General features: G+C 73.6%; 92 protein-coding genes, 8 tRNA genes, 1 other RNA gene and 2 pseudogenes (2 of these 103 only partly in view). 49 read left to right on the top strand and 54 right to left on the bottom strand.

Annotated elements, in window-relative coordinates:
* Nucleotides 1-1,930: the 5' portion of a DEAD/DEAH box helicase gene (locus tag ACQYWQ_RS16105; RefSeq protein WP_431035373.1), read on the bottom strand. It extends 335 nt beyond the left edge of the window; 1,930 of the gene's 2,265 nt are visible here — the first part of the coding sequence; the start codon lies at nucleotides 1,928-1,930; its stop codon lies beyond the left edge, outside the window.
* 1,154 nt (nucleotides 1,931-3,084) lie between these two features.
* Between ACQYWQ_RS16105 and ACQYWQ_RS16100 the strand changes: the two genes are divergently transcribed.
* The 6 genes from ACQYWQ_RS16100 to ACQYWQ_RS16075 all read left to right on the top strand — a co-directional run bounded on the left by ACQYWQ_RS16100 (nucleotide 3,085) and on the right by ACQYWQ_RS16075 (nucleotide 8,367).
* Entirely contained in the window at nucleotides 3,085-3,435 is a 351-nt protein-coding gene (locus ACQYWQ_RS16100; protein WP_431035372.1) for a metallopeptidase family protein, read from the top strand.
* 171 nt (nucleotides 3,436-3,606) lie between these two features.
* A tRNA-Glu gene (locus tag ACQYWQ_RS16095) sits at nucleotides 3,607-3,679 on the top strand.
* A gap of 28 nt (nucleotides 3,680-3,707) precedes the next feature.
* Nucleotides 3,708-3,782, top strand: a tRNA-Asp gene (locus ACQYWQ_RS16090).
* A 20-nt stretch (nucleotides 3,783-3,802) separates the two neighbouring features.
* Nucleotides 3,803-3,876 (top strand) — tRNA-Phe (locus tag ACQYWQ_RS16085).
* 317 nt (nucleotides 3,877-4,193) lie between these two features.
* Nucleotides 4,194-8,192, top strand: coding sequence for an ATP-dependent RNA helicase HrpA (gene hrpA / locus ACQYWQ_RS16080; protein ID WP_431035371.1), 3,999 nt, complete (start codon nucleotides 4,194-4,196; stop codon nucleotides 8,190-8,192).
* Nucleotides 8,193-8,292: 100 nt separating this feature from the next.
* Nucleotides 8,293-8,367 (top strand) — tRNA-Asp (locus ACQYWQ_RS16075).
* A 972-nt stretch (nucleotides 8,368-9,339) separates the two neighbouring features.
* Here ACQYWQ_RS16075 and bldC read toward each other — a convergent pair.
* Together bldC and ACQYWQ_RS16065 are read right to left on the bottom strand one after the other, a co-directional pair.
* Nucleotides 9,340-9,546, bottom strand: a complete 207-nt coding sequence (gene bldC, locus ACQYWQ_RS16070; protein ID WP_007824215.1) for a developmental transcriptional regulator BldC — start codon at nucleotides 9,544-9,546, stop codon at nucleotides 9,340-9,342.
* A 559-nt stretch (nucleotides 9,547-10,105) separates the two neighbouring features.
* Nucleotides 10,106-10,936, bottom strand: coding sequence for a hypothetical protein (locus tag ACQYWQ_RS16065; protein WP_431035370.1), 831 nt, complete (start codon nucleotides 10,934-10,936; stop codon nucleotides 10,106-10,108).
* A 245-nt stretch (nucleotides 10,937-11,181) separates the two neighbouring features.
* Here ACQYWQ_RS16065 and ACQYWQ_RS16060 point away from each other — a divergent pair, with 245 nt between their 5' ends.
* Together ACQYWQ_RS16060 and ACQYWQ_RS16055 are read left to right on the top strand one after the other, a co-directional pair.
* A complete protein-coding gene (locus tag ACQYWQ_RS16060; protein WP_431035369.1) occupies nucleotides 11,182-12,321 on the top strand; it encodes a Leu/Phe/Val dehydrogenase in 1,140 nt (379 codons plus the stop codon).
* A 278-nt stretch (nucleotides 12,322-12,599) separates the two neighbouring features.
* A complete protein-coding gene (locus ACQYWQ_RS16055; RefSeq protein ID WP_431035368.1) occupies nucleotides 12,600-12,857 on the top strand; it encodes a DUF3073 domain-containing protein in 258 nt (85 codons plus the stop codon).
* Between the two features lie 213 nt (nucleotides 12,858-13,070).
* Here the strand turns inward: ACQYWQ_RS16055 and purM are convergent, their stop codons facing one another.
* The 4 genes and pseudogenes from purM to ACQYWQ_RS16035 all read right to left on the bottom strand — a co-directional run bounded on the left by purM (nucleotide 13,071) and on the right by ACQYWQ_RS16035 (nucleotide 17,702).
* Nucleotides 13,071-14,150 carry a phosphoribosylformylglycinamidine cyclo-ligase gene (purM, locus tag ACQYWQ_RS16050; RefSeq protein ID WP_431039213.1) on the bottom strand — a complete coding sequence of 360 codons (1,080 nt, stop codon included), beginning with the start codon at nucleotides 14,148-14,150 and terminating at the stop codon, nucleotides 13,071-13,073.
* Nucleotides 14,151-14,346: 196 nt separating this feature from the next.
* Nucleotides 14,347-15,876, bottom strand: a complete 1,530-nt coding sequence (purF, locus tag ACQYWQ_RS16045; protein WP_431035367.1) for an amidophosphoribosyltransferase — start codon at nucleotides 15,874-15,876, stop codon at nucleotides 14,347-14,349.
* A gap of 381 nt (nucleotides 15,877-16,257) precedes the next feature.
* Nucleotides 16,258-16,717, bottom strand: a pseudogene (locus ACQYWQ_RS16040) (nucleoside deaminase); the annotation flags it as partial.
* A gap of 109 nt (nucleotides 16,718-16,826) precedes the next feature.
* Nucleotides 16,827-17,702 carry an alpha/beta fold hydrolase gene (locus ACQYWQ_RS16035; protein WP_431035366.1) on the bottom strand — a complete coding sequence of 292 codons (876 nt, stop codon included), beginning with the start codon at nucleotides 17,700-17,702 and terminating at the stop codon, nucleotides 16,827-16,829.
* A 99-nt stretch (nucleotides 17,703-17,801) separates the two neighbouring features.
* On the opposite strand from ACQYWQ_RS16035, the gene ACQYWQ_RS16030 reads away from it, so the two are divergent.
* Entirely contained in the window at nucleotides 17,802-19,769 is a 1,968-nt protein-coding gene (locus ACQYWQ_RS16030) for a BTAD domain-containing putative transcriptional regulator (RefSeq protein WP_431039212.1), read from the top strand.
* Nucleotides 19,770-19,880: 111 nt separating this feature from the next.
* Here the strand turns inward: ACQYWQ_RS16030 and ACQYWQ_RS16025 are convergent, their stop codons facing one another.
* From ACQYWQ_RS16025 to ACQYWQ_RS16010, 4 genes are all read right to left on the bottom strand, one after another.
* On the bottom strand, nucleotides 19,881-20,684 hold the full coding sequence (locus ACQYWQ_RS16025; protein ID WP_431035365.1) for a sterol carrier family protein: 804 nt from the start codon (nucleotides 20,682-20,684) through the stop codon (nucleotides 19,881-19,883).
* Between the two features lie 394 nt (nucleotides 20,685-21,078).
* A complete protein-coding gene (locus ACQYWQ_RS16020; RefSeq protein ID WP_431035364.1) occupies nucleotides 21,079-21,738 on the bottom strand; it encodes an SAM-dependent methyltransferase in 660 nt (219 codons plus the stop codon).
* Nucleotides 21,739-21,779: 41 nt separating this feature from the next.
* Complete coding sequence (locus tag ACQYWQ_RS16015; protein ID WP_431035363.1) at nucleotides 21,780-22,436, bottom strand: TetR/AcrR family transcriptional regulator; 657 nt, start codon at nucleotides 22,434-22,436, stop codon at nucleotides 21,780-21,782.
* Nucleotides 22,437-22,449: 13 nt separating this feature from the next.
* On the bottom strand, nucleotides 22,450-22,968 hold the full coding sequence (locus tag ACQYWQ_RS16010) for a hypothetical protein (protein ID WP_431039417.1): 519 nt from the start codon (nucleotides 22,966-22,968) through the stop codon (nucleotides 22,450-22,452).
* On the opposite strand from ACQYWQ_RS16010, the gene ACQYWQ_RS16005 reads away from it, so the two are divergent.
* The gene (locus ACQYWQ_RS16005; protein WP_431039211.1) at nucleotides 22,890-24,521 is read left to right on the top strand and encodes an MFS transporter; all 1,632 of its coding nucleotides are present in this window, start codon (nucleotides 22,890-22,892) and stop codon (nucleotides 24,519-24,521) included. The two genes, ACQYWQ_RS16010 and ACQYWQ_RS16005, sit on opposite strands and share 79 nt — an antisense overlap.
* A gap of 59 nt (nucleotides 24,522-24,580) precedes the next feature.
* Here the strand turns inward: ACQYWQ_RS16005 and purL are convergent, their stop codons facing one another.
* The 3 genes from purL to purS are packed head-to-tail and all read right to left on the bottom strand — an operon-like array spanning nucleotide 24,581 to nucleotide 27,764.
* A complete protein-coding gene (gene purL, locus ACQYWQ_RS16000; protein WP_431035362.1) occupies nucleotides 24,581-26,845 on the bottom strand; it encodes a phosphoribosylformylglycinamidine synthase subunit PurL in 2,265 nt (754 codons plus the stop codon).
* Nucleotides 26,842-27,522 carry a phosphoribosylformylglycinamidine synthase subunit PurQ gene (gene purQ / locus ACQYWQ_RS15995; protein ID WP_431035361.1) on the bottom strand — a complete coding sequence of 227 codons (681 nt, stop codon included), beginning with the start codon at nucleotides 27,520-27,522 and terminating at the stop codon, nucleotides 26,842-26,844. Before purQ ends, purL begins: the two co-directional genes overlap by 4 nt.
* On the bottom strand, nucleotides 27,519-27,764 hold the full coding sequence (gene purS, locus ACQYWQ_RS15990) for a phosphoribosylformylglycinamidine synthase subunit PurS (protein ID WP_431035360.1): 246 nt from the start codon (nucleotides 27,762-27,764) through the stop codon (nucleotides 27,519-27,521). Before purS ends, purQ begins: the two co-directional genes overlap by 4 nt.
* A gap of 454 nt (nucleotides 27,765-28,218) precedes the next feature.
* Here purS and ACQYWQ_RS15985 point away from each other — a divergent pair, with 454 nt between their 5' ends.
* The 8 genes from ACQYWQ_RS15985 (at nucleotide 28,219) to ACQYWQ_RS15950 (ending at nucleotide 33,301) form a co-directional block, all read left to right on the top strand.
* The gene (locus ACQYWQ_RS15985) at nucleotides 28,219-28,536 is read left to right on the top strand and encodes a histone-like nucleoid-structuring protein Lsr2 (protein WP_007824243.1); all 318 of its coding nucleotides are present in this window, start codon (nucleotides 28,219-28,221) and stop codon (nucleotides 28,534-28,536) included.
* Nucleotides 28,537-28,660: 124 nt separating this feature from the next.
* A tRNA-Gly gene (locus ACQYWQ_RS15980) sits at nucleotides 28,661-28,732 on the top strand.
* 65 nt (nucleotides 28,733-28,797) lie between these two features.
* Nucleotides 28,798-28,870, top strand: a tRNA-Gly gene (locus ACQYWQ_RS15975).
* A 122-nt stretch (nucleotides 28,871-28,992) separates the two neighbouring features.
* Nucleotides 28,993-30,051 carry an ABC transporter ATP-binding protein gene (locus ACQYWQ_RS15970; RefSeq protein WP_431035359.1) on the top strand — a complete coding sequence of 353 codons (1,059 nt, stop codon included), beginning with the start codon at nucleotides 28,993-28,995 and terminating at the stop codon, nucleotides 30,049-30,051.
* Entirely contained in the window at nucleotides 30,048-30,839 is a 792-nt protein-coding gene (locus ACQYWQ_RS15965) for an ABC transporter permease (protein WP_431035358.1), read from the top strand. The genes ACQYWQ_RS15970 and ACQYWQ_RS15965 overlap by 4 nt, the downstream gene beginning before the upstream one ends.
* 71 nt (nucleotides 30,840-30,910) lie before the next feature.
* Nucleotides 30,911-32,542 (top strand): sensor histidine kinase, encoded by a 1,632-nt coding sequence (locus ACQYWQ_RS15960; protein ID WP_431035357.1) that lies wholly within the window; start codon nucleotides 30,911-30,913, stop codon nucleotides 32,540-32,542.
* Complete coding sequence (locus ACQYWQ_RS15955; RefSeq protein WP_431035356.1) at nucleotides 32,539-33,183, top strand: response regulator transcription factor; 645 nt, start codon at nucleotides 32,539-32,541, stop codon at nucleotides 33,181-33,183. The genes ACQYWQ_RS15960 and ACQYWQ_RS15955 overlap by 4 nt, the downstream gene beginning before the upstream one ends.
* 45 nt (nucleotides 33,184-33,228) lie before the next feature.
* A tRNA-Gly gene (locus ACQYWQ_RS15950) sits at nucleotides 33,229-33,301 on the top strand.
* A gap of 155 nt (nucleotides 33,302-33,456) precedes the next feature.
* Here ACQYWQ_RS15950 and ACQYWQ_RS15945 read toward each other — a convergent pair.
* The 6 genes from ACQYWQ_RS15945 to ffs form a co-directional block, all read right to left on the bottom strand.
* Nucleotides 33,457-34,356, bottom strand: coding sequence for a phosphoribosylaminoimidazolesuccinocarboxamide synthase (locus tag ACQYWQ_RS15945; RefSeq protein WP_431035355.1), 900 nt, complete (start codon nucleotides 34,354-34,356; stop codon nucleotides 33,457-33,459).
* Nucleotides 34,357-35,316: 960 nt separating this feature from the next.
* On the bottom strand, nucleotides 35,317-36,807 hold the full coding sequence (locus ACQYWQ_RS15940; protein WP_431035354.1) for a N,N-dimethylformamidase beta subunit family domain-containing protein: 1,491 nt from the start codon (nucleotides 36,805-36,807) through the stop codon (nucleotides 35,317-35,319).
* Between the two features lie 446 nt (nucleotides 36,808-37,253).
* On the bottom strand, nucleotides 37,254-38,948 hold the full coding sequence (locus ACQYWQ_RS15935; protein ID WP_431035353.1) for a hypothetical protein: 1,695 nt from the start codon (nucleotides 38,946-38,948) through the stop codon (nucleotides 37,254-37,256).
* Nucleotides 38,949-39,512: 564 nt separating this feature from the next.
* Complete coding sequence (gene purD / locus ACQYWQ_RS15930) at nucleotides 39,513-40,778, bottom strand: phosphoribosylamine--glycine ligase (protein ID WP_431035352.1); 1,266 nt, start codon at nucleotides 40,776-40,778, stop codon at nucleotides 39,513-39,515.
* A 51-nt stretch (nucleotides 40,779-40,829) separates the two neighbouring features.
* Nucleotides 40,830-42,932, bottom strand: a complete 2,103-nt coding sequence (locus ACQYWQ_RS15925; RefSeq protein WP_431035350.1) for a DNA polymerase III subunit gamma and tau — start codon at nucleotides 42,930-42,932, stop codon at nucleotides 40,830-40,832.
* 44 nt (nucleotides 42,933-42,976) lie between these two features.
* Nucleotides 42,977-43,071: signal recognition particle sRNA small type (ffs, locus tag ACQYWQ_RS15920), an RNA gene on the bottom strand.
* A gap of 74 nt (nucleotides 43,072-43,145) precedes the next feature.
* Between ffs and ACQYWQ_RS15915 the strand changes: the two genes are divergently transcribed.
* Nucleotides 43,146-43,233 (top strand) — tRNA-Ser (locus tag ACQYWQ_RS15915).
* 73 nt (nucleotides 43,234-43,306) lie between these two features.
* Here the strand turns inward: ACQYWQ_RS15915 and ACQYWQ_RS15910 are convergent.
* From ACQYWQ_RS15910 to ACQYWQ_RS15895, 4 genes are all read right to left on the bottom strand, one after another.
* On the bottom strand, nucleotides 43,307-43,621 hold the full coding sequence (locus tag ACQYWQ_RS15910) for a hypothetical protein (protein WP_431035348.1): 315 nt from the start codon (nucleotides 43,619-43,621) through the stop codon (nucleotides 43,307-43,309).
* 132 nt (nucleotides 43,622-43,753) lie between these two features.
* The gene (locus ACQYWQ_RS15905; protein WP_431035347.1) at nucleotides 43,754-45,793 is read right to left on the bottom strand and encodes an ATP-binding SpoIIE family protein phosphatase; all 2,040 of its coding nucleotides are present in this window, start codon (nucleotides 45,791-45,793) and stop codon (nucleotides 43,754-43,756) included.
* Nucleotides 45,794-45,963: 170 nt separating this feature from the next.
* Nucleotides 45,964-46,716, bottom strand: a complete 753-nt coding sequence (locus ACQYWQ_RS15900) for a DUF4232 domain-containing protein (RefSeq protein ID WP_431035346.1) — start codon at nucleotides 46,714-46,716, stop codon at nucleotides 45,964-45,966.
* A gap of 92 nt (nucleotides 46,717-46,808) precedes the next feature.
* A complete protein-coding gene (locus ACQYWQ_RS15895; protein ID WP_431035345.1) occupies nucleotides 46,809-48,509 on the bottom strand; it encodes a serine/threonine-protein kinase in 1,701 nt (566 codons plus the stop codon).
* A 257-nt stretch (nucleotides 48,510-48,766) separates the two neighbouring features.
* On the opposite strand from ACQYWQ_RS15895, the gene ACQYWQ_RS15890 reads away from it, so the two are divergent.
* Nucleotides 48,767-49,393: an RNA polymerase sigma factor gene (locus ACQYWQ_RS15890; RefSeq protein ID WP_431035343.1), complete on the top strand. Its 627-nt coding sequence runs from the start codon at nucleotides 48,767-48,769 to the stop codon at nucleotides 49,391-49,393.
* 79 nt (nucleotides 49,394-49,472) lie between these two features.
* Here ACQYWQ_RS15890 and ACQYWQ_RS15885 read toward each other — a convergent pair whose 3' ends face one another.
* The gene (locus ACQYWQ_RS15885) at nucleotides 49,473-49,928 is read right to left on the bottom strand and encodes a MarR family winged helix-turn-helix transcriptional regulator (RefSeq protein WP_431035341.1); all 456 of its coding nucleotides are present in this window, start codon (nucleotides 49,926-49,928) and stop codon (nucleotides 49,473-49,475) included.
* Nucleotides 49,929-50,107: 179 nt separating this feature from the next.
* Between ACQYWQ_RS15885 and ACQYWQ_RS15880 the strand changes: the two genes are divergently transcribed.
* Nucleotides 50,108-51,064, top strand: coding sequence for a quinone oxidoreductase family protein (locus tag ACQYWQ_RS15880; protein WP_431035339.1), 957 nt, complete (start codon nucleotides 50,108-50,110; stop codon nucleotides 51,062-51,064).
* Between the two features lie 15 nt (nucleotides 51,065-51,079).
* Here the strand turns inward: ACQYWQ_RS15880 and ACQYWQ_RS15875 are convergent, their stop codons facing one another.
* Nucleotides 51,080-51,604: a CGNR zinc finger domain-containing protein gene (locus ACQYWQ_RS15875; protein WP_431035338.1), complete on the bottom strand. Its 525-nt coding sequence runs from the start codon at nucleotides 51,602-51,604 to the stop codon at nucleotides 51,080-51,082.
* Nucleotides 51,605-51,630: 26 nt separating this feature from the next.
* On the opposite strand from ACQYWQ_RS15875, the gene ACQYWQ_RS15870 reads away from it, so the two are divergent.
* Nucleotides 51,631-52,674 carry an EamA family transporter gene (locus ACQYWQ_RS15870; RefSeq protein WP_431035337.1) on the top strand — a complete coding sequence of 348 codons (1,044 nt, stop codon included), beginning with the start codon at nucleotides 51,631-51,633 and terminating at the stop codon, nucleotides 52,672-52,674.
* Nucleotides 52,675-52,753: 79 nt separating this feature from the next.
* Here ACQYWQ_RS15870 and ACQYWQ_RS15865 read toward each other — a convergent pair whose 3' ends face one another.
* Nucleotides 52,754-54,466 (bottom strand): ABC transporter family substrate-binding protein, encoded by a 1,713-nt coding sequence (locus tag ACQYWQ_RS15865; RefSeq protein ID WP_431035336.1) that lies wholly within the window; start codon nucleotides 54,464-54,466, stop codon nucleotides 52,754-52,756.
* 283 nt (nucleotides 54,467-54,749) lie between these two features.
* On the opposite strand from ACQYWQ_RS15865, the gene ACQYWQ_RS15860 reads away from it, so the two are divergent.
* The 5 genes from ACQYWQ_RS15860 to ACQYWQ_RS15840 all read left to right on the top strand — a co-directional run bounded on the left by ACQYWQ_RS15860 (nucleotide 54,750) and on the right by ACQYWQ_RS15840 (nucleotide 59,740).
* Nucleotides 54,750-55,730 (top strand): ABC transporter permease, encoded by a 981-nt coding sequence (locus tag ACQYWQ_RS15860; RefSeq protein ID WP_431035334.1) that lies wholly within the window; start codon nucleotides 54,750-54,752, stop codon nucleotides 55,728-55,730.
* Nucleotides 55,727-56,635, top strand: a complete 909-nt coding sequence (locus ACQYWQ_RS15855) for an ABC transporter permease (protein ID WP_431035332.1) — start codon at nucleotides 55,727-55,729, stop codon at nucleotides 56,633-56,635. The genes ACQYWQ_RS15860 and ACQYWQ_RS15855 overlap by 4 nt, the downstream gene beginning before the upstream one ends.
* Nucleotides 56,632-58,734, top strand: coding sequence for a dipeptide ABC transporter ATP-binding protein (locus ACQYWQ_RS15850; protein ID WP_431035331.1), 2,103 nt, complete (start codon nucleotides 56,632-56,634; stop codon nucleotides 58,732-58,734). Before ACQYWQ_RS15855 ends, ACQYWQ_RS15850 begins: the two co-directional genes overlap by 4 nt.
* Before the next feature lie 25 nt (nucleotides 58,735-58,759).
* Nucleotides 58,760-59,086: a hypothetical protein gene (locus ACQYWQ_RS15845; protein ID WP_007824284.1), complete on the top strand. Its 327-nt coding sequence runs from the start codon at nucleotides 58,760-58,762 to the stop codon at nucleotides 59,084-59,086.
* Nucleotides 59,087-59,182: 96 nt separating this feature from the next.
* On the top strand, nucleotides 59,183-59,740 hold the full coding sequence (locus tag ACQYWQ_RS15840) for a Uma2 family endonuclease (protein WP_431035330.1): 558 nt from the start codon (nucleotides 59,183-59,185) through the stop codon (nucleotides 59,738-59,740).
* 79 nt (nucleotides 59,741-59,819) lie between these two features.
* Here ACQYWQ_RS15840 and ACQYWQ_RS15835 read toward each other — a convergent pair whose 3' ends face one another.
* From ACQYWQ_RS15835 to ACQYWQ_RS15810, 6 genes are all read right to left on the bottom strand, one after another.
* Nucleotides 59,820-60,257 (bottom strand): nitroreductase family deazaflavin-dependent oxidoreductase, encoded by a 438-nt coding sequence (locus ACQYWQ_RS15835; protein ID WP_431035328.1) that lies wholly within the window; start codon nucleotides 60,255-60,257, stop codon nucleotides 59,820-59,822.
* A 58-nt stretch (nucleotides 60,258-60,315) separates the two neighbouring features.
* Entirely contained in the window at nucleotides 60,316-61,404 is a 1,089-nt protein-coding gene (locus tag ACQYWQ_RS15830) for an acyltransferase family protein (protein ID WP_431039210.1), read from the bottom strand.
* A 401-nt stretch (nucleotides 61,405-61,805) separates the two neighbouring features.
* Nucleotides 61,806-62,825 carry a hemolysin family protein gene (locus tag ACQYWQ_RS15825; RefSeq protein WP_431035327.1) on the bottom strand — a complete coding sequence of 340 codons (1,020 nt, stop codon included), beginning with the start codon at nucleotides 62,823-62,825 and terminating at the stop codon, nucleotides 61,806-61,808.
* A complete protein-coding gene (locus ACQYWQ_RS15820) occupies nucleotides 62,822-64,183 on the bottom strand; it encodes a hemolysin family protein (protein ID WP_431035325.1) in 1,362 nt (453 codons plus the stop codon). Before ACQYWQ_RS15820 ends, ACQYWQ_RS15825 begins: the two co-directional genes overlap by 4 nt.
* A 357-nt stretch (nucleotides 64,184-64,540) precedes the next feature.
* Nucleotides 64,541-65,584 (bottom strand): NAD(P)-dependent alcohol dehydrogenase, encoded by a 1,044-nt coding sequence (locus tag ACQYWQ_RS15815; RefSeq protein WP_431039209.1) that lies wholly within the window; start codon nucleotides 65,582-65,584, stop codon nucleotides 64,541-64,543.
* 200 nt (nucleotides 65,585-65,784) lie between these two features.
* A complete protein-coding gene (locus tag ACQYWQ_RS15810) occupies nucleotides 65,785-67,044 on the bottom strand; it encodes a PP2C family protein-serine/threonine phosphatase (protein WP_431035324.1) in 1,260 nt (419 codons plus the stop codon).
* Between the two features lie 152 nt (nucleotides 67,045-67,196).
* Here ACQYWQ_RS15810 and ACQYWQ_RS15805 point away from each other — a divergent pair, with 152 nt between their 5' ends.
* Nucleotides 67,197-67,631 (top strand): hypothetical protein, encoded by a 435-nt coding sequence (locus ACQYWQ_RS15805; RefSeq protein ID WP_431035322.1) that lies wholly within the window; start codon nucleotides 67,197-67,199, stop codon nucleotides 67,629-67,631.
* Nucleotides 67,632-67,989: 358 nt separating this feature from the next.
* On the opposite strand, the gene ACQYWQ_RS15800 is transcribed toward ACQYWQ_RS15805, so the two are convergent.
* The gene (locus tag ACQYWQ_RS15800; RefSeq protein WP_431035320.1) at nucleotides 67,990-68,628 is read right to left on the bottom strand and encodes a hypothetical protein; all 639 of its coding nucleotides are present in this window, start codon (nucleotides 68,626-68,628) and stop codon (nucleotides 67,990-67,992) included.
* Between the two features lie 352 nt (nucleotides 68,629-68,980).
* On the opposite strand from ACQYWQ_RS15800, the gene ACQYWQ_RS15795 reads away from it, so the two are divergent.
* Entirely contained in the window at nucleotides 68,981-69,886 is a 906-nt protein-coding gene (locus tag ACQYWQ_RS15795; RefSeq protein ID WP_431035319.1) for a hypothetical protein, read from the top strand.
* A gap of 626 nt (nucleotides 69,887-70,512) precedes the next feature.
* Here ACQYWQ_RS15795 and ACQYWQ_RS15790 read toward each other — a convergent pair.
* Nucleotides 70,513-71,280, bottom strand: a complete 768-nt coding sequence (locus ACQYWQ_RS15790; RefSeq protein ID WP_431035317.1) for a hypothetical protein — start codon at nucleotides 71,278-71,280, stop codon at nucleotides 70,513-70,515.
* A gap of 167 nt (nucleotides 71,281-71,447) precedes the next feature.
* The gene (locus ACQYWQ_RS15785) at nucleotides 71,448-72,407 is read right to left on the bottom strand and encodes a GlxA family transcriptional regulator (RefSeq protein ID WP_431035315.1); all 960 of its coding nucleotides are present in this window, start codon (nucleotides 72,405-72,407) and stop codon (nucleotides 71,448-71,450) included.
* Between the two features lie 201 nt (nucleotides 72,408-72,608).
* On the opposite strand from ACQYWQ_RS15785, the gene ACQYWQ_RS15780 reads away from it, so the two are divergent.
* Together ACQYWQ_RS15780 and ACQYWQ_RS15775 are read left to right on the top strand one after the other, a co-directional pair.
* Nucleotides 72,609-73,040, top strand: a complete 432-nt coding sequence (locus ACQYWQ_RS15780) for a hypothetical protein (protein WP_431035313.1) — start codon at nucleotides 72,609-72,611, stop codon at nucleotides 73,038-73,040.
* Nucleotides 73,041-73,083: 43 nt separating this feature from the next.
* Nucleotides 73,084-73,674 carry a GNAT family N-acetyltransferase gene (locus ACQYWQ_RS15775; protein WP_431035311.1) on the top strand — a complete coding sequence of 197 codons (591 nt, stop codon included), beginning with the start codon at nucleotides 73,084-73,086 and terminating at the stop codon, nucleotides 73,672-73,674.
* Between the two features lie 353 nt (nucleotides 73,675-74,027).
* Here ACQYWQ_RS15775 and ACQYWQ_RS15770 read toward each other — a convergent pair whose 3' ends face one another.
* On the bottom strand, nucleotides 74,028-75,053 hold the full coding sequence (locus ACQYWQ_RS15770) for an NAD(P)/FAD-dependent oxidoreductase (protein WP_431035309.1): 1,026 nt from the start codon (nucleotides 75,051-75,053) through the stop codon (nucleotides 74,028-74,030).
* Between the two features lie 79 nt (nucleotides 75,054-75,132).
* Nucleotides 75,133-75,900, bottom strand: coding sequence for an NPP1 family protein (locus tag ACQYWQ_RS15765; RefSeq protein WP_431035307.1), 768 nt, complete (start codon nucleotides 75,898-75,900; stop codon nucleotides 75,133-75,135).
* An 824-nt stretch (nucleotides 75,901-76,724) separates the two neighbouring features.
* Between ACQYWQ_RS15765 and ACQYWQ_RS15760 the strand changes: the two genes are divergently transcribed.
* The gene (locus tag ACQYWQ_RS15760; RefSeq protein ID WP_431035305.1) at nucleotides 76,725-76,991 is read left to right on the top strand and encodes a hypothetical protein; all 267 of its coding nucleotides are present in this window, start codon (nucleotides 76,725-76,727) and stop codon (nucleotides 76,989-76,991) included.
* 172 nt (nucleotides 76,992-77,163) lie between these two features.
* Here ACQYWQ_RS15760 and ACQYWQ_RS15755 read toward each other — a convergent pair whose 3' ends face one another.
* Nucleotides 77,164-77,751, bottom strand: a complete 588-nt coding sequence (locus tag ACQYWQ_RS15755; RefSeq protein WP_431035303.1) for a TetR family transcriptional regulator — start codon at nucleotides 77,749-77,751, stop codon at nucleotides 77,164-77,166.
* A 231-nt stretch (nucleotides 77,752-77,982) separates the two neighbouring features.
* Between ACQYWQ_RS15755 and ACQYWQ_RS15750 the strand changes: the two genes are divergently transcribed.
* The 3 genes from ACQYWQ_RS15750 (at nucleotide 77,983) to ACQYWQ_RS15740 (ending at nucleotide 80,104) form a co-directional block, all read left to right on the top strand.
* Nucleotides 77,983-78,750: a class I SAM-dependent methyltransferase gene (locus tag ACQYWQ_RS15750; RefSeq protein WP_431035301.1), complete on the top strand. Its 768-nt coding sequence runs from the start codon at nucleotides 77,983-77,985 to the stop codon at nucleotides 78,748-78,750.
* Nucleotides 78,751-78,948: 198 nt separating this feature from the next.
* The gene (locus tag ACQYWQ_RS15745) at nucleotides 78,949-79,836 is read left to right on the top strand and encodes an alpha/beta hydrolase (RefSeq protein WP_431035299.1); all 888 of its coding nucleotides are present in this window, start codon (nucleotides 78,949-78,951) and stop codon (nucleotides 79,834-79,836) included.
* A 136-nt stretch (nucleotides 79,837-79,972) separates the two neighbouring features.
* Complete coding sequence (locus tag ACQYWQ_RS15740) at nucleotides 79,973-80,104, top strand: hypothetical protein (RefSeq protein WP_431035297.1); 132 nt, start codon at nucleotides 79,973-79,975, stop codon at nucleotides 80,102-80,104.
* Between the two features lie 152 nt (nucleotides 80,105-80,256).
* Here the strand turns inward: ACQYWQ_RS15740 and ACQYWQ_RS15735 are convergent, their stop codons facing one another.
* From ACQYWQ_RS15735 to ACQYWQ_RS15720, 4 genes and pseudogenes are all read right to left on the bottom strand, one after another.
* Complete coding sequence (locus ACQYWQ_RS15735; protein WP_431035295.1) at nucleotides 80,257-80,523, bottom strand: DUF397 domain-containing protein; 267 nt, start codon at nucleotides 80,521-80,523, stop codon at nucleotides 80,257-80,259.
* Between the two features lie 105 nt (nucleotides 80,524-80,628).
* Nucleotides 80,629-80,943, bottom strand: coding sequence for a DUF397 domain-containing protein (locus tag ACQYWQ_RS15730; RefSeq protein WP_431035294.1), 315 nt, complete (start codon nucleotides 80,941-80,943; stop codon nucleotides 80,629-80,631).
* 85 nt (nucleotides 80,944-81,028) lie between these two features.
* Entirely contained in the window at nucleotides 81,029-81,229 is a 201-nt protein-coding gene (locus ACQYWQ_RS15725) for a DUF397 domain-containing protein (protein ID WP_078491299.1), read from the bottom strand.
* A gap of 37 nt (nucleotides 81,230-81,266) precedes the next feature.
* Nucleotides 81,267-81,998, bottom strand: a pseudogene (locus ACQYWQ_RS15720) (helix-turn-helix domain-containing protein); the annotation flags it as partial.
* Between the two features lie 233 nt (nucleotides 81,999-82,231).
* Here ACQYWQ_RS15720 and ACQYWQ_RS15715 point away from each other — a divergent pair.
* From ACQYWQ_RS15715 to ACQYWQ_RS15705, 3 genes are all read left to right on the top strand, one after another.
* On the top strand, nucleotides 82,232-82,873 hold the full coding sequence (locus ACQYWQ_RS15715) for a hypothetical protein (RefSeq protein WP_431035292.1): 642 nt from the start codon (nucleotides 82,232-82,234) through the stop codon (nucleotides 82,871-82,873).
* Nucleotides 82,870-83,031 carry a hypothetical protein gene (locus tag ACQYWQ_RS15710; RefSeq protein WP_431035291.1) on the top strand — a complete coding sequence of 54 codons (162 nt, stop codon included), beginning with the start codon at nucleotides 82,870-82,872 and terminating at the stop codon, nucleotides 83,029-83,031. The genes ACQYWQ_RS15715 and ACQYWQ_RS15710 overlap by 4 nt, the downstream gene beginning before the upstream one ends.
* A gap of 366 nt (nucleotides 83,032-83,397) precedes the next feature.
* Nucleotides 83,398-84,171, top strand: coding sequence for a glycosyltransferase family 2 protein (locus ACQYWQ_RS15705; RefSeq protein ID WP_431035289.1), 774 nt, complete (start codon nucleotides 83,398-83,400; stop codon nucleotides 84,169-84,171).
* Nucleotides 84,172-84,187: 16 nt separating this feature from the next.
* Here ACQYWQ_RS15705 and ACQYWQ_RS15700 read toward each other — a convergent pair whose 3' ends face one another.
* Entirely contained in the window at nucleotides 84,188-85,357 is a 1,170-nt protein-coding gene (locus ACQYWQ_RS15700; RefSeq protein WP_431035287.1) for an FAD-dependent oxidoreductase, read from the bottom strand.
* 179 nt (nucleotides 85,358-85,536) lie between these two features.
* On the opposite strand from ACQYWQ_RS15700, the gene ACQYWQ_RS15695 reads away from it, so the two are divergent.
* Nucleotides 85,537-86,163, top strand: coding sequence for a TetR/AcrR family transcriptional regulator (locus tag ACQYWQ_RS15695; RefSeq protein ID WP_431035285.1), 627 nt, complete (start codon nucleotides 85,537-85,539; stop codon nucleotides 86,161-86,163).
* A 233-nt stretch (nucleotides 86,164-86,396) separates the two neighbouring features.
* Here the strand turns inward: ACQYWQ_RS15695 and ACQYWQ_RS15690 are convergent, their stop codons facing one another.
* A complete protein-coding gene (locus ACQYWQ_RS15690) occupies nucleotides 86,397-87,407 on the bottom strand; it encodes a zinc-binding alcohol dehydrogenase family protein (RefSeq protein ID WP_431039208.1) in 1,011 nt (336 codons plus the stop codon).
* Between the two features lie 164 nt (nucleotides 87,408-87,571).
* Complete coding sequence (locus tag ACQYWQ_RS15685) at nucleotides 87,572-88,897, bottom strand: PLP-dependent aminotransferase family protein (protein WP_431035284.1); 1,326 nt, start codon at nucleotides 88,895-88,897, stop codon at nucleotides 87,572-87,574.
* A gap of 114 nt (nucleotides 88,898-89,011) precedes the next feature.
* Here ACQYWQ_RS15685 and ACQYWQ_RS15680 point away from each other — a divergent pair, with 114 nt between their 5' ends.
* On the top strand, nucleotides 89,012-89,833 hold the full coding sequence (locus tag ACQYWQ_RS15680) for an alpha/beta fold hydrolase (protein ID WP_431035282.1): 822 nt from the start codon (nucleotides 89,012-89,014) through the stop codon (nucleotides 89,831-89,833).
* 349 nt (nucleotides 89,834-90,182) lie between these two features.
* On the opposite strand, the gene ACQYWQ_RS15675 is transcribed toward ACQYWQ_RS15680, so the two are convergent.
* Nucleotides 90,183-90,845, bottom strand: coding sequence for a hemopexin repeat-containing protein (locus ACQYWQ_RS15675; protein WP_431035280.1), 663 nt, complete (start codon nucleotides 90,843-90,845; stop codon nucleotides 90,183-90,185).
* 236 nt (nucleotides 90,846-91,081) lie between these two features.
* On the opposite strand from ACQYWQ_RS15675, the gene ACQYWQ_RS15670 reads away from it, so the two are divergent.
* Nucleotides 91,082-92,107, top strand: a complete 1,026-nt coding sequence (locus ACQYWQ_RS15670) for an endonuclease/exonuclease/phosphatase family protein (RefSeq protein ID WP_431035279.1) — start codon at nucleotides 91,082-91,084, stop codon at nucleotides 92,105-92,107.
* A gap of 41 nt (nucleotides 92,108-92,148) precedes the next feature.
* Here ACQYWQ_RS15670 and ACQYWQ_RS15665 read toward each other — a convergent pair whose 3' ends face one another.
* The gene (locus ACQYWQ_RS15665) at nucleotides 92,149-94,617 is read right to left on the bottom strand and encodes a prealbumin-like fold domain-containing protein (protein ID WP_431035278.1); all 2,469 of its coding nucleotides are present in this window, start codon (nucleotides 94,615-94,617) and stop codon (nucleotides 92,149-92,151) included.
* 270 nt (nucleotides 94,618-94,887) lie between these two features.
* On the opposite strand from ACQYWQ_RS15665, the gene ACQYWQ_RS15660 reads away from it, so the two are divergent.
* Both ACQYWQ_RS15660 and metG read left to right on the top strand, forming a co-directional pair.
* Nucleotides 94,888-96,336 (top strand): VWA domain-containing protein, encoded by a 1,449-nt coding sequence (locus tag ACQYWQ_RS15660; RefSeq protein ID WP_431035277.1) that lies wholly within the window; start codon nucleotides 94,888-94,890, stop codon nucleotides 96,334-96,336.
* 232 nt (nucleotides 96,337-96,568) lie between these two features.
* Nucleotides 96,569-98,287 (top strand): methionine--tRNA ligase, encoded by a 1,719-nt coding sequence (metG, locus tag ACQYWQ_RS15655; protein WP_431035275.1) that lies wholly within the window; start codon nucleotides 96,569-96,571, stop codon nucleotides 98,285-98,287.
* 69 nt (nucleotides 98,288-98,356) lie between these two features.
* Here metG and ACQYWQ_RS15650 read toward each other — a convergent pair whose 3' ends face one another.
* Both ACQYWQ_RS15650 and aspS read right to left on the bottom strand, forming a co-directional pair.
* The gene (locus tag ACQYWQ_RS15650; protein ID WP_431039207.1) at nucleotides 98,357-98,935 is read right to left on the bottom strand and encodes a Uma2 family endonuclease; all 579 of its coding nucleotides are present in this window, start codon (nucleotides 98,933-98,935) and stop codon (nucleotides 98,357-98,359) included.
* Nucleotides 98,936-99,133: 198 nt separating this feature from the next.
* Complete coding sequence (aspS, locus tag ACQYWQ_RS15645; RefSeq protein ID WP_431035273.1) at nucleotides 99,134-100,897, bottom strand: aspartate--tRNA ligase; 1,764 nt, start codon at nucleotides 100,895-100,897, stop codon at nucleotides 99,134-99,136.
* A gap of 147 nt (nucleotides 100,898-101,044) precedes the next feature.
* Between aspS and ACQYWQ_RS15640 the strand changes: the two genes are divergently transcribed.
* Entirely contained in the window at nucleotides 101,045-103,414 is a 2,370-nt protein-coding gene (locus ACQYWQ_RS15640; protein WP_431035272.1) for an ATP-binding SpoIIE family protein phosphatase, read from the top strand.
* A 93-nt stretch (nucleotides 103,415-103,507) separates the two neighbouring features.
* Here the strand turns inward: ACQYWQ_RS15640 and ACQYWQ_RS15635 are convergent, their stop codons facing one another.
* Nucleotides 103,508-104,626 carry an AI-2E family transporter gene (locus ACQYWQ_RS15635; protein ID WP_431035271.1) on the bottom strand — a complete coding sequence of 373 codons (1,119 nt, stop codon included), beginning with the start codon at nucleotides 104,624-104,626 and terminating at the stop codon, nucleotides 103,508-103,510.
* 124 nt (nucleotides 104,627-104,750) lie between these two features.
* Nucleotides 104,751-105,329 (bottom strand): helix-turn-helix domain-containing protein, encoded by a 579-nt coding sequence (locus ACQYWQ_RS15630; RefSeq protein ID WP_431035270.1) that lies wholly within the window; start codon nucleotides 105,327-105,329, stop codon nucleotides 104,751-104,753.
* 93 nt (nucleotides 105,330-105,422) lie between these two features.
* On the opposite strand from ACQYWQ_RS15630, the gene ACQYWQ_RS15625 reads away from it, so the two are divergent.
* From ACQYWQ_RS15625 to ACQYWQ_RS15615, 3 genes are all read left to right on the top strand, one after another.
* Nucleotides 105,423-105,926 carry a YbaK/EbsC family protein gene (locus ACQYWQ_RS15625; protein ID WP_431035269.1) on the top strand — a complete coding sequence of 168 codons (504 nt, stop codon included), beginning with the start codon at nucleotides 105,423-105,425 and terminating at the stop codon, nucleotides 105,924-105,926.
* 528 nt (nucleotides 105,927-106,454) lie between these two features.
* A complete protein-coding gene (locus ACQYWQ_RS15620) occupies nucleotides 106,455-107,138 on the top strand; it encodes a GntR family transcriptional regulator (RefSeq protein WP_431035268.1) in 684 nt (227 codons plus the stop codon).
* Nucleotides 107,135-108,448, top strand: a complete 1,314-nt coding sequence (locus tag ACQYWQ_RS15615) for an MFS transporter (RefSeq protein WP_431035267.1) — start codon at nucleotides 107,135-107,137, stop codon at nucleotides 108,446-108,448. The genes ACQYWQ_RS15620 and ACQYWQ_RS15615 overlap by 4 nt, the downstream gene beginning before the upstream one ends.
* 210 nt (nucleotides 108,449-108,658) lie before the next feature.
* Here ACQYWQ_RS15615 and ACQYWQ_RS15610 read toward each other — a convergent pair whose 3' ends face one another.
* Complete coding sequence (locus ACQYWQ_RS15610) at nucleotides 108,659-109,483, bottom strand: maleylpyruvate isomerase family mycothiol-dependent enzyme (protein WP_431035266.1); 825 nt, start codon at nucleotides 109,481-109,483, stop codon at nucleotides 108,659-108,661.
* Between the two features lie 451 nt (nucleotides 109,484-109,934).
* On the opposite strand from ACQYWQ_RS15610, the gene ACQYWQ_RS15605 reads away from it, so the two are divergent.
* On the top strand, nucleotides 109,935-110,321 hold the full coding sequence (locus tag ACQYWQ_RS15605; protein WP_431035265.1) for a VOC family protein: 387 nt from the start codon (nucleotides 109,935-109,937) through the stop codon (nucleotides 110,319-110,321).
* A gap of 51 nt (nucleotides 110,322-110,372) precedes the next feature.
* Here ACQYWQ_RS15605 and ACQYWQ_RS15600 read toward each other — a convergent pair whose 3' ends face one another.
* The gene (locus tag ACQYWQ_RS15600) at nucleotides 110,373-110,861 is read right to left on the bottom strand and encodes an LURP-one-related/scramblase family protein (RefSeq protein ID WP_431035264.1); all 489 of its coding nucleotides are present in this window, start codon (nucleotides 110,859-110,861) and stop codon (nucleotides 110,373-110,375) included.
* Nucleotides 110,862-111,061: 200 nt separating this feature from the next.
* Between ACQYWQ_RS15600 and ACQYWQ_RS15595 the strand changes: the two genes are divergently transcribed.
* A protein-coding gene (locus ACQYWQ_RS15595) for an NHL domain-containing thioredoxin family protein (protein ID WP_431035263.1) crosses the window boundary here: on the top strand, nucleotides 111,062-112,596 show its 5' portion. 298 nt of this gene lie beyond the right edge of the window; only the first 1,535 of its 1,833 coding nucleotides appear in the window; it begins with the start codon at nucleotides 111,062-111,064; its stop codon lies beyond the right edge, outside the window.

Genomic DNA, 112,596 nt, shown 5'->3' with positions numbered 1-112,596 from the left:
CGAAGCCGCGCCCGCCCCGGTCGTCACGCCGCTCGAAGCCACGGCCGCCACGGTCGTCACGACGGTCGTAGGAGCGGTGCTCGCGCTCGCCGCCACGGCCGCCGAAGCCACCGCGGTCCCCGCCGCGGTCGCGGTCGAAGCCACGCCCGCCCCGGTCGTCACGGCGCTCGTCGCGACGGTCGTTGCCGCGGTACGAGGGACGGTCGTCGCGGTCGCGGCGGTCGTTGCCGCGGTACGAGGGCCGCTCCTCGCGGTCACGGTCGTACGAGCGGCGCTCGCTCGCCGGGGCGGGCTCGGCGGCGGCCACGGGGGCCGGCTCCGTACCGGCCACGGTCTGCTCCGTACCGGACTCGGCGCCTTCGGCGACGGCGGTCGGGGCCGGGGGCTCCTCGCCGCGCTCGCGGGCGGCGCGGGCCACGAGGCGGTCGGCCTCGGCGCGGTACTCGCTGGCGCGGCGCTTGGCGCGCTCCAGCTCGCGGGTCAGGTCCTCGACCTCGCGCTCGGCCTGCTTGGCGGACTGACCGGCGGACTCGGCCTGGACCTCGGTCATCGAGCGGGCCCCGGTGATCTCGGCCAGCTCGGCGTCGAAGACGGCGCTGCCGATCTGGTGGCGCGCGGCGTCGACGCCCGCGTCCTCCATGAGGCGGAAGATCTGGCGGCGCTGGTGCGGCAGCGAGAGCGAGACGACGGTGCCGGAGCGGCCCGCGCGGGCGGTGCGGCCCGAGCGGTGCAGGTAGTCCTTGTGGTCGCCCGCCGGGTCGACGTTGAGGACGAGGTCGATGCCGTCGACGTGGATGCCGCGCGCGGCGACGTCGGTCGCGACGAGGACGTTGACGTAGCCGTCCTTGAAGTCGGCGAGGACGCGGGTGCGCGCGCCCTGGGTCATGCCGCCGTGCAGCGCGTCGGCCTTCACCCCGGCGTCGCGCAGCTGCTCGGCGACGCGGTCGGCGCCGAGCTGGGTGCGGACGAAGACGATGGTGCGGCCCTTGCGGGACGCGATCGCCGCGGTGACGGGGGCCTTGTCGCGCGGCTTCACGATGAGGATGTGGTGGCTCATCGTGGTGACGGCGCCCTGGGCGGCGTCGACCTCGTGGGCGACCGGGTCGACGAGGTAGCGCTTGACGAGCGCGTCGATCTCGTTCTCCAGCGTCGCGGAGAAGAGCATGCGCTGACCGCCTGCGGGGACCTGGTCGAGCAGCTCGGTGACCTCGGGCATGAAGCCGAGGTCGGCCATCTGGTCGGCCTCGTCGAGGATCGCGATCTGCACCTTCTCCAGGGAGCAGGCGCCGCGGTTGATGAGGTCGCGCAGGCGGCCCGGGGTGGCGACGAGGATGTCGACGCCACGCTCCAGGGCGTAGATCTGGTTGCCCATCGACGTACCGCCGCAGACGACCTTCATGCGGAGGTCGAGGACGTCGCCGTAGGGCTGGAGGGCGTCGGCGACCTGCATCGCCAGCTCGCGGGTCGGCGTGAGGATGACGCCGCGGGGCTTCTTCTTGTCCGTGAAGCCGCCGGCGAGCTGCGCGAGGAGCGGCAGGCCGAAGGAGAGGGTCTTGCCGGAGCCGGTGCGGCCGCGGCCGAGGATGTCCTTGCCGGCGAGCGCGTCGGGGATCGTCGCGGCCTGGATCGGGAACGGGCTGGTGACACCGTTCTGCGCGAGCTTGCGGACGATGTTCTCGGGCAGGCCCAGCTCGGCGAAGCCGGGGACCTTCTCGGCGGGGGCCTCGGGGGCCTCGTCCGCCGCGGCGGCCGGAGCGCTCTCAGCGGGCTCGACCGCGTCGACGGCCTCGGCCGTCGGCTGCGCGGGAGCGGTCACCTGCGCGGCGGCCGTCGGCTGCTGCTCGGCAGCGGCCGGCTGGACGGGGGTGGTGTCGGCGGGCGTCTCTGCGGACGCGGGCACGACGGAGTGATCGGACGTGGAAACAGACATGTGAAACGCGAAACCTTCCGGAGTTTCGGCACGTGCCCCAGCTCCGTGTACGCGCAGACGACCGCCTCAGTGCGATCCAGCTACGGCAAGGAAGGTACGCGCCACACGCGGCGCTCTTAGATCAGCGCCGGGCACAGGGATGAAAAACGAACAGCGGATGAAACGATCTGCCACCATACGCACCGCGCTGACCCGCTGGCAAACCAGCCGGTCAGGAAGGCACGAGGACAGGGACTGCACTCGGTGACGAAGCGGCGAGGACAGGGCCTGCCCTCGGTGACGGAGCGGTGAGAGCAGGGGGCCTGCCCTCGGTGACAGGGCGCCGGGGGCAGGGGGCTGTCCTCGGCGACGGAGCTTTGCGGTACGCCTGTGCCCCCGGCTCGTACGGGTGAAGCGGAGGACCGCGGGGGCCTCGTCCGCCGTGTCGTACGGGACTGAGGGTCGCCTAGGGCGCGGGCGTGTACTGGTCCGAACGTACGGCATCACCGTCTTGTTCCCGCGCGGCGGACTGATCCGGGGCGCGTTGCCCACGCTCGTGGGTGCGGGCCGCGTCCCCGTCCTCCTCGGGGTCGCTCTCCCGCGGTTCCTCGGGCGTGTCGCCGGGTTCGGGGGTCGTGGGGCCCGTGGTGGGGGGCTCGGGGGTCTCGCCGGGCGTGGGGCCGACGGGGGTGCTCGGGGGAGCGGTGGGGGCGGGGCGGGTGCCGGGGCGGCGGTGGGGTCGGGGCGGGAGGGGGCGGGCTTGGTGGGGCGGTGGCTCGCCCGGTCCTCGCGCGGCGAGGCCGAGTCCTTCGCGGCGGAAGGGGTGGGGCGCGGGGAACTCCCGGAGGGCCCGGGCCGCGCGCTGTCCTCGGCCGCGCCGGGGGCCTCGCCCCCCTGCGGCACGGCGCGCAGCGTTCCCGTACCGCCGCCGCTGTCGGGCGACTCGTGGGCGACGCCCGCGGTGGCACCCGGGCTCGCGGAGCCGGCCGGGTCGTCACCGACGTTCATGCAGCCGGTCCCTGCCAGGGTCGCTGCGAGGACGGCGGCGAGCCGCAGGGGGACGGGGAAGTGGCGCACGGAAGGACCTCCGGTGGCGCGGGACGGCGGGTACGCCGTGCCCAACTCCCCTGGGGCCGCGCAGGACACGGCGGGCGCGCGTCGCGCACAATGGCGGCGTGCTGGAGATGAGCGAGGACCGCTTCGAGGAACTGGTCGCCGAGGCGCTCGACACGATCCCGCCCGAGCTGACCCGGGTCATGGACAACGTCGCCGTCTTCGTCGAGGACGAACCCCCCGCCGATGACCCCGGGCTCCTCGGCCTCTACGAGGGCACCCCCCTGACCGAGCGCGGCGAGTGGTACGCGGGCGTGCTCCCCGACCGGATCTCCATCTACCGGGGACCGACGCTGCGGTACTGCGCGACGGAGGACGAGGTCGTGGAGGAGGTCGCCGTGACGGTGGTGCACGAGGTGGCGCACCACTTCGGGATCGATGACGAGCGGCTGCACGAGCTGGGGTGGGGGTGAGGGGCTGAGAGGCCGGCGGGGGCTCCGCGTCGCCGGTACGGACGGCGGCACCGGCAGCCCCGCGCCCGGCCGATCCGCCCCCTCCGGGAAACCGTTTTGGCGAACCCTCCCCCCATCCCATATGCTTCTCACGTCCCCGACGCGCTGCGAAGCGCCCAGGCGGGCCAATTAGCCCTCATCGTCTAGTGGCCCAGGACGCCGCCCTTTCAAGGCGGTAGCACGGGTTCGAATCCCGTTGGGGGCACGCTTTGCCGTACGGAAACGTACGTCGAGGTCCTGTGGAGCAGTTTGGAGTGCTCGCCACCCTGTCAAGGTGGAGGCCGCGGGTTCAAATCCCGTCAGGACCGCTGCAACCGCGAGGTTGCGTGGCTGGGTAGCTCAGTTGGTACGAGCGATCGCCTGAAAAGCGATAGGTCGCCGGTTCGATCCCGGCCCCAGCCACCGCGTGAAGGGCCCCGGTCGGAGACGACCGGGGCCCTTTGTCGTGCCCGCGGGTCAGTGGAGGGCGGCGGCCCGCTCCCGGCGGCGGCCGGCCCCTGGTCGCCGTGTCCTTCCGGGCGGGCACACGTCCGCGACGTCAACGGAGACGGGCCCCGCGGCAGTACGCCCCACGGCGGGCCCCCGTGGCGCGAGGGGAACGAGCCGGATCAGTACCCGCCTCACGCACCGTGCCGCCCCCGCGCCGAGCACCGCGAGGAGCCCCTCGCCCCGATAACCGTTCGCCGCGCCGCTCCCCCGGGTGCGATACTGAACGTGGTATGTCCACTTCGCCTGCCCCCGCCCCCACCAGCGCGGATCTCGCGCCCCGTATCGCTCTTCTCCCGCCGCGCGACGCGCACCGGCTCGGGCGCAGGCTCGACGGCACCCGCCGGATGCGCAAGCCCGAGGCGAGGAGCGCCGTACTCGCCGAGATCACGGCGGAGATCACCAAGGCCGAGGAGCGCCTCGCCGAGCGCGCCGCCCGGGTGCCGGAGGTCGCTTATCCGCCGCAGCTCCCGGTCAGCGGCAAGAAGGACGAGATCGCGGAAGCGATCCGCGACCACCAGGTCGTGATCGTCGCGGGCGAGACCGGTTCGGGCAAGACGACGCAGATCCCGAAGATCTGCCTGGAGCTGGGGCGCGGTGTGCGCGGCATGATCGGGCACACGCAGCCGCGCAGGCTCGCGGCCCGTACGGTCGCCGAGCGCGTCGCGAGCGAGCTGGACACGCCGCTCGGCGAGGCGGTCGGCTGGAAGGTGCGGTTCACCGATCAGGTCAGCCGCGGGACGTACGTCAAGCTGATGACGGACGGCATCCTGCTCGCCGAGATCCAGACGGACCGCGAGCTGCGCGCGTACGACACGATCATCATCGACGAGGCGCACGAGCGCAGCCTCAACATCGACTTCCTCCTCGGCTACCTCGCCCAACTCCTGCCCCGGCGCCCTGATCTGAAGGTCATCATCACGTCGGCGACGATCGACCCCGAGCGCTTCTCGCGGCACTTCGGCGACGCCCCGATCGTCGAGGTCTCGGGCCGCACGTACCCGGTCGAGGTGAGGTACAGGCCGCTGCTCGCCGAGGACAGCGAGGAGCCGGACCGCGACCAGGTCACGGCGATCATCGACGCGGTCGAGGAGCTGCGGCGCGAGCCGAGCGGCGATGTCCTGGTGTTCCTCTCGGGGGAGCGCGAGATCAGGGACACGGCGGACGCGCTGGAGAAGAAGAAGTTCCCGTTCACCGAGGTCCTGCCGCTGTACGCGCGGCTCTCGCACGCGGAGCAGAACCGGGTCTTCAAGCGGTCCCCGGGCGACAGCGCGCGCCGTATCGTCCTCGCGACGAACGTCGCCGAGACGAGCCTCACGGTGCCCGGCATCAAGTACGTGATCGATCCGGGTACGGCGCGCGTCTCGCGCTACAGCGCCCGTACGAAGGTGCAGCGGCTGCCGATCGAGGCGATCTCGCAGGCGAGCGCGAACCAGCGCAAGGGCCGCTGCGGGCGTACCTCGGACGGCATCTGCATCCGGCTGTACTCGGAGGAGGACTTCGCGGCGCGCCCGGAGTTCACGGACGCGGAAATCCTCCGTACGAACCTGGCGTCGGTCATTCTCCAGATGACCTCGGCCGGGCTCGGCGAGATCGAGAAGTTCCCGTTCATCGACCCGCCGGACCACCGCAACATCCGTGACGGTGTGCAGCTCCTCCAGGAGCTGGGGGCGCTCGACCCGGAGCAGAAGGACCCGCGCAAGCGGCTCACGCAGACGGGCCGCAGGCTCGCGCAGCTGCCCGTGGACCCGCGGCTGGCGCGGATGGTCCTGGAGGCGGACCGCAACGGGTGCGTGCGCGAGGTCATGGTGGTGGCGGCGGCCCTCTCGCTCCAGGACCCGCGCGAGCGGCCGAGCGAGAAGCAGGCGCAGGCCGACCAGTTCCACGCGCGCTTCAAGGACGAGACGAGCGACTTCCTCGCCTTCCTCAACCTGTGGACGTACATCCGCGAGCAGCAGAAGGCGCTGTCGTCCTCGGCCTTCCGGCGGATGTGCAAGAACGAGTTCCTGAACTACCTGCGGATCAGGGAGTGGCAGGACATCTACGCGCAGGTCCGCTCGGTGGCGCAGCAGCTGGGCCTGAACATCAACACGGACGACGCGCCGCCGGAGCAGGTGCACGTCTCGCTGCTCGCGGGGCTGCTCTCGCACATCGGCATGAAGGACGTGAAGGAGTCCACGGCGAAGGACCCGGCGCAGAAGGACAAGCGGCGGGGCGGCGGGAACGAGTATCTCGGCGCGCGCGGCGCGAAGTTCGCGGTCTTCCCCGGCTCGGCGCTCTTCAGGAAGCCGCCGCGGTACGTGATGAGCGCGGAGCTGGTCGAGACCTCGCGGCTGTGGGCGCGCGTCAACGCGCGGATCGAGCCGGAGTGGGCCGAGCGCCTCGGCGCGCACCTCGTGAAGCGCACGTACAGCGAGCCGCACTGGGAGAAGGACCAGGCGGCCGTGATGGCGTACGAGAAGGTGACGCTGTACGGCGTCACGCTCGCCGCCCAGCGCAAGGTGAACTACGGGCGGATCGACCCGGAGACCTCGCGCGAGCTGTTCATCCGCAACGCGCTGGTGGAGGGCGACTGGCGTACGCACCACAAGTTCTTCGCCGACAACAGGCGGCTGCTCACCGAGGTCGAGGAGCTGGAGCACCGGGCGCGCAGGCGCGGCATCGTCGTGGACGACGAGGCGCTGTACGACTTCTACGACGAGCGGGTGCCCGCGCACGTCGTCTCGGGCGCGCACTTCGACTCGTGGTGGAAGCGCAAGCGCCAGGAGGAGCCCGAACTCCTCGACTTCGAGCGCTCGATGCTGCTCACGGACGCGGCGCGCGGCATCACGAAGGACGACTACCCGGACCGGTGGCGGCAGGGGCGGCTCGACTTCCGTGTGACGTACCAGTTCGAGCCGGGCGCGGACGCGGACGGGGTGACCGTGCACGTACCGCTCCAGGTGCTCAACCAGGTCACCGCGGAGGGCTTCGACTGGCAGATCCCCGGCTTGCGCGAGGACTTGGTGACGGAGCTGATCCGTTCGCTGCCGAAGCCCGTCCGCCGCAACTACGTGCCCGCGCCGAACTTCGCGCAGCGGTTCCTCGCGCAGGCGAGCCCGCTGAGCGCGCCGCTCACCACGGCGCTCGCGAAGGGCCTCCAGCAGATGGTCGGGGTACCGGTCACGGCGGAGGACTTCGACGTCGCGAAGGTCCCCGACCACCTCAAGATCACGTTCAGGATCGTCGACGAGCGGCGCAGGAAGCTCGCCGAGGACAAGGACCTCGACGCGCTGCGCGACCGGCTGCGGCCCAAGGCGCGGCAGGCGCTGTCGCGGGCGGCAGCGGCGAGCGCGGAGCGTACGGGGCAGGCGTCGATCGAGCGGAAGGGGCTCACCGACTGGGGTGACATCGGGACGCTGAGCAAGGTCTTCGAGACGCGGCGCGGCGGGCAGCCGGTGAAGGCGTACCCGGCGCTCGTGGACGAGGGCGACACGGTGGGCGTGCGGCTCTTCGACACCGAGGAGGAGCAGCGCGCGGCGATGTGGCGCGGGACGCGGCGGCTGATCCTGCGCAACATCCCCGTGAATCCCGCGAAGTTCGCGCAGGACAAGCTCACCAACCCGCAGAAGCTCGCGCTCTCGGCGAACCCGCACGGCTCGATGCAGGCGCTCTTCGCCGACTGCGCGACGGCGGCGGCCGACCGGCTCATGGAGCGCGCGGGCGGCCCGGCGTGGGACGAGGCGGGGTACCGGAAGCTGTACGAGTTCGTGCGGGCCGGGATCGTGGACACGACCGTCAACGCGGTCGCGGCCGTGCAGCAGGTCGTCGCGGCCTGGCAGGCGTGCGAAAGACGGCTGAAAAGCACCCGTTCCCCCGCGCTGCTCGCGAACCTGGCGGATGTGCGCGAACAGCTCGACGGGCTCGTCCACCCGGGTTTCGTGACGGAGGCGGGGCTCATGCGCCTGTCCGATCTGCTGCGCTACCTGCGGGCGGTGGACCGGCGCGTGCAGCAGATGCCGGCGAACGCGCAGCGGGACACGACGCGGATGGAGAAGGTCCGCGAGATGCGCGACGAGTACCTGTGGCTCCTGGAGCAGTTCCCGCAGGGGCGCCCGGTGCCGCAGGCGGCGCGGGACATCCGGTGGATGATCGAGGAGCTGCGGGTCAGCTACTTCGCGCACGCGCTGGGGACGGCGTACCCGGTCTCGGACAAGCGGATCGTGAAGGCGATCGACGCGGTGGCGCCGTGAGCGGGCACTCACGGACAGCGAGTTCGACCAGGGCCCCCGGGCTGCTGTAGAGTCCTTCTCGCAGCCCAGCGCGGTGCACCACCGCGAAGGCGCCGCTTCTGGTCCTGTGGAGCAGTTTGGAGTGCTCGCCACCCTGTCAAGGTGGAGGCCGCGGGTTCAAATCCCGTCAGGACCGCAGCAGAAGGCCCGTCACTTCGGTGGCGGGCCTTTTCCGTGCGCCCGCGCGCGCCCGCCCACGCCCGCTGTGCCCGCCCACGCCCGCTGTGCCGGTGCGCGCCCGCGCATGACGGCGTGCCCACGTATGCCCGCACGCCCGCCCGTGCCCGCGCGCCCGTGTGCGCCCAGCCGGACGCGGGTAGTTGACCGCTCCTTGCCCTCGGCTGACCAAGTCTTGCCTTGACCGGTCGCCTTACGCACGAGTAATCCGTAAGCGGTACCCCGGAGGCTCTGAGCGCCCCCTGGAGGGCCCGGGGGCGCACCGCACGCGAATTCCCCCCAACGAGTGATGTCGCAGCGGGAGAAGCCCCTTCAGGGCGCGCGGGCTGATAGGCCTTCTCCCCCACTGCGGAGAAGGTCCCGCGGGGCCCGAGAGGAGGGCTTCACCCCACTAACTCACCGTGCGCACAGGTGACAAGAAGTTCGCTGTGTGACGGGTGTCACGGAATTTCTTTGCGGACAGGTCGGACTTAACCCACGCCTACATGGGGTCAATTTAATATGTGCAATTGCACCGTCATGCAGAGAGGTGAATACTCCCCCGGCACGACCGCACACTTTGGCACGCCACCCCCCGCGGACCACCGGCCCGAGCACCCGGTCCGCACACTTCCGCACACCTGAAACCGGAACAGGGCATTCCCCGAAGCCGCGCCGGGGGCGGGGGCGCCCGCTCGCACACCCGCTCACACACCCGCGAGCGCAGCGGCACGCGCGTGCGGACGCACCCGCAGGCCCGCCCGCGACCGCGTACGGGCAGCAAAAAACCGCGCTGGACCCGGCGGAGTCCAGCGCGGCCAATGACGTACCCAAGACTTGCGGCAAGGACGCCTGTTGGGGCAGGCGGCCGACGTCGGATATGAAGCTGTGAAGCGGGGCGGAACGGGTTTGGGGACCCGAAACGCCCGGTAGAGCCCGTTTCGCCGCGCGATCAGGACTCGCTGCGCTGCTGGGGGATACCCGCCAGCAGGGCGCGAACCTCGGCCTCGCGGTAACGGCGGTGCCCGCCGAGCGTGCGGATCGACGTGAGCTTGCCGGCCTTCGCCCAGCGCGTGACCGTCTTGGGGTCGACGCGGAACATCGTGGCGACCTCAGCCGGGGTCAGCAGGGCCTCGGCATCAGGGGTGCGAGCGGTCATGAGCGGCCTCCTCGGGAGAACCGAACCTTCTCGGTTCATTCCTCTAAATTCTGCACCTTGACCCGCGTTGCCCGAAATGGGCGGACGAAGGTCGAGTCGGTTATAGGACGAACGGCTTGTCCTCGGCACTACAACTACACCATCCGTCCAGCCGCGTCGGCCAAACCGATGGAATTGCCCTCTCAGACGGCCATCAGCGACGGAAGCCGATGGACCGTGCCATAGCGGACAGTTACCCCTCCGTAACGATCAGTCACAGCAAGATCGCCGACCACGACGTCGCCCACGAAAGTACTTTCCCGGACGAGACACGACAAACCGCCCACAAGCGAACGGAAGGAGCCCGCGCAGGGCTCCTTGTCCTATTTTGGCACGAGGAGGGGGGAAGGCCGCAAGGGGCCCCCTACGTGCGATCCGTCACGGATCACCCCGCTTGCCCCGATCTGGCGCCGCGCCGGACGTGGCCGTCAACTCCCTTGCACGCGGATGGACTCGGAAGGGTTCACGGCGTACGCCGGAGTGAAGGCTACGCACGGGGACCGCGCCCCGGGGGAAGGGCTCAGTTCGCGAACTGTCGCTCGCGCACCGCGCGCCACCGGTCCACGAGCCGCCCGTAGGCCTCGGCCGCCGCCTCGGGGTCGTCGTCCCGCAGCCCCGCGAGGGCCCCCGCCATGTCGGCGGCCGAGTGGTCCTCGTCCAGACCGTCGGCCGTGAGCGCGTGGACGAGCCCGCCGTAGTCCAGCTCGACGAGCGAGCGCGGGTGGAAGTCCTCCAGCCAGCTGCCGACGTCGATGAGCCCGTCGATGAGCGCGCCCTCCTCGACCGCGTCCCGCAGCGCCTTGAGTCCGCGCGCGACGCGGCGGCGCGCCTCGACCATCGGCGTGCGGTAGCGGAGCCTGGGCAGCTCGGGGCGCCACTCGCGCTCGGCGTCGGCGACGAGCGCGAACCAGCTCAGCGGGACCTGCCAGCGGCCCGTACGAATCCACGGCCGCGCATCCGGATTCCGGGTGAGCCACCGATCAAAATCGGCCATCGCCTGCTTGCGCACGACCTCGGGCAGCGCGGCGTCGAGCACCGGCGCGGGCAGCTCCTCGGCGAGGGCGCCCAGCGCCTGCCAGCCGCGCAGCCGGGTCCGCCAGGGGCACACGCACACGACCCCGTCCACGTCGGCGACGAAGGCGTCCCCGCTCTCGTGGACGGGGACCACCACCGGCGGGGTGGGCAGCAGGTCGGCCAGCGAGCGGCGCAACTCGTCCTGACAGGACGGGAGTTCGGCGCTCTGCGCGTACTGTTCCCAGTAGTCGCGCTCGGGCCTGGGGAAGGCGGCGAGCGGCTCGTAGACACGGAGGTAGGCGGCGTACGGGACGCTCAGCGAGGACACCTTGGGCACCCTTCCTCCCTCCCCGGTCCCGCGCGGGGAAAACCCGCGGGGGCACCCCGGCGACAACGCCGTCCCGCCCATCGTGCCACGCGGGCCCCTCCCCCTCCCGGGTGATCCCCGCCACGTCCCGCGCGGGGCGGCCCCGTACGTCCTACGCTCATGCCGGACCGTCCCCACCACCCCTCGGGGGCGGGACGTTCGCCCCCGCACACACGCGGCGGCGCAAGCGACTTCACCATCGAGGAGTCACCACAGTGACCGACACGGACAACGGCGTTCTGCACGGCCTCTTCCACCCCGAAACCACCGCGGGCGACGCCGGCGGGCACGAGCAGGTCGTGCTCTGCCAGGACCGCGCCAGCGGCCTCAGGGCGATCATCGCCGTCCACTCCACCGCGCTCGGGCCCGCGCTCGGCGGCACCCGTTTCCACGCCTACGCGAACGAGGCCGACGCGCTCGCCGACGCGCTGCGGCTCTCGCGCGGCATGTCGTACAAGAACGCGATGGCCGGACTGCGGCAGGGCGGCGGCAAGGCCGTCATCATCGGCGACCCGGCGCGCGAGAAGACGGAGGAGCTGCTCCTCGCCTACGGGCGCGCGGTCGCCTCGCTCAGTGGCAGGTACGTGACGGCGTGCGACGTCGGCACGTACGTCGCGGACATGGACGTCGTGGCACGGACCAACCCGTGGACGACGGGCCGCTCCCCGGAGAACGGCGGCGCGGGCGACTCCTCGGTGCTCACGGCCTACGGCGTCTTCCAGGGGATGCGGGCGGGAGCGGCCGAGCTGTGGGGCGCCCCGACGCTCGCCGGGCGGACGGTCGGGGTCGCGGGCGTCGGCAAGGTCGGGCACCACCTCGTGGACCACCTCGTCGAGGACGGCGCCGAGGTCATCGTGACCGATGTGCGCGAGGCGGCGGTACGGGACGTGGCCGCGCGGCACGCGGGGCGGGTCAGGGTCGTCGCGGACACGGAGGCCCTGATCCGTACGGAGGGACTCGACGTCTACGCGCCGTGCGCCCTCGGCGGGGCGCTCGACGACGCGAGCCTGCCCGCCCTGACGGCGCGCCTCGTCTGCGGAGCGGCGAACAACCAGCTCGCCCACCCCGGCGTCGGAAAGGACCTCGCCGACCGGGGCATCCTCTACGCGCCCGACTACGTCGTGAACGCGGGAGGCGTCATCCAGGTGGCGGCGGAGCAGGGCGGGGGTTTCGACTTCGACGCGTGCAAGGCGAAGACGGCGAACATCTACGAAACGGTCCGCGAAGTCTTCGCGACCGCGAAGGAGGACGGCGTCCCGCCGGCCGTGGCGGCGGACCGCATCGCTGAGGAGCGGATGGCGAAGGGCGCGGCCAGGGTGCCGGGTCCCGCGACATCCAGCCTCTCCGGCGCGTGAGGAGCGAGGTCGGCGGCCAAGCCCCGGGAGACGGAACTCACCTCCCGGCGGGTCGCCTCGCGAGATAAGGCTAAAATCGCCGTTGACCAGCGACGACAGTCACCCGTACCGCCCTTTCGGCGGCCCCGCCGTACCAGGCGGCGTACCGGATGCCCGTCGGAGCAGGTACCGTGGAACCACTACGGGCACGGCCTCTCATCACGGAGTGCCGTCCCTGATACATGAACGCGTGTCAAGACTCTGGGGCCGTCGAGCCCCGTCACCGAGGGGGTCGAGCCATGGGGCGCGGCCGGGCCAAGGCCAAGCAGACGAAGGTCGCCCGCCAGCTGAAGTACAACAGCGGTGGGACTGATCTTGCACGTCTGGCCAACGAGCTGGGCGCTTCGACGTCGAGTCAGCCTCCGAACGGCAAGCCGTTCGAGGACGACGAGGAAGACGACCCGTACGCGCAGTACGCGGATCGTTACGACGCCGACGACGACGAGGATGAAGCGGACGGGCATTCTCCGTCCTCCTCCCGCCACCACGACGCTTGACCTCGCGGTCTCGCGGTACCCGGTCCGGGCATCGACCCGGACCGGGTTTACTGCTGTCCCCGAGCGGTAGCGGCGGCACTCCGATGTGGTCGGCGGAGTCGTCCCGTACGTCGTGGTGGTGAATCAACACCGAGAGCAGCACCGCGGGCGCGGCGGCGCGCGACGGTACCCGGTTTCCCGGGTCTGCCGTCGTGCGACCGCCGCGCCCGTGTGTCACTTCGCGTACTCCCCGACGAGGGCCGCGCCCTCGGTGTGCTCGCCCCTGGCCACGACCTCACCGGCGATCCAGGCGTCGACACCCCGGTCGGCGAGGGTCGCCAGCGCGGGCTCGACGGCCTCGGCGGGCACGGCGGCGATCATGCCGACGCCCATGTTGAGGGTCTTCTCCAGCTCCTCGCGGACCACGTCACCCGTACGGCCCACGAGGTCGAAGACGGGTGCGGGCGCCCAGGTGGCGCGGTCGAGCCGCGCGTGCAGGTGCTCGGGGATGACGCGCGCGAGATTCGCGGCGAGCCCGCCGCCCGTGATGTGCGAGAAGGCGTGGACCTCGCTCGTACGGAGCAGCGCGAGGCAGTCGAGCGAGTAGATCTTCGTCGGCTCCAGGAGTTCCTCGCCGAGCGTGCGGCCGAAGTCCTCGAAGCGGCGGTCGAGCGAGAGGCCGCCCCGGTCGAGCAGGACGTGCCGGACGAGCGAGTAGCCGTTCGAGTGCAGGCCCGAGGAGGCCATCGCGATCAGGACGTCGCCCTCGCGGACCCGGTCCGCGCCGAGGACGCGGTCGGCCTCGACCGCTCCCGTGCCCGCGCCCGCGACGTCGAAGTCGTCCGCGCCGAGCAGCCCGGGGTGCTCGGCGGTCTCGCCGCCGACGAGGGCGCAGCCCGCGAGGACGCAGCCCTCGGCGATGCCTTTGACGAGGGCGGCGATGCGCTCGGGGTGGACCTTGCCGACGCAGATGTAGTCGGTCATGAAGAGCGGCTCGGCCCCGCAGACGACGATGTCGTCCATGACCATCGCGACGAGGTCGTGGCCGATCGTGTCGTACACGCCGAGCCGGCGGGCGAGGTCGACCTTGGTGCCGACGCCGTCGGTCGCGGAGGCGAGCAGCGGGCGCTCGAAGCGCTTGAGCGCGGAGGCGTCGAAGAGCCCGGCGAAGCCGCCGAGGCCGCCGACGACCTCGGGGCGGGTGGCCTTGGCGACCCACTTCTTCATCAGCTCGACGGCGAGGTCACCGGCCTCGATGTCGACACCGGCCGACTTGTACGAGGCGCCGGTGGGCTGGGCGGGGGTGGGAGACATGCTCATTCAGGTCTTTCGTCTGCGGGGCGGCGGCGGTTCTCCGCGCGGGCTTGCGGTCACGGCTCACGCGTACGCGCGGCGTCGGGCCGCCGGGGTACGGGCGGGTGCGGGCGTACGGGGGTGGGTGGGGTGGGCCCGCGCCTTCGGTGCCGGGGGCCGTGCCATCGTCGGCCCGTACCCCGGCACCTCGCCCGGCTCAGGGCCGGCGCAGGGCCTCGGTCGCTGCGGGCTCGGCGACTCCGGCGGCCAGCTCGGTCTCCAGGAGCTGCTTGCCGAGCAGCTCGGGGTCGGGCAGCTCCATCGGGTACTCGCCGTCGAAGCAGGCGCGGCAGAGCCGGTCCTTCGGGATCGTCGTCGCCTCGATCATCGCGTCGGTCGAGATGTACGAGAGCGAGTCGGCGCCGAGCGAGGCGCCGATCTCGTCGGGGGTCATCCCGTTCGCGATCAGCTCGGCGCGGGTCGCGAAGTCGATGCCGAAGAAGCACGGCCACTTCACGGGCGGCGAGGAGATCCGCACGTGCACCTCGGCGGCCCCGGCCTCGCGCAGCATCCGGACGAGCGCGCGCTGCGTGTTGCCGCGCACGATCGAGTCGTCGACGACGACGAGGCGCTTGCCCCGGATGACTTCCTTGAGCGGGTTGAGCTTGAGGCGGATGCCGAGCTGGCGGATGGTCTGCGAGGGCTGGATGAAGGTGCGGCCCACGTAGGCGTTCTTCACCAGGCCGTTGCCGAAGGGGATGCCGCTCTCCTCGGCGTAGCCGATCGCGGCGGGCGTCCCGGACTCCGGCGTCGCTATCACCAGGTCGGCCTCGACGGGCGCCTCCCGCGCGAGGCGGCGGCCCATCTCGACGCGGCTGAGGTAGACGTTGCGCCCGGCGATGTCGGTGTCGGGGCGCGCCAGGTACACGTACTCGAAGACGCAGCCCTTGGGCCTGGCGTCCGCGAAGCGGCTCGTGCGCAGGCCGTTCTCGTCGATCGCGACCATTTCGCCCGGCTCGATCTCGCGGACGAAGCTCGCGCCGCAGATGTCGAGCGCGGCGGACTCGCTCGCGACGACCCAGCCGCGCTCCAGGCGGCCGAGCACGAGCGGGCGGATGCCCTGCGGGTCGCGGGCCGCGTACAGCGTGTGCTCGTCCATGAAGACGAGCGAGAAGGCGCCCTTGACGTGCGGGAGGACGCGCGGGGCGGCCTGCTCGACGGTGAGCGGGGTGCCGTCCTGCGCCGTCTGCCCGGCGAGGAGCGCGGTGACGAGGTCGGTGTCATTGGTCGCGGCGACCTGGGTCGCGCGGCCGTTCTCCTTGGGGAGCGCGGCGACCAGCTCGGCGAGCTGCGCCGTGTTCACGAGGTTGCCGTTGTGGCCCAGGGCGATCGAGCCGTGCGCGGTCGCGCGGAAGGTGGGCTGCGCGTTCTCCCACACGGAGGCACCGGTGGTCGAGTAGCGCGCGTGCCCCACGGCGATGTGGCCCTGGAGTGAGCTGAGGGAGGTCTCGTCGAAGACCTGGGAGACGAGTCCCATGTCCTTGAAGACGAGGATCTGGGAGCCGTTGCTGACCGCGATACCCGCGGATTCCTGGCCCCTGTGTTGGAGGGCGTACAGCCCGAAGTAGGTGAGCTTGGCGACCTCTTCGCCCGGAGCCCAGACACCGAAGACGCCGCAAGCGTCCTGGGGGCCCTTCTCGCCCGGGAGGAGATCGTGATTAAGGAGTCCGTCACCACGTACTGGCACGCCTTCGAGTGTAGGGGAGGTCGTGCACTGGTCCGAATTGGGGACGGGGTCACTCCGCTTCGCGCGAGCGGTTCGACCTGCGACGACGGCCGTTCCCCGCGCTGTGCGCGGGGCCGGGGCGGGCCGAGGCGGCCCGGTGATGCCGCAGGTGGGAGGGGGTCTACGCGCGAGGCTGCGGGGGTGGGCGCGGGGCCGGGGGCGCGGGGGGCCCGCGGGGGCGCGCGGGTGTGCGGTGTCTCACGTCGGGGCGGTGGCCGCGAGGTGCCGCGCCGGTCACGGGCGGACGTGGACCCGGTGGCGCAGGGCGCGGATCTCCTGGGTCAGCTCGGGCGCGGGTCTCCTCGGTCGGCTCGGGCGCGGGTCTCCTCGGTCGGCTCGGGCGCGGATCTCCTGGGTCAGCTCGGGCGCGGGTCTCCTCGGCGAGGGCGCCGGGGACGACGGCGGTGACGGGCAGCGGCGCCACGGGCGCGGCGGGCAGGCCCCATGCCGTGAGCCGGCCGGCGAGCCGCGCCGCCGAAGCGGGTGGACGATGCGACGTGGACGCTGCGGCCGAGACCGACCCGGCCGTGGGCGGCCGCGCACACGGGGCAGTGCTCGCCGCTCGTGTACACGGTGGCGCGGGAGCGTTCCGCGGGCGTGAGGTGGGAGCGTGGCGCGGGCGTGAGGTGGGCGGCCGACCAGCGCGCCAGGGCGAACTCGGGGTGCCGGGTGTGGTCGCCCCCCCGCGACCTCGTTGCGCCCCTCGGCGAGCACCTCGCCCCCGCCGGACACGAGGACGGACCCGAAGGGCTCGTCCCCCGCCGCGAGGGACCCCGGCGGCGAGGACGAGACAGCGGCGGAGTGCGTGAGGCCGGTGTCGGTGAGCGGCGTGGCGCGAGGGTACGAGGCGGGGCGGGCGTGGGGCGGCTCCGTACCGGCGTCCGGTCCCGGGGGCGCGCCGCCCGACGTCGTCAGCCCCGTTCCAGCAGCTCCCTGAGCACCTTCGTCACCTCGTCCGGTGCCTCCTCGGCCATGAAGTGCCCCGCGTCCGTCGTGCGGTGGACGAGGTCGGGGGCCCAGGCGCGCCACACGGCCTCGGCGTCGTAGCCGAGCACCGCGCCCCAGTCCTGCTGGAGGACGGTGACGGGCATCGCGAGGCGGCGGCCCGCCGCGCGGTCGGCGCGGTCGTGCTCCACGTCGATCCCTGCGGAGGCCCGGTAGTCGGCGACGATCGAGGGCACGGCGGCGCGGCTCGCCGCGAGGTACGCGGCGCGGACGTCGTCGGGGAGCGGGCTCTTCGCCCAGGCGTCGACGAAGTACCCGAAGAAGGCGTCCGCGCTCGCGGCGATCATGGTTTCGGGCAGGCCAGGGGGCTGCGCCATCAGGTACAGGTGGAAGCCGACGGCCGCGCTCGTGCCGCGCATCGCCTCCCAGGAGTCGAGGATCGGCAGGACGTCGAGGCAGAGCAGGTGGCTCACGGCCTCGGGGTGGTCGAGTCCGGCGCGGTAGGCGACGAGGGCGCCCCTGTCGTGGCCCGCGAGGGCGAAACGCTCGTGGCCGAGTTCCCGCGCAAGGCGGACGATGTCCTGCGCCATCGTCCGCTTGGCGTACGTCTCGGGGCCTGTTTCGGCGGGTTTGTCGCTCGCGCCGTAGCCGCGCAGATCGGGCACGATCACGGTGTGGTCGGCCGCGAGACCGGCGGCGACCTCGCGCCACATGAGGTGGGTCTGCGGGAAGCCGTGCAGGAGCACGACGGGGCTGCCGGAGCCGCCGACGGCGGTGTGCAGGCGGACGCCGTCGGCGACGGGCACGGTGTGGTGGGCGAAACCGGGGATGGCGGGGGGCATGGAGCGGGTCCCTTCGGGGCTCGGTGTCGGTCGGTGGTGTCAGCCTCGGAGGTGCGGATGAGCGCTGGATGAGTACGGGCGAGCGGGTGGGAGGTGGTCCTGGTGGTGGACTTCGCGGTGCTGGGTCCCCTCGCGGCGTACGACGGAGGGGGGACGGAGGTACGGCTCGGGGGGCCGCGTCAGCGGGCGGTGCTCGCGCGGCTCCTGGTCGCGCGCCGCCAGGTCGTCCCGCTGCCGCGCCTCGTCGCCGACCTGTGGGAGGGCGAGGCGCTGCCGGGCGATCCCGAGGGGGCGGTACGGACCTTCGTGGCGGCGCTGCGGCGCGTGCTCGAACCGGGGCGGCGGCCGAGGACGGCGGCGAAGGTGCTGGTCACGGAGGGTCCCGGGTACGCGCTGCGGGCCGCGGGTGAGGTGGACGCGTGGCGCTTCGAGCGGGCGGCGGGGGCGGACGAGGCCGCGCCCGGTCTCGTGGAGACGCTGGAAGGGGCGCTCGCGCTGTGGCGCGGCCCCGCGTACGCGGACGTGGCGGCAGCGCCGTGGGCGCGCGCGGAGGCCGCGCGGCTCGAAGGGCTGCGGCTGCACGTCGTGGAGCGCAGGGCGGCGGCGCTCCTCGCGCGGGGCGGCGCGGCGCGGGCCGTACCGGATCTGGAGGAGTTCGTCGCCGCCCACCCGGTGCGTGAGGAGGGCCTGCGGCTCCTCGCGCTCGCGCTGTACCGCTCGGGCCGTCAGGCGGAGGCACTGTCCGTCCTGCGGCGGGCACGGCGGATGTTCGGGGTCCGGCTGGGGATGGAGCCGGGGGCGCGTCTTGCCCGGCTTGAGGAGGACATCCTGCGGCAGGCCCCGCACCTGGACCCGGCCCCGGTGGGCGGCGGGCAGGTGTGGGCGCGGGCGGCAGAGGCGTACGCGCGGGCGCTCCCCGCGGCCGACCGCAGCCGTTTGCGGACGGCGGCCGGGCTCATGCGGGACGTGGCGGTGACGGGCGGCGAGGGGCTGAGCGCGGCGCGCGAGCACCGGCTCGCGACGGTGGCCGAGGCGCGGCGGTACGGGGACGCGGAGCTGACCGCGCGGGTCATCGGCGTCTACGACGTGCCCGCGCTGTGGACCCGTGCGGACGAACCCGCGCAGGCGGCGCGCCTCGTGGCGGCGGCGGAGGACGCGCTGCGGGAGCTGCCGGGGGAGCGCGAGGCGGAGCGGGCGCGGTTGCTCGCGACCGTGGCGGTGGAGTCGCGGGGCGCGGCCGCGGGGGCACGCTCGGTGCGCGCGGCGCGCGAGGCCGAGGCGCTGGCGCGGCGGCTGGGCGACCCGGGGCTGCTGGTCTTCGCGCTGAACGGGGTCTTCGTGCAGAGCTTCGCGGGGGCGAAGTTCGCGGGGACGACGGGGTTCGCGGGGACGACGGGGTTCGCGGGGGACGCGGTGCTCGCGCGGGGAAGGCGAAGGGGAGCGGGCGGGGACGCGGGGCGGGACGGGCTGGGGGCCGAGCTGGTCGCGGTGGCGCGGGCCGCCGGGCTCGTACCGCACGAGGTGCTCGGGCACCTCGTGCGGATGCAGGCGCGGTGCGGGCTCGGGGACTTCGCGGGCGCCGAGGAGTGCGCCGCGGCGGCGGACGCGCTGGCGGCACGGCACGCGTTGCCGCTCGTACGGGTCTTCACGACGTGGTTCCGCGCGCTGCGCGCCTCGCTCGCGGGCGGCGGCTGGGAGCCGTACGAGGAGGCGGTGGCGCTGCTCCCCGGCTGCGGGATGCCGGGCTTCGCCGCGGGCCTCCCGGCGCTCGCGCGGCTCACGGTCTCGCTGCGGACGGGCGAACAGCCCTCGGACGAAGGCGACTTCGGGCCGTACGAGCCGTGGGTGCGGCCGCTGCTCGGGGTGTACGGGGACGCGGGCGAGCGGGCGGCCGCGCGGCTCGCGCTCGTGAGGGCGCCGGAGCCGCCGGGGGACCACATGGCCGTGCTGGTACGGGAGTTGACGGCGGAAGCGGGGCGGCTCCTGCGGGGGGAGCCGGGGGGCGCGGGGTTCGTGGGGATCGTGGGGGCGGGGAGCGGGGTGGTGGCGGTGGCGGGGCGGGGGTGATGCCCGTGCGGGGGGGCGCCCATGCCGGAGGGGGCGGGGGGACTGCCGTGCCGTGGGGGCGGGGTGACTGCCGTGCCGTGGGGAGGGGGTGCCCGCCGTGCGGGGCGGGCGTCAGCCCATCAGGGGCAAGTACGGGGAGAGGTCGGCCCGTTCGCCGCTCGCGGCGATCCTGGCCGCGGCGCGTTCGCTCGCCCAGTCGGTGCGCCCGGTGGCGAGGCGAATCCAGGTGAGGGGGTCGGTCTCGACGACGTTGGGCGGGGTGCCGCGCGTGTGGCGGGGACCCTCGACGCACTGCACGACGGCGTACGGCGGGACCCGTACCTCCGTGGAGGCGCCGGGGACGCGGGCGGCGAGCGCGTCGGCGAGCAGGCGCGTGCAGGCGGCGAGCGCCTGCCGGTCGAGCGTCACCTCATGGCCCGTCGCGCGCGCCACGTCGTCGCTGTGCACGACGAGTTCGACGCACCGGGTGACGAGGAAGTCGGCGAGGGTCATGGGCCCGGCCGGGGCGGCGACGAGCCGACCAGGGAGCACGCCGTCGAGCACCTGGTCGGCGCGCGTCGCCGTCTCGGCGAGCCAGTCGTCGAGCGCGGCGCGCCCCGCGAACCCGGCGGCCTTCTCGCGTACCCGCTCCTCGTTGAGCGCGGCTCGCGAAGCGGTCGTGAACGGCCAGTCCGTGAGGGCCACTTGCGGGCCGACCGGCGGCGCGGCCTCGACGGCGCGCGTCACGGACTCCAGGGTGAGGCCGAGGTGCGTGACCAGCTCGGCGACGCTCCACTCGCCGAGGCCCGAGGGCAGCGCGAGGTCCTTCTCGCCGAGCCCGCGCACGGCCGCTCGGGCGAGCCCGTACTGGGCGAAGAGCGCGGTGCTCGTCTTCCGGAAGTCATAGGTGCGGGGGCGGCGCTTGGCGGGTGGCATGGGACGAGCGTAGGGGGTACGGGGAGCGTGCGGCGCCGTGCGAGCGGGGCCGGCTCCCCCGGCGGGCGCGCCGCCCAGGTCGGCTCCGGCGCGGGCGGGTCCGTCCGGGGTCCGCCCCGCCGCTCACCCGAACGGGGGTCACGCCCGTACCGCCCGTACGTGTCACAGGACCGGCGTGCGCACGGCGGCCGCGACACGGCTGCCACCATCCGGCGGCCGCCACCCGGCGACCACGGCACGGGGCCGCCACGCGGCACCCGCGACGGCACCCGCCACGCGGCACCCGCCGGTGCGCGCGGTCCGGCCGGGAGACCCGGCCCCCGGCCCCCCGTGCGCCGCGGCATGACCTCATCGGCGGGCAACTCCCGTATCAGCGCGCCCCGTTCGGCGCCCGTCAGCGGCTCTCCCGCTCGGCCAGCACGTCATACCCGACGAACGTGAACATGCGGCTGTCCGGGGGCGGCAGCGGGACCGGCGGGCCCGTGCGGCGGTGGGCCGCGACCGCCTGGCGGACGTCCGGGGTCGAGAGGCTGTCGCGCGTGAAGCCGCGCGCTTCGAGCCAGGCGCAGACGCGCGGGACGCGGTCGGGGTCCTTGCGGTTACGGGTCCACACGAGCGTGCCGCCGGGCGCGCAGAGCCGGGACACCCGGTCGACGGCCTCCTCCATGCCCGCGTCCGCCACGTTGCCGAGCACGCCGCACACCAGGACGAGCGCCGCGGGGGCCACGTCCCCGTAATTGCGTACGAGCGCGGCATCGCCCGTCACGACGTCGACGCGCCCGCCGAGCCCGAGCCCGGCCGCCGCCTCGCGCGCCACCGCCGCGTTGCGCGGGTCGAGTTCGACGAGGCGGGCGCGGACGTCCATGCGGCGCGGGTGCCCGGCGAGGACGCCGAGCAGGTCGTGGCCCTGCCCCGCGCACACGCTCACGGCCCTGATCTCACCGGGCGGCGCCGCGTCGAGCACGTCGGCGATCCGCGCGCGCACGGTCCGCAGTCGCCGCGCGAGCACGGAGTCGGGGTCGTCGTACACGCGGTGCCAGTCATGCCAGTCCATGCGCGGACGGTAGAACGCGGGGACCGCTCCTGTCCCGCGCTTCACGTACGCGGAACGTCGCCCTCCGTGTCGGTACGGAGCCCGAAGTCCCCGATCCCGGCCTCCAGTTGCCCGAACGCCCGCTCGGCGAGCGCGAGGCCCTCGGCGATGACGCGGTCCACCGCGATCCCGGCCAGCAGCCCGCGGAAGTTGCGTCCCACGAGCGTGTGCCACACCGCGAGGACCTGCGCGGCCACGAGCGAGGAGCCCGCTTCGTCCCCCGTCGCCGCCGTCAGCTCGGCGGCGAGCGCCCGCTCGGACCTGACCCGCAGCACGAGCACGCGCGCCAGGAGCGGGGGCGTCGAAGCGATGAGCCCCTGGAGGCGCAGCACGACCGGCAGGTCGTTGCCGCCGAGCGAGGCGTCGCCCGCCGCGAGCGCCGAGAGGTAGGTACGGCGCAGCGCGGCCACCGCCGACTCACCGGGCGCACGCTCGCGCACCGCCCGCGCGGCGTCCTCGACGTGCTCCTGGAGCGGCGAGAGGACCAGGTCCTCCTTGCTGCCGAAGTGGTTGAAGACGGTCATCTTCGAGAACCCGGCCGCCTCCGCGATCTCCGCGACCGACACCGCCTCGAAACCGCGCTCGGCGAAGAGGTCGAGCGCCACCTCGCGCAGCTTCCGCCGCGTCTCCGCCTTCTTCCGCTCCCGCAGGCTGCTCATGCCGCGCACGGTATCAGCGGCCCTCGCGGGGGCGGACCTGCCGTTTCCCTGCCGCGAGAGCCTCCGACTTTATATTGACCGAGATGAAATATTGACTCGGTACACGAACGTGAGTCATCCTCGGCTCATCGGCACCCGTCGACACCCATCGGCCCGTCCACGGCCGCCCGCACCCGTCCACGGCCGCCCGCACCGTCCACGCTCGCCCACGCCCGTCGCACCCGAGGAGCCCCCATGACGCCATCACCGCCACCCCCGCCATCCCTGCCACCCCGGCCATCTCCGCCATCCCTGCCATCTCCGCCAGCCCCGCCACCCCCGTCATCTCTGCCATCTCCGCCACCCCCGCCATCTCCGCCAGCCCCGCCACCCCCGTCATCTCTGCCACCCCTGCCATCCCCGTCATCCCTGCCAGCCCCGCCACCTCCGCCACCTCTGCCACCTCCGCCACCTCTGCCATCTCCGCCACCTCTGCCATCTCCGCCATCCCTGCCATCCCCGCCACCTCCGCCACCTCCGCCATCTCCGCCATCCCGCCACGGCCTCGTCACGGCGCTCTGCCTCGTCACGATCGTCCTGGCGGTCCTCGACTCGAACATCGTCTCGGCCGCCGCCGTCCCGCTCGTCCGCGATCTCGACCCCGAGGGCGGCCTCGCGAAGGTCCCCTGGCTCGTCACCGCCTTCCAGCTCGCCGCCACGGCCGCGCTCCCCCTCTACGGGAAGCTCTGCGACACGCTCGGCGCCAAGCGTGTCTTCCTGGGCGCGCTCAGCGTCTTCCTGCTCGGCTCCGCGCTGTGCGGCTGCGCCCAGTCGATGCCGCAGCTCCTCGCGTTCCGCGCCCTCCAGGGGGTCGGCGGGGGCGGGCTCATGAGCATCACGCTCGTCGTGATCCGGCTCTCGGCACGGGCCCGCCACGACGAGGAGAGCGGTGCCGCCCCCGGTGCCGCCCCCGGCTCCGCTCCCGCTCGGCCCGCCGGCCGGGGCGCCGGAGCCGGCGGGCTCGTCGCAGGGGCCGGGATGGCGCTCGGCCCCTGGGTCGGCGGGATGCTCACCGAACACCTCTCCTGGCGCTGGATCTTCTGGGTCAACCTGCCCCTCGGCCTCGCCGTGCTCCTCACCGCCGCCGCTGTCGTACGCCTGCCCGACCGCCCCGAGCGCCGCCGCGTCGACTACGCGGGTGCCGCGCTCGCCGCCGCCTTCGCGTCGGCACTCCTGCTCACGCTCGAATGGGGTGGCGGGCGCTGGCCCTGGCTCGCGCCGCAGACCCTCGCCCTCGCATCGACGGCTCTCGCCCTGCTCGCGCTGTTCCTGTGGCGGCAGGCGACCGCCCCCGAACCGGTGCTCCCGCTGGGCCTGTTCAGGCCCAGGGCCCTGCGTCTCGGCTTCGCCGTGCAGCTCCTCCTCGGTATCGGGCTGACCTCGGCGATCGTGCAGGTGATGCTGTACCTCCAGGTCGCGCGCGGGCTCGACTCCGCGAGCGCGGGGCTCTTCCTGCTCCCGATGGCTGCGGGAATGACGGTCTCGGGCCTGCTCTCGCAGCGGTACGTGAAGCAGCGCACCCGCTTCCCGCTCGCCCTCGGCACGACGGGCGCCGCCCTCGGCCTCGCGCTGCTCGCGACCTCGACCGCGCACACCGGCGCCTGGGCCACGCGGGGCGAACTCTTCGTCCTGGGCTGCGGTTTCGGCCTGCTGGTGGGTCAGCTCGTGCAGTACGCGCAGGACTCGGCGCCCGCCGGTCTCCTCGGCGTCACGACGACGGCCGCCCGCTTCTTCCAGACACTCGGCGGCGCGGCGGGCGCGGCCCTCAGCGGCGTCCTGCTCACCCGCCTCACCGGGCTCGACGGCGCCGCCGCGCGCGGTCACGACCCCTCAACGGCCGTCCCCGGAGCGGCGCTCGCCTTCACGGGCGGCATCGCCACGGTCTTCGCGTGCCTCGCGGCCCTCATGCTCCTCGCGACGGTCCTCGTCCTGCGCCTCCCGACGCCGCCCGCGCACCGGGCGGCCGCCCCGGCCCCGGACACGCCTGAGCCCCCACCCGGTCGCTCCGACCGGACAGGGGCTCAGACGCAGGAAGGCGTCGGCTGACCACGTACGGGGGGCCGTCGCACCGCCTCGGCGCGCGACTCCCCCCGTACGCACGGCACTCAGGCCAGCAGGCCCGGCACCGTACCCTCGTGGATCTCGCGCAGCTCGCGCAGCGAGAGCGCGAACTCGCCCTGCACCTCGACCGCTTCGCCGTCCACGACCCCGATCCGGGTCGCGGGCAGCCCGCGCGCGCCGCACATGTCGGTGAAGCGCAGTTCCTCGCTCCTCGGCACGGCGACGACCGCGCGGCCCGCCGACTCCGAGAAGAGGAACGTGAAGGCGTCCAGGCCGTCGGGCACGACGAGACGCGCGCCGTTGCCGCCGAGCAGCGCCGACTCGACGACGGAGGTGATGAGGCCACCGTCCGAGAGGTCGTGCGCCGCGTCGATCATGCCGTCGCGCGAGGCCGAGATCAGGATCTCGCCGAGCAGCCGCTCGCGCTCCAGGTCGACGGCCGGGGGCAGCCCGCCCAGGTGCTCGTGGATCACCTCGGACCACGCCGAGCCGCCGAACTCCTCCTTCGTGTCACCGAGGAGGTACAGCAGCTGACCCTGCTCCGTGAAGGCGACCGGGGTACGCCGCGCCACGTCGTCGATGACGCCGAGGACGGCGACGACGGGCGTCGGGTGGATCGCCACGTCACCTGTCTGGTTGTAGAGCGAGACGTTGCCGCCCGTCACCGGGGTGCCGAGCTGCTGGCAGCCGTCTGCCAGACCGCGCACGGCCTCCGAGAACTGCCACATCACTGCCGGGTCCTCGGGCGAACCGAAGTTGAGGCAGTCCGAGACGGCGAGCGGGCGCGCGCCCGTCGTCGCGACATTGCGGTACGCCTCGGCGAGCGCGAGCTGCGCGCCCGTGTACGGGTCGAGCTTCGCGTAGCGGCCGTTGCCGTCCGTCGCGAGCGCGACGCCGAGACCGCTCTCGTCGTCCACGCGGATCATGCCGGAGTCCTCCGGCTGCGCGAGGACGGTGTTGCCCTGCACGTACCGGTCGTACTGGTCCGTGATCCACGCCTTCGACGCCTGGTTCGGCGAACCGAGGACCTGCTTGACCTGCTCCTTGAGCGCGGCGGAGTCCGCCGGGCGGGGCAGCCTGTTCGCGTCGTCGGCCTGGAGCGCGTCCTGCCACGCGGGGCGCGCGAGGGGGCGCTCGTAGACCGGGCCGTCGTGGGCGACGGTGCGCGGGTCCACGTCCACGATCTTCTCGCCGTGCCAGAAGATCTCCAGGCGGTCGCCGTCGGTGACCTCGCCGACGACCGTCGCGATGACGTCCCACTTCTCGCAGATCGCGAGGAAGCGCTCGACCTTCTCCGGCTCCACGACGGCGCACATGCGCTCCTGCGACTCGCTCATGAGGATCTCCTCGGGCGAGAGCGTGGAGTCGCGCAGCGGTACGTCGTCGAGGACGACCGTCATGCCGCCCGAGCCGTTCGACGCCAGCTCGGACGTGGCGCAGGAGAGCCCGGCCGCGCCGAGGTCCTGGATGCCGACCACGAGCTTCTCGGCGAAGGCTTCGAGCGTGCACTCGATGAGCAGCTTCTCCTGGAAGGGGTCGCCCACCTGGACGGCCGGGCGCTTGCTCGGCTTCGTCGCGTCGAAGGTCTCCGAGGCGAGGATCGAGGCGCCGCCGATGCCGTCGCCGCCGGTGCGGGCCCCGTAGAGGATGACCTTGTTGCCCGCGCCGGACGCCTTCGCGAGGTGGATGTCCTCGTGCCGCATGACGCCGACCGCGCCCGCGTTGACGAGCGGGTTGCCCTGGTAGCAGGCGTCGAAGACGACCTCGCCGCCGATGTTCGGCAGGCCCAGGCAGTTCCCGTAGCCGCCGATCCCGGCGACGACGCCGGGCAGCACGCGCTTGGTGTCGGGGTGGTCGGCCGCGCCGAAGCGCAGCGGGTCCACGACCGCGACCGGGCGCGCGCCCATCGCGATGATGTCGCGGACGATGCCGCCGACGCCGGTCGCGGCGCCCTGGTAGGGCTCGACGTAGGAGGGGTGGTTGTGCGACTCGACCTTGAAGGTCACCGCGTACCCCTGGCCGACGTCGACGACCCCGGCGTTCTCGCCGATCCCGACGAGCATCGCGTCCGAGTGCGGGGCCTTGTCGCCGAACTGCTTGAGGTGGATCTTGCTGCTCTTGTACGAGCAGTGCTCCGACCACATCACCGAGTACATCGCCAGCTCGGCGCCCGTGGGCCTGCGGCCCAGGATCTCGCGGACCCTGAGGTACTCGTCCTCCTTGAGGCCGAGTTCCTTCCAGGGCAGCGGCGTGTCCGGGGTCGCTGCCGCGTTCTCGACGGTGTCCAGGCGGGGATTCGTGGGGCTCATGCGGACACCAGCTTCCTCAGGATCGAGGTGAAGAACCCGAGGCCGTCCGTGCCGCCGCTGCCGATGAGCGGTTCCACGGCGTGCTCGGGATGCGGCATGAGGCCCACGACGTTGCCGGCCTCGTTGGTCACGCCCGCGATGTCGCGCAGCGAGCCGTTCGGGTTCGTGCCGACGTACCGGAAGACGACCCGGCCCTCGGCCTCCAGGGCGTCCAGGGTGCGCTCGTCGGCCGTGTAGCGGCCGTCCATGTTCTTGAGCGGAATACGGATCTCCTGACCCGCGGTGAACTCGGTGGTCCACGCGGTGCCCGCGTTCTCCACGCGGAGCTTCTGCTCGCGGCAGACGAAACGCATACGGTCGTTCTGGAGCATCGCGCCGGGCAGCAGGTGCGCCTCGGTGAGGACCTGGAATCCGTTGCAGATACCGAGGACAGGCATTCCGGACTTCGCCTCGGCGATCACGGATTCCATGACCGGCGAGAACCGCGAGATCGCGCCCGCGCGCAGATAGTCGCCGTAGCTGAATCCCCCGGGCAGGACCACGGCGTCGACCTGCTTCAGGTCCTTGTCGCGGTGCCACAGCGGAACGGCTTCCGCGCCCGCGATCCGTACCGCGCGCTGCGTGTCACGGTCATCAAGGGTGCCGGGAAAAGTGACGACCCCAATACGTGCCGTCACGATTCCACCTTTACGACGAAGTCCTCGATGACGGTGTTGGCGAGGAAGGTCTCGGCCATCTCGTGGACCCGCGCGAGGACGGCGTCGTCCACCTCGCCGTCCACTTCGAGCTCGAATCGCTTTCCCTGACGCACGTCGGCGATCCCGTCGAAACCGAGGCGCGGCAGTGCACGCTGCACCGCCTGCCCCTGGGGGTCGAGGATCTCCGGCTTGAGCATGACGTCGACTACGACGCGTGCCACGGGCACTCCCGGTGTGTGGTGCTTCGTTGAGCTTGTCCGTTCAGCGTACCGGGCCGGAATTTCTACGCGGGTAGAACGGAAGTGGATCACTTACGGGGAGTAGCAGCCTCCACCACGGGTCCGGGGGCCCGCACCTGCGGATCTGTGGCGGTACTCACACGCGAAGTCGCCGGTCCCGGAAAATCCGCCCGCATATAGGGGGCGGCAATGCGTACGCGCGCGCCGGGAACAGCCGCCGGAACACGCGGCAGAACTCCTTAAGGACTTCCCCACTCCGCACCCCGGCCTGTAAAAAGGAATCGGCCGGGAAAAGACATTCGGTAAAAGTGTGTACGGGCACGCATGATCCCGTGCGCGCCACCGTGTGCACAGGGCCGCGCCCCGACCGGGAGCGCGGAACTCCGGCCGCGTACAGGTCGGGCGGCGGGAGCCGCCGACGAAAGGACCGATATTCGTGGCGCAGCGTGTCGTGGTCACGCTTTACGACGACACCGACGGCAAGGAAGCGGCGGAAACCGTCACTTTCGGGCTCGACGGCAAGTCGTACGAGATCGACCTCAGCCAGGCCAACGCGGAGAAACTGCGCAAGGCGCTGGAGCCCTTCGTGGCCGCAGGCCGCAAACGCTCCTCATCGGGCCGCGCCTACCGGCGCACCTCCGTGGCGGCCGACCCCGCCGCGGTCCGCGCCTGGGCCAGGTCCCACCAGATGGACGTGCCGCAGCGCGGGCGCATCCCGAAGAAGGTCCTTGAGGAGTTCGAGGCGGCCAACTGAGGCGAGCACGGGGGCGCGGGCCCTGACGGCCCGTCGCCCCCGATTTGCACTCCACCCCGGGTGATCGGCTAAAGTCTGGAGCACGCCGAAGGGAACGGGCCGAAAGGCCGGAACCCGGAGCCGCGCGGGTGTAGTTCAGTAGTAGAACACCCCCTTTCCAAGGGGGAGGCGCAGTGTGCGATTCCTGTCACCCGCTCTGTACCGCTCGACCGTGAGGTAGGGTGGTCACCGCCCCGCACGACGCGAGTCGTGGGAGCATCTGCGGACGTAGCTCAGTTGGTAGAGCGCAACCTTGCCAAGGTTGAGGTCGCCAGTTCGAACCTGGTCGTCCGCTCAGCGAAAGGCCCTCCGGAAACGGAGGGCCTTTTTCGTGTGCCCGTGCGGGATGACATCTGTCATCCGCCTTCGTGACACCGCGCACTGCCCCGGAGCCCCGGACCCGGGAAGACTCGAAGCATGAACAGCGCGAAAGACACCACGCGAGTCATCGACGTGACTGACCTGCGCCGGGTCTACGGGGGCGGGTTCGAAGCGGTCGGCGGGATCACCTTCCACGTGGACCGAGGCGAACTCTTCGCCCTGCTCGGGACGAACGGCGCGGGCAAGACGTCCACGGTCGAACTCCTCGAAGGACTGGCCAGGCCCACGAGCGGCAGCATCCGCGTCTTCGGCCACGACCCCTACCGCGAGCGGGCCGCGATCCGCCCCCGCACCGGCGTCATGCTCCAGGAGGGCGGCTTCCCCTCCGAACTGACCGTCGCCGAGACGGTACGGATGTGGGCGGCCTGCACGAGCGGGTCCCGCCCCGCCGACGAAGCGCTCGAACTCGTCGGGCTCCTGGGGCGCCGTGCCGTCCGCGTCAAGCAGCTCTCCGGCGGCGAACGGCGCCGCCTCGACCTCGCGAGCGCCCTCCTCGGCCGCCCCGAGATCCTCTTCCTCGACGAGCCGACGACCGGGCTCGACGCCGAGGGCCGCCGCGCCACCTGGGACCTCGTCCGCGCGCTGCGCGCCGAGGGCACCACCGTGCTCCTCACGACGCACTACCTGGAGGAGGCCGAGGAACTGGCCGACCGGCTCGCGATCCTCCACGCGGGCCGCATCAACGTGGCGGGGACCGTCGACGAGGTCCTCGCGAGCCAGCCCTCGCGGATCTCCTTCCGGCTCCCCGCGAGCCACCGCCCCGAGGACCTGCCCCCGCTCGCCCGCCTGTGGGCCGAGCCCGCCGGGGCCCGCGCGGACCGGCTCGCGCCGCCCGACGACGCCGCCTCGCTGCGCGCCGCCCTCCTCGACGCGGACGGCAGGACCGTGCGCCTGCGCACCCACCGGCTCCAGTACGCGGCGACGGAGCTGCTGCTGTGGGCGCGCGCCGAGAACATCGAGCTGGACGGGCTCGACATCCGCGCGGCCTCGCTCGAAGAGGCGTTCCTGCGGATCGCCGCGCAGGCCGGCTCCCGTACCGAAGCCCCTGCCGTCCCCGCCCCCGCCCCCGCGTTCGCAGAGGAGACCACCCGATGAGCACCCTCGCCCCCACCGGCCCCGCATCGACCGCGCGCAGCCGCATGGGCGCCCTCGCGCGTGCCGAGACGACGCTGCTCCTGCGCGGCAAGGGCACGCTCTTCGCCGCGCTCTTCGTACCGTTCGTCGTCCCGTTCAGCCTCAAGAACGCCGTCGACTCGATGGACCTGAGCGGCACGGGGCTCGACATCGGCACCGTGCTCCTCCCGGCCGCGCTGGGCCTCTCCCTCCTCTTCGCCGTCTACTCGACCCTCGTCGGTACGTACGTGACGCGGCGCGAGGAGCTGGTGCTCAAGCGGCTGCGCACGGGCGAGGTGCGCGACCACGAGATCCTCGTCGGCTCGGCACTGCCCGCCGTCGTGACGTGTCTCGTGCAGTGGGCCGTGGTCATCGTGGGGTTCACCGTGCTCGTGCAGCCCGGCATGCCCGCGAATCCGGCACTCGCGGTGCTCGGCGCGCTCATCGGCATCGTCGTGGCCATCGGGCTCGCGGCGCTCACCGCGACGCTCAGCCGCACGAGCGAGACCGCGGCCGTCACGGCCATGCCGCTCATCCTCCTCACCATGATCGGCTCGGGCGTCAGCGTCCCCCTCGACGTCATGCCCGACACCCTCGCGACCATCGCCCACTTCCTGCCCTTCACACCGACGCTCTCGCTCCTGCGCGGCGGCTGGGCGGGCAACATGGACGGCGGTGACACCCTCCTGGCCATCGTCACGGGTCTCGCCTGGGCCGCCTTCGCCGCCTACGGCGTCCGCCGCTGGTTCCGCTGGGAGCCGAGGCGCTGAGCGCGGGCCGACCCGCACCATAGAGAGAGCGACCGGAACAGCGACGGGACAGGGACAGGAAGGGGCGACCGTTGAGCGGCAGCCACGAGGAGACCACGACGGCGACAGCCGTGGTGCCCGCGCCGTCCGGTGAGGCGGTGCCCACCAGGGGCTCGGTTCCTGCCGGGCCGGGGGAGGCGGTGCCCGCGGAGGCAACCGGGGGCTCGGCACCCACCGGGGCGGACGGGGGCTCGGTGTCCGCCTGGGCGGACGGGGGTGTGGTGGTCGCGGCGGCCTCGGGGGGCGCGGTGCCCGCCGCGCCTGCCGGGAAGGCGGCGCCCGGTGCGGAGCCGGGGGCGGGGGAATCGGGGGCCGACGCCTCCGGGCCCGTTCCCGAGTCCCGTTTCGCGCGCCTGGAACGCTTCTCCTGGCGGCCCACGTCGTTGGCCAAGGGCCACCGCCCCGTCCAGCAGCTCGACTCCTACACGCGTGCCACGCTCAGCCGTTACGTCTGGGCGTTCTTCGCCGGCTGGGTCCTGCCCGATCTCCTCCAGCACTTCCCGAGCGGCGACGGCGGCGACATCGCGCTCCGCTCGATGCTGCTCCTCGCCTCGCTCGCCGTCTGCGCCGCCACCCGCTCCGCCCTCCTCGACGCCCTCGACCGCTATCTCGGCAGGACGGAGGCGCTGAACACTCCGGCCGCGTGGCGGCTCCTCGCCCTCACCGCGCTCACCGCGGGGCTCTACCTCGTCTGCCTCGGCACCGGCACGGTCGACACGCAGGCGCTCGTCACGGCGGTGATGTTCTTCGTCAACCCCGTCTACGCCGTCCTCGCCCTCCGCGTCCCCGTCCCTCGTTTCCTCCTCGCCGTCGTCGGCGGCACCGCGCTGCTCTCCGCCGCCGCGCTCCTCGCCGACTCCGAGGGCACCCCGAGCGCGGTCCTCGCGATCATCGTCCCGTGCTCGGCGCTCCTCGCCCTCGTCATCTGCCGTCCTTCCGGCTGGTCACTCGCCCGCACCTGGGACATCGAGTACGCGCGCCAGGAGATCGAGAAGGCGAAGGAGAAGGTCGAGCGCGCCAAGGAGACCGAGTCCCGGCTCGCCGTCGCCGAGGAACGCCTCCGCTTCGGCCGCGACCTCCACGACGTACTCGGTCGCAACCTCGCCACCATCGCCCTCAAGAGCGAACTCGCCGTCCAGCTCGCCCGCCGCGACCGCACCGAGGACGCCGCGGCGCAGATGGCGGAGGTCCAGGAGATCGCCCAGCGCTCCCAGCGCGAGGTGCGCGAAGTCGTACGCGGCTACCGGGGCATCGACCTCGGCGCGGAACTCCTCGGCGCGCGCAGCGTCCTGGAGGCCGCGGGGATCGACTGCGCGACCGCGGCGGGGGACATCCAGTCCCTCGCCCCGCCCGTGCAGGCCGCCCTCGCCTGGGTCGTCCGTGAGGCCGCGACGAACGTCCTGCGCCACGGGGACGCCCGCCACTGCTCCATCACGCTCGCCACGAGCCGTACCGGCACGAGCCTCACCGTCGAGAACGACGGCGCCCCCGAGACGCCGAGCCCCACGCGGGGCGGCTCCGGGCTCGCCGGGCTCCGCGAGCGCCTCGCGTCCGTCGACGGCACGCTCGAAGCGGGCCCCACGGCACCCGGTCGCTTCCGGCTCGCCGCCCACGTACCGCTCCCGCCCGTTCCCGACGCAGCTCCCGGAGGAAACCGCCCGTGACCACCGAGCCCGCACCCGCGCCCGCAGCCGCCCCCCGGGTCCGCGTGCTGCTCGCCGATGACGAACACCTCATCCGGGGCGCGCTCGCGGCCCTGCTCGCCCTGGAGGGCGATCTCGAAGTCGTGGCTGAGGCCGCCTCGGGCGCGGAGGCCCTCGCGATGGCCCGGGCTCGTACTCCCGACGTCGCCGTTCTCGATCTCCAGATGCCCGACGGGGACGGTGTGAGTGTGGCCACAGCCCTGCGGAGCGAACTGCCCGCCTGCCGCTGCCTCATCGTGACGAGCCACGGCAGACCCGGGCACCTCAAGCGGGCCCTGGAGGCGGGGGTGCGCGGCTTCGTGCCGAAGACCGTGAGCGCGCAGCGGCTCGCCGAGATCATCCGTACCGTCCATGCGGGAAGCCGTTACGTCGACCCGGAGTTGGCCGCCGACGCGATCGCCGCCGGGGACTCCCCGCTCAGCGCCCGTGAGGCCGAGGTCCTGGAGTACGCCGCCGACGGCGCCCCGGTCGCCGAGATCGCCCAGCGCGCGGGCCTCTCCCCCGGCACCGTCCGCAACTACCTCTCCTCCGCCGTGACCAAGCTCGGGGCGGAGAACCGTCACTCCGCCGTGCGTACGGCCCGCTCCCGGGGTTGGGTATAGTGGTCGCACGCGCTGAACACCGCGAAGGCGGCGAAGAAGCGCGGTGCGGACGTAGCTCAGTTGGTAGAGCGCAACCTTGCCAAGGTTGAGGTCGCCAGTTCGAACCTGGTCGTCCGCTCAGCGAAAGGCCCTCCGGAAACGGGGGGCCTTTTTCGTGTGCCGGTCCGGGAGCGGTGCCGGGTGATGTTTCACGTGAAACATCCCCAGAGGTGCGTACGGGCGCGGGGCGATGTTTCACGTGAAACATCACCCCGCCTCGTTCCGCCCGTCGGCTCAGCCCCAGCGGACGCCCGTCAGCTTCTCGTACGCCTCGATGTACTTCGCCCGGGTCCGCTCCACGACCTCGGCGGGCAGCTCCGGCGGCGGCTGCTCGCTCTTGCGGTCCCAGCCGGAGGCGGGAGAGGTGAGCCAGTCGCGGACGAACTGCTTGTCGAAGGAGGGCTGGGCGTGGCCGGGCTCCCAGGACTCGGCCGGCCAGAAGCGCGAGGAGTCGGGGGTCAGGACCTCGTCGGCGAGGACGAGTTCGCCACCGTCGAAACCGAACTCGAACTTCGTGTCGGCGAGGATGATCCCGCGCTCGCGGGCGATGTCCCGGCCCCGGGCGTAGACCGCGAGGGTCGTCTGCCGGAGCTGCGCGGCGGTCTCGGCGCCGATGCGGCGGGCGACCTCCTCGTAGCTCACGTTCTCGTCGTGCTCGCCGACCTCGGCCTTCGTCGCCGGGGTGAAGATCGGGCCGGGCAGCTCGGAGCCGTCCGCCAGGCCCTCGGGGAGCGCCAGCCCGCACACCGTGCGGGACTCGTTGTACTCGACGAGCCCCGAGCCTGTGAGGTAGCCGCGGGCGACGGCCTCGACCGGGATCATGTTGAGGGAGCGGCAGACCAGCGTGCGCCCGGCCCACGAGTCCGGAGCGCCCTCGGGCAGCTTCGTCGACAGGACATGGTTCGGGACGAGGTCGGCGAGCTGGTCGAACCACCACAGCGAGAGCTGCGTGAGTACGCGCCCCTTGTCAGGGATCTCGCTGGGCAGCACCCAGTCATAGGCGGACAGGCGGTCGCTCGCGACCATCACCAGCTCGCCGGCCTCGTTCTGGTAGAGGTCGCGCACCTTGCCGGTGTGCACATGCACCAGCCCCGGCACCTGTACGGGCTCGGGCTTTTCGACGAATCCGGACACGGTTCCTCCATGTGCTTCCGTCCAATGCACCCGATTGTCCCGTACGCGAGCACCACGCGACGCCGCAGGGTCCCGGGGGCGCAGCGAGGAGGCCACGGCCGCCACCCCAAAACGCACATTCCGGACAGGCCAGGCACCCCGCAAGGCGAGGCAGGGGGGCGGCGGGCAGGAGGCGCGGCGGGTCCGGAGCGCGGCAGGACGGGGCGCGGCAGGCGGGGAGCGCGGCTCGCCAGCGCGGCGGGACGAGGCGCGGCAGGACGAGGCGCGGCAGGACGAGGCGCGGGGGGACGAGGCGCGGGGGGACGAGGCGCGGGGGGACGGGGCGCGGCAGGCCCCGAGCGCCGCAGGACAGGGCGCCGCAGGCCCGGAGGGCGGGGAAGCCGCAGCGAGGGCAGCACGAGGCCGACAGCTGTGGGCATGGGGAGGCGCCAGGCCGAGAGCGCACGACCAGGCGGCGCACGACGGAGTGAGCGCGAAAGGCTCGACAGGGACGGCGCCAAGGCCCATCGGCCGAGGGTACGGAACACGCCGAGCCGGATGCGCACGGCGAAACGGGGACGCGGCCGACCGCGCGGGACGGACGGCACGCACGACGCAACGGGAGCGCGGCGGGCCGGGGGAGCGCGTGGCGGAACGGGGCACAGCAGGGTGAGCGCGCACGGCCCAGCCAGGGCCGACCAGCCGTGGGGCGCCGCGCGGCGCGGCCTCGCGCCGGAGGGGCCGGGGGGCCGGGGTTGCGGGAGCGGTACGGGGCCGGAGCGGAGCCCGTACCGGTAGCCGCGCCCCCGGGCGTCGGCCCACACGCGGGGGCTCCGCCGAGCCGACGAACGCCGCCCCCTTCCGCCCCGCCGAAGCCGGTCTCTCTCCCCCCGGCGAACGCCTGCCCCCGCGCACCCGTCCGTCCCCTCCGCACCCGCCCCGGCGAAGCCGGTCCCGCTGTCCCCGCCCCGGCGGAGCCGGTCAGTCGCGTTTGCAGATGCGGTCGAGGAGGTTCGCCGTGGCGCGTTGGATGCGGGTGTCGACGTGGCCGGGGCGGTCGAGTGCCGGGGACCAGGCGAAGGTGCCGGAGGCGAAGACGAGGGCGCCGCTGGGGGCGCGGTAGAGGGAGGTCTCCTGGTGGCGTACGGCGCCCTGGTCCTCGTACGGCGAGTGCGCGAGGAGCATCCGGTCCTCGTAGGGGGGCAGCTGCGTGCGCGGGAAGTAGCGGTCGGCCTCCCCGGCGACGAGGCCGGGGAGTTCGTCGCCCTCGTACGCCCCCGTCGCCTCCCACAGCCAGTGGTCCGCGTGCCGGACGACGAGCGGCGCCGGTTCCGGGACGCGGCCCGCGTACTGGATGCCCAGGAGTTCCTGCTCGGGCCTGTCCACCTCGCGCCACAGCGTCGCGCGCCCGGGACCGCGCCGCTTGCGGCAGGTCAGGAGCCGGTCGGGGACGCCGGACGCGGAGGCGCTCAGCTCGACCTGCCAGTACATCGTGTTCGCGGAGAGGAAGACGAGCGAGGTGCCCGCCTCCTTCGCGCGCACGGTCGTGCGGCGCATCGGGACCGACCAGTACTCGTCGTGGCCGGGGAAGACGAGGCCCCGGTAGCGGGTCGGGTCGACGCGGCCCGCGTGCAGGTCGCGGGCGTCGGCGTAGGCGAGGTCGTAGCCGTAGCGCTCCGCCCAGCGGATGAAGTCGTAGGCGTGGCCCACGTGCAGCGGGAGGCCCGCGCCCGCGTAGGGACGGTCGAAGGACACGGTGATCGCCGCGTCCTCCTCGTTCAGGAGCTTTCCGTCCTCGTCCCAGGCGTGATAGAGACTCGCGCCCGTGCGGCCGTCCTCCGGGTAGAGGTTGTACGCCTGCCAGGTCACGTCGGGGAGCAGCAGGAGCAGGTCGGCGGGCTCGCTGTCGCGCACCGTGAACGGGATGTGCGAGCGGTGCCCGTCATGCGTCGTGAGGACGGCGACGTACGCGCCCGGTTTCCAGTACGAGGGGATCTGCTGCCGCCACGTGCGCCACCAGTGGTGGCAGGAGATCGTGCGGTCGGCGAGGAGCGGGGCGGGCTGCGTGAGGCCCTGGAGCCGGGGCGTCGAGGCGATCTTGCTGGCACCTGCTCCGGCGTAGTGGCCGATGCGGTAGAAGTCGATGGAGTACGGCTGCGGCGGGTTGACCGTGACGTGGAAGTCGATCGACTCGCCAGGGGCGGCGGCGCCCGTCGAGGTGAAGCCCTTGATCTGCTGGTGCACGTCGTCCGACGAACGGGGCGAGCCCTCCTCGCGGCGCGGCCTCGGCATGCGCAGTTCGGCGCCGGGCGCCGGAGCGTGCTCGACGTACCAGGGGACGACCTTGCCCGTGTCGTCGAAGTACGTCTCGCTCGCGCGCAGCCAGGGCAACGGGCCCTGTCCGAAGGGGTCCGTGGCCGCGTGCGCGACCGCCCCCGACTCCCACCGGCCCTTCCCGCGTTCCGCCCCCATCGCCGCCCCTCCCTCGTCCCCCGAATCCCGGTCCCGTGCCCCCTGCTCGCGGGGGCGGAAGCCAGCACATCACACTAAGCACGCACACCGTCACTGTTCCCCCCGAATCCCCGCCAACGGCCCCTCGCCCGACACCGTGCAGAACCGCTTCTGCCTGGTAGCGACGGGGCCCGCGCGCGGAAACGGAGTTCCCCGTTCGGGTGAGCCCGCACACACGCCCAGCCGTTACCCGGCCCGGGGACGATCCCGCGCGGTCCCGCCGCGGGCCAGGAAAACGGCACCGCACCCGGCTCCGGCCGCCCTCTGCGGGACGCCCGTCCCCCCGGGCAACGGCACCCGCGTACCCCCGCCCGCCAGGAACCCGCACCCGCGCACCCGCGCACCCCGCGCCGCCGCCCCGTGCCCCGCCCGCGCCGCGCCGCCGCCCCCGTACCCCCGCCGCGCCGCTACCCGACCCGTACCCCCACCCGCGCCAGCCACCGGCGCAGCGGGATCGAGTCGCCGTCCTCCACGAGGCTCCGCACCCGCGCGCCCAGGTCCCGCACCCGCTCCCCGTCCACCAGGAGCACGGGCCCGTCGAGCCAGTCCAGGCCCGGCACGGCCCCGCCCGCGTCCACCGCCGCGCAGCTCACGAGCGACGCGACGTGCTCAGCGAGCACCTCGGCCCCGCTCCGTACCGGCGGCGGCGCGAAGAGCGGCAGTCCGCCGTCCCCCTCGTAGACCCCCTCCGATGTGCGCGTCGCTCCCGCGTCCCCCGTCTCCTCGCGCGCGAGGAGCGCGGCGAGCCCGGCGGCGAGCGCGGCGGCGCGCGGGTGCGCGAAGCGGTCGGCCTCCTCCTCGGGCGTCTCGGGGAAGATCTCGGGCTCGGTACGCGCCGCGTACTCGGTCGTACGGGGCACACTGCGCACCCCGCCCTCGCGCCCCGCGCGGCCCGCGAGCACCCCGACCCGCTCGGGCGGGCTGTCGCTCACCGTCAGGTGCTCCAGGACGCGCGCCACCGTGAGCGGCCGCCCCTCCTCGTCCAGCACCTCGCCGAGCCGCGCGGCGTCCGCGCGCCACAGCCGCTCGACGACCTCGTGCGGGTACGCGCGCCAGCTCACCGGCCGCCACGCGCCGCCCCGCTCCCCGTGGAAGAGCCGCGCGGCGAGCAACGAGGCCGCCTCGTCGGCCAGTTCGGGCTCCTCAAGCAGCTCGCTCGCCGGTGGCTCGGTCAGCCGCATCGCCTGCTCGTCCGCCGCGAGCCGGTCCCTGCGGGACAGCTCCGCGAGCGCGGCCGCCACGCCCGCGTCGAGCCGCGCGGGCCACAGCCCGAGCCGCCACGCGGGCACGGCGACCCGGCTCAGCAGCCGGTCCCAGCCCGCGTACGCGAGCCCCACCTGCTCCTGCGCGGCGATCCGCGGCCCGTAGTCGACCTTCCTGGCCCGCTCGGCGCACGCCGCCGCCACGTACTGCTCCATCTCCGCGGCCGCGCCCCTGCACCGGACGAGCAGCAGCCGGGCGAGGCGGGCGGGCACGGCGAGGAGCAGCCTGCGGGTCAGCGGCGCCCGTGGCCCCGCCGTCGCGAGCGCGGCGTCCAGGCCGCGTACGAACCTGCGCGCCTGCGCCGTCGTGGGCTCGGCGGCGGGCCCCGTACCCGCCACCACCGGCGCGAGCAGCGCCCGCAGTTCGGCGACGCGCAGCCACCACAGGAAGGGCGAGCCGATCACGAGGACCTGGGCGCGCGCCCCCGGCGCCGTGCCGCGCTCCTCCAGCCAGCTGTCGCAGTCGGGCGTGAGCGCTATCGCGGCGGGCGCGGGGACCCCGAGCCGCTCCGCCAGTTCGTGCACCAGGTGGTACAGCGCGGGCGCCGCGCGCTCCTCGACGGGGACGGCGGGGGACTCGGCGGGCGCGGCGCGCGCGATGAGCAGCGCGGTCGACCCGGCGACGCCGAGCGCGAGCACGGCGAGCACCGCGACCCACACCCTGGCCGCTTCCCACCCCGTACCGTCCAGCTGCCCGCCCGCCGCGCCCGCCCACAGCACGGCCGCGCACGCCGCGGGCAGCACCGCGAGCGCGGTCGCCGCCGACCTGACCCGCAGCACCGCGGCGGCCCTGGACCGCGCGGCGAGCGCGCCCACCTCCACACCCGTACCCGACGACACGACCTGCCGACCCCCTACCCCTGGTGCCCGCCGGACCCCCGCGGGCCCGGCCTGCACCGACGGGCCGCGCACCCGTGCTGGTGCCCGGTCCGTTTCTGCCTCGTCGCTTGCTTCCCGCGCTGATCTGCGACGGACCGCAGTCCGTCGCGCTTTCCGGCGTCGCTCACATCCCCCACTGTGACACCGGCCCCCGACATCGCAATGCCGGTGGGCCAAGTGCCGCAGCCCGCTCGTGCGGCCCGCTGTTCACGGGCACACCAGCGGTGGAGCACGTGCGCCGCACCCTAGTGGGGGCGCGCGCCGTCGTCAGCCGTATACGGCTTCGATCACTCGATGGAATGGCTCTGGGTAAAGGTGCTGACAAGCGGGCGCCCCGGGGTCCGCACGTGTGCGCGAGGACGGACGCGGACGGGCCCCCGGGGCGATGATCAGACCGCCGTACGGGCCCGCCCGACCGACGTACGAGAACTCGGCCGTCGTACGGGGCCCCGCTGTCGTACGGGCGACCGGCCGACCAGGTACGGGCGCGCAGCCGACCGGGTACGGGCGACCGGGTACGGGTGCTCAGCCGGCCGTCACCGCGTCCCGCGCCGCCCGCTCAGCGATGTCCCCGCGGTGCTGCGAGCCCGCGAGCCCGATCCGCGCCACCGCCGCGTACGCGCGCTCGCGCGCCACCGTCAGGTCGGCGCCCGTCGCCGTCACCGAGAGCACGCGGCCCCCGGCGCTCACGACGTCCTCACCCTCACGGCGCGTGCCCGCGTGCAGGACGTACGCGTCCGGGGCGTCCTTCGCCGCGACCTCGTCGAGCCCCGTGATCACATCGCCCGTACGGGGCGTGGCCGGGTAGTTCGCGGAGGCGACGACGACCGTGACGGCCGCGTCCTCACTCCACCGCAGCGGCTCCAGGGTCGCCAGCTCGCCGCGCGCCGAGGCGGCGAGGAGCCCCGAGAGCGGGGTGCGCAGGCGCGCGAGGACGACCTGCGTCTCGGGGTCGCCGAAGCGCGCGTTGAACTCGATGACGCGCACGCCGCGCGAGGTGAGCGCGAGCCCCGCGTACAGCAGCCCGCTGAACGGCGTGCCGCGGCGCCGCAGTTCGTCGACGGTCGGCTGGAGCACCGTGCGCAGCACCTCATCGACGAGGCCCGCTTCGGCCCACGGCAGCGGCGAGTACGCGCCCATGCCGCCCGTGTTGGGGCCTTCGTCGCCGTCGAGCGCGCGCTTGAAGTCCTGCGCGGGCTGGAGCGGCACGACGGTCGTGCCGTCCGTGACAGCGAAGAGCGAGACCTCGGGCCCGTCGAGGAACTCCTCGATGACGACCCGCCCGCAGGCGAGCGCGTGCGCGCGCGCCGCCGCCCTGTCCTCCGTGACGACGACGCCCTTTCCGGCGGCGAGCCCGTCGTCCTTCACGACGTACGGGGCGCCGAAGGCGTCGAGCGCGGCGTCGATCTCCTCCGGGGTCGTGCACACGTAGGCGCGCGCGGTCGGCACCTGCGCGGCGGCCATGACGTCCTTCGCGAACGCCTTCGAGCCCTCCAGCGCGGCGGCCTCGCGCCCGGGCCCGAAGCAGGCGACGCCCGCCTCGCGCACGGCGTCGGCGACCCCGGCGACAAGCGGGGCCTCGGGCCCCACGACGACGAGATCGGCCCCCGTCTCCTTGGCGAGGCGCACGACATCGGCCCCGTCCACGGCGTCGACGGGCCGCACCTCGGCGACCTCGGCGATCCCGGCGTTGCCGGGCGCGCAGTACAGGGCTTCGACGGCGGGGTCGAGCGAGAGAGACCGGCACAGGGCGTGTTCGCGGGCGCCGTTTCCGATGACGAGGACCTTCACACGGCTCACCCTAACGGGCGTTCGCACGGCCCCGGCCCGGCCGCCCCGTGCTCAGTGCGGCGCCGTGTCGTTGTCGTACTCGTCCAGGACCGTCGCCCCCAGCTCCCGCACGATCAGCTCGTACCCGCTGAGTGCGCTCTCGACGAGGTCGGGGTCGTCGGCGGCCGGCATGTCGTCCTCGGGCGCCACGGGCGGGCGCGCGGGAGCGGCGGCGGGGCGCGGCTCGGGTGCGGGGGCCGGTACGGAGGGGGCGGGCGCGGGGCGCGCCTGGGCCTGCGGCGGGGCGGGGCGGCCGCCGGGGGCCGCGGGGGCTCCGCCGGGGGACGGCGCGGGGGCCGGGCTCGGCGCGGGCGCGGCGGGGGCCCCGTAGCCCCCGTACCCGCCGCCGCCCGGCGACGGCGGTGCCTGGGGCGCTCCCCCGCCACCACCGCCCGGCGAGTCGACGACGGCCTCGATCTTCCAGCTGACCTGGAAGCGGCTCTGGAGCGCCTGCTTGAGCACGTCCTCATTGTTGCCGTTGAGGAAGTTGTCCCTGGCCCCGGCGTTGACGAAGCCGATCTGCAAGGTCGTCCCGTCGAAGCCGGCGACCTGCGCGTTCTGGCTCAGCAGCATCCAGGTGAAGCGGCGCGTGTTCTTCACCGTCTCCAGGATCTCGGGCCACAGCGCGCGCGGGTCGAGGCCGCTGCCGGGGGGCGGGGCGGCGGGGGCCTGCTGCGGGGCCGGTGCCGGTCCCGCGTGCGGGGCGCCGGGCGCGCTCGCACGCGTACCTCCGCCGCCCCCCGCGGCGGTGGGCCAGCCGCCGGGCCGTCGCGCGGGGGCGCCGGAGCCGGGCCCCGCGGCGGTGGGCCAGCCGCCGGGGGCGGGGGCCTGCTGCGGGGCGGGAGCGGACGCGGGAGCCTGGGGCTGCGCCTGTGCCTGGGGCTGTGCCTGGGGTTGTACAGGGGCGGGGGCCGCCTGCGGGAAGGGCGCGGCGGGGGCGGCAGCGGCGGCCGGTGGCCCGGACCGCTCCAGGCGGTCGAGCCTGGCCAGCACGGCGCGCTGGTCGTCGTACGCGGCGGGCAGGAGGACCCGCGCGCAGATGAGTTCGAGCTGGAGGCGGGGCGAGGTGGCGCCGCGCATCTCGGTGAGGCCCTCGTTGACGAGGTCGGCGGCGCGGCTCAGCTCGGCCGCCCCGAAGACGGACGCCTGCGCCTGCATCCGCTCGACGACGTCGGCGGGCGCGTCGATGAGTCCCTTCTCCCCCGCGTCGGGCACGGCGGCGAGGATCACGAGGTCGCGCAGCCGCTCCAGGAGGTCGGCGACGAAGCGGCGCGGGTCGTTGCCGCCCTCGATGACGCGGTCCACGACCTCGAAGGCGGCGGCCCCGTCCCCGGCGGCGAAGGCGTCGACGACCGAGTCGAGCAGCGAGCCGTCCGTGTACCCGAGCAGCGAGGTCGCCATCGCGTAGGTCACACCGTCGTCACCGGCCCCGGCGAGCAGCTGGTCCATGACGGACATCGAGTCGCGCACGGACCCGGCCCCGGCCCGTACGACGAGCGGCAGCACCCCGTCCTCGACGCGCACCTGTTCCTGCCCGCAGACCGCGCCGAGGTAGTCCCGCAGGGTCCCCGGCGGCACGAGCCGGAAGGGGTAGTGGTGCGTACGCGAGCGGATCGTCCCGATGACCTTCTCGGGCTCGGTCGTCGCGAAGATGAACTTGAGGTGCTCGGGCGGCTCCTCGACCACCTTCAGGAGGGCGTTGAAGCCCGCCGAGGTGACCATGTGCGCCTCGTCGATGATGTAGATCTTGTACCGGCTCGACGCAGGCCCGAAGAACGCCTTCTCGCGCAGGTCACGGGCGTCGTCCACGCCGCCGTGCGAAGCGGCGTCGATCTCGATGACGTCGATGGACCCGGGGCCGTTGCGCGCCAGGTCCTTGCAGGACTGGCACTCGCCGCAGGGCGTGGGCGTGGGCCCCTGCTCGCAGTTCAGGCAGCGGGCGAGGATGCGGGCGCTGGTCGTCTTGCCGCACCCGCGCGGCCCGCTGAACAGATACGCGTGATTGACCCTGTTGTTGCGCAGGGCCTGCGACAGGGGATCGGTGACATGCTCCTGCCCGATGACCTCGGCGAAGGTCTCGGGACGGTAGCGGCGGTACAGCGCGAGGGACGACACACCTACGAGGTTATAGGCGCCCACCGACAAACGGCCCCGCACACGACAACGCCCCCCACGCACCCGCCAGAGCCGACCTACCCTTGCTGCCTTCCGGCCCTGGGGGAGTTCAGTCAGATAGCGCCACGTGAGGGGCTGGCCGCCACCCTACCCGATCCCCGGGGCGCGGATCGAGTTCGCGAGCACTCCCCCGGCTCATGTAATGTCTCCTGCGGAGGATTCGCCTAGAGGCCTAGGGCGCACGCTTGGAAAGCGTGTTGGGGGCAACCCCTCACGAGTTCGAATCTCGTATCCTCCGCCATTGCTCTCACCGGGCAATACGTCGAAGGGCCCCACCGGTTTCGGTGGGGCCCTTCGACGTGGGGGGAGGTGGGTCAGCGGGCCGTTTTCCAGTCCGTGTCCAGGATCGCGGCGTGTACCGCCGCTGTGATCAGGGCGAGGAGGAGGACGCCTCCCGCCCAGTTGCCCCGGTTGCCGGCGGCATCGCTCAGGAAGGCCGTTCCGTAGATCACCGCCGCGTAGAGGGCCGGCACGGCCAGGGGGACGACTCTCTTCTTCGCCGCGATGAAGAAGAGGGGCGGGGCCAGCAGGCCCGCGGAAAGCACGACGGCGGCGACCCAGACCGGTTTGTGCCAGGTCTTCGCGTACATGCGTGCCCTGAGGGGCGCTTCGAGGTAGGGGTTGCTCATGGGGGCGGCCTCACTTCCTTCCGGCATCACAGTGTGAACCGGGTGGGGGCACGGCGGAGGGCGGACGCGGCTGTCGGTCGATATCGGTCGGAAAGGTGTCGTCTCCGGTCCGGGACAGTCGTCTCGTTTCCCTCACCACTCCTTGAGCAGTTCCTCCTCGCCCTTCTCCTTCGTCGCGTCGTCCTCCTCGGCCTCCTCCAGTTCGAACCAGACGGTCTTGCCCTCGGGTTCGGGGCGGACGCCCCAGGCGGAGGCGAGGAGGTCGAGGAGGATGAGGCCGCGGCCGGAGGAGGCGAGTTCGCCGGGGGCTTGTTGGTGGGGGAGTTCGTCGCCCTGGTCGGTGACCTCGACGCGGAGGTGGCGGGTGCCGGCGTGGCCGAGGAGGCGGGCGGCGAGTGCGGCGGACTGGTCGGTGTGGACGAGGACGTTGCCGAGGAGTTCGGAGGTGAGGAGGACCGCGGTGTCGACCTGCTCCTGGCGGGCCCAGTCGTGGAGGAGGAGGCGGAGTTCCTCGCGGGCCTCGGCGAGGCCCTCGGGGCGGTCCTGGCGCAGGGTGAGGACGAGGCGGCGTTCGGGGGCCACGCCGGTGCCCTGCTCGGCCTGGGCGTCGCGGCGGAGCAGGAGGAGGGCGACGTCGTCGCCGCCGTGCGCGGGGGCGGTCTCCGGGTCGGGGGTCTCGATGCTGCCGAGCATGCGGTCGGCCATGCCCTCCAGGTCGCCGGGGTCCGCCTCGGTCATCGCGTCGCGCAGCCGGACCCAGCCGGTGAACATGTCGTCGCCGCCGTTCTCGATGAGCCCGTCGGTGCAGAGCATCAGGATCTCGCCGGGGTCGAGTTCGATGAGGTCGACGGGGTAGTCGTTGGCGCCGCCGAGCAGGCCGAGGGGGAGTCCGCCCCGTACGTGCTTGATCAGGCACGTACCGTCCGGCAGCCGCAGGACGGGGTGCGGGTGGCCCGCGCGGGCGAGCATGAGGACGCCGGTGGCGGGGTCGGCCTCCACGTACAGGCAGGTCGCGAAGCGGTCCTCGTCGAGTGCGGCGAGGAAGCGCGAGGTGCGGGCGAGGATCGCGTCGGGGCCGTGGCCCTCGGCCGCGTACGCGTGGACCGCCGTGCGCAGTTGCGACATGAGGCCCGCCGCGTGCACGTCGTGGCCCTGCACGTCCCCGACGACGCAGGCGATCTTCCCGCCGGGCAGCTGGATCACGTCGTACCAGTCGCCGCCGACCATGAGCCCGCCGCCGGTCGGCACGTACCTGCTCGCGACGCTCAGGCCCGTACGGACGCCGCCCGCGGCGGCGCCCATGCTGGAGCGCAGTCCGCGCGAGAGGGCGAGTTCGGCGGCGCCCGTGCGGGAGCGTTCGAGTGCGGCGGTGAGGAGCGCGGCCGCGGTACGGAGCAGGGCGCGGTCGGCGGCGGAGAAGGTGCGCGGGGCGCCGAAGGCGGCGAGCCACACGCCCTCGACGTTGCCGCCCGTCACGAGTGGCAGGTACGCCCAGGCCTCGCGGCCGCGGCGTCCGGTGAGCCGCCACATCGCGGGGTAGCGCCGCGCGTACTCCTCGGGGGATTCGAGCCAGACGGCGCGGCCCGTGTGCGCGACCTCCGTCGCCGGGTGGCGGGTGCTCAGCGGCATCCGCAGCTGGCCCCCGTCCGTACTGCCCGGGGGGCGGTAGCCGGACTGGCCCTCGACCTCAAGGAAGTTCTCGCCGACGCCGAAGACGAGCTGGCCGTTGAGGTCGAAGCCGCGTTCGTCGCGCAGGCGCGCGGTGACGCGCAGGGCCTCGTCCATCGTGACCGTCTCGGCGAGTTCGTGGCCCGTGGCGAGGAGGGCGGCATCGCGCGAGGGGATGGGGTGGGGCGGGGGCGGGGGTTGCGGGAGGGGTTCTTCGAGGGGGCGGTCGGGGTCCTGGACGGAGGTGCTGTCGTTCTTGGCCCAGGTGGGGTCGGGGGCGCCCTTCTCCTTGCCCGGGGAGTGGCGGTGGGGGGGTTCGAGTGCGTTGAGGTGGGCGATCTGGGCGCGTTCGGCGGCGCTGTGGCCCGCGTCCGGGTCCTGGCGGTCGTCCGGGTCCGGGCGGTCCTCCGGGTCCTGCCCGTCGTTCGGGTCCGGGCGGTCCTCCGGGTCCTGCCCGTCGTCCGTGTCCTGGCCGCCGGGCGGCGTCGTTCCGCTTCCGGTCACCGTGCCCGCCTCTCGCCGTCCCGCTACGGGTCCGGGCGGCCATCGCCTGGGAGGCGTACCGGCCCGTTTTCCCCATCGTCGGGGGGATGCGGGCCGGGCGCAGTCCGGGAGGGGCCGAGGGGGCTAACCGGGGGTACGGGCAGGCGCGGGCCGTGCGCGCGGGGGCGCCGTCACTCCCCCGTACCGGCAGCGAACGGACCCACGCGCGGGACGCTCGCCTTGCCCGTGTTGCTCACCGGGCCGCCCTTCCAGGGGGCCTTGAGGTAGTCGCGCTCGTCGGGCGGGGTGAGGCGGATCGCCGCCGGGGTGATGGTCGTGACGCCCGTCATGCGCGGGTTGCTGAAGGTGAGGGGGGCCCAGGCGCTCTTGCCGGGAGCGACGGTGACCTTGGTCTTCTCCGCGTCGGTGCGCTGCGGGTCGACGGTGACCTGCTCGCCCGCCTCGTTGACGAAGGCGAGGCCCGGGTAGCCGTAGACCGTGCAGGTGCGCGACGAGGTGTTGGTGAGGACGAGCGCGAAGTTCTCCTGGCCCGCGCCGGGGTGGTTGTCGCCGACGCGCGCGGACAGTTCCGAGGTGTGGCACTGGCTGCTCGCGGCGGGCTTGGCGTCGCTGCCGTCGCTCGTGCCCGTACCGCCGCTCGGCTTCGTACCGCCGCCGCTCGTGCTCGTGGTCCCGCCCGGCGCGGAGGCGTCCTCGCCGGGGCTCGCGGGGGTGTCCGTGTCCTTGCCGTTCTCGTCGGCGGCGCTCGTGCCGTTCTGGTCGCCCGGGAGGGGGGCGGCCTCGCTGCCGACCTTCTGCGCGGCGTCCTTGCCGCCCCCGTCATTGTCGCCGCAGGCGGTGAGGAGCAGGGCCGCGGCGGCGAGCGCCGCAGCCGCTGTGCCTGCCCGGCGGGCCTTCGTGATCTTCCCGGTGGTCGTGCGCATGGTGGTCTCCGCGTCTCGTGGGGGCGTGGGGGGGGCTTCGCTGAGTACGGCCCGCTTACGTACTTCTTCGATGCGTGGTCACCGGGGAAAGTTCACGGCCGTTCGGTGCTTTTTCCCGCCGGGGCCAGTTCCAGCCCGCTCAGTACCTTCTTCGTCACTCCGTCGCAGTCGTCCCCGTCCTCCGCGCAGCGGATCTGCACGTAGGCGCCGCGTGTGCCCGCGGCCTTCGCGGTGCTCGTGTCCTCCGGGTCCCTGGAGCCCTGGGAGCCCTTCGGGTCCGGGGAGCCTTCGGAGTCCTTCGGGTCCCGGGAGCCCTCGGGGCCCTTCGGGTTCCTCGGGGTCAGGGCGATCTCGGCGAGGCGGTGGCCCGCGCAGCCCGTCCACGTGCGTACCACTCCTTTCCACTCGCCCTCGTCCCACTCCTCCTCGCTCGGCTCCCGGCAGCCGCTGTGGCGCAGGGCCTCGACGGCGGCCGTGAGGGAGGCGGCGTCCTTCGTGCCGAGGTCGACGGCTCCGGCGAAGACCCCGTTGACGCCGCTGTCCGGGTCGGACCAGTCCGAGACCTTCGTGGCGACGGTGAGGCCGGGCTCCTTCGCCGAGGGCAGGCCGATCGCCGCGGGGTCCCAGCCGCCGTCCGCGTACTCGCGGGCCCAGGCGGCGGGGACGCTGAGGCGGAGGGCGCCGGTGGCGTCGGCGATACGGCGCGTCGCCGCGCTCTTGCCGGAGCCCGCGTCGCCGCCGCTGCCGCCGCTCTCGCGGATCGCGAGCGCGGTGCCCGCCGCGGCGAGGGCGAGGACGGTGAGGGTGACGAGGAGGTGGCGGGGGCGGAGGCGGGTTCGGCGGGCGGGGGTTTCTTGGGCGGGGGCCCGCTCGGGCGGTACGGGGGTGGGGGTGGCGCCCGGGGAGGGGCTCGGCGTGGCACGTACCTCCCGTACGGGCCCGGTCTTCGGCTCCCGTACGGCCGCCTCGGTCACCTCGGCCACCTGCGACCGGACCGCCTCCAGCTCGCGGGCGAAGTCCGCGGCGTGCGGTGGGCGGTCGTCGGGGGCGGGGGCGAGGGCGCGGAGGGCGAGGGCCTCGACGGGGGCGGGAAGGCCGGGGATGAGCGCGGTGGGGGGCAGGACGCGGCCCGGCGGACCCGGGACCGTACCGGTGACCAGGTGGTAGAGCAGCGCGCCGAGGCCGTAGACGTCGACGCGCGCGTCGATGCCGCCGGGCGGGGGGTCGGACTGCTCGGGGGCCATGTATCCGGCGGACCCGGCGACGACCGTGAGGCCCGATGAGGCGGCGAGGTTCTTGGCGAGGCCGAGGTCGGCGACGAGGACGCGTTCGGTGCCCGCGCGTACGGGGCCGGGGCCGCCGGGGCTCTTGAGCAGGACGTTCGACGGCTTGATGTCGCGGTGGACGATGCCCGCGGCGTGCAGCGCGGCGACGCCCGTCGCCGCGCCCGCCACGAGGCGGAGGGCTTCGGCGAGCGGGGGCGGTCCGGCCGTGAGGAGGTCCTCCACGGTGCCCGCGTCCGCGTACTCCATGACGAAGTAGGGGCGGTCGTCCTCCAGTTCCCCGATGTCGTAGACCTGCACGACACCGCCGGAACCGGCCTGGCGCAGCAGCCGGGCCTCACTCAGGAAACGTTCCCTGATGTCGAGGCGGCCCGCCCAGTTGTCGGCGAGGACCTTGACGGCGACGGGGGCTTGCAGCCGCTCGTCCTGGGCGAGCCAGACGACGGCGAAGGCGCCGGAGCCGAGCCTGCGCTGCACCAGGTAACGACCGATCCGCTGAGGTGGGGACATGCCTTTTATGATGCCCAGATGGTCTCCGACGCTCCGCGGCCCCTCCGTACTTTTCGTTTCGGCACCGGATTTCCCGCGGGGGGCGGGGGGTGCGGGGGCCTGCGGGGCGGGGGCGCGGGCGGTGCTGCGCGGGGTGGGGGTGGGCGTGCCTGGTCCGGGGTAGGCGTGGGCCGGGCCGGTGCCGGCGTGGGCGGTATCGATGCGGGCGGTGCCGGCGTGCTGGGTGCGGGCGGGTTCTTCGGTGCGGGGGTGGGGCGATGAGTGAGGGCGGCTCGGGTTCGTACGGGGCGTACGGGACGTACGGGGAAGTGCCCGATACGGAGGCGCTCGCCGTGGCGGCCGCGGACGGGGACGCGGGGGCGCTGGACGCGCTGTTGCGCGCGGTGGAGCCGGAGGTGGTGCGGCGGTGCGGGCGGTTCCTCCTCTACCGCGAGGACGCGGAGGAGGCGGCGCAGGATGTGCTGCTCCAAGTGGCGCGGAACATCGGGCGGTTCGAGGGGCGCAGCAAGTTCAGTACGTGGCTGTACACGATCGTGGCGAACTGCGCGCGGCAGAAGTACCGCGAGCTGAAGCGGAGGGCGGCCGAGCAGCCGCTTCCCGCCGAGGAGCACCAGCGGCCCGACCCGCGTACGACGAGTGTGATCGCCGGCTCGCGGCTCGACCTCCTCGAAGCGCTCGACCGGCTCGAACGCGACAGCCCGCACCTGGTCGCGCCGCTGGTCTACCGGGACATCTGCGAGATGGACTACACGGAGATCTCGGAGCGGACGGGGATTCCGCTGGGGACGGTGAAGTCGCGGCTGCACCACGCGCGGCGGCAGGTACGGCCTTGGCTGGTGGTGGGGGAGGGGAACACCCGGGATACCTCCGCGCGGGGCGAGTGAGTACGGCACCGACTCACCCACCCCGCACCCTCCCTCTCTCTCCCCCCCCGCCCCGCCTCACCCGCCGCGCCCGCTCCCCTCAGCCACCCCCACCCGCACTCTCCAGCACCGCTCCCGCCAGGCGGGTCAGTTCCGCGCGGTCCTGGGGAGGGAGGCGGGACGTGAGGGCGTTGACGCGCTCCGTGATCTCCTCGGTTCCCTGCTCCGCCAGGCGGCGGCCCTCCGGGGTCAGGGTGACCAGGACGGCGCGGCCGTCGTGCGGGGAGGGGGAGCGGCGGACCAGGCCGCGTTTCTCGGCGCGGCTCACCAGGCCCGTCGTCGAGGACTTGTCCAGGCCGAGGTGGCGGCCGAGTGCGACCATGCCGGGCTGCCGGTCGCGCAGCACTCCCAGGAGGCGCAGCTGGATGACCGAGAGGTCGTGCGCGGCGCCGGTCGCGGACAGGGCGCCCTGCACGAGGAAAGAGAGCTGGACAAGCGCGTCGACCGTGTTCGTCGGGGCCTCGCCCCCGGGGGAGGACGCTTCGGCGGTGGGCATACGGCAGGGCTCCTTGCGCTAGTACGCGGCACAAACTACTCTCGAATGTAGTACGTGCCACGTACTAAATTAGCGTGCGCCGCCTCGTGCCGCACCCCCCTGCGCCCGTTTCGCGAGCAGGGCCCGGCGGCGCGTCTCGCCCGCCTCCCGTCCCTCCCGCCCCACCCCGGAGCCCCCTCATGCGCGCAGCCGTCGTCCACTCCTTCGGCACTCCTCCCCGCTGCGAGGAGGTCGATCCGCCGCGCGCCCCGCGTCCCGGCGAGGTGCTCGTCGACGTTCTCGCCGCAGGGCTGCATCCGCGCGTCCGCTCCACCGCCGACGGCAGCCACTACACCTCGCGCGACGCCCTCCCCCTCGTCCCCGGCATCGACGGCGTCGGGCGTACGGAGGACGGCGAACTCCTCTACTTCGTCGCCCCCGACACCGCCCTCGGCACCCTGGCGGAACGCGCCCTCGTCGACCGCCGCCGGGCCGTCCCGCTTCCCGCCGGTACGGACCCGCTCGCGGTCGCCGCCGGGATGAACCCGGCCATGTCCTCCTGGGTGGCCCTCCGCCGCCGCGTCGGCCTCGCGCCCGGCGGCTCCGTCCTCGTGCTCGGCGCCACAGGGAACGCCGGGCGGCTCGCCGTGCAGGTCGCCCGGCGGCTCGGGGCCGCGCGCGTCGTCGGCGCCGGGCGCGACCCGTACCGCCTCGGCCTCCTCGCCGCGCTCGGCGCCGAACCGCTCGACCTGCGCGGCGAGGAGAGCGAGGTCGCCGCCCGGCTCGGCGCCGCCGCCGCCGACGTCGATGTCGTGCTCGACTACCTGTGGGGCGCCCCCACCGAGCGCGCCGTGCCCGCCCTCCTCACCGCCCGCACCGACCGCTCCCGCCCGCTCGCCTGGGTCCAGCTCGGCTCCGTGGCGGGTCCCGAACTGACGCTCCCCTCGGCCTGGTTGCGCGCCGGAGCGCTCTCCTTCGTCGGGAGCGGGCAGGGCTCCGTCACGACGGCGGGGATCGTCGCCGAACTTCCCGCGCTCGCCGCGGAGATCGTCGGCGGGCGGCTCGATGTCCGGCCCGTCGCACGGCCGTTGGCGCGCGTCGACGAGGCGTGGGCCGAGGAGGTCGCCGCCGGGGAGCGCGTCGTACTCGTCCCGTAGCGGGAGCGCGGGCGCTCAGGCGCGGCCCCGGTGGCGTGCCACCGCGTCGTTGTTCGCGCAGCGGACCGTGCAGTACGTGCGGCGGCCCGCGCGCGAGGTGTCCACGTACGCGGCGCCGCAGCGGGCGCAACGGCCGAGGCGGTGCGCGCTCGACGCGCAGACGACGTACGCGAGCGCCGCCGCCGTCGAGGCCTTCACGTGTCCCACCGTCTCCTGGTCCTCGGGTCCGTAGTGCAGGTGCGGGGTGCCGTCGTGGAGGGAGACGCGGGGCAGCGAAGCCGCCTGTTCCAGGGCCGAGTTGACGTGCGCGCACCGCTCCGCCAGGGCCTCGGGGGCGAGGGGGCGGCCGCCCGAGGCGGTGAAGCAGGGGGCGAGGCGCTCCCTGACCCAGGCCCTCAACTCCCGTACGCCACGCGGGCCCGGTGGCGGGCGGTGGATGCCGTGGGCGCGCAGGAGCGGGCTCAGGTCGTCCGCCGGGCCCGCGTTGACCAGGGCCGCCGCCAGTCGGGCCGCCTCGCCGCCGTAATGGTTGAACTGCACAAGGGCATGACACCACGCTGGCGGCCATGCGTACAGGCATACGAAGCGGCACACCGCGTACGGGCCCCTCCTCCGCGCCCGCCGGGGGAGCGAAGGCGCCCCCTGGCTCCTCCCCCTCCCCCGCGACGCCCGCCCCCCTCGGCACTCTCGCCCGCCTCGCCCCCCTCCTCGTGCTCGGGCAGATGTGCAGCCTCCAGCTCGGGGCCGCCGTGGCCAAGTCCCTGTACGGGCGCGTCGATCCGGTCGTCGTGGCCGGGATGCGGCTCGGCTTCGCCGCCGTGCTGCTCGCGCTTCTCGTACGGCCCCGCCTCGCCACGTACAACCGGGCGCAGTGGCTCGGCGCCTGCGCGCTCGGGCTCGTCTTCGCGGGCAACAACCTCACCTTCTTCCTCGCCATCGACCGCCTCCCGCTCGGCGTCGCGGCGACCGTCGAACTCCTCGGCCCGCTCCTGCTCGCCGTCGCCCTCTCGCGCCGCCCCGCACACCTCGTGGCGGGGCTGCTCGGGCTCGGCGGAGTCCTGCTGCTCGGCGCGCCGGGCGGTGAACTGCCGCTCGCCGGGCTCGGGTTCGGGCTCGCGGCGGCGGGGTGCAGGACCGCGTACGTGCTGCTGAGCAAGCGCGTCGGAGCGCTCTTCCCCGACTTCGGCGGGCTCTCGCTCGCGCTGCTCGCGGGCGCGTGCGTGCTTGTGCCGCTCGCGGCCGTGCACGGCGGCGGCGACGTGCGGGCCGATCCGGGGGCCTTGCTGCCCGGGTGCGCGGTCGCGCTGCTCTCCTCGCTCGTCCCGTACGCGCTCGACATGACCGTCCTGCGCCGCATCGACTCGCGCGCCTTCGGCGTCCTGCTCGCCCTCACGCCCGCCGTGGGGGCGCTCGTCGGGCTCGCCTTCCTCGGGGAACCGCTCGGGGTGCGGGAGGTTCTCGCGAGCGCGCTCGTGGTGGTCGCCGCCGGATGGTCCGCGCGGGCGCGGGACGGCCGCCCGGAGCGCGAGGACGGCGGAGGAGAGGCTCCGGCGGAGGGCAAGAACGGCGGAGGAGAGGCTCCGGCGGAGGGGAAGAACCGCGAGAAGTGAATCGTGCCCTGCCCGCGCACGGGGACCCCGATGGTCGTGCCCCACGCGCGGGCCGGACACACCGGCCGTTCCGCGGCCGCTACTTCACCCAGCCGACCTTCGTGAAGTCGACGTCCCCGAGCCCGGGGGCGCCCCAGTTCGCCAGGCCCGCCCGCGTGGCGATGATCTGCGGGCGCTGGTACAGCTCGATGGAGTGGACCTCGGCCCAGATGGCCTTGTCCGCCTGGTTGTAGAGGGCGCGGGCCGCGTCCGGGTCGGTCTCGCGGCCCGCCTTCGTGAGGAGCGTGTCGATCTCCTTCGTGCCGACGCCGCCGAAGTTGAGGAAGCTCTGCTTCCCGCGCGGCAGCTGGAAGGTCGAGAAGAGCTGCGAGGGGAAGATGTTGTCGACGTTGCGGAAGCTCACGAGGTCGAAGTTGCCCCGGTTGACGTACGTGTCGAAGTAGTCGGCCTCGGTCACCTTGCGGATCTGGACGCCGATGCCGACGGCCCCGAGCTGCTGCTGCACGATCTGCGCCTGGTCGACGGCCGACGTGCTGGCGCCCGCGCTGATCAGGTACGTGAGCGTGAGCCGCTTGCCGCCCTTGGTGCGGGGCTCGCCCGCCGCGCCCTCCTTCCAGCCGGCCTCGTCGAGGAGCTTCGCCGCCGCCTTCGGGTCGTACGTGCCCCACACGCCCGCGTTGGCCTGGTAGCCCTTCTGGTTGGGCATGAAGAAGTGGTTGTCGAGCGGCTGGACGGCCACCGGCACGTCCTTCGCGAACGCCGTCGTGATGCCCTTGCGGTCGATCGCGCGGGCGACGGCCTGCCGCACCTTGAGGTCGGCGAGCGGCCCCCGCGCCCCGAGCGTGATGTGCACCTCGTCCCAGCGCGCGCCCTTCCTGATGTCCGTCTTCGGGGCCTTCACGAGCCGCTTGTAGTCCTCGGGGAGGATCGCGCTCGTCTCGTCGATCTCCTTGTTGAGGTACGCCTCCGTCTGTGCGGGCGTCTGGAGCGCCCGCCACGTGATGCTGTCCAGTTTCGGCTTCTCGCCCCACCACCGGGGGTCGGGCTCGGTCGTCACGGTCTGCGTCGTCTTATCGATCGACGCGATGCGCCAGGCCGCGGCAGTGACCGGGATCTTCTCCAGCCAGCCCTTGTTGAACTTCTCGGGGGTGTCGATGGAGTCCGCGGGGAGCAGGACGCGGAAGAGGCGCTGCCAGTCGGCGTACGGGGCGCGGAAGCGGACCACCGCCTCGCTGTCGGCGCTCCCGCGCGAGACCTTCGCGATCTGGTCGTAGCCGCTCGTGTCGGCGACGAGGTAGCGGCTGTCCGAGCCGTCGAGCGCCTTCGCGAGCGCCGCGAAGTCCCGGTAGGACAGCGGCTTGCCGTCCGACCAGCGGGCCTTCGGGTTGAGGCGGTACGTGATCTCCAGCGGGGACGTGGACGTCACTTCGGCCGAGAGCAGGTAGTGGGGGTCGGGGTGCGGGACGCCGTGGCTGTCGCGCGGCTGGAGGACCGGTTCGACCTGCTCCAGGATCGCGGTCGCGTCGCCGTTCGTGCCGTCCACCTGGTACGCGTTGTACTGGTGTATCCACTGCTGGACCGAGAGGTTGAGGGTGCCGCCCTGCCGGAGCTTCGTGACGGGCTGCGCGTTGATCGCCTGCGCCCCCGCCGCGGGAGCCTTGGCGCGTTTGTGCCCCGCGCCGTCGCCGCTCCCTTCCCTGTCCCCCGACCCTCCGCAGGCGGTGAGGACGAGGGCGGAAGCGAGCGCGACGGCGGTGAGGGCCGGGCCCGTGCGGGCCGTGTTCCTGGGCATGGGGGAGCCTCCGGGCGGGGGACGCGGGACGGGGCGACAGGGCGCGCGTCAGGACGGGACGCCCGGAGCGTAGGCCCGGGATTCGCCCTTCGTAAGCGTTTTCGTGTAGTTGCCATGCTCCCTTCATACGCCCGCAACACGACGTGACGAAGATCGACGCCGGACCCCAACTCGCCCGATTCCACGCCCCCTTGCGCCGCTCCCCCGGTCCCTGGCCCCGTCCCCGTCCCCGTCCCCGTCCCCGCCCTCCGCTCCGCCGCCCCCCACTCAGGAGACGTCCCGCATGACCACGTACCTCCTGCGCCGTCTCCTGCACTACCTCGTCCTGCTGCTCCTCGCCCTCGCCCTCGCCTACCTGCTCGCCGCATCGGCGCTCGACCCGCGCGCCTACTTCGAGGGCCGCCGCCCGCCCCCCGACCCGGCCGCCGTCAGCGCGCACCTGCGCACGCTCGGCCTCGACGACGGCACTCCGCTCCCCGAGCGCCTCGGGCACTGGTTCGGCGGGCTCCTCCACGGCGATCTGGGGCGCACCCTCGACGACACATCGGTGGCGGCCGAGCTGGGCCGCCGGATCGGCGTGAGCCTGCGTCTCCTCCTCGCGGGCACGATCCTCGGCACGCTCGGGGGTGTCCTCGCGGGCGCCTGGACGGCCGTACGGCAGTACCGGCTCTCCGACCGCGTCGTCACACTCGTCTCCTTCCTCCTCCTGTCGACGCCGACGTTCCTGCTCGCCGTCCTCCTCAAGATCGGCGCGATCAAGCTGAACTCCGTCCTCGGCACCGACCTCATCCGCTTCACGGGGGAGCGCGACCCCGGCCCCCACCCGGGCGTCCTCGCCACGCTCGGCGACCGGGGCGTGCACCTGCTCCTGCCGACGCTCTCGATGGGCCTCGTCACCGCGGCCGCGTACAGCAGGTACCAGCGCAACACGATGCTCGACGTGCTGGGTGCCGACTACCTGCGCACGGCCCGCGCGAAGGGCCTCGGGCGGCGCGCGACGCTGCTCAGGCACGGGCTGCGGACCGCGCTCATCCCGATGGCCACGTACTTCTCGTACGGGTTCCTCGCGCTGTTCACGGGAGCGACCTTCACCGAGATCGTCTTCGGCTGGCACGGCATGGGCGAGTGGCTCATCGACTCCGTCGCCGACAACGACGTGAACTCGGTCGTCGCGGTCTCGGGTTTCGCCGCCGTGATCGTGCTGTTCTCCGGCTTCCTCGCCGACGTCCTGCACGCCGCTCTCGACCCCCGGGTGCGCCGGTGACCGCGCTCCAGGCCGAACCGACGGCCCTCTCCACGCCGCGCTCCCCCACCCGCGCCCGCCTCGTCCTGCGCCGCTTCCTCGCGCGCCGGACCGCGCTCGCCGGACTCGCCGTCGTCGTCCTCCTCCTCGTCCTGGGCTTCGCCGGCCCCTTCCTGACCCACTGGTCGTACACCGACATCGACTACACCGCGCTGCGCGAACCCCCTTCCGCTCGGCACTGGTTCGGCACGAACCGCATCGGGCAGGACGTGTACGCGCAGACGGTGCGCGGCCTCCAGAAGTCGCTGCTCGTCGGGCTGCTCGTCGGGCTCGTGTCGACGGGGATCGCCGCGCTCGTGGGGGCCTGCGCGGGGTACTTCGGGGGCTGGGCCGACCGCGTCCTGATGTTCCTCGTCGACCTGCTGCTCGTCCTGCCCTCGTTCCTCGTCCTCGCGATCCTCGCGCCGCGACTGCGCGGCACCGGCTGGATCGGCTTCGTCGGGCTGCTCGCGCTCTTCGCGTGGATGGTCACCTCGCGGGTCGTACGGGCCATGACGCGCTCGCTGAAGGAACGCGAGTTCGTGCGCGCCGCACGGTCGTTGGGCGTGGGGCCCGCGCGGATCATCACGCGGCACGTGCTCCCCAACGTCGCCTCGTTCCTCGTCATCGACGCGACGCTCGCGGTCGGCGGCGCCGTCATGAGCGAGACCGCGCTGTCCTACTTCGGCTTCGGCATCCAGGCCCCCGACGTCTCGCTCGGCACGCTCATCGCCGACTACACGGGCTCGGCCGTCACCTACCCGTGGATGTTCTTCTTCCCCGCCGGGCTCCTCGTCGTCTTCGTCCTCGCCGTCAACCTCGTCGGCGACGGACTGCGCGACGCCTTCGACCCGACCAGTCGCCCAAAGGATCGGCACACCACGTGACTTCGCCCCTCCTCTCCGTCCGCGACCTCACCGTCTCCTTCCGTGGCGGCGCCGAGGAGGCCGTACGGGGCGTGTCCTTCGACCTCGCGCGCGGCGACGTGCTCGGCCTCGTCGGCGAGTCGGGCTCGGGCAAGTCCCTCACGGCGCTCGCCGTGCTCGGGCTGCCGCCGGGCGGCGCGCGCGTCTCGGGGTCCGTACGGCTCGACGGCACGGAGCTGGTCGGGGCGCCCTCGCGGGAGCTGGACCGGGTGCGGGGGCGCCGGATCGCGATGGTCTTCCAGGACCCCCTGTCGGCCTTCACGCCCGTCTACCGCATCGGGGAGCAACTCGCCGAAGCCGTACGGGTCCACACGCCCGTCCCGAAGGCGAAGGCGGCCGAGCGGGCCGTCGAGCTGCTCGACCTCGTGGGCATCCCCGAGCCCCGGCGGCGCGCCGAGGCGTTCCCGCACGAGTTCTCCGGCGGGATGCGGCAGCGCGCCATGATCGCGATGGCCATCGCGCACGACCCCGACGTGCTCCTCGCCGACGAGCCCACGACCGCGCTCGACGTCACCGTGCAGGCGCAGGTCCTCGACGTGCTGCGCACCGCGCGCGAGGCCACGGGGGCCGCGCTGCTCCTCGTGAGCCACGACCTCGGCGTCATCGCGGGCACGGCCGACCGCGTGGCGGTCATGTACGCGGGGCGGCTCGTCGAATCGGCGCCCGTGGACGCGCTGTTCGCGCGCCCCGCGATGCCGTACACGCTCGGCCTCCTCGGCGCGGTGCCCCGCCCCGGCGCCCCGCTCGTCCCGCTGCCCGGCACCCCGCCGGAGCCGGGCGCGCGCCCCGAGGGCTGCCCCTTCGCGCCCCGCTGCCCGCTCGCCACGGACGAGTGCCGCCGCCACGAACCGGAGTTGACGCCCTTCGCGGGCGGGGGGCCCGGGCGCGCGGTGGCGTGCTGGCGCGCGGAGGACGTGGTGGACCGTACCCCGGTGGAGATCTTCCGCCCGCCCGCCGCGCCCGCTCCCGCCGCCACGCCCGCCTCCGGGTCCCCGGCCGCTCCCACCGCCACGCCCGCCACCGGGTCCCCGGCCGCGCCCGCCGCCGCTTCGCCGTCCGCCCCCGAGGCCGTCCTCACCGTGCGCTCCCTCACCCGCACCTTCCCGCTGCGGGCCCCGGGGCTGCTGCGGCGGCGTACCGGGACCGTGTACGCGGTCGACGGCGTCGACCTCGACCTGCGTGCCGGGCGCACGCTCGGGCTCGTCGGCGAGTCCGGTGCGGGCAAGTCGACGACGCTCGACGCGATCCTCTCGCTCTCCGCGCCCGAGTCGGGGACCGTCGACGTACTCGGGCGGCGCACCGGCTCGCTCGACCGGGCCGGGCGGCGGGCGCTGCGCGGGGACGTGCAGATCGTCTTCCAGGACCCCATGTCCTCGCTCGACCCGCGCCTGCCCGTCGCGGACCTGATCGCGGAGGGGCCGCGCGCGCAGGGCCTGGGCGCCGCCGAAACCGATGCCCGGGTACGGGAGTTGACGGGCCTGGTCGGGCTCGATCCGGTGCGTGACCTGGGGCGGTTCCCGCACGAGTTCTCCGGCGGGCAGCGGCAGCGGATCGGGATCGCGCGGGCGCTCGCCGTGCGGCCCCGGTTGCTCCTGCTCGACGAGCCCGTATCGGCGCTCGACGTGTCCGTGAGGGCCGGGGTCCTCGATCTGCTCGGGCGCTTGCGGGACCGGTTCGGCTTCGCCTCGCTCCTCGTGTCGCACGATCTCGCCGTAGTCCGGCACATGGCGGACGACCTCGCCGTCATGTACCTCGGTGCGACCGTCGAACGCGGCCCGGCCGCCGAGGTCTTCGCCCGCCCCCGCCACCCGTACACCCGCGCCCTGCTCGCCGCCGCGCCCGTCCCCGACCCGCCCGCCGAGCGCGCCCGCGCGGCCCGCCGCGTCCTGCTCGCCGGGGACCCGCCGAGCCCGACCGGGCGCGTGGAGGGCTGCCGGTTCCGCTCCCGCTGCCCGCTGTACGCGGTGCTGCCCGCCGGGGACCGGCGGCGGTGCGCCGCGGAAGCCCCCTCGGGGGCCGACGGGGTGGCGTGCCATTACCCGGAGCGGCGCGAGGACTGACCCGCCCACCGGCTACCCTCCCGGCATGGACGGATTCCGCGTCACCTACACGGTGGAGTGCGCCGAGTCGGCCGCGCTGCTCTCACCGGACCGCAGGGAGACCCTCGAACGGGGCCTCGCGGTCCTCGCCCGCAACCCGTACCACCCGGCGACGGCCCCCATCGGCACGCACGAGGACAACCGGAAGGCGCAGGTGGCGCCGGGGGTCCTCATCGAATACGTGGTCGCGCACGCGGTGATGGTGGTCGTCGTCCTGACCGTCTTCGACGAGTCCCTGTACCTGCTGGCGGACGTACCGGGGCAGGTGGAGCGGGGAATGGAGGGGGACGCGGCGCTGGGCGGCGGGGGATGAAGCCGTCCCCGTCAACGCCTGGGACGCGCAAGACGAAAAGGGGTAGTTTCGCACTACTCTGACGCTCTCTGGTAGAACGTCCGCGAAAGGTGCGGCATGAGCGAGGCAACGTCCGACTACGGTCGGGGCATCGACGCGGAGCAGGCGCTCAAGTACGCCATCCAGCATGTGGCGGGGGATCGCGCCGAGATTGTCGAAGGGGTCATCACGCCGGTGTCTCCGACTTGGTCCCACGCGTCAGCCGCTGACGAGATCCGCGAGCAGATCTACGCCAAGGTGCGGGAGCTCAACTGCCGCGTCGGGTCGGGAGATGTCGATCTGCCGGGCTCCGCCAACTGGTACATCCCCGATCTCGCGGTCGTACCACGAGACGTCGCCAAGAGCGCTGACTCCCTCCTGCCCGACCAGACCCTCCTCGTCGTCGAAGTGACCTCCCCCTCCAACGCCGAGACCGACCGCGTGGTCAAGCGCCGTCGCTACGCCGAGTACGGCGCTCCCCTGTACCTCCTGGTCGACCGCCAGGAACGCAGCACCACGCTGTTCTCGGAACCGGGCCCGCTCGGCTACACGCGCGTCGAGGGCCCCCACCCCTTCGGTACGCCTCTTCCCCTCCCGGCTCCCTTCGACCTCGTGCTGGAGACCGGCGAGCTGTGAGGGGGCGGGCCCTCTCCGCCCGTACGACGGAACCGCCCGCGCCCCCTTGAGGGGGCGGGCGGTTCCGCGTCGTTCCGCGTCAGTCCTTCGGCGTCAGGATGAAGAGCGGGATGGGGCGGTCCGTCTTCTTCTGGTAGTCGGCGTAGTCGGGGAAGGCCTCGACGGCGCGGTCCCACCACGCGGCCTTCTCGGCTCCCGTGGCCTCGCGGGCCGTGTAGTCCTTGCGGACCGGGCCGTCCTGGAGTTCCACCTCGGGGTGGCTCTTGATGTTGTAGTACCAGACGGGGTGCTCGTCGGCGCCGCCCTTGGAGGCGACGACCGCGTACTCGCCCTCGTGCTCGACCCGCATCAGCGGGGTCTTGCGGATCTTGCCGCTCTTCGCGCCGAGCGTCGTCAGGACGATGACCGGCATACCGCGCATCGTCGTGCCGCGTGTCCCGCCGCTGCCCTCGTACTCGGCGACCTGGTTCCGCACCCATTCCGCGGGGCTCGGTTCGTACGCACCACTCAGAGGCATCGCGTCCACCCTTTCGTCTCGGTTCCGACAATCTCTCATCGGGCGCCCGGGCGCCAGGTCACCGCCGCTTGGCGAGTTCCCCGACGTCCCTGCGGAACGCCCACCGCATCTCGGGCTCCACCGCGAACTTGAAGAGCCGTTGCACGAGCGGCGTGCACAGCACCGTGATGACGCTCGCCGCGATGAGCGTCACCGCGATCTCGCCCGCCGGGCTGTGGAGCCAGTCGGCCGCGTACCAGTCGCCGAAGCGCGAGCCCTTCGCGAGGAAGCCGTGCAGCAGGTAGCCGTAGAGCGTCCCGGCGCCGAGTGCCGTGAACCACATGTGCCGGCGCGGCACCCACGCCAGGAAGCACGCCGTGAGCACGAGCGAGCAGCCGAAGAGCGCGAGCGTCATGACGACGCCCGCCCAGCCGGGCGCGCCGAGTTCCTGCGCGCTGTCGCGGTGGTAGAACCACGCGGAGTTCATGCGCGGCACCGCCCAGTACGCGAAGGCCGCCGCCCCCGCGAGCACCGGCAGGGACAGGATGCGGGCCTCGCGGCGGCGCACGAGCTGGAAGTGCTCGGGCTTGAGTTTGAGGCCGACGACGAAGAACGGCAGGAACTGGAGGACCCGCTGCATGTCGAGGTCGTCGCCGATGTCCGGTGAGATCGCGGCGAGGATCGCGATCGCGAGCGCGAGCGGCACGGGCCAGCGCACGACCTTCCAGATCGGCGTGGTCAGGCGCCACACGAAGAGCGCGATGAGGAACCAGGTCAGGTACCAGGGGTCGAGCAGGCTGAACGGGTAGTCCGGGTCGCCGCCGGCCGTGCGCTTCAGGAGCGTGTACGCGACTTCGAAGATCACGTACGGGACGGCGACGCCCGTGATGAGGCGGCGCAGCCGGTCCGGGCGCATGTCGAAACTGCGGGACATGTAGCCGGAGATGACGATGAACGCCGGCATGTGGAAGGTGTAGACGAAGATGTAGAGCGCGGAGGCGGCCCGGCTGTCCCCGCGCAGCGGTTCCCAGGCGTGGCCCATCGCGACGAGCAGGATCGCGAGGTACTTCGCGTTGTCGAAGAAGGGGTCGCGGCGTTTGGCGGCGGGCTTCGCACCGGCCTCGGCGGGTTTCGCCGCCGGTTCCCCCGGCGCCTGGACGCGCTTCAGTACGAGGGTGTCGCTGCCCGTACCCGTCGGCCGCGCGCCCCCCGTCCCGCTCTCCGGGGGCAGCGGTACGCGCTCCCTGGCGCCGGTCGGTGAGGACGGCTCCGTACCGCCCTCTGGTCCGTGTCCGCGCGCGGACTCGCTCACAATCCCTCCCCGATGGAACGCCGACGGGTCGGTACGCGTCTCACCAGAAATGCGGGAAGTATGTCGGTGGAAGGCATCAGCGGCAGCGTAGTCACCCTCACCGCCGTGGGCACAAGCCCGCCGGATGTGGCTTGTCCCACCCTGGAGGCGATGCGTCCGTTTTCGGCCGCGTCCTTCTCGTAGGGCCTTCTCAGGGCCCTCACAGAGTCGGTACGGGAACGCCGCGGCCGGTCCTGCGGCGCCCTGCCCCGGGCCGCTCAGCCCTCCGCCGCCGGGCCCACCAGTTCCGTCAGCACGTCCTCCATCGTCACGAAGCCGCGTACCCGGCCCTCCTCGCCCGTCACGGCCGCGAGGTGGCTGTCGTCGGTGCGCAGCGCGGTGAGCGTGTCGTCGAGCGGGGTGTCGATGCGGACGCGGGTGAGCGGGTGGTAGGCGGTGCGCGGAAATGGCTTGTCCCGCTCGGTGACGCCGAGTGTGTCCTTGATGTGGAGGTAGCCGAGGAGCGCGCCGCCCTCACCGGTCACGGGCAGCCGCGAGAAGCCGGATTCTGCGGCGACGCGTTCGAGGCGTGCGGGGGTCACGCTGCTGTCGACCGTGACGAGCGTCGCGCCGGGCTTGATGATCTCGCCGACGGGGCGGGTGCCGAGTTCGAGGGCGTCGCGCAGCCGGTCGCGGTCGTCGGCGCTCAGGAGCCCGGCCTCGCTGGAGTCCTCGACCATCCGGGCCAGCTGGTCGTCGGTGAAGACGGACTCCACCTCGTCCTTCGGCTCGACGCGCAGGAGCCGCAGGAGGTGGTTGGCGAGGCTGTTGATGCCGAACACGAGGGGCTTGAGCACGCGGGTGAGCGCGACGAGCGGCGGGCCGAGGAGCAGCGCGGTGCGCACGGGTTCGGCGAGCGCGATGTTCTTGGGGACCATCTCGCCGATGAGCATGTGGAGGTACGTGGCGAGGGTCAGCGCGATCGCGAAGGAGAGGGGGTGCACGAGGCCGTGCGGGATGCTGACCGCTTCGAAGACCGGCTCCAGCAGGTGCGCCATCGCGGGCTCGGCGACGGCGCCGAGCACCAACGACGAGACGGTGATGCCGAGTTGCGCGGTCGCGAGCATCGCGGAGATGTGTTCGAGTGCCTTGAGGGTGCCGGCGGCGCGCTTGTCCCCGGCCTGCGCGAGCGGCTCGATCTGGCTGCGGCGCACGGAGATGAGCGAGAACTCGCCGCCGACGAAGAAGGCGTTGGTGAAGAGCGTGAGCAGCCCGACGAGCAGCTGGACGGCGGTCATCGGGCGGCCTCGTCGACGTGGGCGGGTTCGTCGTCCGCGGGCTTCACGAGCCGCACGCGCTCGGCCCTGTGGTGTTCCACGGCGAGCACCGTGAACGCCCAGCCCCGCGCGCCCGCGTCCAGCTCGCCCAGCTCCACGGTGTCCCCCGCTTCGGGGATGCGGCCGAGGCGCGCGGCGAGGAGTCCAGCGACGGTCTCGTAGGGGCCTTCGGGGGCGCGCAGCCCGATGAGGCGGAGCTGGTCGAGGCGGAGCGAACCGTCCGCCTCCCACGTCTCGCGGCCCTCGGCGGTCGGCGGCCCGGGGACGAGGTCCTCGGTCTCCTCGGGGTCGTGCTCGTCGCGTACTTCGCCGACGACCTCCTCGACGATGTCCTCGACCGTGACGACGCCCGCGGTGCCGCCGTACTCGTCGATGACGACGCCCATCGTGCGGGCGGCGCGCATACGGGCCAGGAGCGTGTCGGCGGGGAGCGAGTCGGGGACGAGGAGCGGCGGCGTGGCGAGGTCGGTGACGCGGGTGCGGGAGCGGGTGGCCGGTTCGAGCGCGAGGACGTCGCGGATGTGGACCGTGCCGATGACGTCGTCCAGGTGCTCGCGGTAGACGGGGAAGCGGGAGAGCCCGGTGGCGTGGGCGAGGTTCGCGGCGTCGAGCGCGCTCGCCTCGGCGGCGAGTGCCTGGACTTCGACGCGGGGCGTCATGACGTTCTCCGCGGTGAGGTCGTTGAGGTGCAGGGTACGGATGAACAGCTCGGCCGAGTCCGGTTCGAGGGCTCCTTCGGCCGCCGAGTGCCGTGCGAGCGCGACGAGTTCCTCGGGGCCGCGTACGGAGGCGAGTTCCTCGGTGGGTTCGAGACCGATGCGGCGTACGAAGAAGTTCGCCGTGGCGTTGAGGCCGTGGATGAAGAAGCCGAAGAAGGCGGAGAAGCGGCGGTGCGGGCCCGCGACGGCGCGGGCGACGGGGACGGGCCGGGAGATCGCCCAGTTCTTCGGGACGAGTTCGCCGACGACCATGAGGACGACGGTGGAGAGCCCGACGCCGAGGATGGAGCCGATCGTCGACGTCGCCCCGCGCGGCAGGCCGAGCGCGGCGAGCGGGCCGTGGAGGAGTTCGGTGACGGCCGGTTCGGCGAGCATCCCGATGACGAGGGACGTCACGGTGATGCCGAGCTGGGCGCCGGAGAGCTGGAAGGTGAGGGAGCGCACCGCGGCGAGCGCGCCTTCCGCGCCGCGTTCGCCCGCGTCGACGGAGCGCTCCAGGTCGGAGCGTTCGACGGTCGTGAGGGAGAACTCGGCGGCGACGAAGAGCGCGCAGGCGAGGGTGAGGAGGGCGGCGACGAGGAGCTGGACGACGGCGATCACGCGGTCACCGCCGGGGGGTGCGCGGCCTTGGCTCGCGGGGGTTCGCCCATCGGTTCCTCGGGCTCCTTTCCTCGGGGCACACGGAGCGGGGTGCGGGGCCCGGCGCGCTGCCGGACCCCGCGGGGTTTCCGCGACTCTACGACTGTCCACGCGACGGCGCTCCGCGCGGGCGTCGCGGCGGCGGTCCCGCACCCAGCGGTTCCGCACCCAGCGGTTCCGCGGCACGCCCCGCGGCGAGCCGTGCGGCGGGACGGCCTGCCTGCGGCGGGACGGTGCGCGTGTCCATGCGGTCCGACGGTCCGCCCAGCCGTTCGGCGGGACCGTCCGCGCTCAGCCGTTCGGCGGGACCGTCCGCGCTCAGCCGTTCGGCAGGATGACCGCGCGCCCCTGGACCTTCCCTTCGTGCAGCCGCTCGTACGCCCGGGGGGCCTCGTCGATCGTGTACGTCTCGATGTGGACGTCCACGGCGCCCGCGCGCGCGAGGTCGAAGGTCTCGCCCATCTCGGAGCGGCTGCCCCAGTACGGCGAGGTGACGACGGTCTCGTACGCCTGGAGCCCGAAGCCGACCTCCAGGCTCCCGCCGCCGATGCCGACGATCGTGACGTCGCCCTCAATCATGGCGCAGGCGCCGGACGCCTTGACGGTGGGCGGGACACCGACGAAGTCGAAGACGGCTTCGGCGCCGCGGCCGCCGGGCGTGAGCCTGCGGACGTTCTCGACGGCGTTCTCGTCGGAGAGCACGGCCTCGTGCGCGCCGACCTCCTTGGCGAGGCGCAGCTTCTCGTCGTTGACGTCGAGCGCGATGACGCGGGCGGGGGTCAGGGCGCGCAGGAGCTGGATGCCGACGTGGCCGAGTCCGCCCGTGCCGAAGACGACGGCGGTCGAGCCGGGTACGAGCTTGGGCAGCGAGCGCTTGATGGCGTGGTACGGGGTGAGGCCGGCGTCGGTGAGTGGCACGGTCCTGACAGGGTCGAGGTCGCCGAGTGGCAGGAGGTGCCTGGCGTCGTCGACGATCATGTACTCGGCGATCGCGCCGGGGTTGCCGAGTCCCGGCGGGTAGATGCCGAGGCGGGCCGCTTCGAGGCAGTAGTTCTCCTTGCCCTGCTGGCACTTGGAGCAGCGCCCGCAGCCCCAGGGCCCGTACACCGCGACGGACTCGCCGACGGCGACGTTGCGCACGCCCTCGCCGAGCTTGTCGACGAGGCCCGCGCCCTCGTGGCCGAGGGTGAGTGGCAGTGGGAACGGCAGTTCCTCGGCAGACCAGCTCATGACGGCGATGTCGGAGTGGCAGACACCTGCCGCCGTGACCTTGAGCCGGATCTCGCCGGGCTTCGGCTCGGGCTTCTCGATCTCGACGACCTCGGGCGCCGCACCGACGGTGCGGTACTGGACTGCCTTCATCGTGTCTGCCATGAGGGGAACTCCCTTCACTGGGTCCGCGGGCGTTCGGTCCGCGGGCGTTCGGAGGTGCCGGCGGGGGTTCCCGGAGCGGGGACGCGTGCGGGCACCGGTACGGGCAGGGCGGGTTGGCCGGGCAGGGCGGGTTGGGGTCGGCGGGTCGCGGGCGCCCGGTGGGTCACGGGGGCGGGGCGCTCGGTGGGTCACGGGGGCGGGGCGCCCGGGGGGGCGCGGGGCGGGTCGCGCGGTCCCTCGCGGCCGGCGCCGCGGCGCACGGCGAGGATCGTGGTGTCGTCGGTGAGCCGCCCCCTCGTGTACCGCAGCACTTCGTCCCGTACCAGCTCGACGAGCCTGAGCGGCTGAGTGAGCCCCGGATCGGCGGCGACGCGCCCGCCGATCCGCTCCGCGAGCGGGAAGAACTCGCCCGCGCGGTCGCGCGCCTCGGTCACGCCGTCGGTCACGAGCAGCAGCGTCTCGTCGGCGGCGACGCGGAGGCGCTGCACGGCGAAGGGGGTGCTCAGGAGGCCGCTGAGCCCGAGCGGGAGCACGGGCTCGGTCGGGATCTCGCGCACTCCGCGCGGGCTCACGGCGAGCGGCACCTCATGGCCGAAATCGACCAGCTCGATCTCGTACGGGGTGGGGACGGGGAAGTTCGCCGGGTCGGCCTGGGCCGCCTGGTCGAGCGGGTCGGCGTCGGTGAACGGCGGGAAGCCGATGAGCGCGGCGGTCGCGAAGCGGTCCTCCTCGCCCGCCAGGCCCATGACGGTGCTGTACGCCTGGTAGCGGCGCATCCGGGTCTCCATACCGGCGGCGACGACGGCGAGATCGGCGGAGTGGTAGCCCCACTCGCGGAAGCTGCCGAGGACGGCGGCGGCGGCCGTGACGGCGTTGAGGCCCTTGCCCTGGACGTCGCCGAGGATCACCCGGGTGCCGTACCGGCTCGGCTGGATGTCGTAGAAGTCGCCGCCGACGCGCGCGATCGTGTCGGCGGCGAGGTAGATCGCGGCCTGTTCCATGCCCGCCCAGTGCGCGGGCAGCGGGCGCAGCACGGTGGAACGGGTCGCCTCGGCGATGTCCTGGAGGTGGCCCACGTACCGCCCGGCGCGCAGTCGCAGCGCGCAGGAGGCGACGGCGACGGCACCGCCGCCCACGACGAGGACGAAATCCGGCCAGCCGGTGCGGTACTGCGCGGACCAGGCGAGATTCATGAGCACGTACGCGGCGCAGGAGAGCACGGCGAAGAGCGCGGTCGTCCACACGCCGCACAGCGCGGCGGCGATGCCGGGCACGACGATGATCCACGTGATCATGCGGAAGCCGCCGCCGGTGTTCCAGTCCAGGCCGACGACCAGCACGAGCAGCACGGTGGGCACGAGCCAGGCGACGCGGTGCCCGCGCACCCGCAGCGGCTCCCCGCCCCACATGCGGGACGTGACGGAGCGCGGCACCGGGCGAGGACTCACCCGTCCACCCAAACACGGGCAGATGGGGGCCGCCACGGGAGCGGACTCCGGTTGCCGCACCGCACCGGAAGAGGACGGACTCCGGTTGCCGCACCGCACCAGAAGAGGACTCTTGGAAGAAAGCATCGCAAAGGGGACCGAAGGAGACAGTCATGGCCCATGCCGCCACCGCCACCGCCCCCAAGCCGCCGGCCAGGGCCCCGCACCAGCACAGGGGCCGCAGGATCACCGCGATCACGGCGAGCAACGTCTTCTGGCTCGCGGCCGGCTACGGGCTCTGGGCCTCGGTGACGACGCGCCACGAGCACAAGGTGACCGGTTACAACGTCCTCTACGGTTTCGTCGCGGGCATCGTCTTCGGCCTCGTGTACCTCGCGCTGCGGCAGATCACCCCGGCGATCCCGCGCATGCGCCGGGCGGTCGTGTGGGCGGTCTTCTGGGGCGGCTCGATCGGCTACCTGCACAGCCTGTCGAACCCGAGCATCATGTGGTCGGTCTTCCTCGGCCTGATCCTCGCGGCGAGCGCGTTCATCATGGCCTTCTACCACTTCTACACACGCGAGGTCCCGACGGACGCGCACCTGTGAGGGGGCGGGGGGAGCGAGGGGTGGGGGCGGAGCGGAGCGGGGGGGCCGGGCCGGAGCGGGGGGGCGGGCCGGAGCAGGGGGGCGGGCAAGCAGGGAGGTCGGAGCGGGGAGGGTACGGGGGAGGTCGGAGGGGCGGGGAGGCGTCGGAGGAGCGGGGGAGGCGGGGGACGGGGAGGCCGGAGCGGGCGGACGGGGGAGCAGGCCAGCACGGAGCGGGGCGGGAGTCTGGGAACGCTTGGCCGGCCTCGCGCGTTGAGGGCCCCAGGGGGGACAACTCGCATGTAAGGGACACCCCTAGGGGATCACCCCGACTCCCGGATCACCGCCCCGATCACCCGCCCCGGACACCGCCCCGCGATCACCCCGGCTCTCGTCCCCGCAGCCGCCTGCGTACGAGCAGGAAGCCGAAGCCGACGGCGCACAGCGCCCCGGAGACCACGGCGAGGAAGAGCCCCGCCCCCGGCGGCACGACTCCTCCGGCACCGGCGAGCTGACCCACCGCGTGGCCCGCCCCGCGCACGGGCCCGGGCGCGGGTGCGGGCGCACGGCTCCCCCCGGGTCCGGGCAGCCCCGCGCCCGTACCGGTCTCCGCACCCGCGCCCGCCGCGACCGGCCTGTTCGTCACCGCGCACCGCACCTCGTCGCCCGCCGCCACCGTGACACGTCCGTCCCCGGTCGGCAGCGGGCCCGCGCGGCCCGCGCAGTGCCACAGCGTGGACGCGTACCCGGGGTGGCCGCCGTACTCGGTGAGCCGGTAAGCGCCCGCCGGGACACGCGCCCCGGTCACCTCGGGCGCACCGCCGGCCCCCTCGATCTCCACGGGCCCGCGCGCGGCCACCGTCCACTCGTCCGGGCGCGCCGTACCGCCGGGCCCGTTGACGACATGCTCGACGAGGGTGAGGGAACCGGTCCCCGGGGAGCCTTCGGGCGACGGGCTCGCGCCCGTGGCGCTCGGCGCCGCGAGGCACAGCACGGCGAGGACGGCGAGGGCCGTCATGACGTGGACTCTCGCCACGTGATCTCTCGCCACGAGGGTTTTCGTGGTCGTACCGGCAAGACGGTGGCGCATGGGGGCATCCCGTCAGGGTCGGTTGAGGGGCGGTGAACGACCCCGGCAGCAGATCATGCGGCAATCGACCGATATGCCCATTAGCCCGAGCGGGGACGTGTCCCCGCCCTGTCCCCGTCGTGTCCCCGCTTCTCACCCGTACGCCCGTGGGACTGGCGCACGCGTGCGGGGGCGCGTTGCCTGGGTAGATGCGGGATGTGCACGACGTACGGACGCGGTGCGGACGGATACGGGCGGTGCGCGACGTACGGATTCACGAGGGCTTGCGGGAGGCGGCGCGGTGGCGGAGGGCGAGGCGCGGGGGCGCGGGCGCGGTGCGGGGTACGTGGTGCGGGCCGTGCTCGCGGTGGTGCTCGCCGTGGTGGCCTGTGTGTGCGTGCCCGCCGGGGCGCTCTCCGTGTGGGCGAAGTACGAGATCGGGGACACGGACACCTTCGTGGACTCCGTCTCGCCGCTCGCCTCGGACAGGGACGTGCGCGAGGCGGTCGCCGACGCGGTGACGGACGGGGTCATGCGGCAGGTCGACCTCGGCGCGCTCCAGGACCAGGCGCGGGAGTTCGTACGGGAGGCGGCGGTCTCCTTCACGGGCTCGCCCGCGTTCCGCGACGCGTGGGACGCGGCGGCGCGGGGCGCGCACAAGGCGGTGCTCGAAGCGCTGAGCGACCGCGAGTCGGGCAAGGACATCCGTATCGACCTGGGCCCGGTCACCAAGCAGGTCAAGCAGCAGCTGATCGACAACCACGTCCCGTACGCGGACCGCATCCCGGACACGGACACGTCGCTCACCTTCGTCGAGTCCCGTGAACTGGGCACGGCTCGCAAGGTCTTCCACGCCTTCGAGACGGCGGGGCCGTGGCCCGCCGTCGCCGCCTTCGTCCTCGGCGCGGCCTCGATCGCGCTCGCGCACCGCAGACTCCGCGCCCTCTCCCTGCTGGCCTTCGGCGTCGCACTGGCGGGTGTCGCCCTGCGCCTGACCCTGATGGCGGGCCGCGACGAGACCCTCGGCCGCATCCCCTCCGGCTTCTCCCGCCCGGCGGCGGGCGCGGGCTATGACGCCCTCACCCACGCCCTGACGACGGCATCGTGGTGGCTGGTGGGTATCGGCTGCGCGGCGGGCGTGGCAGGGGCGGTGGCCTCGGTGGTACGGGGCCGAGGCAGCCTGCCGAAGCGCCCACGCCCGGCCTGACAACCCACTGCCACACCACCTGCCACGCACTGCCACAACGCCTGCCAAAGCGCCCTGCCCGCCCTGCCAGCACCGCCAAAACGTCCGCCCGCCTGCCACGCACTGCCAAGACGTCCCGCCCCGCCTGCCACGCACTGCCAGGCGCCTGCCAAAGCGCCCCGCCCCGCCTGCCAGACAGCCCGCACGGGCAGGCACTGCCCGACGCCTGCCACGCCTGCCACGCCTGCCACGCCTGCCCCCGCCTGGCACACGCTGCCAAACCGCCCCCGCCCGGCCTGTCAGACTGCCAGCCGCCTGCCAGGACATCCCGCCACGCACTGCCAAAACGCCCCGCCACGCCTGCCACGCCTGCCGAAGCACCCCCCCCAGCCTGCCAGGCACTGCCAAGATGCCCGCCACGCCCGCCACGCCCGCCACGCACTGCCCGACGCCTGCCACGCCCGCCACGCACTGCCATGCCTGCCATGTCTGCCACGCACTGCCAAACACCCTGCCACGCCTGCCAGGCACTGCCAGTCGCCCAGCGTGACGCGCCTCCGCCCACGTCCCCCCGTCCCCCGCACCCACCCCCACCCCCACACCACCGGACGACACGCCGCCGCCCCTGACGCCGCATCCCCGTGCCCTCACACGTGCCGCATCCACACGTTCGCCTCGCGGTACACCGCCCGGTCTGCGGCGCGGTCGACCCTGAGCACGTCGAGCGCCCCCGGTACCACGTAACTCCCGTTCCCCGGCAGCGCCATCCCCGCCCACTTCTCCCAGTCGGCCACCGTCCCCTCGATGACCATCGAGTCCTCGGCGACCCCGAGCACCCGCGCCCCGAGCCGCTGATGCGTGCGCACCCACGGGTCGATGTGCAGTCCGTCCTCGCGCGTCCAGCCCACGAACTCGGTCATGGGCGTGAGCGGGTACCGCGCCTTGAGCGTCGGCCGCACCGGTACGACGACCCGCGCGAGCCCCGCCGCCGTGGCCTTCTCGCGCAGCGCGGCGAGCAGCGCCCCCGCGAGCCCCTTGGCCCTGAGCGCCGGGTCGACCACGGCGGCCATGACGACGAGCGTGTCGGGCGCCACTGCGCCCTCGTACCCGGCGACGGCCCGTTCCAGCGCGCCGTCGTACCCGCCCGGAAGGTCCTCGTACGAGCCGTCCCACCGCACCGGGACCCCCCAACCCCCGGCGACGACCCGCGCGTTGTCCCCACCCGCGTCCCCGCCCCCGCCCTCCACGAGCAGCAGGTCGAACGCGGGGAAGTACCTCTCCACGAGCGGGACGCACCGCTCCGAGACGGCGTCGTGAAAGATGAACTCGGGCCACACCCCGTGCAGTGCGGTCCGGGACGCCTCGTGCAGATCGGGCCGCTCGGCGAAGACGACGGCGCTCAGCTCACGGTTCATGAGCAGGGACCCTAAGCAGCGGGACGGCCCCCGAGCCACGCCTTTACGTCGCGTATTCACGTCGCGTACGCCCGCGAGCCGCCCCCCGAAGACCGCCCGGCCCCGCCGGAACCCGCCTCAGCCCCCTCCCGGCCCCGCTCCCGCTCCCGGCTCCCGCGCGAGTCCCCTCACCCCACCCGCGCCCCGCCGAACGCCCGCCGGTAGTGCTGCGGGCTCACGCCCGTCGTCCGCTTGAACCGCTCGCGGAACGCCCCCGCCGAACCGAACCCCACCTGCCCGGCGATCCGCTCCACCGAGTACCCGGTTGTCTCCAGCAGGTGCTGCCCCCTGCGCACCCGCGCCCGGTGCAGCCAGCGCAGCGGCGTCGTCCCGGTCTGCTCCTTGAAGTGCCGCATCAGCGTCCGCGTGCTCGTCCCCGCGCGCCGCGCCATCCGCTCGACGGTCACCTCCTCGTCGAGGTGCGTCTCCAGCCACGCGAGCAGTGGTTCCAGCCCGGCCCCCCTCGGCGTCACCGGCAACGGCGCGACGATGAACTGCGCCTGCCCGCCCTCTCGTTCGAGCGGCATGACGGAGAGCCGCGCCGCGTCGGCGGCGACGGCGGACCCGTAGTCGCGCCGTACGAGGTGCAGGCACAGGTCGAGTCCGGCCGCCGCCCCCGCAGAGGTCAGGAGCTGCCCGTTGTCGACATAGAGGACGTCGGGGTCGACGTCGACGGCCGGGTACGCCTCGGCGAGCAACGGGGCCGCGCTCCAGTGCGTGGTGGCGCGCAGTCCGTCGAGCAGCCCGGTCGCTGCGAGCGGGAAGGCGCCGGTGCAGATCGACGCGATGCGCGTCCCGCGCGCGGCCGCAGCGCGCAGCGCCTCCCGCACGGCGGGGGGCAGCGGGGCGAGCGGTGCCTCGGTCCCGGGCACGATGATCGTGTCGGCGGTACGGAGCGCGTCGAGCCCGTACGGGGCCCGCAGCGTGAACGCGCCCGCTGCCACCTCCTCGCCGGGCGACTCCGCGCAGATCACGACCCGGTACGCGTCCCGCCCGTCCGGCAGCCGCGTCCGCCCGAAGGCCTCGACGGGGACCGAGAGGTCGAAGGGGATCACCTGGTCGAGAGCGAGGACCGCGACGGCGTGCATGGCACGAATGTACTGCGCCGCGTCCCCCTGCGAGCCCTCCCGCGAGCCCCTTGCGCGCCCGTGGCAGCGGTGTGCCAGGCAGAATTCCGGCAGGTCAGACGCCTGCCACCTCTGCCCCGCCACCACGTGGCAGAAAGTCGGCGGAGCCTGTCACTTTTGCCACTGGGTACGGTCGGCTGCCCCCCGTACCGTCGACGTCCCGTGAAGACCTTTTTCCTCTCCCTGCACGTCGTCGCGGCGATCCTGGCGGTGGGCCCGGTGGCGGTCGCCGCGAGCATGTTCCCGGCCCTCCACCGCCGCGAGGCGGCCTCGCCCGGCGCCGCGCTTCTCCACCGCATCTGCCGCGTCTACGCGTCCGTGGCCCTCGCGGTCCCGCTCCTCGGTCTCGTGACGGGCGCGACGATGGGCGTCCTGGGCGATCCGTGGGTGGGCGCGTCGATCGCCCTGACGGCGCTCGCCGCCGTCCTCCTCGTCCTGGCGATCCTGCCGGGCCAGGAGCACGCGCTGAGCGGCGAGGGCCCGGCGACCGGAGCGTGGGCCGCCCCCCGGCTCGCCATGCTGACGGGTGTCTTCAACCTGCTGTGGGTCGCTGTGACGGTGCTGATGATCGCCCGCCCGGGCTCGACCGCCTGAAAACAGGCTGCGGAGCGCGTCCGGCGCGGGGAACGATGCCCCCATGCCTCACCTCGCCCCGCCCGCGCTGCCCCCCGGCACCCTCGCCCGCCACCCGCAGCCCGTTCTCCCCGTGGCCGGTACGGAGGCGGTGCTGCGGCCGTGGGAGGAGGGGGACGCGGAGGCGGTACGGGAGGCGTACGACGATCCGGCGATCCAGTACTGGAGCGCCCGCAGGGCCGACTCGACGGCGGAGGCCGCGGAGTGGATCTCCGGCTGGCGTGCGGCGTGGCGGGCCGAGGCCAGGGCCGAGTGGGCACTCACCCAGGGCCGTACGCTGCTGGGCCGTTGCTCCCTCAACCGGATCGAGGCGGACGACGGCGAGGGCGAGGTCGCCTACTGGGTCACGCCCGCTGCGCGCGGCCGGGGCCTCGCCCCGGCCGCGCTACGAGCCCTCACGGCCTGGGCCTTCGCGACGGGCTTCGCGCGGCTCGTCCTCCAGCACTCCACCGGCAACACCGCCTCGTGCCGCGTCGCGACGAAGGCGGGCTACCCCCTCGAAGCCACCCGCCACGCCGCGGCCCGCCACGCGGACGGCTGGCACGACATGCACGCCCACGTCCTGATCAACCCCCGTACGGCACGCGTGAGGTGACCCGCCCACCCCCGTACGCCTCCCGCACCCCCGGCCCGGCCACACGCCGCCCCGACATGGCCCCGTCCGTCCCGGTGGCCCCCAGGGCGAGGGGCGTCAGCCCTGGAGGCCGCCGGGACGGACGGAAAGGTAACCGGGCCCCGGCGCACGAACGGACGCGGTGCACGGCCGGACCGGCACACGACGGACCCGGCACACGACGGACCCGCGCGGACGCGCGCACACCGGAGCCACCCGCACCGCTCAGCCTCGCCCCCGCCCCCCACCCGCACCGCTCAGCCTCGCCCCCGCCCCGGAGTCCCCGCCCTCGGAGTCCCGCCTCGGAGCCACCCGCCCCGGAACCCCCGTCCCGCTCAGCCCTCGCTCCCCCGCACCGTCCTGCTCGCCAGGGCACGCGCCTCCGACTCCGGGGAGAAGACCTCGCGGGCGCGGTGGGCCCTCACCGCCCGGTCCGTGTCGGCCTCCACCAGCTCCATGTTCAGCTGCGCCGCGGCCATCACGCCCGCCGCCGCCGAGGAACCGACCTGCGCGGCGAGGTCGCAGGCGTTGCCCGCGATCCACAGGCCGGGGACCGTCGTACGGCCGGTCGGCTCGGCGGGGATGTGGGTGCCCATGCCGGAGGGGTGCGGTACGGGCGTGAGGCCGAGGCCCGCGAGGAAGGCGGTGCGGGACTCCAGACGGCTCGCGACGGCGAGCGCCTGCCGTGCGACGAACGTGCCGTCCGCCATCCGTACGCCGCTGAGCCGCCCCTGCGCGTCGCTCTCGACGCCCGCCACCTCGCCCGGCACGACGCGGATGCCGCGCGCCGCGATCCACTCCTCGTCGGGCACCGGCTGCCGGTCGGGGAAGTAGACGAGGTCGTCGGTCCACTGCCGGAACAGCTTCACCTGATGCAGCGACATCGGCCCCGTGCCGAGCACGCCGATCGCCCGCTCGCGCACCTCCCAGCCGTGGCAGTACGGGCAGTGCACGACATCACTGCCCCAGTGCTGCCACAGTCCTGCCACGTCTGGCAGCGTGTCGACGACGCCGCTCGCGACGAGCACGCCGCGCGCCCGTACGGTCGTCCCGTCCGCGCACGTGACGGCGAACCCGTCACGGTCCCGCGTGACGTCCCGCACCTCGCCCGCGACGACCTCGCCCCCGTACCCGCGCACCTCCGCGCGCCCGCGCCGCAGCAGCTCGGTCGGCCTGATCCCTTCCAGCCCGAGCAGCCCGTGCGCCCCTTCGGCGGGCGCGTTGCGCGGCTCACCCGCGTCCACGACGAGCACGGACCGTCGTGCCCGCGCCAGCGTGAGCGCGCCGGCCAGCCCTGCGGGCCCGCCGCCCACGACCACGACGTCGTACCGTTCGCGTACTCCTCCGGTCATCATGACCACCGCCTCTCGTTCCGGTGCCGCCACGGTGCGGCAGCACGGGAACGAGAGGCAAACACCTTTGCCGTTACGGCAAAGCCGCTCAGGCGTACGGGTCGAAGGGGATGCCCTCGGGCTTCGCCTTCTCCAGGTGGCTGCCGAAGGTGTCGTCGCGGATGCCGAGCAGCGCGGAGCCGAAGTCGGCGGAGGTCAGCTTGTCGCGAATCCCCTCCGGGTAGCCGTCCCAGCCGACGACCGGCGGGTACTGCCAGGTGCCCTTGTGGTTCTCGGGGGGCTCGTCGCCGCCGTCGTTCTTGGCGGCGCGGAAGCAGTGCGTGCTGATGCCGTCCTTGTGGTAGACGACCTTCGCGTGGGTGCCGTCGAAGGGGAGGCTGTCGGCGGAGTGGACGGCGAAGCCGCCGTGCTGCGAGGTCGACACGTAGGCGACGCGGTCCTCGTGCACCCACACCACGTTGTGCTCCCAGTCGTGGCGGTGCCCCGCGCTGCCGGGGCCGAGCGCGGCCTGGTCCTTCTCGAAGTACGAGGCGTAGACGATCGCGCACCAGTCGTTGTTGCACTTCGTCCGCGCGTAGACGTTGACGTTGTCGAGGTCGGAGGCGTCCCTGCACTGCCCGTTGACGTCGCCGCCGATCTTCAGGCCGCCGTTGAGCGTGCCGTCGGGGCCGATCGCGGTGCTCGCGTAGCAGCCGTCCTTGTCGTAGTCGTAGGCCGGTTCGTACGTCTTCTCCAGGGCACTCGCGTTCTCGGGCAGGGCACCGGGCGGGTCAGCGAGCGCGGTCCCGGCGGCGGCGAGGACCGTGACGGCGCTGAGCGCGGCGAGGGTGGCGAGGCGTCTCGTGAGGTGGGGCACGCGATACTCCCTTGGAAGAGCAGAAGTGGGGTGTCTGCAAGGGGAGTTATTCACGCGCGAGCGGCGCCCCAACCACCGTGCGGATACGGGAACATGACGGCCGCCCATCGGAACGGGTCCCGGCGTGGTGACGCCGCACCCCGGATCGGGCTCCCGCGACCGCCGCCGAAGCCGCCGCCGACCGGCGTACGGGGAGGGCGATTCGGGCTCGCGTACGGCAGCGACGCCACCGCCCCGCGCCCCCCGGCCCTCCGCCTGCGGCGGCCCCCAGCTCCCGCGTCCCGCGTACCGGGCGCCGAGCACCACCCGCTCGACTCCGAGGATCAGTGCCCGCGTCGTCGGCGCCTTCACGTCGCGCCGCACCATCGTCGTGTTGACCGCGAAGTGCGCCGCCGTCGACGCGAGGGTGCCCGCCCGCGCGAACGCGAAGCAGCACGGCATCGCCGTCGGGATGGTGCTCAGCGCGAAGACGAGCCCTGCTCGGCGTGAAGGCCCCGACTCCTTCCGCGCCGAGCCCTCGACGAAGAACAGTGACCGCCGGGGGGCGCGCCCTCTCCGCGCCGGTCGTGGCGCAGGCTCGCGCCCCCGGCGGCGGCGACCCCGGCGACGACCCCGGCGGCGGCGAACGCGGCGGCGGCAAGCGCGGCAAGCGGCGCGCCGAGGCCGAAGGGCAGCTTCGGGGTGTCGCCCTCGCGGTCCAAGGCCCGGAGCCGTGCTGGACGAGGACGTCGGGGTACGGTCCCGTTCCCGCCGGAAGCGCGAGGGTCCCCGCGCGAGGGCCCCCCGCGCGAGGGCCCCCCGCGCGCGGGACACCGTCGTCGGCGGTGACGCTGATGAGAGGGGCGCCCCTGGGGGCGGGCAGGCCGCTCCCGGGGCCGGACAACCCCTGGCCGGGTCAGAGGACTTGGCACCGTTTCGAGCGCTACCACGCGCACGAGGACACCGCACCGGCGCGCGAGTGCCTCCCGTACCGCCAGGCCGCCGACTGGCTCACGGACGAGGAATTCGCCCCACGGGTCGCCGACTTGGACGAGGGCACGGCCCGCTACGCCCACCGCGTGCCGGACGACAGGCGCGTCCCTCGCCTTTAGGGCCTCGTCGTCGCCCCGGACAAGGCACCCCGGAACCCGCCCTCGGGTGATTCCCTGCGCCCGTCCCCGGACGAGGCCGGCCCCCCCTGCGCCCGGCCCCGGGCGAGGTCAGCCCCCCCCGGAACCCGCCCTCGGGTGATTCCCCTGCGCCCGGCCCGGGAAAGGTGTCCGCTCACCCCACCACCCCCACCACCCCCGCCACGAACCTCGCGACGACCTCCTCCGTCGGCGGCCGTGCGTCGCGGTCGGCGAAGAGGAGGTGTCCGCCGCCGACGAGCGAGAGGGTGAGCGCGTCCACGTCCACCCCGGCGGCGAGACGGCCCCTGGCACGTTCGGCGGCCAGGTAGGCGGAGATCCCGGTGGTGGCCTGGGCGAGGATCGCGATGCCGCCCCGGGGGTCGGATTCCCTCAGCCGGGCCCGGAGTTCGTCGCGGAAGGTGAGGAGCGGGATGATCGCCACGGGCACGGGCCCGAAGAGGCCGCACAGCGCCCGCGTGAGGTTGCCCGCCACGGTCCCGGTCCCCACGGACGCGCCCAGCGCCCGCGTCTCCGCTTCGAGAGCGGCCGCGCGAGCGAGGACCAGCTCGGCGAGGAAGGCGTCGAAGTCGGCGAAGTGGCGGTGCAGGACACCCTTGGCGCAGCCCGCCTCGTCGGTCACGGCCCGGCTGGTCAGCGCGTTCGGCCCGTCCCGCAGCAGGACGCGCTCTGCGGCGTCGAACAACTGCTGCCGCGCGTCGCGCAGATGCACCCCTGTCGGCACGCTCAGCCCCTCTCCTCGTCCCGCACCCTTGGCGAGTGGGCGACCGCCCACTAATGTGGGCACATGCCCACTCTACCGCGCGAGCCCGCCGCCCAGCCCCCCGACGACCGTCGCCACCCCCACGGCGAAGCCGCCCGGGCCCGCCGGGAGGCGCCGCACGCGGCCTCGCACGCGCCCCCGGGGGCGGCCCCGGGGGCGGCCCGGCACACTTCCCCCCACCGAGCCCGCGGCGTGGCCGAGTCCTTCGGCACGGACGCGCGCCGCTACGACCACGCCCGCCCCGCCTACCCCGTCCCCCTGATCTCCCGCCTCACCGCCGCCCGCCCCGCCCCCGCTCCCCTCACCGTGCTCGACATCGGCACCGGCACGGGCATCGCGGCCCGCCAGTTCCAGGCGGCCGGCTGCTCCGTACTCGGTGTCGAGCCCGACGCGCGCATGGCGGACCTCGCCCGCGCGCGCGGCCTCGCGGTCGAGGTGGCCACCTTCGAGACCTGGCAGCCGCGGGGCAGGACCTTCGATCTGCTCGTCGCCGCGCAGTCCTGGCACTGGGTCGACCCGGCCGCCGGCGCGCCGAAGGCGGCGGAACTGCTGCGCCCCGGCGGGCGGTTCGCGATCTTCGGGCACGTCTACGAGCCTCCGGCCGCGCTCGCAGAACCGCTCGCTGCCGCGCTGCGCCGCGTGGCCCCCGACTCCCCGCTGAGCGGGCAACCGGCCCGCCGCCCGCTCAGCCTCTACGAGGAGGGTTACGAGGAGTACGCCGCCACGCTCCGCGCGACGGGACGCTTCGAGGCCCCCGAGCAGTGGCGCTTCGACTGGGAACAGCCCTATACGCGCGACGAATGGCTCGACCTCCTGCCCACCACGGGCGGCCTCACGCGCCTCGCCCCCGACCAGCTCTCCGAGGTCCTGCGCGCGGTCGGCGCGGCGATCGACGCGCTCGGCGGCCGCTTCACGATGCCGTACACCACCCTGGCCACGACAGCGACCCGCGCTCTCTGACCACCACCGCCCGCCCCTCTCGGCCCGCACCTGCCGCTCATCGCCTTCGTACGGGCTCCTCGCTCCGGCGACGGCCCCCTCGCGCTCCCGCACGACGGGGGCGTCCGCGCCCCCTCCGCACGCTCCCCCAGGAACCCGCTCCCGCCCCCTCCCCGAACCGGGATGCCCGCACCCCCTCCCGCCTGAAAAGCTGTCCCCATGAGCGCCACCGCCCGCCCCGTCACCCTCGCCCACGACGCCTTCGGCGATCCCGCCGATCCGGCTGTCCTCCTCGTCGCCGGTTTTGGTGCGCAGATGATCTCCTGGCATGAGGACTTCTGCCGGGAAGTGGCTGCTCAGGGCCGGTACGTGATCAGGTACGACAACCGGGACTGTGGTCTGTCGACGAAGTTCGACGCGTACCCGGTCGACCTCGGCGAGTTCGTCGCCGCGGTCAACGCGCGCGACATCGAGGCGGCGAAGGCGATGGTGCCGTACCGGCTGAGCGACATGGCCGAGGACGGGATGCGGCTGCTCACGGCCCTCGGCATCGAGCGGGCGCACGTGGTCGGCGCCTCGATGGGCGGCATGATCGCGCAGACGATGGCGATCCACCATCCCGGCCGCGTCCTGAGCCTCACCTCGATGATGTCCTCGACGGGCGAGCCCGGCTACGGCGACTCGACGCCGGAGGCGCAGGCGGCGCTCTTCGCGCCGAGGCCGTCCGACCGCGAGGGCTTCATCGCCTCGGCGGACCGCGAACTGGTGTGGGCCTCGCGCCGGTACGGGGACCTCGCGGCGCTGCGCGAGCTGGCGGCCCGCTCCTTCGACCGGGGCTACTTCCCCGCCGGTACGGCCCGGCAGCTCGGCGCGATGATCCTCAGCGGCGACCGCGCGGCGCAACTGCGCGCGCTCACGGTCCGTACGCTCGTGATCCACGGCCTGGACGACACCCTGATCGACCCGAGCGGCGGCCGCCGCACGGCCCAGCTCGTCCCCGGCGCGCGTCTGCTGCTCGTCCCGGACATGGGCCACGACCGCCCGCGCGAACTCTGGCCGACCCTCATCACGGCCCTGACCCGCCACACGGCGCCGCGCGCGGCCTAGGAACGCGAGGAGGCGCGAGGAGAGCGCGAGGGGGACCGGCGGCGGCGCGGATCGCGCACAATCACCGGGTCGCCGTCCTCCCCTCCTCCTCGCGCTCCCGCTCCTGTTCCCCGCCCTGTGGTTCTGGTCCGGTCCCTTGCGCGCGGGCACGTGGCACGACCGCCCCGGCCGGTACGCGGGTACCGCCGCGCTGCTCCTGGCCGGCGCGGGCCTCGCCTACCTCGCCGGGGCCCTCGCGGGCGCCTCGCTCGACCCGGAGGAGGCCTGACACCGGGCGGGGCAGGAGTACGACGGCGCCTACCGCAGGGCGCACTTCACCGCCTACGAGAGCTGGTTCCCGCTCCTCGCGCTGGCCCGCGCGGCCCGCCTCACCGCCCTTCGCACACCGCGCCGGGGCACCACCCGTACGGATGGCCGTGTCTAGGGGCGCGAGGTTGACGTGCGGACCGCTCCCAGGAAGCCCGTGAAGACGGCGGGATGGAGATGCAGCACCGGCACGGCGGCCTCACCGGCCCGCTTGCTGTCCCGCACGAGGACGTGCGGAGCGGACCGGCCGGCCGTCCCGACCTCGACGCAGTTGCCGCCATCGTTCTCGCTGTAGCTCGACTTGCGCCATTCGAAGCCGACTTCGACGCAGTTCCCGCCGTTGTTGCCGCTGTAGCTGCTCCGCTTCCAGGACATCACCATGCCGGAACTCCCCTCGGGTACGCAGAAGGCCACTCGGGCGCGCACCTACCCCAGCCGTACCAGCACTCGAACAAGCCCAGTTCACGGCCGGTTCCGGCACGTCGTTCAGGCGGTACGGGCCGCCGCGAGGAAGGCCGCGAAGGCGGCGGGAGCGAGGTGCAGAACCGGCGTGTCCGCCTCGGCGGCCCGCTTGTTGTCCCGCACGAGGACGTGCGGAGCGGACGGACCGGCGGTCCCGACCTCGACGCAGTCCCCGCCGTTGTTCCCGCTGTGACTGGACTTCTGCCACCGCGCCGCGACCTCGACGCAGTTGCCGCCGTCGTTGTCGCTGTAGCTCGACTTGCGCCATTCGAAGCCGACCTCGACGCAGTTCCCTCCGTCGTCGCCGCTGTAGCTGCTCCGCTTCCAGGACATCACCATGCCGGAACTCCCCTCGGGTACGCGGAAGGCCACCTCGGCGCGGATGTACCCGCGAGGAAGTGGCCCTCAAACAACGCCCGTCGGGTCAGCGGGACTTGACGACACCCTCAAGAAAGGCCGAAAACGACGCCGCGCCGACGGTCACGACAGGACCGTCCACGACCTTGCTGTCACGAACGGGGACGAGGCCGGGGGAGCCGAGTGCGATTTCCACGCAGTCGCCGCCGTTGGTTCCGCTGTAGCTGCTCTTGATCCAGTTCGCGTCGGACGAGCCGAGGTGCCTCATGCCGTTCGTACCTTTCCATCGCGTCCCTGATCAGGGCCGTCGAGTGCGCCGCGGACAGAGAATCCGCCCGCAGCACATCATAGGTACGGGCGTGTTGCGCAACGAGTTTCGGCTCAACGATGAAATGCCCACGGTCCAGCGACTCCGAGTACACCGTGGTCGTGCCATCGGGCAGCGCTATCAGTGACATTGAAGCGTCGGGCCTGTTGATGCGTGGGGAATCAGCGGGAACGACCTGGACGCGCACGTTCGGCAACTGGCCCATGTCGAGGAGGTACTTGCACTGCGCAGCCATGATTTCGCTGCTCTTGACCACGTTTCGGAGCACGCTCTCATCTAGAACGGCCACAAGAATGGGGCCGTTCGGCACCCGGAAGCGAGCCTGCCGACTCATACGAGCCTGCACACGCTCCCCCATCGGCTTGTCCTCCTCGAAACGTTCGAGCAACGCCTCGGCGTACTCAGGCGTCTGCATCAGTCCTGGCATCAACATCGCCTGATACAGATGAACGCTAGTGGCCTCCGCATCCATCCGTGCCCGGCGCTCGAACCAGTCGGGATGCTCGACCTGCGGATACCAGTCCGTCTCCTTCCACAGCTCCACCAGCGCCCCGCCCGCGTTGAGGAACGCGTCCGCGTCCTCCGCGTGCTTCAAGTCCGGGACGCGGTCGCCCGACTCGAACTTGGACACGAGCGACCGTTCCACGTTCAGCGCTCGTGCCAACTCGGCCTGTGTGACACCGGACTGCGTCCGGAAGTGGACCTCCATGCGGCCCCAGACCGCCGGTCCCGAGCGCCCCGAACCGGCTCCTTCGCCGTTCCTGAGCCGCTTCACCTTTGCCATGCGGGCCCTTTCTCGCTGCCCCGATGATCAGTGACGCCGCGCCGTGTCACGTGTCACCCATTGCGCTGCTACCTACCCCACGGAGACGCTGTACTCACCCTCAGTAGCAGAAGAAATTCTCTTATCAGGATGTACCACCGCACAAGGGATGCATGGTGATGACGGCAACATCGGAAACGCCCGCCCGGCCGGAGGCGACGGAGTGCGCCTCCTCGCTCCATCTCGCTCTGCTGGCACGGGGGTTCGACGTGCCCGTCAGTCTGGCGGAAGCGGAGGGGCGGCAGGTGGTGTTCTGCGGACCGCTGCGGCCGGAGGTGGCGGCGTACGTGGCGCTGCTGCTGGAGCCTCCCGCGCCGGTGACGACGTTCGGTGACCCGTGGGAGGAGGCGGAGCGGGCGGCGGGCCTGCTGCGGAGGGCGCTGTGGCTGGCGGGGGTGGAGACGGAGGTGACGCGGGCCGGGTCGCGGGTGGAGACGCCCGGGGTGCGGCTTGAGGCATTGGAGGCGCACGAGGCACTGAGGCTCGCGTCGGTGGTGAGCAGGGGCGCGCGGGCGCGGCAGCGGGACGTGGCGGCGCAAGGCGTGGGGGCGCCGGAGCGGGGGGCGCTGGTGGTGGACGTGGCGCGGGGCCAAGTGGCCGAGTTCCAGGGGGTGATGGGCGGGAGGTGGTGGCTCCGGCCGGTGCGGGGCGGGTGCGAGTGGAGCGCGGACCCGGGGGACGTACGGACGGCGACTCCGGAGGAGAGGTTGCGGGGCGGGACGGCGCGGGCGAACGCGCGGAGCAGGGGGGACAGGCTGTGAGAGAGCGGGAGGGCGATGTGTGCGGTGCGTGCGCGGAGTTGTCCGAGCGGGAGCGGAGGGCGGAGGCGGCGTACGACTACAGCGCGGCGACGGACTACCGCGTACTCCTCGTCCGCCACCGGGAAGCGGCCCACGGAGCGCCCCCGCACACGCGGTGAGACGGCGGGGGAGGGCTCGGGGAGGGCTCGGGGAGGGCAGGGGGCGGCCGCCCGTCAGGCAACGAGGAGCCGCAGGCCGAGTTCGGCGGATTCCGGGGTGGGGAGTTCGACGTTGCGGGTGGCCCGGCGCCCGGAGGCGAGGGCGGCGAGGCGGGCGGCCACCGCGCGGTGCTCGGCCGCGCCGGAGGGGTCAAGCGCAGACTTCCCGAACCTCCGGGGCCGCACCCACGGGGAGCGCCACCCCGCACGAGGGCGGGCGCCGACGTCGTTCCCCGGCCGCGTGCGCGGGCACCGCCGGGGGCACGTAGCCTGGGGCAGCGACGACAACGTTCATGACGATTCCGCTCTGGGTGAGGAGCAAGGCCCGTGCCGCTGGTTTCTGTGATCATGCCGGTCCACAACGCGGCGGCCACGCTCGGGCCCGCTGTGCGGTCGGTGCTCGGACAGACGCACACCGATGTCGAGCTGCTGATCACCGATGACGCGTCCACCGACGGGTCGATGGAACTGCTGAGGGAGATGGCCCGGCAGGACGGGCGGGTCCTGCCCGAGGCGGCGGCCCAGCAGGGCGGCGCGGCGAAGGCCCGCAACCTCGCGATCTCGCGGGCCAAGGGCGACTACGTGGCGTTCCTCGACAGCGACGACATGTGGCTCCCGACGAAGCTGGAGAAGCAGCTCGCCTTCGCCGCGACGGCCGGGACACCGCTCACGTTCACGTCCTACTACAAGATGGACGCCGACTACGCGGGCGAGGCGGCCGACTTCGCGCCCAACGGACGGGTGGTGTGGGCACCCGAGCACGTGGACTACCGCGCGATGCTCGTGCAGGACCACATCGGCGCCCTGACCGCCATGTACGACCGCAACGCGCTCGGCACACGGCTCATGCCGGACATGCCGAAGCGGCAGGACTACGGGTTGTGGCTGTCGATCATGCGCGACGGCGTCGACGCCCGCGCGGTGCGGGAGCCGCTGGCGGTGTACCGGGCCCACCAGGCGGGCTCGCTCTCCTCGAACAAGCTGGCTCTCATCCCCTTCAACTGGGCCCTGTACCGCGAGCACGAGCACCTCTCGGTGCCGAGGTCGGCGCGGGCGCTGGCGGGGGCGGCGTGGAACTCGGTGCGGAAGTCGCGCATCTGAGAGCGGCGGCGCGTGCTCAGCCGTGGTGCTGGTGCGCGTCCAGGCCCTCGCCCGCCTCCAGGAGGCCCGTCGCCGCGCCCGCCAGCTGGGCGGCGTACTCCTCGGAGCGGGGGCGCATCAGCGACTCGTAGGCCGTGACGGCTTCGGCGAGCGTGGCGGATTCGGCGATGGACAGGGCCAGTTCGGCCGCGTCCAGCATCGCCAGGTTGACGCCCACGCCCAGCGGCGGCATCAGATGGGCCGCGTCGCCCAGGAGCGTCGCGGTCGGCTGCGTCGTCCACGTGTGCGGGACCGGGAGCGCGTTGATCGGGCGGTCGGCGTACGGGCCGTCGTTCTCCGTGAGGACGCGGCGCAGGGCGGGGCTCCAGTCGGCGTACTCCTCCAGGAGCAGCGCGCGGACCGCCTCCGTGTCGGCGGCGGTGAGCCCGTGGGCGGCGAGCCAGTCGGCCCGTACCCGCCGGATCAGGTACACGCGGATGTGGTCGCCACCGCATCGCTGCGCGAACATCGCCCGCTCGCCGTCCGCCGCGTGCGCGCCGCCCTGCCCCACGAGCGCGGCGAGTTCCGGGTGGCGGGTCTCGACGTCGTCGAACCACGCCTCCAGGAACGTCACACCGGTGTACGCGGGCAGCGCGCCCGACAGGGCGCGGCGCACCTTCGACCACGCGCCGTCCGCGCCGATCACGAGGTCGGCCCCGGCGGTCGTGCCGTCGGCGAAGCGGAGCGTACGAGGACCGGTGGGCTGCCCGCCGACCTCGGCGAGGGCGTGGCCCCAGCGGACCGTGCCCGGCGCGAGTGAGCCGAGGAGCAGGTCGCGCAGCACGCCCCGGTCGATCTCGGGCTTGAACATCTCGTCGGGCTCGGGGACGTGGCGCCCGGTGAGCGCGGCGCTCCTCGGCTCGTAGGCGCGCATCTCCTGGCCCTCGGGGCGCGCCTTCGCGAGGAACGCGTCGAGCAGGCCGGCCGCCCGGAGGGCCAACTGGCCGTTGTCGGCGTGGAGGTCGAGGGTGCCGCCCTGATCGCGGGCCTCGGGGCCCGCGTCGCGGTCGTACACCGTGACGGGGATGCCGTGGCGCTGGAGGACGCGGGCGCAGGTGAGGCCGCCGGGTCCCGCTCCGATGACGGCGATGCGGGGGGCTGTCGCGGGGGTGGGTGCGGCTGTGGATGCGGCTGTGGGGGTGGGCATGGCGGGCTCCTTGAGGCGGTGGTGGGTGGGACACGGGGCGGGGAGCGTGGCGCGGTGGTGCCGCGCGGTCGTGCTCGACCCGGCCTGTGCCACCACCGTAGGCCGGAAAAGTGGTACGCGCAAACTTTTGGACGTGTACCGCTAATTTTCGTGTACCACTCGACGGGTAGCCTGGAGACATGACCGAGAACCCCGCCCGCCCCGCCGCAGGAAGCCCCGCGACGGAACACCCCGTGCCCGGCCGCCGTGAACGGAAGAAGGCCGCGACGCGGCAGTCCATCGCCGATGCCGCGCTGCGGCTCTTCCTGGAGCGCGGGTACGAGCACGTGAGCGTGCGCGAGGTCGCCGAGGAGGCGGACGTCTCGCCGACGACCGTGTTCAAGCACTATCCGGGCGGCAAGGAGGCGCTGGTCTTCGACCAGGAGGAGCACACGGACGCCTCGCTGGTCGCGGCGGTACGGGAGCGGGGCGCGGGCGAAGACGTCGTGGACGCGCTGCACCGGTACGTACGCGAGACGTGGCTCCCGCACACGGCGCACCCGCAGTACGCCGCGTTCCACGAACTCATCGACACGACCCCGGCGTTGCGCGCGTACGCGGAACGGATGTGGGTGCGGCACACGGACACGCTGAGCGCGGCGCTCGCGGAGGAGTTCGGGGTACGGGCGGGGGACCTGGCCTGTGACGCGCTGGCGCGCTTCGTCCTGGAGGTGCCCGTGCTCGCGCGCGGACGCGAGGACCAAGGAGCCGCCGTGGACGCGCTGTTCGGGATGCTGCGGGAGGGGTGGCGGGCACCGGGCCGCTGACCCAGGGCGAAGCGGGGCGGGGCACGCACTCCACACACCCAGGCACGAACCTCCCGCCCCCTCAGGCACGCACTCCCCGCCCCCAGGCACGAACTCCGGTAACGGGCCAGGGCCTCCGGGGGCGGCGCCCCGGGGGTGGTCGCCCGTCTCCGCCGCGCTCCGCAGGCGGTCGGCGAGGAGGGTCACGCCGTCCTCGCGCCGGGCCAAGCCCCCGTACCGCGCGGCCAAGCCCGCTATGCGGAAAGGTCGTTGACCAGGACCGCCGCTCCGTCGAAGCGGCCCGCCTTCAGGTCGGCCAGGGCCTCGGGGGCGCGGGACATCGGGTAGCCGTGGATGGTCGAGCGGACGCCGAAGCGCTCGGCCAGGCTCAGGAACTCCCGCCCGTTGGCACGGGTGTTGGAGGTGACGCTGCGCAACTCCTTCTCGTAGAACAGCTCGTGCTCGTAGTCGAGCGGCGGCGTGTCGCTGAGGTGGATGCCCGCGACGGCGAGGACGCCGCCGCGGTCCAGCGCGCGCAGGGCGGTGGGGACGAGGTCGCCGACGGGGGCGAAGAGGACCGCGCCGTCGAGTGGTTCGGCGGGGGCGTCGTAGGCGCCGCCGACCGACACCGCGCCGAGTTCCCGCGCGAGGGCCTGCGCCGCCTCGCCGCGCGTGAGGACGTGGACGCGGGCGCCCTGCGCGCGGGCGAGCTGGGCGCACAGGTGGGCGCTGCCCCCGTACCCGTACAGCCCGAGGCGGCCGCCCTCGGGCAGGTCCGTGCGGAGCAGCGCGCGGTAGCCGATGATCCCGGCGCACAGGAGCGGCGAGAGCGCCGCGTCCTCGACGGCGGGTGGGAGGCGGTACGCGAAGGGCGCGGGCACGGTCGTGTACTCGGCGTAACCGCCGTCCGCGTCCCAGCCGGTGTAGCGCGAGGCGGGGCACAGGTTCTCCGCGCCCCGGCGGCAGAAGCGGCACGTACCGTCCGTGGAGCGGAGCCAGGCGACGCCGACGCGGTCGCCCACGGCGAAGTCCGCGACCTCCGCGCCGAGCGCGGCCACCTCGCCGACGACCTCGTGGCCAGGGGTGACGTGCTCCTTGTGGGGCGGAAGGTCACCCTCGGTGACGTGCAGGTCGGTGCGGCAGACGCCGCAGGTGCGGACGTGCACGAGGAGTTCGCTGGGTCCGGGGTCGGGGACGGGCTTCTCGGTGAGGCGTAGCGGGTGCGTCTCGGCGGGGGCCGGGGCGGGGAGGGACCAGGCGCGCATCGTCGGCATGGGGTTCCCCTCGGGGCGGGGACGGGCGGCCTTTCCCAGCGTGCGCGGGGGCGGGAGGCGGCGCAAACGGAGGCGGAACGCCGGGGTGCGGGGCCGGTTCGGCGGTACGGGGGCCGGTTCCCCGGAGTCGGTTCCCCGGAGTCGGTTCCCCGGGATCAGGTTCCCCGGGGTCGGGCGGGAGGTGCGGCGGCCAGGGCCGCGAGGGTGCGCAGGGTCGTGCGGAGTGCCGGGACCGGGAGGGCCGCGAGGCCGAGACGGAGGGTGTGCGGGGCGGTGTACGGCGGTACGGCGAAGGTGGGCCCGGGCGTGACGGCGATACCTGCGGCGCGGGCGGCGGCGGCGAAGGGCTCGGCGCGCCAGGGGGCGGGGAGGTGCCACCAGGTGAAGTAGCTCGACGGGTGCGCCTCGGTGCCGGGCAGCTCCTCGGCGGCGATGCGCTGCCGCGCGGCCGCCTCCGCGCGCTTGTGCGCGGCGAGCCGGGCCGCCGTACCGTCCACGAGGACCCGCGCCGCCGCCTCCACGGCGAAGGCGCCCGCGGTCCAGCTCCCCTCCCGCAGCGCGTTCTCGGCCCACGCGACGCGCCCCTCGGGGACGAGCAGCACGCCCGCGGTGAGCCCGGGAGCGACCCGCTTGGACAGGCTCTCGACGACGTAGGTGCGTTCCGGCGCGAGCGCGGCGAAGACCTGCCCGGCCTCGGGGTCGGCGAGGAAGGACCACACCCGGTCCTCGACGACGGGGATGCGCAACCGCGCTGCCACGTCGGCCAGTTCGGCGCGCCGCTCCGGCGGGGTGGTGCGGCCCGTGGGGTTGTGCAGGGTGGGCTGGAAGTAGAGCGCGCCTGGCCGCTCCGCGGCGAGGGCGGCGGGCACGATCCCCTGCGCGTCGAGCGGCAGCGGTACGAGGACCCGCCCGAGCCGCTCCGCCATCTCCTTGACCAGCGGATACGTGAGCGCCTCGACGCCGATCCTGCCGCCGCGCGGTACGGCGCACGTGAACGCCGCGGCGAGCGCCTGGCGCCCGTTCCCCGCGAAGAGCACGCGCTCCTGCTCCCCGGCCGGGCCGAAGAGCCGTGCGGCCGCCTCGCGCGCGGGCCGCGTCCCGCGCGGGGACAGGGGCGCGGTCGCGCGGGCGAGCACGTCGGGGCGCAGGAGCGGGGCGAACGAGGCGGCGAGTTCCCTCGCCTGACCGGGCGTCGTCGGGTAGGTGAGTTCGAGGTCGGCGGGGGCGGCCCCCGGCGGCGCGGCGGTGAGCGCCGCCGCTCCCGCGCCGGGCGGCGCGGCCCGTACGTAGGTACCGCGCCCGACCTCCCCCACGACGAGCCCGCGCCGCCTCAGCTCCCCGTACACGCGGGCCGCCGTGGAGGCCGCGATGCCCTGTTCCCGCGCGAAGACGCGTTGCGGCGGGAGGCGGTCGCCGGGGCGGAGGCGGCCCGCGAGGATGCGGGTCGCGAGGACGTGGGCGTGCCGGAGGTAGTCGTCCACAGCCGTCCTTCCGGGCCGGGGCGGGCCCTCCCTCACGGCCCCGCGGCGCGGGATCGCACCGAGGGCAATCCGTATCATTGCACCGCGCCAGGGACCTTCCCTAGCGTCCTCGGCATGACGTCTCCGCAGCTCACGCCGCCCCCCGTGTCCCTCGCCTCCGACGAATCGGCGCCCGCCCGCGCGCGCGAGGCCCTCCCCCTCGTCCTCCTCCACGGCACCCCTTTCGACCGCACCCTGTGGACCCCGTTGCGCGAGCGCCTCGCGGAGCGCGGCCGTGTCATCGCCCCCGACCTGCGCGGTTACGGCGAGAGCGACGTCACCCCCGGCACGGTGGAGTTCGCGACCTTCGCCGCCGACATCGCCCGGCTGCTCGACGCGCGCGGGATCGGGGACTTCGTGCTCGGCGGGCTGTCGATGGGCGGACAGATCGCGATGGAGTGCGTGCGGCGATTCGGTCCGCGCGTACGGGGGCTGCTGCTCGTGGGGACGACTCCGGAGGCGGAGACCGCGGAGGGCGTACGGGCCCGCGCGGAGCTGGCGGCCCGCCTCGAACGCGAGGGCATGGTCCCTTACACGGACGAGGTGCTGCACCGCATGACCGCGACGCCGCCGGGCTCCCCCGTCACCGCCCACGTGCGCCGCATGATGCACGGCACCCCGCCCGCCGGCGCGGCCGCGGCGCTGCGCGGCCGCGCCCTGCGCCCCGACTACCGTGACGTCCTGCGGGAGTTCACCGGCCCGGCGCTGGTCGTGGTGGGCGCGCTCGACACCTACACCCCGGTCCCGGCCGCCCGCGCACTCGCCGCCCTGCTCCCCGACGCCCGCCTCGCGATCATCCCGGGCGCGGCGCACCTGCCGCCCCTGGAGGCGGAGGAGGAGTTCGGGCGCGTGGTGGCGGAGTGGCTGGACACCGCCCTCCCCGCCACCAGCGCCTGACGCCGCCGTCAGCCGGGAACGGCGGCGACGAGCCGGGAACGGCGGCGACGAGCCGGTGCCCGGGGACGTCGGTCGGCCAAGGACGGAACGGTGGCCCAGGGGCCGGCACGGGCTTGCGGTGGCCGGGAGCGGTGGTGCCGTCGCCGGGCCGTCCTGCCTCGCCCGCTCCCCGGGCCGCGAGAACGCGAGAACGGCCGAAAACCCCGCCGCGATCCCCCGAAGGGGTGAGCGGGGGGGGCGAACCGCCCGCGGGCAAAGCGGGCAGGCCGAGCCCGCGCGGACCGGTCACAGGGCAGTGATCCGCGCGGGCGGCCGGTGGCGTGCGCCCCGGGTGCGAGAGGGGCGGCTTCTACTGGAAGAACTTCCAGTTGCCGCGGATGGCCAGCGGGTAGCCGGAGTCGGCGCGGTCGGCGGCCAGGTCGTAACGCACGTACTGGTCGTCCTTGAACAGGTAGACCTTGTCGCGGTTGGTGGCGTGCGGGATCGCCGCGTCGATACGCCGGTTGAAGGAGTCGGGCAGGCCGTGCCAGTTGCCCGCGATCGTCTTCGGCCCGGCGAGGAGCTTGTTGTCGGCGACGTCGTACCGCACGTACTGGTCGTCCTTGAAGAACCAGACGATCTTCGGGTTGTCCTGGTGGTTCACGACGGCGTCGACACCGAGCTGGAACGCCTCGGGCAGCGCCGACCAGCCCTCCGCGATGCTCTTGGGGTAACCGGTGACGGCCGCGTCCGTCTCCAGGTTCCAGCGCACGTACTGGTCGTCCTTGAAGAGGTACCCGACGCCGGGCTGGTCCCTGCGGTTGAGGGCGGCGTCGACACCGCGGGTGAAGGAGTCGGCGAGACCGGACCAGTTGCCCTCGATCGCCTTCGCCGAAGAGACGCCCTTGTCGGCGTTCAGGTCGTACCGCAGGTAGTGCTTGTCCTTGAAGATCCAGACGATGTGACCGTCGTCCCTGGACCTGAGGGCGGCGTCGATACGGCGGTAGAAACTGTCCTGCACGTCGGTCGCCATGACCGTCTCCTTCATGTGGTGCGGTGGCAGCCGCCGACCGGGCCCCGGGTACGGCGAAGGGGCCCACTCCGGCGCGGGCGGCCGGAGAAACGGCCACCCGGCGGTACCCTCTCGCATCCATAACGGGCATATCGCCCGATCACGCGAAAGAGTGATCCACTTCCCGCCATTCCCCCCGCGCCTGCTCCCCGTGCGTGCCGTACGCGCGGCACTCGCCGCTCTGGCACAGTGAGCGCGTGCGAGGCGCGAGAGAGGTCTTCGGGCGAGGGCGGTCCGCGTACGGCGGCGGGGACACGGGCGGAAGACGCCCCCTCCGGCTCACCGCCCGCCTCCTCGGGGGGCTCCTCCTGCTCGGCCTCAGCCTCGTACTGCTCTGCCGCGCCGCCGGGCGCGACGGGCCGACCCCCGTACCCCAACTCCTCGCCTTCCTGCCCTGGTTGACGGCCCCCGCGCTGCTCGGACTGCTCCTCGCCGCATACGGGCGGTGGCGGGCCGGGACGGGGTGGGGGGTGCTCGTCGTGGCGGGGCTCTGCGGGGCGCTGCTGCCCGGGGCGACGCAGCGCGCCGACGACCCGGGGTCCGGCACGCCGCTCAGGGTGCTCAGCGCCAACGTCGAGTTCGGGCACGCGGCGCCCGCGCTCGTCGGCGAGGTCCGCCGCACGCGCCCCGACCTCGTCCTCGTACCCGAGTGCCCGGCCCGCTGCGTCGCGACCCTGCGGGCCGGGCTGCCCGCCTGGCGGTACGTGTCCCGCGCGGCGGGCGAGGGCTCGGCCGGCTCGCTCGTACTGTCCCGCCACCCGCTGCGCCCGACCCGCCCGGTACCCGCGCAGATGACCATGCCGGGCGCCGACATGACCTTCGCCGGCCGTACCCTGCGCGTCCAACTCGCCCACCCGAAGCCCCCGCTGCCCGGGCTCACCACGGTGTGGGAGACGGAACTCGCCCGCCTCGCCCGTACCGCGCCCGGCGTCGACGTCATGGCCGGGGACTTCAACGCGAGCCAGGACCACGCCGCCTTCCGCACCCTCCTCGCCGCGGGCCCCCTGCGCGACACCGCCCGCACGCTGCACCGCTCCCGCGTCCCCACCTGGCCCTCCCGCACCGCCCCCGTCATCGGCACCCAGATCGACCACGTGCTCTACGGGCGCCGCCTCGCGGCCCGCGCGGTGCGGTTCGTCCGGATCGAGGGGACCGACCACCTCGCCGTCGAAGCGGAGCTGGTCGTACGGGGGCACACCCCCCAGGGCGCCCCCGCGAGGTGACTGGGCCTCACCCCCACCTCGCGGGGCCCCCGGGCCGCCTCCTACTCGTACCGGCGCCGCCGCAGCCACGCCATCCGCAGCAGCACCCCGCCGCCGATCAGCAGCGCGAAGGCGATCCCCGCCGCGGGCGCGAGCCAGTACCTGTCCTCGCCCGTGTGCGGGAGCCGGGCGCCGCCGGGACCGCCGCCCGGCGGGAACGTGCCCGCGCCGTGCCCCGGCGCCGGGGACACCGGCACCGAGGGCGAGGGGTGCGGGCTCGGGCTCGGGCTCGGGCTCGGGCTCGGGCTCGGCGAGGGGGACGTGCCGGTGAAGACGTTCGCCACGCGGAACACCGTCCGCTCCCCCGGCCGTACCGCGAACGAGTCCCCGAGGCCCAGCGGGCGTTGCGTCCCGCCGTCGACCGCCACGCTCGCGCTCGTCGTCACCTTCGCGTCCGCGGCGGCGCCCGTGCGCGGTTCGGTCACCGTGCACGTCGTCGCCTCGTTGAAGGCGTGCTCCGGGATGCTGCCGCCCGTCGCGCCCGGGGCGATGTCGACGCCGTCGTCGACGCCGTCCGCGCAGCTCAGCGCGAGGCGCGCGGCGTCCGGGCGCAGCTTCTCGTCGTCGCTCGTCGTCTTGATGACGTCGAGCGTCCCCGCGGGGACGAAGCGGTTGGCGAACCGGCAGGTGGGCTTCGGGTGCGCGGGCGTCAGGCGCACCTCCACGCTGGAGCCGCCGGGCCTCGGCGGGCCCTCCTGCGCGCCCCCGCAGTCCACCGCGTCGAGCACCCAGCGGCCCGCCTCCGAGGCGGGCGGCAGGAACTCCTGCACGGTGTAGCGCACGCTGTCGTCCACGGTCAGTCCGCTCGCGACCGGTCCTGGACTGCCGTCCTCGCGCACCGCGGGGGTCACCGTGTTCTCCGCCTCGGTCGTCGCCGTACCCGTGTACTGCTCGCCGTCGGAGGGACCACCGGCGGCCGGGTGCGCGGTCACGGCGTAGCCGAAGGTGCCCGTGCCGCCCCGCGTGACCTTCTCGACGCCGATCGCGCCGCCGGGCGTGAAGGTGTCGGTGAGCCGGCAGTGCGGATTCTCTCCGGCCGTGACCTCGTGCGAGACCCGCCAGGTGTCGCCCGCGTCCGTGACCGGCTCCTCCTCGCCCCCGCAGACCGCGCGCGTCAGCTCCCAGGTGCCGCGCCCGTCCGGGGCGGGCTTGTGCTCGGTCACCGTGTACGTGCCGGTGACGACGCTGTCCGCGTCGGCGACCGTCACGGGCACGCCCTCGCGGCTCGTCGTCACGGGCGCGGTCCCGACGGGGGGCGCGCCGGGAGGGGTCTCCAGGTCGATGTCGAAGGTGCCGGTCGCGCCCAGGCTCTCCTTGCTGAGCAGCCCCGCACCGGCCGTACGGCGGTTGCTGTACCGGCACGTCACCGTCTCTCCCGCGACGAGCCCGATCCGCAGCGCACCGCCGGAGTCGGTGGAGACCTCGCTGCGGCCGGGATCTCCCGACCCGGTCCGCACGTCACAGCTCGGCGCGCCCTCCAGTTGCCAGCCGCTCCCCGAGGGCAGGGACTCCTTCAGCGTCCACGGGTTCGTGTCGATGTCCGAGGCGCCGCGCACGAAGGTCTGCGAGGCGTCGGCGCCGCTCGACGCGGAGAGCGTGAAGTCGTTGACGCCGTCGTGGTTCGCATCGGCGTAGGACAGGTTCCCTTCGTAGCGGAAATCGCCCTGCCCGGGCCCGTCGACGTGCTTGACGATCTTGATCGTGCCCGCGCCGGGCGGCGGTGTGACCGCGTAGTAGTAGCAGAAGATGTGGCGGGTCCCCGCCGGCAGCGTGAGGTGCTCGACGTTGTCCCCGTTGAAGGCGTCCTGCGCGCAGCGCAGCGCGCCGAAGCCGTACTGCTCCTGCTTGCCGTTGAGGGCCTGCGCCGGGGTGCCGCCCTGCGTCCACAGGGCGTGGGCGTTGAGCGCGGCGGTCTCGGCGTCGGTGAGCGGGACGGTGACGGCACCCTGGAGGGTGCGGCCCGTGGGGTCGCCCGCCGCGTCCAGCTCGGGGGTGCTCGCGGTCGTCGTGATGTCCTGCCGGAGGGGTCCCGTGAGGGTGCTCAGGTTCTGGGTGCCTGCCGTGGGGCCCGTGATCCCCCTGCCGGTGGAGAAGGTCCAGCCGGTCAGCGGCTCGCACGGCGGGAGCGGGGTGCCCGCCGCCTCCTTCGCCGCCGAAACCGCCTCGGAGCTGGAGTAGTTCGAGTCCGGGCCGAGGTCGCGCAGCGACTCCTGGATGTTGTTGCGCGCCTTGTTGGCCATGATGTCGGTGTACCGGGGGCAGGCGCGCGCCACGTACGTGACGGAGAGCGGGTTCTGCGCCGCCACCGCGCGCGTGCCGGGGCGCGGCGCACCGGAAGTCCCGCGCGGCGCCGCCTCGTACGCGGAGGCCGCCCCGTACGCGGGGATCGCCGCGCTCGCCGCGAGGAGCAGCAGGGCGCACCACAAGGTCCACCAGCGCCGCGGGCGCCCCGCTCGTACGTCGCTTCTCATGCGCACCCTCACCGCCGCGTGTCGACTCCCCGGACGAAATGCCGTGCCCGCCATGCGACAGGGCCGGGGAAGGACGGGGCGGTAAGCACACCGGCACACCGTCCGAAAATCACACAGATGCGGGCAGGGCGGTACCGGAGTGACGGTCTCCGAGGGGCCGGCGACCCTTCCGCCGACCGCCCCGGAGGGCGGCTAACCTTACGTATCCGCCCTGGCCACGGATCGCCGGGTAACCAAGCCGTGAACCAACTGACGCGAAGGGGTGCGCGCATGGGCATTCTGGATCTGCTGCGGAACGCTTTCGGACGCCGGAAGACGGAGCCTACGGAGACGGAGGCACAGGCGCAGGAATCACCCGAGACGCAGGACGCGGCCGAGCAGGCTCCCGCGCGGGAGCAGGCACAGACCGTCCCCGCCGCCCGCACGGGAGAGGCCGAGCCGCCCGCCGGGGCCCGGCCCGAGCCGGCCCCCGAGCCGGAGCCCGCGACCGAGCCCGAGCGCGCGACCGAGCCCGAGCCCGCGGCCGAGCCACTTCCCGCACAGCGCGGCGCCACCGACGCCACGCTCGCCGAGGACCTGGTGGCGGCCGCCTTCGACCGCGCCCAGGAAGAGGCCACGATCCCGCGCCCGGCGGAGCCGGTGGAGGAGGGGGCGGCGGAGCCCGTACGGGAGGCGGCGGAGCCGGAGGCGGTACGGGGCGCGGCCGAGGCGGAGCCGGAGGCGGCGCAGGCCGTCGCGCCGGAGGCGGCGCAGGCCGTCGAGCCGGAGGCGGCGCAGGCCGTCGAGCCGGAGCCCGCGCAGGCCGTCGAGCCGGAGCCCGCGCAGGCCGTCGAGCCGGAGCCCGTACCGGAACCGGAGGCGCGGACCGTCGCGCCGGAGACCGCACCCGAGCCCACTCCGGCGTCCGAGCCCGAGCCCGTCGCCGTCGCCATCCCGGAGCCCGAGCCCGAGGCCACCCCCGAGCCCGTACCGGCGGTGACCCCCGCCCCCGTGGCGGAAGCCGCCCCCGAGCCCGCCACCGCCGAGGCGGGCGCCGCCCCGCTCAAGGCCGTCCCCGCCACCCCTGCCACCCGTGTCAAGCGCCTCGCGCCCGACCTCGCGCCCGCCTACAAGAGCGCGGGCGCCGCGCTGCGCAAGGCCGGGCTCGCGGGGACGCGTGCCCGCGTGTACCTCGTGCTGGACCGCTCGGGCTCGATGCGCCCGTACTACAAGGACGGCAGCGCGCAGGCGCTCGGCGAGCAGGTGCTCGCGCTCGCGGCGCACCTCGACACCGACGCCGTCGTGCGGCTCGTCTTCTTCTCGACCGCGATCGACGCGACGGGCACGCTCGCGCTCGACGCGTACGAGGGCGTCGTCGACCGGCTCCACGAGGACGCGGGCCGCATGGGCCGCACCAACTACGCACTGGCGATCGAGGAGGTGCGCGTGCTGCACGCGAAGGAGGCGGCGGGCGAGCCCGGCCTCGTCGTCTTCCAGACGGACGGACCGCCGGACGCACGGACGGCCGCGACCCAGGCGCTCAAGGAGGCCGAGGCCGAACAGCCCGAGCTGCGCTGGCAGTTCGTGTCCTTCGGCGAGACCGATTCGAAGAACTTCGACTACCTGCGGCGGCTCAGGGCGGCCAACGCCGGCTGGTTCGCCGCGGGCCCCGTACCGAAGGAACTCACCGACGCGCAGGTGCTCGGCGGGGTGCTCGCCGACTGGCACCCGCAGGGCTGAGCGCCCCGGTACGACGTCCCCGTGGCCGCGCCTCCTCCGGGGGGCGCGGCCACGGTGCGTGACCGGTCGGCGCCCGCCCGTACGGCGGTGGCACCCCGGCCTGTCCACGGAGAGGAACCCCCGGAGCCCGTCCCGCCCGTTCGGCTACGATTTCCGGGATAACAGGTGACCGGCGCAGGCACCACATCCACTCCGCCCCTCACCTTCCGTAGCGACTTGGGAGCAGCCCCCGATGGCTCGACACCTCATCACCAGCGCCCTTCCGTACATCAACGGGATCAAGCACCTGGGCAACATGGTGGGGTCCATGCTCCCGGCCGACGTCTACGCGCGCTACCTGCGCCAGCGGGGCCACGAGGTGCTGTACATCTGCGCGACGGACGAGCACGGCACGCCCGCCGAACTGGCGGCGGCCGCGCAGGGCGTGCCCGTCGCGGAGTTCTGCGCCGAGGCGCACGAGGCGCAGAAGGCGGTCTACGACGGCTTCTCGCTCGCCTTCGACCACTTCGGCCGCTCCTCCTCGGCGCAGAACCGCGAGCTGACCCAGCACTACGCGCGCAAGCTGCACGAGAACGGATTCATCGAGGAGCGCGCGATCCGGCAGGTGTACTCGCCGGTCGACGGCCGCTTCCTGCCCGACCGCTACGTCGAGGGCACGTGCCCGCACTGCGGCTACGACAAGGCGCGCGGCGACCAGTGCGAGAACTGCACGCGCGTCCTCGACCCGACGGACCTCATCAACCCGCGTTCGGCGATCAGCGGTTCGACGGACCTGGAGGTGCGCGAGACGAAGCACCTCTTCCTGCTCCAGTCGAAGCTCCAGGGCGAGGTCGAGAAGTGGATCGACGCGACGGCGGACGCGTGGCCGCAGCTGTCGTCCTCGATCGCGCGCAAGTGGCTCACGGAGGGCCTGCACGACCGCGCGATCACGCGTGACCTGGACTGGGGCGTGCCCGTCCCTGCCGATGTGTGGCCCGAGCTGGCCGCCGACGGCAAGGTCTTCTACGTGTGGTTCGACGCGCCGATCGAGTACATCGGCGCGACGCGCGAGTGGGCCGAGTCGGCGCCCGAGGGCGCGGGCCGCGACTGGAAGTCGTGGTGGTACGAGGCCGACGACGTGCGCTACACGGAGTTCATGGGCAAGGACAACGTGCCCTTCCACTCCGTGATGTTCCCCGCGACGCAGATCGGGACGCGCGAGCCGTGGAAGCGCGTGGACTTCCTGAAGTCCTTCAACTGGCTCAACTACTACGGCGGGAAGTTCTCGACCTCGCAGCACCGCGGCATCTTCACGCACGACGCGCTCGAACTGCTCCCTGCCGACTACTGGCGCTACTTCATGATGGCGAACGCGCCCGAGTCCGACGACTCCTCCTTCACCTGGGAGCACTTCCAGGCGACGGTGAACAAGGACCTCGCGGACACGCTCGGCAACTTCGTGAACCGTGTCCTGTCCTTCTCGCGCAAGCGGTTCGGGGACGCGGTGCCCGAGGGCGGGGCGCCGGGCGAGGCGGAGGCGAAGCTCGGCGAGGAGATCGCCCGGCTGCTCGCCGAGTACGAGGAGCAGATGGAGGCGCTCCAGTTCCGCAAGGCCGCGGCGGCGCTGCGCGCGCTGTGGTCGGCGGGGAACTCGTACCTGGAGGAGAAGGCCCCCTGGCTGGAGATCAAGACGGACCAGGAGGCGGCGGCGCTGACCCTGCGCACCGCGATGAACCTGATCCACCTCTACGCGGTCGTCTCCGAGCCGTTCGTACCGACGACGGCCAAGGCGATGCGGACGGCCTTCCGGCTGGACGAGGACACGGCCACGTGGATCTCCCCCGAGGAGGCCCGCACCCTGCGCGCGATCCCCGCGGGCACCCCGTTCATCGTCCCGCCGGTCCTCTTCGCGAAGCTGACGGACGACGACCTGGAGGTCTTCAAGGAGCGGTTCGGAGGGGCGGAGGACTGACCCCTCCGGGAAGTACGGAGATGGGGCCGCTGCCCGGCGCGGGCAGCGGCCCCGGCTGCGTGACAGAGGTCAGCCGACCCAGCCGAGCAGCGGCGCCGTATCCAGCTCGAAGCCGACGGGCTCGGGCAGGGACACGCTCTTGCCGAAGGCCACCTCGTTCACCTTCGCGTACCGCCCGCCCTCGGGCTCGGAGTGCACCTTGACGGACTGGTTCCCGCGGTCCACGAGGAGGTAGACGGGGATCGCGGCGGCGGCGTAGGCGGCGGACTTGTCGACGCGGTCGCGCTGGTTGGTGTCACGGTCCCGAGAGGTGACCTCGACCACCATCTCCACGTCTTCGGTGCTCGCCCATTCACCGGCGCCCTCGAAGGCACCGGACCGTGCCAGGCAGCCATCCGGGCGGGCGTTTCCCCGTCGGTACGCCTCAACGTGCAGGCCCTGATCTCCGTACAGCCACAGCTCCGGCCTGGCCTGGAGGCAGACCTTGGTGAGCCATTCGATGATGCGTCCGTGGTAGCCGTCCGGCAGGGCCTTCTCCCTGATCTTCCCGTCGAGGAATTCCAGCCGGACCGACTCGTTCGTCCGCGCGGCGGCGCGGGCGATCTCCTCGAAGTCCTCCTGGCTCAGCGGACTCGCGCTCGTGTCCATGACGGAACACTCCTTCACAGCGGTGCTCACGGGGCCCTCCACACTCACGGCAAGCCTTGCCCGCAACGGTAGGGAGCGCCACCACCGGCAAAACCATTCTGCGAGGGACCCCCCCCCCGATCGGGTGAGGGTCGCGGGGGATACGGGAAAGGGCCGGAACCCGTTCCCGGGGTCCGGCCCTTCCTCGTGCTGCCGCTCCTACTTCTGCACCGGCTTCCTGAGCTGGATGTTCAGCTCGCGCAGCCGCGTCTCGTCCAGCTCCGTCGGGGCGCCCATCATGAGGTCCTGGGCGTTGCCGTTGAGCGGGAAGGCGATCGTCTCGCGGATGTTCGGCTCGTCGGCGAGGAGCATCACGATGCGGTCGATGCCGGGGGCGATGCCGCCGTGGGGCGGGGCGCCGAGGCGGAAGGCGCGGAGCATGCCCGCGAACTCGTGCTCGACGGTCTCGCGGTCGTAACCGGCGATCTCGAAGGCCTTGAGCATGATCGCGGGCTCGTGGTTGCGGATCGCGCCCGAGGACAGTTCGATGCCGTTGCACACGATGTCGTACTGCCAGGCCAGGATGTCCAGCGGGTCCTTGTGCTCCAGCGCGTCCATGCCGCCCTGCGGCATCGAGAACGGGTTGTGCGAGAAGTCGATCTTCCCGGTCTCCTCGTCCTTCTCGAACATCGGGAAGTCGACGACCCAGCAGAACCGGAAGACGCCCTCCTCGAAGTGCCCGGACCGCTTCGCCGCCTCGACGCGCACCGCCGACATGATCTTCGAGACCTCGTCGAACTCACCGGCGCCGAAGAAGACGGCGTACCCGGGGGCCAGCGAGAGCCGCTCGGTGAGCGCCTTGACGTCGTCCGCCGTGAGGAACTTCGCGATCGGGCCGGCGAGCTGCCCGTCCTCGCCCACGCGGACCCACGCGAGGCCCTTCGCGCCCTGCTCCACCGCGTAGTCGCCGAGCTGGTCGAAGAACTTGCGGGACTGCTTCGCGGTGTCGGGCACGGGCAGCGCGCGCACGTGCTTGCCCGCGAACGCCTTGAACTCCGAGTCCGCGAAGATGTCCGAGATGTCGTGCAGTTCGAGGCGCGCGCGCAGGTCCGGCTTGTCGTTGCCGTACTTGAGCATCGACTCGCGGAACGGGATGCGCGGGAACGGCGAGGTGACCTCGCGGCCGCCGCCGAACTCGGTGAACAGCTCGGTCATGAGCTTCTCGACCGGCTGGAAGACGTCCTCCTGCTCGACGAAGCTCATCTCGACGTCGAGCTGGTAGAACTCGCCGGGCGAGCGGTCGGCACGCGCGTCCTCGTCGCGGAAGCACGGCGCGATCTGGAAGTAGCGGTCGAAGCCGGAGACCATGAGCAGCTGCTTGAACTGCTGCGGGGCCTGCGGCAGCGCGTAGAACTTGCCGGGGTTCAGGCGCGAGGGGACGACGAAGTCGCGGGCGCCCTCGGGCGAGGTCGCGGTGAGGATGGGTGTCGCCATCTCGTTGAAGCCGAGCGCGACCATCTTCTGCCGTACGGCCGCGATCACGGCGGTGCGCAGCATGATGTTGCGGTGCATGCGCTCGCGACGCAGGTCGAGGAAGCGGTACTCCAGGCGACGTTCCTCGTTGACCCCGTCCTCGGCGTTGATCGTGAACGGCAGCGGCCCGGCCTCGCCGAGCACCTCGACCTCACCGGCCTCGACCTCGACCGCGCCCGTGGGCAGGTCGGGGTTGACGTTCTCCTCGCCGCGCGAGACGACCCTGCCGTCGACGCGCAGGACGGTCTCCTTGGAGAGCTTGTCGAGCGTCTCGAAGGCGGGCGTGCCGGGGCGGGCGACGAGCTGGGTGATGCCGTAGTGGTCACGCAGATCGATGAAGAGGATGCCGCCGAGGTCGCGCCGATTGTGCAGCCAGCCGCTCAGCCGGACGTCGGTGCCGACGTCGGAGGCGCGGAGCTGGCCGCAGGTGTGGGACCGGTACCGGTGCATCTCTATCCAGTCGCTCGGGTGTCAAGAATGTGGGCGTGTAAAACGTGCGCCTACAAGGTTACCGCCGCCCCCTCGGCCCCCGGGGCGGTGCCCCGAAGGCCCGGCGTCGACTGGCCACCGGACCAGAAATCTACGTAAAATCAGACAATGGGTAGCGAAAACGTCGCCCCCACCGCCGCCGAGGCACTCTCCGTGCTGCGCACGGGCCTGTGGCGCTGGGACGACGCGGCCGGGACCATCGCCGTGGACGCCGAGGCGGCACGGCTGCTCGGTCTGCCCGCGCACCCGGTGACGCTGACCGAGGCGGCGGTACGGGCCCGCTTCCACCCCTCCGACTGGAACGAGATCCAGAGCGTCATCACGCTCGCCGCCGCCGAGGACACCCTCGGCGAGGCCCGGCTGCGGGTCATGGACGAGCAGGGCAACGTCGTACGGGTCGTGCGCACCCGCTCGCGCCCCACCAGGCCGGTCGCCGCGCCGGAGCCCGCGGACGCCGACGAGGACGCGGACGACACCGCGGCGACCTGGCTCGGCAGCGACGCGAGCGCCCCCGCCGCGGGCCGCTCGGACCGTACGACGCCCGGGTTCGTCCTCGTCGGGACCCTCCAGGAGATCACCGAGCCCTCGCCGGGGACCGTCGCGCGCGCTCCCGTCACGGGCGACTGGCGCCGCTCGCGCGAGGCCTTCCTGCTCGACGCGGGCCGCGCGCTCGCCGAGGCGCGCTCCACGACGGAGGTCCTGCGCGTGGCCGCCGGGCTCTCGATGCCCGGCTTCTCGCCCGACGGCCTCGCCGTCTTCGGCGTCGAGAACGACCACCTCACCGTCATCGGCCACCACGGCCACCGCAGGGACGCGGCCGCGCCCTTCGCCGAGATCCCGCTCGACGCCGACTACCCCGCGGCGGAGGTCATCCGCACCGGGCGCGCCGTCTACCTGTCCTCGCCGAACGAGTACCGCGAGCGCTACCCGGCGACGTGGCCGCTCGTCACCGCGTTCAACCGCAAGTCCTGGGCCTTCCTGCCGCTCATCTCGGCCGGGCGCACGATGGGCGCCTGGCTCGCGGCTTTCACGTACCCCGTCGCCTTCACCGCCGACGAGCGCTCCGTGCTCGCGACCGTCGCGCGGATGCTCGCGCAGGCCCTGAGCCGCGCGGGGATCGCCGACTCGCAGCGCGAGCTGTCCGAGGACCTCCAGCGCTCCATGCTGCCGCGCCTCGGCCCCGCGATCCCCGGCATGAGCCTCGCGGCCCGCTACGTGCCGACGGGCGGCGGGCTGCGCGTCGGCGGCGACTGGTACGACATGATCCCGCTCCCCTCGGGCCGTACGGCGCTCGTCATCGGTGACGTGCAGGGCCACGACGTGCGCGCGGCGGGGCTCATGGGCCAACTGCGGATCGCGGTACGCGCCTACGCCGCCGAGGGCCACCGGGCCGACGCGGTCCTGGCGCGCGCCACGCGCTTCCTGCACGGCATCAGCGAGACGCGGGGCATGGGCTCGACGGCGGTGGACGACTCGGGCGGCGCCACCGAGGAGGAGGACGAGGCCGACGACGACCCGCGCTTCGCGACCTGCCTGTACGTCGAGGTCGACCCGGCCAACGGGGTCCTGGAGATCGCGCGCGCCGGACACCCCGAACCCGCGGTGAGGATGGCCGACGGCACGATGCTGCGCCGCTCCGTCGCGGGCGGGCTGCCCCTCGGCATCGACCCCGAGGCCGACTACCCGACGACGCGGCTCGTTCTCGAACCCGGCGAGACGATGATGATGTGCACGGACGGGCTCATCGAGACCGGCGGCCACGACCTCGACACCGGCTGGAAGCGGCTGCGGCGCGCGGTCGAGTCGTACGAGGGCAGCGACGTCGAGGGCCTCGCGGACGCGCTGCTCGGCGCGGTCCACGGGCCGGACGCCGAGCAGGACACGGGGCCGCTGCGGCCGCTCCACGAGGACGACATCGCCGTCCTCCTCCTGCGCCGCGCGCTCATCGGCTCGTCGAGCCGCCTGCGCCACCCGCGCGGGCGCCGCGCGATCCTCTCCGTCGCGCAGGCGGAACCGGAGCGGGTCGCGGGGGCGCGGCGGCAACTGCGCGACCTGCTCCACGACTGGCCGGAGCGGGAGCAGGTCGACTCGGCGGTCCTGATGTGCTCCGAGATGCTCACGAACGTGCTCGTGCACACCGAGGGCGACGCCCTCCTGATCGCCTCGGTGACCGGACCGCCCGGCGCCCGCCGGATGCGCGTCGAGGTCCTGGACGACGACGACACGCTGCCGCACCGCCGCGACCCGGGCGAACTGGCCTCGTCGGGCCGCGGCCTGGTGCTGATGGAACTCCTCGCGGACGACTGGGGGGTCTCGCCCAGGGGCGAGGGGAAGTCGATCTGGTTCGAGCTGCGGGAGGAGCCGGAGGAGGGGGAGGAGCCGGAGCCGGAGGAGGGGGGCGGGGCGTCGGCGGCCCCGCCCGCCGCAGGGGAGCTTTCGGCGGGCGGGGCCGCGGCGGGCGAGGGGCAGGGCGGGTGACGGCGGGAGCCCGGGACCCCCGTGCGGTCCCGGGCCCCACATCCTCACCGTAGAGCGTTACGGATGGTTTCGTGTGATTTAACGGTGAAATGTTCACCGAGTGTCGTCGGCCGCCCCGGCGCTCGCCCCGCCCGCGGCGGCGCCCCCTTCACCCCCGTACCGCTGCCGCAGCTCCCGGAAGATCCCGAACGCGGCGGCCGTGAGCGGGACGGCGAGGAGTAGCCCGAGGATGCCCGCGAGCGAGGCGCCCGCCGTGATCGTCACCATGACGACCGCCGGGTGCATCTGCACGGTGCGGCTCTGCACGACCGGCTGGAGCAGGTGCCCCTCCAGGACCTGCACCGCGAGGACGACCCCGAGCACCCACATCGCGATGACGAAGCCCCGGTCCGCGAGCGCCACGAGGATCGCGACGGCGCCGGAGAGGAAGGCGCCCAGGTACGGGATGTACGCGCCGAGGAAGACGAGCGCGCCCAGCCCGAGCGCGCCGGGCACGCGCAGCACGAGCAGCCCGACAGTGATGAACGTGGCGTCGATGAGCGCGATGATCGTCGTGCCGTGCATGAAACCGGCGACAGCCTGGTAAGCGCGCCGCGCCATCGCCTCCACGAGGTCGGGGCTGTCGCCGGGCGAGAGTTCGCGCAGGGCGCGCAGCGCGCGGCCCGCGTCGCGCAGGAAGAAGAACATCAGGAGCAGCGCGAGCACGGCGGTCGCGACGAAACTCCCCACGACGCTGAGCCCGTTGATGACGCCGGTCGCCGCCGTGCCACCGAACTTGTTGAGCAACTGCCGCGCGTTGTGCGTGATGTCGTCGAGCGAGGTGTCCTCGGCACCGACCCACGAGGCCACGTCGTCGAAGGCGCTGCGGATCGAGTCGAGGATCTGCTGCCCGTTGTCGACGATCGCGCTCGTCACGATGTACCCGGCCCCGCCGACCGCGGCGACGACAGCCGCGCACGTGATCCCCGCGGCCAGCGAACGCTGCACGTGCGCGCGCTCCACGAGCAGCGAGTACAGCGGCCGCAGCAGCGCGGTCCCGAGCACGGCGAGCAGGATCGGCGTGACCGCGGTCTTCAGCTCGACGCACAGCCACACCCCGACAGCGGCGACCCCGGCGACGAGCAAGGCGAGCACGCACCAGGCCCCGAGCCTGCGCAGGGGCTCGGGCAGCAGCTCGGCGGCGGACTTGGCGGGCGGCGGCGGTACGGGCATGGGGCCAGCGGACCACGGAGCGGGGGCGCGGTCGCGGCGCCATGCCGGGCGGGGGCGCCACGGGCGCCGCCGGGCGGGGCGGCGACCGGCGAAGCACCGTTCGGCCCCGCGGACGGCCGCGCCCTCACGCCCGTTCCGGATGCGCCCGGCCGGCCCCGGGCGGACCGGCCCCGGGCGGACCGGCCCCGGCGGCCGGGTAGCGGACGAGGAGGACCGCTTCGGCGTCGGCGTCCTCGGCCCGGTAGACGTGCGGGACGTCCGCCGCCCATGTGTGCGCTTCGCCGGGGGCGAGCCGGGCGGGCGCGGTCTCGGTGCCGACGAGGACGGTGCCCGCGAGGACGGTCAGGTACTCGCGCGTACCGGGCGCGTGGGCGGCCGAGAGCTGCGCGGCCCCGGCCCGCACCCGTACGCGGTACGTCTCGGTGACGGCCGCCCCGTCCTCGTACCTGTCGATGAGCCGCGCGTCGACGGCGGCGCCGGAGGCCGTGGCCGTACGGGGCCCGAGTACGGCGGTCAGCGGGAGGCCGAGCGCGGTCGTCACCGCGTACAGCGTCTCCAGGGTGGGGTTCCTCGTCCCCGCCTCAAGGCCCGAGAGCGTCGCCTTGCCGAGCCCGGAACGGCGCGCGAGCGCCGAGAGCGAGAGCCCCCGGGCCTCGCGCGACGCACGCACGCGCGCCCCTACTTCGACGGCCGGAACGGTCAAGGCGACTCCTCTGCGAGCGGTTTGATCCCCCGTACCCCGCCCCCTATCGTTCCATATACGGAACACCGCGCCACCACCGAAGGAGCCCCGCCCGTGGAGACCACCGAGCCCGCCACGACTCCTGCCCCCCTCCCCGCCCGCTGCGCCCCCGTCGTCGCCGCGCTCGCCGCGCACGGGATCGCGGGCGAGGTACGCGTCCTGAGCGAACCGGCCCCGACCGCGGCGGCCGCCGCCGCCGCGCTCGGCTGCGAGGTCGGGGCGATCGCGAACAGCCTGGTCTTCCTCTCGGACGGCGCACCTGTCCTCGTCCTGACGAGCGGCGCGCACCGCGTCGACACGAAGGCGCTCGCGGCCCGCTGGGGCCGGGGCAGGCTGCACCGCGCGAGCCCGGAGCAGGTCCGCGCGGCGACGGGCCAGGCGATCGGCGGCGTCGCCCCGACCGGGCACCCCGCCCCGCTCCCCACGGTCGTCGACACGGCGCTCACGGCGTACGGCGAGGTGTGGGCGGCGGGCGGCCACCCGCACACGGTCTTCCCGACGACGGCGGCTGAGCTGGTACGGCTGACGGGCGGAACGCTGCTCGACGTGACGGCCTGAAAGGCCGGGCGCCGGGCCCGCCCAACGGGGCAGGGGGCTCGTACGGGCCCGGCGCGCACGGGGCAGGGGGCTCGTGCCGCGGGCGGGTGGCACCGGAGCCCGAGGGGGGCGTGGCTCCGGTGCCACCCGGTCCTTGGGGCGGACGCGGGGCCGCTCGGGTCAGGAATCACCCCGGTCCACGTCTGAAGGCGTCAGCGGCGCAGGACGTCAACGACGCAGCACGTCAATGGCGCCGGGCGCAAGCGGCGCCGGGCGTCGGTGGTTCGCTGCGCCCTTCGCGCGCTCCGCGCGGGCCGTCGCCCCGCGGTCCGTACGGTGCGCGTGTCGTCCGTACGGTGCCGCGCGGTCCGTACGGTGCGCGTGCCTGCCGTGCTTCGCGGCCGTGATCGTGCTCCTTCGCTGCCGGGCTGTGAGCCGTATCGCTGACACCGGCCGGGTGCCCCGCCCCGCGCGCCCCACACCTCCCGCCCGCTGTCCATTTCGCGGACGCTTTCCCGGACGTACGCATCTTGTATCTATGCTGTGCGCATGTCCTCCGTCCCCACGGCCGCACCGCCCGCACAGCCCAAACCCCCCAAGCAGCCCCCCGCGGCGGAGCGCGTCTACGCGCACGTCAAGCACCGCATCCTCGACCGCAGCTACGCCGGCGGCACCCTCCTCACCGAGGGCGAGGTCGCCGAAGAGGTCGGCGTCTCGCGCACGCCCGTACGCGAGGCGATGCTGCGCCTGGAGGTCGAAGGGCTGCTCAAGCTCTACCCGAAGAAGGGCGTCCTCGTCCTGCCCGTGTCGGCGCAGGAGATCGAGGACGTCGTCGAGACACGGCTGCTCGTCGAGCAGCACGCCGCGCGCAAGGCCGTCCCCGCCTCGCCCGTCCTCCTCACGCGCCTCGAAGAACTGATCGCCGAGCACCAGCGGCTCGCCGAGTCGGGGGACTACGAGGGCGCGGCCGCGAGCGACCGCTGCTTCCACGCCGAGATCGTGCGCAGCGGCGGCAACGAGATCCTCTCGCGCCTGTACGACCAGCTCCGCGACCGCCAGCTGCGCATGGGCGTCGCGGTCATGTACTCGCACCCCGACCGCATCCAGAAGAGCCTGCACGAGCACCGCGAGATCCTCGCCGCGCTGCGCGCGGGGGACGCCGAAGCGGCCGTCGCCGTCGTCGACAGGCACGTCAGCTGGTTCCACACGCTCGCCCGCGGGGAGGTGCGATGACCGCGCAGTCCGTGCCCGCGCGCGCCACGCTCCCCGGTGATCCGCCCGGCGGCCGCCGCGCCGTCGCGATGTGGAGCGTCGGCGTCTCCGTCTACTTCGTCGCGATCATCTTCCGTACGTCCCTCGGTGTCGCCGGGCTCGACGCGGTCGACCGCTTCCACGTCGGCGCGTCCGCGCTCTCGACGTTCTCCATACTCCAGCTCCTCGTCTACGCGGGGATGCAGATACCCGTCGGCCTCATGGTCGACCGCATGGGCACGAAGAAGGTGCTGTGCCTCGGGGCCGTGCTCTTCACCCTCGGCCAGCTCGGTTTCGCCTTCTCGCCGAACTACGCGACGGGCCTGCTCTCGCGCGCGCTGCTCGGCTGCGGCGACGCGATGACGTTCATCAGCGTGCTGCGCCTGGGCAACCGGTGGTTCCCCGCCCGGCGCGGCCCCTTCGTCGGCCAGCTCGCCGGGCTCGTCGGCATGGCGGGCAACCTCGTCTCGACGCTCGTCATCGCGCGGCTCCTGCACGTCGGCTGGACCCTCGCCTTCGCGGGCAGCGCGGGACTCGGCGTCGTCGTCCTCGTCCTCGCGCTCCTCTTCCTCAAGGACCATCCCGAGGGCCACGAACCGCCGCCGCTGCCCGCGTCCCACCGCGGCGCCGCCTACGTCCGCGCGCAGATCGCCGCGACATGGCGCGAGCCGGGCAGCAGGCTGGGGATGTGGACGCACTTCACGACGCAGTTCCCCGCGATGGTCTTCCTGCTCCTGTGGGGGATGCCGTTCCTCGTCGAGCAGCAGGGCCTCTCGCGCGGCACGGCGGGCAACCTGCTGACGCTCGTCATCCTGTCGAACATCGTCATCGGGCTCGTGTACGGGCAGCTCATCGCCCGTCACCACGGCGCCCGCGTCCCGCTCGCGCTCGGCACGGTGGCGGCGACGGCGCTGCTGTGGGCGCTGGTACTGGGCTGGGGCGGCCACGCGCCGATGTGGCTCCTGGTCCTCCTGACCCTGGTACTCGGCGCCTGCGGTCCCGCCTCGATGATCGGCTTCGACTTCGCCCGCCCGGCCAACCCGCCCGAACGCCAGGGCACGGCCTCGGGCATCGTCAACATCGGCGGCTTCAGCGCGTGCATGATCCTGCTGCTCGCGATCGGCGTGCTGCTCGACGCGACGAACGACAACTACCGCGTCGCCTTCTGCGCGATCTTCGCGGTGGAGGCCCTGGGCGTCAGCCAGTTCCTCCGCCTGCGGGGCCGGGCGATCCGCAGGGAGCGGGAACGGCTGATGACGAGCAAGGTGGAGGCTGTGCACGTACCCGCATAAGGGCTGTGCGCGTACCCGCATAAGGGCTGAGCCCGAACCGCCGGACCGTCGGCCGAACCGCCGAACCGCCGGGTCGTCGGCGGAACCGCCGGGCCACCCGGCCGAACAGACGGGCCACCGGCCGAGACGCCCAGCCCCCGCGGCCACCGGTCCGGCCCCTTGGGCGGTCGGGGAGCGGCGTGCGGGGCGGCCCCCCAGGGCCCGCCCCGCTCAGAGGGTCACGGCGAAATGGGCCAGGATCGCGGAGACGATCTCCGCGTCCCCCTCCGCCTTGACCTCGTCCGCGGCCCGCTCCGCGGAAATCCGCCCGCACGCGAGCCGGAAGTACGTCTGCCACTCCATGCTCAGCGTGGCGACGGGCCCGAGCGACGGCGCCCCGTCCACGCTCCCCTTCCCCTCCGCGTCGACCCGTACCGTCCGCAGGAACTCGACCGGCCCGCTCACGTCGAAGACCACCGCACTGCCCGCGGGAGCGCCCGCCCGCCGCGCGACCACCTCCGGCAGCCCCCTCAGCAGCTCGTCCCGCGCCACATACGCCCCCGGCGAGTCCAGGTTCCCCGGCTTCCCGAGGGCGACGCGCAGGTCCTGCTCGTGCGCCCACACGTCGAAGGCGCGGCCCCGCATGGCGACTTCGAGGGTCTGCTCGGTCCCGAGCGGCCCCCGCAGCATCGTCTCCGGACCCCGGTTCTCGTTCCGGAGCTGGCGGTTGCGGCGGATGATCGTGTACTCCAGCTCGCCGAGCATCTCGGGAGCCGTGTGGTGGCGGCGGACGTCGACCTGCATCTCCATGTACCGCTGGTGCTCGGTACGTACGTGGTAGAGGTCGCGCGGCAGCGTGTGGATCGGGCGCGGGTCGCCCAGGATCTCGCAGTCCATGCCGATGACGTGCGAGATCAGGTCCCGCACCGACCAGCCGGGGCACGGTGTCGCCCGGTTCCAGTCCGCGTCCGCGAGTGGCTGCACCAGCGCGGATATCGCTTCCACGGAGTGGGACCAGGCGTCGGCATAGGTCTGAAGGCTGGGATGGAGGCTCACGGGACCCCTCGTGCGGTCGGTACGGCGCGGCGGTGGCCGCGGCAGGACATCAGGTCGTCAGGGACGGCTGGCGGGCGGTCAGGGCGGCGGCGGCAGTGCGGCGCCGGTCGGTGCGCGGGTGCTCGGGGGCCGGGGGGAGAGAGCCCCCGGGGAGCACAGTACGCCGCCGGGTGTCGCCCTGGCAGTGCTTTCGAGTGACGATGGTAGGCCGGAGTTGACGCCCGCCCCACCCGACGGTGGTACGGTTCGCCGCCGCACGGCGGCCCCGCGCCACGTATGCCCGGTACGCGCGCCCGCGTATGCCGGGTGGGGGCGCCCGCGTACGCCGGGTGGGGGCGCCGCTTCCACCTGTTCGCGTGCCCGCCTGTGCCGGGTGCGGGCGCCCGCGCCGCCACCCGGCTCCTGTCCGCCTCCCGGCGCCCAAGGCCCCGCTCCCCTACCCTCGGTGGGCATGGTGCAGGTACTGAGCAGCAGGATTCTGCTGCGCCCCACGGACCCCGACCGCTCCCGCGACTTCTACGGCCGCAGGCTCGGCCTCGCCATTCACAGGGAGTTCGGTACGGGCGAGACGCGCGGCACCGTCTACTTCCTCGGGAACGGCTTCCTGGAGGTCTCGGGCCGCTCCGCCGAACCCCCGTCCCCCGCGCTCGGCATCTGGCTCCAGGTTCCCGACGCGGCGGCAGCGCACGAGGAGTTGCGCCGCGCCGGGGTGGAGATCGAGCGCGCGCCGCGCGAGGAACCGTGGGGACTGATCGAGATGTGGATTCGCGACCCGGACGGGGTCCGGATCGCGGTCATCGAGGTCCCCGAGAAGCACCCCCTGCGCCGGCGCCCGTGAATCCCCTCAGCCAACGCCGGTCAATCCCCTCAGCCAAGGCCCGTGAATCCCTCAGCCGTCCTTCCCCTCGGCGAGCGTGATCACGCACACCGTCACCGCGATGAGCAGCGCCGGGTCCACGTCCTCGCGTACGACCTGGACCCCGTAGGCGTCGCGGAGCGAGAACCAGCGGCGCGAGATCTGCGCGAGCAGCTCGCCGTCGTACTCGATCGCGAACTCACGGTCGAGGATCTTGCCGCTCACGTCCAGCGCGGTCCCGTCCGCCATCTCCACGCGGAAGTGGTTGCGCAGGAGCGAGAGCCGCTTGCGCTTCACCTTGGCCAGGTGGGTGCCCTCACGCTCGATGACCATCTCGCCCATGAGGCTCAGCAGCTTCTGCCGGATGTCGACGAGCACCCTCCCCTGCTCGTCCTTCAGCTCGAAGGTCTGCCGGACCCGCATCGCCTTCCCGTCGACCAGGAAGACCTTCCGGCCCGACTCGTCCTCGATCCAGTAGTCGTCACCGATGGAGAACAGCCGCTCACGCACGAGATATCTCATGAAGCTACGGCTACCCGTTTTCCCCGCGAGAAGCGGACGCGACGGGCCATGTTTCACGTGAAACATCCCGTACGGGGCCGGAGCGATGTTTCACGTGAAACATCCCCTCGCGGCGCCCCGGCCCGCCGCCCGCCGAGAGTTGTTCCACGTGAAACATCCGGACCGTGGATCGCCGCAGGTGAAGTGGCACCCTGGAGACCATGAACGACGCAGCTCCCGCACCCCGCCGTGCCCGTGTCCGTGCCCCCGAACTGGTCGGCAAGGGCGGCTGGCTCAACACCGGCGGCACCTCGTACTCCCTCGCCGATCTGCGCGGGCGGATCGTGATCCTCGATTTCTGGACCTTCTGCTGCATCAACTGCCTCCACGTGCTCGACGAGCTGCGTGAGCTGGAGGAGAAGCACAGGGACACGGTCGTGATCATCGGCGTGCACTCGCCGAAATTCGTGCACGAGGCGGAGCACGCGGCCGTCGTGGACGCGGTGGAGCGGTACGGGGTCGAGCACCCGGTACTCGACGACCCGGAGCTGGCCACGTGGAAGCAGTACGCGGTACGGGCCTGGCCGACGCTCGTCGTGATCGACCCCGAGGGCTACGTCGTCGCGCAGCACGCGGGCGAGGGCCACGCGCACGCGCTCGCGGCCCTGGTCGACGAGCTGGAGGCGGAGCACGAGGCGAAGGGCACGCTGCGGCGCGGCGAGGGCCCGTACGTACCGCCGGAGCCGGTCGCGACCGACCTCCGCTTCCCGGGCAAGGCGCTGCGGCTCCCGGAAGGGACCTTCCTCGTCAGCGACACGACGCGGCACGCGCTCGTCGAGCTGGAGGCGGACGGCGAGACGGTGCGGCGGCGGATCGGCAGCGGGGAGCGGGGGCTCATCGACGGGGACGCGGCGCAGGCGCGGTTCAACGAGCCGCAGGGCCTCGCGCTGCTCCCGGACGGGGCTGTCGTCGTCGCGGACACGGTGAACCACGCCCTGCGCCGCGTGGACCTGGCGAGCGGGGAGGTCTCGACGCTCGCGGGCACGGGGCGGCAGTGGTGGCAGGGCGAGCCGGTCGCCGGCGCGGCGCGCGAAGTCTCGCTCTCCTCGCCGTGGGACGTGGCGTGGTTCGACGGCAAGGTGTGGATCGCGATGGCGGGCGTGCACCAGCTGTGGACGTACTCCCCCGAGGCCGGGACGGTCCGCGCGGCGGCGGGCACGACGAACGAGGGCCTGGTCGACGGCCCGGCCGAGCAGGCGTGGTTCGCGCAGCCCTCGGGGCTCGCGGTGAGCCCCGACGGCGAGCGGCTGTGGATCGCGGACGCGGAGACGAGCGCGGTGCGCTGGATCGACCGCGAGGGCACGGTCCGTACGGCGGTCGGCACGGGCCTCTTCGACTTCGGGCACCGCGACGGCACCGCAGGGCAGGCGCTCCTCCAGCACCCGCTCGGCGTCACGGCGCTCCCGGACGGCTCGGTGGCGGTCGCGGACACGTACAACCACGCGCTGCGCCGCTACGACCCGGCGAGCGACGAGGTCACGACGCTCGCGACCGACCTGCGCGAGCCCAGCGCGGCGGTCGTGGACGGCGAGGAGATCGTCGTGGTCGAGTCGGCGCGCCACCGCCTGACCCGGCTCCGGCTCCCCGAGGAGGCGGTACGCGTCGAGGCGGTCGCCCACCGCACGCGGCGCGCGGCGACGGAGGTGGCCCTCGGCAAGCTCGCCCTCGACGTCATCTTCCAGGCCCCGACGGGCCA

The sequence above is a fragment of the Streptomyces sp. P6-2-1 genome (assembly GCF_050613165.1).
Taxonomy (GTDB): domain Bacteria; phylum Actinomycetota; class Actinomycetes; order Streptomycetales; family Streptomycetaceae; genus Streptomyces.
Note: the sequence above shows the minus strand (reverse complement) of the source record. Positions and strands in the feature narration are given on the sequence as shown.

What these genes read in the sequence shown, in the direction of transcription:
- hrpA (WP_431035371.1), top strand. Translation starts at nt 4,194, where the DNA reads ATGTCCACTTCGCCTGCCCCCGCCCCCACCAGCGCGGATCTCGCGCCC.
- ACQYWQ_RS15815 (WP_431039209.1), bottom strand. Translation starts at nt 65,584, where the DNA reads ATGAAGGCAGTCCAGTACCGCACCGTCGGTGCGGCGCCCGAGGTCGTC.
- ACQYWQ_RS15620 (WP_431035268.1), top strand. Translation starts at nt 106,455, where the DNA reads ATGTCCTCCGTCCCCACGGCCGCACCGCCCGCACAGCCCAAACCCCCC.
- ACQYWQ_RS15605 (WP_431035265.1), top strand. Translation starts at nt 109,935, where the DNA reads ATGGTGCAGGTACTGAGCAGCAGGATTCTGCTGCGCCCCACGGACCCC.
- ACQYWQ_RS15965 (WP_431035358.1), top strand. Translation starts at nt 30,048, where the DNA reads ATGAGCACCCTCGCCCCCACCGGCCCCGCATCGACCGCGCGCAGCCGC.
- ACQYWQ_RS15700 (WP_431035287.1), bottom strand. Translation starts at nt 85,357, where the DNA reads ATGCCCACCCCCACAGCCGCATCCACAGCCGCACCCACCCCCGCGACA.
- ACQYWQ_RS15675 (WP_431035280.1), bottom strand. Translation starts at nt 90,845, where the DNA reads ATGGCGACCGACGTGCAGGACAGTTTCTACCGCCGTATCGACGCCGCC.
- ACQYWQ_RS15600 (WP_431035264.1), bottom strand. Translation starts at nt 110,861, where the DNA reads ATGAGATATCTCGTGCGTGAGCGGCTGTTCTCCATCGGTGACGACTAC.
- ACQYWQ_RS15690 (WP_431039208.1), bottom strand. Translation starts at nt 87,407, where the DNA reads ATGCGCGCCTGGTCCCTCCCCGCCCCGGCCCCCGCCGAGACGCACCCG.
- ACQYWQ_RS15910 (WP_431035348.1), bottom strand. Translation starts at nt 43,621, where the DNA reads ATGAGCAACCCCTACCTCGAAGCGCCCCTCAGGGCACGCATGTACGCG.
- ACQYWQ_RS15790 (WP_431035317.1), bottom strand. Translation starts at nt 71,280, where the DNA reads ATGAACCGTGAGCTGAGCGCCGTCGTCTTCGCCGAGCGGCCCGATCTG.
- ACQYWQ_RS15725 (WP_078491299.1), bottom strand. Translation starts at nt 81,229, where the DNA reads ATGAGGCACCTCGGCTCGTCCGACGCGAACTGGATCAAGAGCAGCTAC.
- ACQYWQ_RS16010 (WP_431039417.1), bottom strand. Translation starts at nt 22,968, where the DNA reads ATGGCGGAGATGGCGGAGGTGGCGGAGGTGGCGGGGATGGCAGGGATG.
- ACQYWQ_RS16025 (WP_431035365.1), bottom strand. Translation starts at nt 20,684, where the DNA reads ATGCCACCCGCCAAGCGCCGCCCCCGCACCTATGACTTCCGGAAGACG.
- ACQYWQ_RS15835 (WP_431035328.1), bottom strand. Translation starts at nt 60,257, where the DNA reads ATGCCTCTGAGTGGTGCGTACGAACCGAGCCCCGCGGAATGGGTGCGG.
- ACQYWQ_RS15895 (WP_431035345.1), bottom strand. Translation starts at nt 48,509, where the DNA reads ATGTCCCCACCTCAGCGGATCGGTCGTTACCTGGTGCAGCGCAGGCTC.
- ACQYWQ_RS15745 (WP_431035299.1), top strand. Translation starts at nt 78,949, where the DNA reads ATGAGCGCCACCGCCCGCCCCGTCACCCTCGCCCACGACGCCTTCGGC.
- ACQYWQ_RS15845 (WP_007824284.1), top strand. Translation starts at nt 58,760, where the DNA reads ATGGACGGATTCCGCGTCACCTACACGGTGGAGTGCGCCGAGTCGGCC.
- ACQYWQ_RS15940 (WP_431035354.1), bottom strand. Translation starts at nt 36,807, where the DNA reads ATGGGGGCGGAACGCGGGAAGGGCCGGTGGGAGTCGGGGGCGGTCGCG.
- ACQYWQ_RS15735 (WP_431035295.1), bottom strand. Translation starts at nt 80,523, where the DNA reads ATGGTGATGTCCTGGAAGCGGAGCAGCTACAGCGGCAACAACGGCGGG.
- ACQYWQ_RS15660 (WP_431035277.1), top strand. Translation starts at nt 94,888, where the DNA reads ATGGGCATTCTGGATCTGCTGCGGAACGCTTTCGGACGCCGGAAGACG.
- ACQYWQ_RS15870 (WP_431035337.1), top strand. Translation starts at nt 51,631, where the DNA reads ATGCGTACAGGCATACGAAGCGGCACACCGCGTACGGGCCCCTCCTCC.
- ACQYWQ_RS15680 (WP_431035282.1), top strand. Translation starts at nt 89,012, where the DNA reads ATGACGTCTCCGCAGCTCACGCCGCCCCCCGTGTCCCTCGCCTCCGAC.
- ACQYWQ_RS15715 (WP_431035292.1), top strand. Translation starts at nt 82,232, where the DNA reads ATGACGGCAACATCGGAAACGCCCGCCCGGCCGGAGGCGACGGAGTGC.
- ACQYWQ_RS15800 (WP_431035320.1), bottom strand. Translation starts at nt 68,628, where the DNA reads ATGACGGCCCTCGCCGTCCTCGCCGTGCTGTGCCTCGCGGCGCCGAGC.
- ACQYWQ_RS16055 (WP_431035368.1), top strand. Translation starts at nt 12,600, where the DNA reads ATGGGGCGCGGCCGGGCCAAGGCCAAGCAGACGAAGGTCGCCCGCCAG.
- ACQYWQ_RS15880 (WP_431035339.1), top strand. Translation starts at nt 50,108, where the DNA reads ATGCGCGCAGCCGTCGTCCACTCCTTCGGCACTCCTCCCCGCTGCGAG.
- ACQYWQ_RS15640 (WP_431035272.1), top strand. Translation starts at nt 101,045, where the DNA reads ATGGGTAGCGAAAACGTCGCCCCCACCGCCGCCGAGGCACTCTCCGTG.
- ACQYWQ_RS15785 (WP_431035315.1), bottom strand. Translation starts at nt 72,407, where the DNA reads ATGCACGCCGTCGCGGTCCTCGCTCTCGACCAGGTGATCCCCTTCGAC.
- ACQYWQ_RS15865 (WP_431035336.1), bottom strand. Translation starts at nt 54,466, where the DNA reads ATGCCCAGGAACACGGCCCGCACGGGCCCGGCCCTCACCGCCGTCGCG.
- ACQYWQ_RS15665 (WP_431035278.1), bottom strand. Translation starts at nt 94,617, where the DNA reads ATGAGAAGCGACGTACGAGCGGGGCGCCCGCGGCGCTGGTGGACCTTG.
- ACQYWQ_RS15775 (WP_431035311.1), top strand. Translation starts at nt 73,084, where the DNA reads ATGCCTCACCTCGCCCCGCCCGCGCTGCCCCCCGGCACCCTCGCCCGC.
- bldC (WP_007824215.1), bottom strand. Translation starts at nt 9,546, where the DNA reads ATGACCGCTCGCACCCCTGATGCCGAGGCCCTGCTGACCCCGGCTGAG.
- ACQYWQ_RS15890 (WP_431035343.1), top strand. Translation starts at nt 48,767, where the DNA reads ATGAGTGAGGGCGGCTCGGGTTCGTACGGGGCGTACGGGACGTACGGG.
- ACQYWQ_RS15805 (WP_431035322.1), top strand. Translation starts at nt 67,197, where the DNA reads ATGGCCCATGCCGCCACCGCCACCGCCCCCAAGCCGCCGGCCAGGGCC.
- ACQYWQ_RS15825 (WP_431035327.1), bottom strand. Translation starts at nt 62,825, where the DNA reads ATGACCGCCGTCCAGCTGCTCGTCGGGCTGCTCACGCTCTTCACCAAC.
- ACQYWQ_RS15730 (WP_431035294.1), bottom strand. Translation starts at nt 80,943, where the DNA reads ATGGTGATGTCCTGGAAGCGGAGCAGCTACAGCGGCGACGACGGAGGG.
- ACQYWQ_RS16035 (WP_431035366.1), bottom strand. Translation starts at nt 17,702, where the DNA reads ATGCCCCCCGCCATCCCCGGTTTCGCCCACCACACCGTGCCCGTCGCC.
- ACQYWQ_RS15860 (WP_431035334.1), top strand. Translation starts at nt 54,750, where the DNA reads ATGACCACGTACCTCCTGCGCCGTCTCCTGCACTACCTCGTCCTGCTG.
- purL (WP_431035362.1), bottom strand. Translation starts at nt 26,845, where the DNA reads ATGAGCCCCACGAATCCCCGCCTGGACACCGTCGAGAACGCGGCAGCG.
- ACQYWQ_RS16020 (WP_431035364.1), bottom strand. Translation starts at nt 21,738, where the DNA reads ATGGACTGGCATGACTGGCACCGCGTGTACGACGACCCCGACTCCGTG.
- metG (WP_431035275.1), top strand. Translation starts at nt 96,569, where the DNA reads ATGGCTCGACACCTCATCACCAGCGCCCTTCCGTACATCAACGGGATC.
- purM (WP_431039213.1), bottom strand. Translation starts at nt 14,150, where the DNA reads ATGTCTCCCACCCCCGCCCAGCCCACCGGCGCCTCGTACAAGTCGGCC.
- ACQYWQ_RS16015 (WP_431035363.1), bottom strand. Translation starts at nt 22,436, where the DNA reads ATGAGCAGCCTGCGGGAGCGGAAGAAGGCGGAGACGCGGCGGAAGCTG.
- ACQYWQ_RS15635 (WP_431035271.1), bottom strand. Translation starts at nt 104,626, where the DNA reads ATGCCCGTACCGCCGCCGCCCGCCAAGTCCGCCGCCGAGCTGCTGCCC.
- ACQYWQ_RS15615 (WP_431035267.1), top strand. Translation starts at nt 107,135, where the DNA reads ATGACCGCGCAGTCCGTGCCCGCGCGCGCCACGCTCCCCGGTGATCCG.
- aspS (WP_431035273.1), bottom strand. Translation starts at nt 100,897, where the DNA reads ATGCACCGGTACCGGTCCCACACCTGCGGCCAGCTCCGCGCCTCCGAC.
- ACQYWQ_RS15650 (WP_431039207.1), bottom strand. Translation starts at nt 98,935, where the DNA reads ATGGACACGAGCGCGAGTCCGCTGAGCCAGGAGGACTTCGAGGAGATC.
- ACQYWQ_RS15885 (WP_431035341.1), bottom strand. Translation starts at nt 49,928, where the DNA reads ATGCCCACCGCCGAAGCGTCCTCCCCCGGGGGCGAGGCCCCGACGAAC.
- ACQYWQ_RS15840 (WP_431035330.1), top strand. Translation starts at nt 59,183, where the DNA reads ATGAGCGAGGCAACGTCCGACTACGGTCGGGGCATCGACGCGGAGCAG.
- ACQYWQ_RS15900 (WP_431035346.1), bottom strand. Translation starts at nt 46,716, where the DNA reads ATGCGCACGACCACCGGGAAGATCACGAAGGCCCGCCGGGCAGGCACA.
- ACQYWQ_RS15970 (WP_431035359.1), top strand. Translation starts at nt 28,993, where the DNA reads ATGAACAGCGCGAAAGACACCACGCGAGTCATCGACGTGACTGACCTG.
- ACQYWQ_RS15695 (WP_431035285.1), top strand. Translation starts at nt 85,537, where the DNA reads ATGACCGAGAACCCCGCCCGCCCCGCCGCAGGAAGCCCCGCGACGGAA.